Source organism: Lactobacillus kullabergensis (assembly GCF_003151025.1).
GTDB classification, from domain to species: Bacteria; Bacillota; Bacilli; order Lactobacillales; family Lactobacillaceae; genus Lactobacillus; species Lactobacillus kullabergensis.
Genome location: NZ_CP029477.1, coordinates 1,536,019 through 1,651,361, shown reverse-complemented (window position 1 = coordinate 1,651,361; position 115,343 = coordinate 1,536,019). Strand labels below are relative to the sequence as shown.

Sequence of the window (115,343 nt, the reverse complement as noted above, 5' to 3'; positions counted from 1 at the left end):
TTTTTAGCACTAAAGCTTACCCAAGATTTAGAAGCTTAACCAGTTCTATACGAAAATTTTAACTTTTTTCATTGTTGTATACAAAACATTATGAATAAAGCTTAGTTTCGTTTTCATGAAAAAATAGAAATGCTATCAGATCAACACTTTATCTTGTAGTGATTTTTTGACAATGGTACCAGATGTGGTATGTTAATTAATGTAAAAAATAGGAGGTCAGAAGATGAAGTCAAAATTTAGAAAATTCTTTTCCATTAGTGCGGTGGCAGTCGCTGCAGGATTAGCGCTTACAGCATGCTCAGGTAAAAAGCAGGGAGGTAGTAGTAATTCGAGCAGCAGTGCCAAGCACTCCATTGCGCTAATTACTGATACTGCTGGGGTCAATGATAATTCTTTCAATCAGTCTGCATGGCAAGGATTTAAAGAATACGGCAAAGATCACAGTCTTAGTCGTGGACGTAATGGCTACCAGTATTTTCAATCTGGCAGTGCTGCAGATTTTGAACCCAATTTTGATCAAGCAAGCAAAGCTGGCTATCAGACAATTTTTGGTATTGGCTATAGCTTAAAAGACGCTGTCAAAGCAGCTGCTAAAAAGAATCCTAAAAAGAACTACGTTATTGTTGACGAAGTAATTAAGGGGCGGAAGAATGTGGCCTCCGCCAATTTTAAGAGTGAGCAAGCTTCTTACTTAGCGGGTGTTGTAGCAGCAACTGAAACAAAGACCAACGTCATTGGTTTCATTGGTGGTGCTCATGGCAATATTATTGACTTGTTTGATGCTGGTTTTACTAAAGGTGTTAATGATCAAGCCAAAAAGCTGCATAAAAAAATTACACTGCTAAATCAGTATGTGGGTGATTTTAAGAGTGCAGACAAAGAAAAAGCCATTGCTCAGTCAATGTACGCTAAAAAAGCTGATATTATCTTTCATGCTTCTGGTTTAGCAGGCAATGGTCTGTTCCAAGAAGCTAAATCTATTAATCAAACTAGAACAGGTGCTAAAAAAGTCTGGGCTATTGGTGTTGACTCTGATCAATCACATTTAGGCAACTATAAAACTAAAGATGGTAAAAAAGATAACTTCGTTTTGACTTCTGTGATTACTGGTGTCAATGTTGCTACCCGAGATATTTCTAACCGTGCTTATGAAGGTAAATTCCCAGGTGGCCAGCAATTGGTTTATGGCCTAAAAACCAATGGTGTCTCAATCAAACGCGGACAAATAAGTGCTAAAGCTTGGCAATATTCACGTCAGGCACGTAATGAAATAATTAAGGGCAATATTAAAGTGCCAATTCACCCAAGTAAATAGTTCGTTGATAATCCGATTTCTTTATCTAAATCTTACCAAAAAAATAATTATCTTGAATTAATACGTATTTTATTATAATATTAGTTATGAAAAGTTCGTATTTTGTGGAGGGTAATATAAATGGGTAAGAAATTTACGAAATTTTTGTCATTAGGAATCTTAATGGCTTCATTTACTTTGTTTTTGAATGCTTGCTCGGGAAAAAAGCAGGGAACAAGCAGTCAAAACAAGAAGGACAGTATTGCGTTAATTACGGATAGCAACGGTATTAACGATCAGTCCTTCAATCAGGCTGCTTGGGCCGGTTTTAAAGATTATGGTAAAGAACATAACTTTAAACAAGGCAAAGGCTACCAGTATTTTCAATCTAGCAGTGCTACTGACTATACGCCTAATTTTAATCAGGCTGCCAAGTCTGGCTACCAAACAATATTCGGTATTGGTTATATGCTAAAAGATTCAGTTAAGGCTGCTGCCAAGAAGAATCCTAAGAAAAATTTTGTAATTGTTGACGATGTGATAACTGGTCAGAAAAATGTAGCTTCTGTTACTTTTAAGAGTAACGAATCATCATATTTGGGTGGTGTAGCTGCAGCTTATTCAACTAAAACTAATAAAGTTGGTTTTATCGGCGGAGCAAAATCTGCAATCATTGATACTTTTGAAGCAGGTTTCAAACAGGGTGTAAAAGACGCTGCCAAAGCTCAACATAAAAAGATCAGTGTCAGCACGCAATATATCGGAAACTTTACTTCAAATGATAAAGCTAAGTCAATTGCACAATCTATGTACGCTGACAACTGTGATGTAGTCTTCCAAGCTGCCGGTTCTGCCGGTAGTGGAGTTTTCCAAGAAGCTAAAGCACTTAATCAAACTAAGCCGGAAAATAAAAAGGTTTGGGTAATTGGTGTTGATGTTGATCAGGAAAACCTGGGAAACTACAAAACAAAGGATGGTAAAAAGGCTAACTTTACTTTAACTTCTGTATTGAAGGGACTAAATGTTGCAACCAAATCTTTAGCTGATGATGCAGCCAAAGGTAAGTTCCCTGGAGGAAAGCACCTGGTTTATTCATTAAAAGGCAATGGTGTTTCAATTACTAAAGGCAATCTGGCACCAAAGGCATGGATTGCAGTACAAAAGGCTAAGCAGCAAGTAGTTTCCGGAAAAATAACAGTAGCGCAGAATTAAAGTAAATTAACGTTTAAAACTCTTTGTGTAAATTTATGCAAAGAGTTTTTTTAGAAAAAGGAAATTTACATAAAATGAAAGATATGACGAACGTAATAGAGATGCGCCATATTGTGAAGGATTTTAACGGTTTTAAAGCCAATAATGATATTAATTTGACTTTAAGGAAAGGTGAAATTTTAGCTCTTTTGGGAGAAAATGGTGCAGGTAAATCAACTTTGATGAGTATTTTATCTGGCTTGATTACCCCTACCGCAGGTTCAATTTTGGTTCGGGGGAAAAAGGTTAATATTAAAAATCCAACTGTCGCAAAAGATTTGGGTATAGGCATGGTACACCAGCATTTTATGTTGATGGATTCCTTTACTGTTTTAGAAAATATCATTTTGGGTCATGAAACTACCAAGGGTCCTAAACTGGATTTTAAAAAAGCGGAAAAGCAAATAATGGCCTTGTCTGAGCGTTATAACTTAAATGTTGACCCACTGAAAAAGGTCAGTGAGATTACGGTTGCTCAACAGCAAAGAGTGGAAATTTTGAAAGTTCTTTACCGTGGAGCAGACATTATGATTTTTGATGAGCCCACTGCTGTTTTGACCCCCCAGGAGATTACAGAATTTATTCAAATACTGCATGAACTGGCAAAAGAGGGCAAATCAATCATTTTAATTACACATAAACTGGAAGAAATCGAACGAGCAGCTGATCGTGTAACTGTGATTCGTGCTGGTAAAAGCGTAGGAACTTTTGATGTTGCTAACGTCGATAATAATCGTTTGGCAGAATTAATGGTGGGACGTCACGTTAACATGCAGGTTAATAAGCCCACAGAAAAAGGTGGACGCACAATGTTGCAAGTTGAAGACTTACATGTTAAAAACAAACAAAATGTTGCGGTAATTAAAGGTTTGTCTTTTGAATTGCATGCTGGAGAAATCTTGGGAGTCTCTGGTATTGATGGCAACGGTCAGGATGAACTTGTCAGAGCCTTAACCGGTTTGCAACATATTGATTCTGGCAAAATTTTGATTGACGGTGAAAATATGACTAATTGTAAGGTACGGCAAATAACCGAAAAAGGCGTGTCATATATCCCTGCTGACCGACAAAAATATGGTTTGATCCTGCCTTTTTCGATTTCTGATAATTTGGCTTTACAAACTTATTATAAGGAACCATTTTCTCGCCATAACGTGATGCATTATGATGTAATTCATGAACATGCCAATAAATTAATTAAACAATTTGATATCAGAACTACAAGTGAAAGAATGCCTGTAAGTGATTTATCTGGAGGTAACCAGCAAAAAGTCATTATTGCCCGTGAATTAAGTCGCGACAGTAATTTAATTATTGCTTTTCAGCCGACTCGTGGCCTTGACGTTGGTGCCATTGAATATATTCATAATCAGCTTTTAAATGAGAGAGCTCAGGACAAAGCAATTTTGTTAATATCATATGAGCTTGATGAAATTATGCAATTGTCAGACAGAATTATTGTGCTTCACGATGGTAGAATTTCAGGTGAAGTCAAGCCAGAAAATACTAGTGATGAAGAATTAGGTTTGTTAATGACCGGCGTTAAGAAAGAAGGTAATGCACTTGCTTAAAGTTACACTAAAAACCAAGAAAATCTTAGTGCCAATCATTTCTATTTTGGCAGGCTTTTTAGTAGGGGCAATCATCATGCTGGTTTGGAGTTACAATCCGTTTCAAGCATATACTTCAATGTTTTCCAGTGCGTTAGGAAACATGAACGGTATAGGTGAAACGATCCGTGAAGCTACCCCGCTGATTTTTACCGCTATTGGTTTTGCTATAGCTTCTACTGCCGGCTTTTTCAATATTGGTTTGCCTGGTCAGGCTCAAGCTGGCTGGTTATCTTCTATTTGGGTGGTTTTGGCTAATCCTAATATGCCTAAGGCAATTTTGCTACCTTTGGCAGTAATAACAGGCATTCTGGCTGGCGCACTTGTTGCTGGTATTGCTGGTTGGCTCCGTGCACAATTTGGGACTAATGAAGTCATAACAACCATTATGATTAACTATATTGTGCTTTATTCGTGTCAATATTTAATGCAACAGGTTATGTCATCTAAATTGCGTATTGATACTGATACTACTAAAACAATTGCTGATAATGGTAGCTTGAAAATTGGATGGCTTAGCACAATGTTTGGTGATTCACGCATTAATGCAGGTATTTTTATTGCTTTGGTTGCAGTTTTTTTATATTGGTATTTAATGAGAAAAACTACTACAGGTTTTGAAATTCGTTCAGTTGGTACCAATGCTGCGGCGAGTCGTTATGCAGGAATGTCAGCCAAAAAGAATATCATGCTTTCTATGTTATTATCTGGTGGATTTGCTGGCTTAGGCGGTGTTGTTCAAGGTCTTGGCACATATCAAAACTATTTCACCCAAACGACCAGCTTAGATATCGGCTGGGATGGTCTGTCCGTTGCTCTTCTTGGTGGTGGAACAGCCGTTGGCATTTTACTGGCTTCACTATTATTTTCAATTTTAAAAATTGGCGGTTTAGGGATGCAAACCATTGCCGGTATACCTTATGAAATTGTTTCAATAGTAATTGCTGCTATCATTTTCTTTGTTGCTATTCAATATGTAATTGGATTATTGTTTAAAACTAAAAGGGCTAAAGAAATCCAAAAAGATACAGCGACTGAAGAAACTGAAGCAAATAATGTTACAGTGAGTTCTACAAAGACCCAGGGAGGACAAAATTCATGAATTTAGTTACAATTTTAGCGTTAATTGTGTCATCGACTTTTGTCTATTCAGCACCATTAATTTTTACCGCTTTAGGCGGTGTTTATAGTGAAAATTCAGGTATTACCAACATTGGCCTTGAAGGAATAATGACAATGGGCGCTTTTTCTGCCATTGTGTTTAACCTGACTTTTGCTTCTGCTCTTGGTAAAGCAACTCCTTGGATTGGTCTTCTTGTTGGGGGAGTTGTAGGTTTGCTATTTTCGCTGCTTCATGCTGTAGCGACCATTAATTTTCACGCTGATCACATCATCAGTGGGACTGTCCTCAATCTTATGGCGCCACCATTAGGAGTGTTTTTAGTCAAAGCTATATATGATAAAGGTCAAACTGAAAACATTACTCAGAGTTTCGGCTACTTTAGTTTTCCTGGATTAGCAAATATTCCTGTCATTGGACCAATTTTCTTTCAAAATACTTCTGCACCTGCCTGGCTGGCAATAATTGTGTCAATCGCACTATGGTGGATTTTGTATAAAACTCGCTTTGGCTTGCGTCTGCGTTCCTGTGGTGAAAATCCCCAAGCAGCTGATACTTTAGGGATCAATGTTTATGGTATGCGCTACGCTGGCGTGCTAATATCCGGCTTTTTAGGCGGAATTGGCGGAGCAGTTTTTGCGGAAGCAATTTCAGGCAACTTTTCAGTTTCTACTATCGTGGGGCAAGGTTTTATGGCGTTAGCAGCCATGATTTTTGGTAAGTGGAATCCATTAGGTGCAATGCTAGCTTCGCTTTTCTTTGGTTTTGCTCAAAGTATCAGTATTATCGGCAACCAATTACCGTTCTTTAGTCACATTCCTGCTGTTTACATGCAGATTGCTCCTTATGTAATTACCATTTTAGTTTTAGTTTTGTTCTTTGGAAAATCCGTTGCTCCAGCAGCAGATGGCCAGAACTATATTAAGTCAAAATAGGGAAGAATAATGAAAAAAATTTATTTTAATCATGACGGTAATATTGATGATTTAGTATCATATTTGTTACTCTTGCAAGCACCGGATATTAAATTGCTAGGTGTTAGTGCAATTGATGCTGATGGTTACGTTGACCCGGCTGTTGAGGTGTGTCGAAAGATGACAGACCGGTTTAACTTAAGAGGCGATCAATTAGAAATTGCCAAATCAGATTCAAGAGCTGTCAATCAGTTTCCGGAAGCCTGGCGTAAAGCAGCATATTCATTTAATTACCTGCCGTTATTAAACGAATCTGGGAAAGTGATTACTAAAATTGCAGTAAAACCGGCTCATTTAGACATGGTTGAAAAAATTTTGGCAGCAAAGCAGCCTGTCACGTTAGTTATGACGGGACCTTTAACCGACTTGGCTCGTGCGCTGGATACTAATCCCAAAATTGCGGATAAAATTGAGCAGCTATACTGGATGGGCGGCTCTCTTGATGGTCATGGTAATGTTGTTCAGGTTAATGTTGATGGTACGCAAGAATGGAATGCCTTTTGGGATCCGTTTGCTGTTAAGAAGGTTCTGCAATCAAATATTCCTATGCAGATTATTGGCCTTGAAAGTAGTGAAGAATTGCCATTAACTGATAAATTAAGAATGCATTGGGCCAGTTTGCGTGAACATCCAGCTGTAGACTTGGTTGCGCAAGGTTATTGTCTGCTGGTTAATCCTCCAATTCCAAGCTCGCAGCTTTATTTTTGGGATGTATTAACGACAATTAGTGCTCTTTACCCCGAAGTCGTTTTGGCCACTGAAAAGCACAGGGTAAAGGTGGTTACACAGGGATTGGCTGCTGGACGCATGGAAAACGACCCGAATGGACGGGAAATTACTTTAGTAACTAAAGCTAATAAAAATCTGTTCTTTAAGAGATTTGACGAGCTATTATTACGTGGCAAGTAAATAATTATTTGTAATATAAAAAAGACGAAATTCGTTTTTGAATTTCGTCTTTTTATTAGTTATAAATTCGCTTAAGCTAGTGAATCCCAAGCTGGTAAGTCTGTAATTGGACCTTCAGCAATAGCTACTTGTTCTGGTGTCAAGTACTTTTTGTGGACAACAACTTCATAAACATAGTCATTGAACCAATCATTGTTCATAACAAAGAAACCCTTGTCACCGTTCTTTTCACCCCAGGAATTTTCAACTTTCCATTGACGCACATGGCCACCATCTTCATCAACACCAACAAAAGCCATTGCGTGAGTTGAAGCGCCAGCACCGGTACGCAAGCGGTCAGCTTTGGACATCTTGAGGTCAACGCCAAAAAGATCACTTAGTTTATATAAGTCGCTGTCAAGATATCCTTTTTTACGATCGCTTTGTTCACCAACATCATTACCAAACCAAACAGCTTCACCATCTTTTAATTGGTTAACAGCTGCAGTTTCCAAGTATTCCATTGGGACATTCAAGAATTTGATGCGGTATGACCCTTCAACGTTATCTTCAAATGGCAACCCATATAATTTATCATATTCATGATCTGGTGCATTAGACAATACAACGTAATCATTAAAGTCAACATCGCCCATGTATTTATGCAAAAATTCTAGTGGAGTTAAATCTTTGTCCAAGTGATATTTCTTGTCATCATCACGGTATTCCAAGTCAAATTTCTTAGGTGGTTCTCCAACTGCAATTGCTGTTATTTGGTAAATTTCACTTAAGAACTTCTTACGGGCTTTTTCTATTTCATCATCTTTACCGTCTTGCTTTAACTTGCGTAAAACCAGAGCGTCTTTTTTCAGTTTATCGCCCAAAGCTTTACCTAAACCGGCAGTGTTATTGGTATTAAAACTTTCAGGCATTGCATAAGAAGGCACAACACCGTATTTTTCGATTAAAGCTGCACCCATGTGGAATTGACCACCATCTCCACCAGCGCCGTTTAAATAAGCTTTTACGGTACGGGAATCAAGCGGTTCATCAGCAGTAGCTAAAATATTGTCATAAAAAATATTTGCTCGCTCTATTTTATCCCAGAAAAAGTTGTAACTTTGCGAGAAAGTAAAATTCTTGCAGTGATATTTTTTGCCAAAATAATGCCGTAAAATATTTAAGGTGGCAAATTCCCAGCAACGACCTGACTGGCGCTGGTTAGTAACATTTTCAGTATCCAGCTCTGTTGAAAATACACGGGTCAATTCGCCTTGAACACGTTCATTGTAAGATGCTGCAAAAACACCACTTTTTTGAGCAGCTCGTGCCACAACTTGATTTTGCGGTTTTTCATTAAAGTTTTTCGCAAACTCTTCTAGTTCTTGAACAGTTAGTTTGTGAGCCATAATATATATTCTCCTTTTTTAATCTATTTTTAAATTACCTTATATTTTAATCTAAAAGAAAAACGAGTTCAATAGCTGACCATGCTTTGGTTTTATAATCCTAAAACTTGTTTCTTCTTAGCCGAAAATTCTTCTTCAGTCAATATTCCCTCATCAACTAACTCTTTTAATTGCTTTAATTCTGCAATCATATCTTGAGTATTATCTGTTGTATTTTGTACTGGAACATTTTGAATACTTTGTTGGTAATTCTGTGACATGCTTTTAATAGTATCTGCTAAAATTGGTGCAGCAGTTTTATCTAAATCGTTAAGAAAAATATTTGTTGCTCCATTAGTTATTTGAATGTCAGATAAGAAAAGTCGCGTTTTTATTGATACACCATTAATCATATTAAGTGGTATATCTGTAAAATCTCCCCCAATAAACATGTTCTTATTAATTATCATTACACGCATGTTTGTACAAATTATCAGTGCAGTATGATTATCGTATTTGCCACTAGCTGCATACTGGATACTCTCACCGCCTGCAATATCAATATTATCTGACAGGGCTCTTAATTCTTTATTGTTAAACCAAAAATCAAAAACTTTCTTATCAATTAATTGTTTTTTAATTTCATCTGGTATGTTCAATTTATTTATTTTTTTAGCAGCACTCGAAGCTCGATTTTCTATGTATATGTCATTATTTTTGCTCAATTTATACTCCTCCTAAGGAAAACTTGCCCTAGGTTTAACGTCACTGGCTGTGGTGGACTGGGCAGCTATTATTTGAGGTTAATAACTAATAATCTTGAAATTGGGAAAAGAAGAGAAGAAAGAGTTAAGCCTAAACTTTAGCAGTCCTAGTATTAACAATGACAAAGGTGCAAAATTTTAAATATTAAATTTTACTAATATTATTAGATTAAAACTATTGCTAATAGATATCAATTGTCTTTGCGAATTTTAAATACTACATAAAAGAATCTATAGAAGGAAGTACGTGCAAAAATAATATTTAAAATAACAGGTTCTGTTAATAATCCTGGAATTTTAAATGAAACATAGTCTCAAAACTTTACTACTAAATCTGCTGCTAAAGAAAAATCTAAAAAGTAGCTAGAAACAAAATAAGCCATCCCGACTTTGATCAGGATGGCTTATTTTGGTGCTTCTGATATGTTTTATTTTAAAAACAGTTCAGACAAATTTAAATAGACTTTCTGCTATTTCAGTGAGTTAATATACTTTGATAATTTGAAGACAATTAGTCAATTTGGATTGAGTTATCGCTTGCGCCAGCTTGTTGCTTTGGCAGGGTAATTGTCAATACACCGTTATCGTATTTGGCATGAATATCACTTGCAACTACGTTTGGTAATCTGAAGCTGCGTGAAATGTGACCTTCACTTCTTTCACGGTGAATAATGCTGTTATCCTTGGACATATCTTTAAATGACTTTCTTGAACCTGATACACTTAAAATACCATTATTGTAATTTAGGTGAATTTTATCCTTGTCCATTCCAGGCATGTCAACTTTGATTACGTATTCTTTGTCGTTTTCAACAACATCTGATTGCATTAATTTTGCTACTTCGTTATCATCGAAAAATTTTCTTGGAAGATCAAACCAATCGTTCATCGCATCGAATAAATCATTGTGCCGATTCATCATATCATTTGCCATAGTAAAAAACTTCCTTTCAAAATTTATATATTTGTAACAGAAGACTTTCATTTCTTCCTTACAATTATTATTATAGTATGCAGATTCATAAAAAGGAAATAATTAGCACTATTATTTTTAGAGTGCTAATTTATAAGAAAGAAAACCTCCATAGCGGAATTTATAGCTTGTGGATAATATTGAAATTAAAAAATTGGAGAAAAATATTTTGGTTTATTATCAAAAAATGACGCCGCAGGGCTATCAAAAAATTAAAGATGAAATTGCTGATTTGAAAAAGGACCGACCTCGAAGAATTAAAATTTTGCAGGAAGCGCGCTCATTAGGCGACTTATCGGAAAATACTGAATATACGGAAGCAAAACGCGATTTAGGCCACCTTCAAAGCCGTTTGCGTTATCTGGAGAAGCAATTGAAATATGCCGAAATCATTGAGAAAAAGGCTGATGGCAAAGTAGATTTAGGTAAGACGGTCACACTAAAATTTGCTGATGATCCAGAAACTGAAACATACCAGGTTGTCGGTCGTATGGAAGCTGATATTGGAGCTGGTAAAATTGCTTTCGACTCACCTTTAGGTCAGGCAATCATGAAAAAAGAAGTTGGAAAAACCGTCAATGTTGCTGCTCCGGCAGGAGAATATCGGGTAACGATTGAAGCAATTGAATAATTTTTCACTTGATTATTCGAACTGGTGTTTGTATAATTTATTTTAGCGAACATGAGTTTGCATTAGGAAGTGAAAGCAATGTATGATTATCGTTATGAGCCCCATCGTTTAATTTTTATGATTGATAACAAATCATTTTTTGCCAGTTGTGAGGCACTTCAATTAGGTCTAAACCCAATGAAAGCTGTGTTAGCAGTTGTTTCGCATCAGCCACATACAAATTACGGCTCGGGGCTAATTATGGCAGCCTCACCTTTAGCAAAGAAAAAATATGGGTTAACTAATGTTATGCGGGTACGTGATTTACCTACGAAAAAAGAAGCGCCAGACCTTATTTTGGCAGACCCACATATGAATTTGTATATTAAACGTAGCATGCAGGTATTGAAAATTTTTCAGAAATATGCATCAGATGAAGATATCCATGTTTACTCAATTGATGAAAGTATGATTGATATGACCAAGTCTTGGCGTTTGTTTGGGGATGATCCTTATCTGGTTGCTCGCAAAATTCAGGTAGAAATAAAAAATAAGATTGGTCTTTATACTACTTGCGGAATAGGAGAGAATCCACTGCTAGCTAAACTAGCTATGGACATTTCTGCTAAACATCGGTGTTCGATGATTGATTATTGGCATTATATTGATGTACCCGATACAATTTGGCAAATTAAAGATATGGAAGAAGTTTGGGGGATTGGCAAAAGAATAGCTGCACGTTTGCGCCGCCTGCATATTAACAATATGTATGAATTGGCTCATACTGATCCAGCAATTTTAAAAAATGAGTTTGGCGTGATTGGCGAACAGCTATTTGCGATTAGCTGGGGAGTTGATCGTAGCATTATTAGTGAAAAATATTTTCCCATAATGAAAAATTACGGCAATTCACAGATTTTAAACCGTGATTATACGAATCAGCGAGAAATAGAAATAGTTTTACGTGAAATAGGCGAGCAGGTGGGTGCCAGAATAAGGGCACACCGTTTACAAGCAGGCTGTATCAGCTTGTTTGTTGGCTTTTCTAAGTACGAACAAGATGGCAGTCGTAAGGGCTTTAATGTGCAGCAAAAAATTTGCCCTACTAATGATAATGATTTATTAGTTGAAGAAATACTGGCTCTTTTCCGTAAAAACTGGCATGGAGAAACGGTCCGAGCCTTAGGAGTCAATTGTAGTCGCTTAGAACCTGATAATTGCCAGCAATTAACTTTTTTTGTTTCGGCCACTGAACAGATAAAAAAACGTACTATAAATATAACTGTTGACAAAATTAGAAAAAAATATGGTTTTACCAGTTTAGTCAAAGCCTCAAGTTTGTCTAAGGGCGCTACGGCAATAAGGCGCAGCAGTTTAGTTGGTGGACATAATGGTGGAAATGCATATGAATGATTTTGATAAAGTAGTTCAAGACTTTTTTAAGAATTACCAAGATCGCAAAATGAAAAAGTGGCAGGGTTTCTTTTTGAGCGATCATACTATGGCAATTAATAAAGATAAGCAAAAGCGCAGCGTGAAGCATCCCGTTAAAGATACTATGAGTATAGAAGAAATAAGCTTGCAGCTGCTCAAAGCATATGGCAATCACCGCATGGTACATCTGCAGGTTAAAGTTATGAACAGCGATAATCAATTACCAGCTGATATTTGCGGCTTTGTCAATGGTTATAGTGAAGACGGCATTATTGTTGACGGACAAAAAATTGCTTTAGAAGATATAAATAATATCAGTGTAGATTAAGAAAAATTACCTTGATATTTTATATAGATATCTTTTTTTGCTATAATATGGAACTTGTAAGGTACATAATAGTATAGAGGTAATTTTTGTGAATACACCAGCATCAAGGCAGGGCAACATAATACGCTATCTTATTTATTTTATTAGCTATTTGATGGTTGCCGGGGTGATTAAGTTAGTTACTGCTAATTCACCAATTCATATTTGGGATCTAATTTTATTTGCAACTATCTCATTAATGGTTTCACTGTTTTTTATTTATCGCTTTAATAGGGAACAACGCTTTTTTGACCGTAGTTTCGCGGGATCTTGGCTTAGCAATTTTGGCTTGATCGTTGGTTTGACTGCTGTGGTAACAGCATTGCGTATCAGTGTTTCCTGGTTGCAATCCTATGGCAGACTTAAATTATATAATTTTCAAATTGCATATTTGCATCATGAAACAACAATAACTTACTGGTTTTTAGTAGTTGCAATTGGTATCGTTTTACCAATACTACAAGAATTTTTAATTACCGGCTTTTTATTCAATTATGCTTTTAGGAGCAATACTGTTTTAACTGCAATTCTAGGAATATTGACTTCGGGAATTCTGTTTAGTTTACTTAATTGGCAAAGCTCACTGCCACTATTACTAATTAATATAATTTTTGGAGCACTTTTTGCTTGGTCGTACCTTTATACGCAAACCTTATGGATGCCGATCTATTTAGCAATTTTAAATGGGGTTCTCCTAATGATTATGACTTAAAGTAATAAAATAAGAGTCAGAAAAAATTGCCTGACTCTTATTTTTTTACTTGTAATATTTATTAAAAGTTACTCTTTTTGACGTATTGGTTTTTCCCTACGATATAATATAACTTCCGGTGTATCTTAACGGCTGCGCCATAAGTTCTAACTTTTTGCCCCTTCTTTAGGGCTTTTAGCTGCAGCTTTTTAGACGCTTTACTGTAAACGTAGCTGTTGCGCCTGAGCTTGCGCTTAACACCTGAGACGTTAGTAGCCTTAATATAGTTATTTTGACCTAATTCGTAATACTTCTTGCTCTGAATAACTTTAGCGCCATAGGTCCAAATGGTCTTGCCCATAAAGTATTCGCCAGTTTTACGACTGCCATTTTGGTCGTACAGATAGGAATTATGAAGAACTGTTCTCCTCACTGCAGTCCAGTTTGTGACGTTTTTCGAGTAAATATAGGTGACACTTTGTGGTCTATCAGTATAGAAACCAGTGGCATTATTTGGTCTTTGGGTCAAATTATAGCCAGTCAATTTTACTTCTTGCGTAAGATAACCATCTCCGACATTACCGTTTAGAACCTGATCAGGAGCAAGTTGCTGGCCGGTTTCATCTTGATAGTGAACTGTAACGATTCCTTCTCCAATATAGTGGGAGCCAGTTTGTCTCGGTTTCTTAGCATAAACATAAGTAACCTCTTGGATTTGGTCAGAAAAAGTTCCTTTGGTGTTTGTCGGACTAGTTTTTAAAATATAGCCATTAATGTCTTTGGAATTACTGGAATATTGTTCACCACTGTTTCCAGTTAAAGCATTATCTGAAGCTATGCTTTTTCCTGATTCATCCAGAAAATGCTCTATGACTGCAGAATTTGTTCTAACATAAGTATCATGATCTTGTTCACCTGTATATTTGGACATTAATTCTTTGGATGTCCAATGTTTGCTGCCTTCGGGATGTTCCATAGTGCCGCTGCCAATATTTAGCCAAAAACCAGGTCTATCTAGTGCAGTATTTTTAAGAGAACAATTTGGTCCTAAAATTAAAGTATTCAAATTAGACGCTTCGGCTAGCATGTAACTTTTCTTTGCAGAAAGCGTATTGAAATTGCTGATATCCAATGTTTTCAAGTTAATACAATTGCTAAACATGGCTGACATTTCAAGCACTTTAGCAGTATCAAAATTCTTAAGATCTAGGCTGGAAAGACTAGTACAATAGCCAAACATGCTAAACATCCTCTTGACTTGAGAAGTATTAAAGCTGCTAAGATCTAAACTGGATAGGTTGGTGCAATTATTAAACATGTTAGTCATTTCATTAACTTTGGCCGTATCAAAGTTTTTAAGGGATAAGCTGGTAAGACATTTACAATTTTGAAACATTGCGTACATATTGGTAACTTTTCTGGTGTCGAAACTGCTTAAATCAAGTTGTTTTAACTTCTCACATCCACTAAACATTTGACTCATACTGGTAACTTGAGATGTATCAATATTTTCTAAACCTTCAATTTTAGTCGTGTAAGCAAGGCCAGAAAATATCCCGTTTGCTTTACCAATAATTTTCAAAGGACCATCAAACTTTAATGTTTCAGCGAGTCCGTATGTATTGGGAATATAGGGAATAAGTTGATCAGGATCAGTAATTGTACCACTTGAAATTGTGCATATACGTGTATCAGTATCAAGCGTTACTTTTAATCCGTCCCATTCACCAGTCATTACTGATTCAGGATCCTCTTCCTTCAATAACATTGTTCCTGCTGAGGATTTTTGCGCATCTTTTATGTTTTGGATATTTGATGGCTGAAGTTGTTCTGCAGTACTAAGAGTAGGATTAGAATTTGTGTTAGTGGTAACAACTCTTTTTAATGGACTAACGTCTGTATTATTAGAAACAAAATTATTAGTATTATCGCATGTATCCTTGACTTTTAAACTGTTATTATTTTGATAAAATATTTTCCGCTTGCTTTTATGCTTATTAATTGCTTCTCTTTTTGTAGTCAAGGGTTTAGCTACTGTAGTGTCAGCTTTAATGACAGCAGGATTCATAGCAATTAAACCTAGAGTTGCTGTAACGACACTGATTAATATTAATTTTTCTCTGCCGTGTAAATTAAATTTTGAATTCATTATTATACCTTTTGACCTTTCAAAATTAAAACTAGAACAAAACTGACATTAATTTTAAAAATAATAACTAAATTTATATTAACACTAAATTAATTATAAATATATAAAATTAAATTAAAATATATTTATAGTATATTTAAACATTATATGAACAAAACAGATATAATAGCCTTAAATTAATAATTTGATAAACAAAAAAAGCAACAGCTATTAAAGCTATTGCTTTTTATTTAAGCGGATAGCGTGAATCGAACCCGCATCTTCAGCTTGGGAAGCTAACATTTTACCATTAAACTATACCCGCATTACTCAAACAGTTTACCATGTTTCGTTTTCGAAACCAAGTTTTGTTTTTTAAAATTTTACAAGTAAGCTGTTAGGAGAAGGGAAAATTTCCTAAAGTAATATCATTTTTTAATAGTTCCAGTCTAACTTTGCGTAATAATAAATAGGAGTGAAAAGCTATTTGCATTAATTTGGAGATATTGTTACTTTTTAGGTGGCAACTTAACAGAATCAAGACTTAACTGGCTACGGTCAACTAAGGATGAAAAATTCTGAAATAGCCATTGGCGCAGTTCAGCAGCCTCGAGAACTAAAGGCATCCGGTTATGAACTTCAGCGTAAGTCCTATTTGGCTGAGTAGTAACCATTGAAAAATGATCCTTTTGGTAAATCCCGGCAATTAGTGTCAGAGCAGCATTTGCATTCTTGAAACTGAAGCGTTCATGGTAAGTATGACCATTTTCAGCGGAATAAGTATTATGTCCTGATTCAAAAAATTGGCTGGCAACAATAATACAGCGAGACTTGGCAAAAGAAGAGTCCCACATTGACCTTTTTTCTTCAAAAAAGCGTTCAATTCGCGCATTAAATATGACTTTGTTTGGATCATACGGACTAGGATAACCCCAAGATTTAGGCAGCAATTGTAATTGATTATTTACGTAGACTAGTACCGGAGCAATTCCCTTAGGAAAAATATTTTGATTTTGGGGCAAATTACTTGCCGGTTCTACTAGAGGTAAATTTAAGTCGTTTGCTAAGTATTTTTTAATTTCTGCCAGACTTGGCAGCTGAAATTGATTGCACATTTTTTCCTCCATGTTTAATCATTGTATGATTTTTGGTAGAATTATTATAAATTATTATATTAAAAAGATTTTAATTATTTAAGGAAGGCAGATTATAATGAAAAAGAAAGTTATCCTTACAGGTGACCGCCCAACAGGAAAATTGCATGTGGGACATTATATTGGCTCGTTAAAAAACAGGGTCAAATTACAAAATTCCGGTGAATATCATCCTTATATTATGATTGCTGATACGCAAGCACTGACTGACAATGCCCGTAATCCTGAAAAAATTCAAAAAAGTTTAATTCAGGTAGCGCTGGACTATTTAGCAGTTGGCATTGATCCTGAAATTTCTACAGTTTTTATCCAATCACAAATACCAGCTTTGTTTGAATTGACAGCCTATTATATGGATTTAGTTACAGTTAGCCGCTTGGAGCGTAATCCAACTGTTAAAGCCGAGATCAAACAAAAGGGATTTAACGATTCCATTCCCGTGGGCTTCTTAAATTATCCAGTATCACAGGCAGCTGACATCACAGCTTTCAAAGCGACTTTGGTGCCGGTTGGTGATGACCAAGAGCCAATGCTAGAACAAGCACGTGAAATTGTGCGGACCTTTAACCGTGTTTATAACTGCAATGTATTAGTAGAACCTAAAGGTTACTTCCCGGAAAAAGGCGAAGGACGCTTACCCGGCTTAGATGGCAATGCCAAAATGTCCAAATCCTTAAATAATGCTATTTATCTTTCTGACGATGCCAAGACCGTTGAACAAAAAGTAATGTCAATGTATACTGATCCCCAGCACATTCATGTTGAAGATCCAGGCAAAGTAGAGGGCAATACTGTCTTTACCTACCTTGATATTTTTGATCCTGACAAGAATAAGGTAGCGCAATTGAAGGAAGATTACCAAAAAGGCGGCTTGGGTGATGTCAAAATTAAGCGTTATTTAAATACAGTCTTGGAAAAAGAATTGGCTCCAATACGCGAGCGACGCTCTAAATATGAACAGGATACATCTGCTGTCTATGATATGTTAATTGAGGGCTCTAAGAAAGCAAACGAGGTAGCTAACCAGACCTTACAAGAGGTAAGGGATGCAATCGGTTTGAATTATTTTAAGAGGTAAAAAAATGCGTAAGCGAATTCCTTGGAAGCAGTACTTTATGATGCAGGCCTTAGTAATTGCTCAGCGCTCAACATGTGATCGGGCATTAGTAGGCAGTGTTTTGGTAAAAAAGAATCGGATCATTGGCACCGGTTATAACGGTTCTGTTACGGGACAACCTCATTGCGATGATGTTGGACACCAACTGGTTGATGGGCACTGCGTGCGCACCATTCATTCTGAAATGAATTCACTGATTCAATGTGCGCGTAACGGCGTTTCAACCGATGACACAGAAATTTATGTCACACACTTTCCCTGTTATAATTGTGCTAAAGCATTAGTGCAGGCTGGAGTGAAAAAAATCAATTATTACTTTGATTACAATGACAGCCCACTTGCGATTAAACTTTTTAAAGACTGCGGGGTTCCTTATGAACAAATTAAGATCGATCGGCAATATGTGGAGCAACTGGCCCATAAACTGGAAGACGCTGAAAACTAAACTAGTATTATTTACTGCTTTAATTGGTATTTTTCTAACAATGACCGGTTTTTCAAGTCCTAATATTAAAGATAACAGCAATCTGCTTGAGCGTGAAACCAGCAAATTAATTTTAGCGAAAAATGATCGTTATTTTCAAACTAGTGAGCAGCCACAAATTATTGTAAAAACGGTGAATCGCACTGATCACTTGACACCAGCAAAGTTAAATAAGTATAAGCGGACGGTTTTTATTGTTGTTGGTACTAAAAATAAAAAGCGCAACGTGCAAATTTATTCCAGTAAAGACTTGCACAGCGCATTTTCGGCCGATGTGCGAGGCAATATCATTCGATCGCAATCAGATAAATTGCGTAGCACTAATAAAAAGAAATTTAATGAAGGCTTGCGTTTCGTATTTAGAGCATGTGCCACTACTATTGATCAACGTTACCAATATTCACTGGATAAGTATGATTTGACCAGTGATGAGCGAGCACAGCTTTCTCACCCTCATAGGTTGGCCTTGCCTATAGCCTTGGCGCTTGCTTTATTAATTGGCGGTTTGATTTATTTCTTCAAAAATAATTTGAACCTAAAAAAAGAAAAATAAAAAAAGATAAAAATATTGACTTTATCATGTGTTATGTATTACACTCACAATGCAAATTAAATAAACAACAAATAAACTGTTAGGTGAGACTCCTACGTGAACAAATGCTATCGCCCGGAAACATCCAGAGATGCCAACGGGTCAAATAGTTTTCGTCGATATAAGGCGAAAACCAGATAGCTAGCTGTAAGACTTACGTCACGTAGTGTTAAAACTGAACGATGAGTATAATAATACCTATTGAAAAGGGACGCCAAGCGGTTAGCATGGGCGGCTCTTTTTTAGTTTGTTTGGATTAATTATGTGATGAGGAGTGGGGATAATGCTGAAAAAACCAAATGGCACAACTAGCAACAAAGATTTGGCACTGGTCAAGGCAATTGCCAAGGAAAGCAGATCAGAAACTTTGGCGAGGCTACATGCGAGCAGTAACGGACTAACCAGCAAGCAGGCTGAAGAAAATAGGGAGGAATACGGTTCTAATACTATTGCTTCAAATAAACATAATTCTAAGTTGCGTTTTTTAGCTGAAGCTTTTATTACTCCTTTTACATTAGTATTGCTAGTTCTAGCAACTTTGTCTTTGTTTACTGATTATATCTTTGTGCCAGCAGGTGAAAAAGATCTGACAACCGTTGCCATTATGCTAACGATGGTCTTAATTTCTGGTATTACCAGTTTTGTACAAAACGTTAGGTCCTCAAATGCGGTAGATTCACTATTAAAAATGGTTTCTGTCACAACAGATATTATTCGTGATGGCAAAGACCAGGAAATTGATACCAGTGAAGTAGTGGTAGGTGATGTAATTCGCCTGGCTGCTGGAGATATGGTACCAGCCGATATGCGCCTTTTGACTAGTAAGGACCTCTTTTGTTCATCTAGTTCTTTAAATGGTGAATCAAATCCAGTAGAAAAGATTGCTACAGAAAAACCTAAACTTGGTGCTGATCGCGACTATCTTGATTACCCCAACATTCTCTACGAGGGTACGACAATCGTATCCGGCTCAGGTTTGGGCATTGTATTTGCTACTGGTGAGAGAACTATATTCGGCAAACTGGCTCATGATATTTCACATAATGATGTTAAGAATACTACCTTTGACATTGGTATCAAAAATGTTTCTAAATTATTGATTATCATGACTGCGATCATTGCACCTTTGGTCCTTATCATTAATGGCATTACCAAAGGTGACTGGGTCAATGCTTTAATTTTCTCAATTGCTACAGCTGTTGGCTTAACCCCTGAGATGCTGCCTGTAATTGTGACCACCAATCTAGTCAAGGGGTCAATTGAGATGTCCAAAAAAGGCACAATTGTTAAAAAGATGAATTCAATTCAAAACTTTGGCTCTGCTGATATCTTGTGTACGGATAAAACGGGAACATTAACGCAGGATAAAGTAGTTTTGGAACGTCATTATGATCTCAACTTAAGAGAAAATCCGCGTATTTTGGAATTAGGTTATCTTAATTCTAATTATCAAACGGGAATGAAAAATCTGATTGATAAAGCAATTATTGAAGCTGCTGGCGATGAACTAGACATCAGTGAAATTCAGCGTGATTACAATAAAATTGATGAAATTCCCTTTGATTTTTCCAGAAGACGCATGAGCGTAGTGGTGGAAAACTCTGATGAGCAACATGGTGAGCACCTGTTAGTAACTAAGGGTGCTTCAGAAGAAATGATGGCTGTGGCCACTAAACTTGAAGTTGACGGGCAAATTTTACCTTTAACTCCTGAACGAAAACAAAAAGTAATGGCCAAAGTGAACGATATGAATGATGATGGTTTGCGCGTTATCATGCTGGGCTATAAGCGTAATCCTGCTCCTGTTGGCGAATTTTCGGTTAAAGATGAGAATGACCTTATTTTATGTGGTTATCTGGCCTTTCTTGATCCTCCTAAAGAGAGCGCTAAAGATGCATTAGCTCGTCTAAAATATGACGGCATTAACGTTAAAATTTTAACAGGTGACAATGAAGCTGTTACCAGAACTGTAGGTCTGCAAGTGGGTTTGAATGTTGACACAGTTTATTCAGGTGCAGATTTAGAGGGTAAGAAACCAGAAGAATTAGCTAAAATGGTGGAAGAGTGCAACATTTTTGTCAAATTATCACCAGAAGATAAAACTAAAATCATTAACCTGCTAAAGAAAAATGGTCATACTGTTGGTTATATGGGCGATGGCATCAATGACGCGCCAGCAATGAAAGCAGCTGATGTCTCAATTTCTGTTGATACTGCTGTGGATATTGCCAAGGAATCAGCTGATATTATTCTGCTGCATAAAGATTTGAATGTACTAGAAGAAGGCGTGAGAATCGGGCGCAAAGTATTTGGCAACACTATGAAATATATCAAGATCACGCTTTCTTCCAATTTTGGTAATATCCTGTCAATTATGGTAGCTTCTTCTTTCCTGCCGTTCCTGCCAATGCTGCCATTGCAGCTGTTAGTTCTTGACCTGCTCTATGGAACTAGTTGTCTGTCACTGCCATTTGATGATATGTCTGATAAGTTTTTAAAAGAGCCACGTACCTGGTCAACCAAAAAGCTGCCTAAATTCATGTTTTATTTCGGCCCAACTTCATCTGTTTTTGATATTTTGACATTTGCCTTATTATTCTTTGTGATTTGTCCCCAATTAACAGGTGGAAATTACAGCGCACTGGGAGCAACACAAAAAGTGGCATTTGTGGCACTTTTCCATACTGGTTGGTTTATTGAATCACTTTGGACTCAGGAAATGGTGATTCATGCTTTGCGTGATCCACGTTTGCCGTTTATTAAACAGCATGCTGCACCTGGAGTAACTTTAGCTACATTTGGAGCTGGAGTAATTGGAACATTGATCCCATTTTCATTTTTGGCAACAAAACTGGGTTTTGGCAAGATGCCAATTGAATTCATGTGGGTAGTATTTGGTATACTTGTTCTATATATTTTACTGACTACAGTTATCAAGCATTTCTATTTAAAGAGTGAAAAATTTTTAATCTAAAAATAAGCCTAAAATGCTAAATATCTACTAAAAAAGAGGACTCCGTAAGGAATTCGCTTTTTTATTGGTGTAGTATAATATAATATAATTAAACAAAAATTAAGGAGAAAATGAATATGGCTGATAAAAAAACTTTTTATATTACAACACCAATTTACTATCCATCTGGCCGATTGACTATCGGTAATGCGTATACTACTATCGCTGCAGATGTAATGGCGCGCTACAAGCGTAGTCAAGGATACGACACCTTCTTTTTAACCGGTACTGATGAGCATGGGTTAAAAATTGAGCAGAAAGCTGAGAAGCAGGGAGTTAAACCGCAAGAATTTGTAGATAAAATGGTAGTTATTTATAAAAAGTTGTGGAAAAGCCTTGATATTTCTTATGATAAATTTATTCGTACTACTGACAAAGAGCATGTAAAAGGCGTCCAAAAAATATTTGAACAGTTGCTAAAACAGGGGGATATCTACCTTGGTGAGTATACTGGCTGGTATTCCGTAGAAGACGAAGAGTACTTTACAGAATCGCAATTGGCTGAAGTTTATAAAGACGATGATGGCAATGTGATTGGTGGTAAGGCTCCATCAGGTCATGAAGTGCAGCTTGTTAAAGAGCCTTCATACTTTTTTAAGATGAGTAAATATGCTGATAGACTTTATCAATATTATCAAGATCATCCTGATTTTATTCTTCCTCACACTCGTGAAAAGGAAATGGTCAACAACTTCTTAAAGCCAGGTCTTGAAGACCTTTCAGTTACTAGAACTACTGTTTCCTGGGGTATCCCTGTACCAAGTGATCCTAAGCACGTTGTTTATGTTTGGATTGATGCCTTATCTAACTATATTACAGCTCTGGGATATGGTTCGGATGATGATTCTCTATTTAAGAAATACTGGCCTGCAGATGTTCATCTGGTAGGTAAAGAAATTGTGCGCTTCCACACTATTTACTGGCCAATTATGCTGATGGCCTTGGGATTACCATTACCTAAGCATGTTATTGGTCACGGCTGGGTTTTAATGAAAGACGGCAAGATGTCCAAATCAAAGGGCAACGCTGTTTATCCTGAATCTATTATTAACCGTTATGGCGTGGACGCACTTCGTTACTACTTGATGCGGGCCTTGCCGTTTGGTTCTGATGGTGTCTTTACTCCAGAGGACTTTGTTGAACGGGTTAACTATGACTTGGCCAATGATTTAGGCAACTTGCTTAACAGAACTGTTTCAATGATCAATCAGTATCAAAATGGAAAAGTTGAACCCGTTGCGCAAGAGCAGGATGACTTGGGTAAGGATTTAGCCCAAACTGCAGCAGACGTCATTGCCAGCTACAAAAAAGAAATGGATACTCTGCACTTTACTCAGGCAATCGAGGATATTTGGAAGTTTATTAATCGTGCTAATAAGTATATTGATGAAACTATGCCTTGGAATTTGAATAAGGAAGGCAAAACAGCTGACTTAACTCGTGTAATGTCAAACTTAGCAGAAAGTTTGAGAATTATTGCTTTGTTGATTGCTCCAATTATGACCAGAACTCCAGTTGAAATGTTCAGACAATTAGGTCTTGACTGGAAGAACGATGAAGAAAAGAAATTTGAATTTGGTGCATGTGCTTGGAGTATTAATGTTATTTCTGATCCAAAACCGATTTTCCCAAGAGTTGAGCCTAAAGAAGAAATTAAATACATTCAAGATGAGATGGCTAAAGCTAAGCCAAAGAAAGAAAGCCGCAATGAACAAGGTAAAGATAAGGAAATTTCAATTGACGCTTTCGATAAGGTAAAAATTCAAGTTGGCAAAATTTTATCTGTTGAGCCTGTTCAAGGGTCTAAGAAACTGTTGCAATTCCAAATGGACTTTGGCAATGGTGATGAAAGACAGATTTTAAGTGGTATCCGGCAATATTATCCTAATGCCAGTGAATTATTGGGTAGAAAAGTTTTGGCTGTAACTAATCTTAAGCCGCGCAAGATGCTGGGTCATTTGAGTCAGGGTATGCTCTTGTCCAGTGAGAAAAATGGCAAAGTAAAATTAGCTTTAGTTGGTGACGAGCATGAAGTCGGGGCACAACTAAGTTAATGGAGTTAATTGATAACCATACTCATTTACAGGATGAGCCGTTTCGCGGTAAAGAAGAATTTTATCTTGAACGTGCGCAAAAACTGGGTGTGACTAAAATAATTTGTGCAGGGCAGGATCCTGATTTTAACAAGCGTGCCATTGATTTAAGTCAACGTTTTACGCAAGTCTATGCGATGGTGGGCTATTGTCCTGATGTTGCCAAAGATTATGACCAAAAAGCAGAAGATTTACTGATCGAGCAAGTGCAGCTTCCCGGGGTTGTGGCCGTAGGTGAAGTAGGACTTGACTATTATTGGGATGAATCTCCGCGTGACAAACAAAGAGAAGTTTTTGCCAGGCAGGTTGAACTGGCCTATGAATTAAAAAAGCCAGTTGATATCCACACTAGAGATGCGTTTGGGGATTGTTACGAAATACTAAAAAACAGCAATTTGGAATATGGTGCAATTTTGCATAGCTTTAACGGTGACATTTCATGGCTGACCAAATTCTTAGATTTGAATGTATATTTTTCTTATTCTGGGGTTGTTTCCTTTACTAAAGCGGTGGAGGTACATGAAGCAGCTCAAAAAACTCCTTTAGAACGGTTATTGGTTGAAACTGATGCACCTTATCTCACTCCTAAACCATACCGCGGCAGGCAAAATGAACCGGGTAATGTTTATTATGTGGCACGTGCAATTGCTGAATTAAAAGGTCTTCCGCTAGATGAGGTTGCTCAGGCAACATATGCAAATACAATGAGGGTCTATGGACTTAACTAAAAAACATTTTGATGCCGTCGTAGTCGTTGAGGGAAAAGACGATACAATTCGGCTTAAGCAATTTTTCCCAGGTATTGAAACAATTGAAACCAATGGTTCAGATGTTCCTGAAACTGTACTTGCGGAACTGCAGGAATTGGCATGCAAAAGAGAAATTATTGTTTTGACTGATCCTGATTTAAATGGTGAGCGAATAAGGCGTCTGGTGACTCAGGCGGTACCAACAGCTAAACAGGCTTTTATTACTCGTAAAGAGGCAGAGCCTCATAAAAAAGGTTCCCTTGGCGTTGAACATGCATCAAAAGAGGCTTTAAAAAAAGCTCTGAGTGATTTACATGAAAAAAAGGTGCCAAATACTGATTTAACAAGAGAAAAGTATCAAAAATTGGGTTTAGCAAGTGGCCCTAATTCACGCAAAATACGTGAAAAAGTTGGCAATAAACTGCGCATTGGTTATGGAAATGGTAAGCAGTTTTATCACCGTTTACAAACTTTTGGTATTTCACTTTCTGAACTTAAAGAAGCAGTTGAGGAGGTACAAGATGAGCAGTGAGATTCCCATTGGTTCCCCTGTTAGAACTCAGGCAATTATTAATCGCTATTTTATGAAAGCTAAAAAGAGCCTGGGTCAGAATTTTTTAGTAGACCTGGACGCTCTTCATGGTATTGTCAAAGCGGCAGCAATTAAACCCGATGACCAGGTAATCGAAATTGGCCCTGGGATTGGCTCCTTAACTGAGCAATTACTGGATGCCGGCGCAAAGGTTTTTGCTTATGAAGTTGATGAAAATCTTTTAAAAGTATTACAAAATGAATTACCGAAAAAAATAAACGGTTATCCTTTGGATCAACGTTTTAAATTAAAGATAGAGGACATACTGAAGGCTGATTTTAAGCAAGATTTGAAAGATTTTTTTGATTTAAGCAAACCGGTCAAAGTTGTAGCGAATTTGCCTTATTACATCACAACGCCAATTATTTTCTTCCTTAATAATTCTGAATTAGAATTTGCTAGTTTAACGCTGATGATGCAAAAAGAAGTGGCAGATCGTTTAAGTGCTCATTCAGGAACAAAAGAATATGGGCCTTTAACAATCGCCGTTCAAACAGAAATGGCCGTTAAGTCATTTATGACTGTAACAAGTTCTTCCTTTATTCCCAGACCAAAGGTTGACTCTAGTGTCGTGGTTTTAACACCTTTGCCCGCAGAAAGTAAAATCGATATAGCTGATTCTAAGCACTTTAATTGGGTAGTTAAGATGTGCTTTGCACAAAGGCGGAAAACATTAAATAACAACTTGAAAGCACTCATACCGAACAATGAAGATCGAACACATTTAATTAAGTCGTTAGGCGTCGATTCCCGAGTTCGTCCTGAACAGCTGACTCTTAAGCAATTTGTCCAAATTGCTGCAAGTGTCCCAGTTAAAAATTGACGAAAATATTCTGTGGTTGTTTTTAAAAAGAATTGAAAAAATAATAATAAAGTGGTATAATTCACTCCAAAGGAGTTGTTTTCATTGCCAACATCTATTATGACCATTAAGAGTAAGCTGGATTCACATTTGGGTGATTCGTTGACTGTAGTTGCAAGAGCCGGACGTAAGAAAGTTACAAAAAGACGTGGAATTTTAAAGAATACTTTTCCCGCAGTTTTTGTAGTTGATTTAGACCAAGATTCAAACAATTTTGAACATGTTTCTTATAGTTATACGGATTTGTTAACCAAAAACATTACATTAAAATTTGATAACGCTGTGCAGTAAAACTAAAGCGATATCTAAATAATACTTTTTGGCATTAACATTTGGTAAAATGTTAGTGCTTTTTTTTATGGTTGAGTGTATAGTAGTAACTGGCAAAAGACAAACAATAGGAGGGTAATTCTATGAAACGTTCAGAGAGATTAGTTGATATGACTAAATATTTGATGGAACGACCACATGACTTAATTCCGCTGCCATTTTTTGCAAAAAGATATGGTGCGGCAAAGTCTTCGATCTCGGAAGACCTTGCCATTTTGAAACACACCTTAGCAAATAATCAAGATGGTATTTTAGAAACTGTAGCAGGTGCGGCTGGTGGTGTGCGCTATATTCCTTTTTGGGGTAAAAAGCATGCTCAGAAGTATTTAAATGAACTGGCTAGTCGTATTGAAGATCCTGACCGTATTTTAGCGGGAGGTTTTGTTTACCTGTCCGATATCATTGGTAATCCGCAAGACTTAGACAAGATAGGCAAATTAATTGCCACCAGGTATGCATATTCTGACATTAATGTTGTAATGACTATTGAAACTAAGGGTATTGCTTTAGCACAGGCAGTTGCACGCTATTTAAATGTGCCATTTATCATTGCACGTAAACGTTCAAAAGTAACAGAAGGTGCGACGGTTTCAGTAAACTATATTTCTTCTTCACTTGATCGTGTTTCTAAAATGGAATTGCCAACTAGAGTGTTAAAAGAAAATTCTAATGTTTTGCTTATAGATGACTATATGATGGCGGGTGGTACTTTAACAGGAATGCAGCAATTAGTTAGAGAATTTAATGGTAATATTGCTGGTGTTTGCGTTTTATGTGAAGCAGATTTTGATGATGTTAAATTAATTGAGGGCCATCTTTCTTTAGTAAAAATTAAAAGAATTGACGACAAAAAGAAAGTCATTGTGGCAGAGCCAGGTTCGTTAATTGCGCACACCGATTTTGACCGCTTTTAGTTTATAAGATGATATACTAAAATATAATAATAATCTAGGAAAATAAAAGAGGCTAAAATTAATGAAAAAGTTTGTAATTGTTCTGGCAGCGGGCAAAGGAACCCGCATGAAATCAAAGTTGTACAAGGTCTTACACCAAGTATGCGGCAAGTCAATGGTCGAATATGTTGTTGAAGCAGCGCAAGCAATAAAACCAGATAAAATAGTTACAATTGTGGGTAATGGTGCAGAAGAAGTTAAAAAAGTGCTTGCCGCTAAGTCTGAATTTGTTTTACAAAAAAAGCAACTTGGTACGGGCGATGCAGTTTTAACTGCTGCAGATGAGTTAGCAGCAGAAAAAGGTGCTACTTTGGTAATTACAGGTGATACGCCATTATTTACAAGCCAAACTTTTCAAAAATTATTTAATTACCATCAAAGCAAAGGCAATGCGGCTACCGTTTTGACCGCTCAAGCTCCTAATCCTTATGGCTACGGTCGCATTATTCGAGACGATCAAGATAATGTTTTAAGGATTGTTGAACAAAAAGACGCCACAGCAGATGAATTAAAAATCAACGAAATTAATACCGGTGTTTTTTGCTTTGACAATCAATTGTTATTTAGTGCCTTAAAAAAGGTCGATAATCATAATGCTCAAGGAGAATATTATTTAACTGACGTGCTGGAAATTCTGCGTAACGAAGGGCAAAGAATTGGTGCATATAAAATGCCAGATTTCAGCGAAAGCTTAGGGGTTAACGATCGTTATGCTTTAGCTCAGGCCACCAAAATTATGCAAAAAAGAATTAATAAAAAGCATATGGCAAATGGCGTAACTTTCATTGATCCTGATACGGCTTATATTGATGCGGACGTTAAAATTGGCTGTGATACGCTGATTGAAGGCAATGTCGTAATTAAAGGCAATACTGAAATTGGGAGCGACTGTTTAATAACTTCTGGCTCCAGGATTATTGATTCCAAAGTTGGTAACAATGTTACTGTAACTTCTTCAACAGTTGAACAAGCTGAGATGGATGAATTTTCAGATGTTGGCCCTAATTCCCATTTGCGCCCTAAAGCAATCATAAGAAAGGGTGTCCATATCGGAAACTTTGTAGAAATTAAAAATGCTGAAATTGGTGAAAATTCTAAAGTAGGTCATTTGACTTATATCGGGGATGCTACTTTGGGTAAAGATGTTAATGTCGGCTGTGGCACTATTTTCGCTAATTATGACGGCGTGAAAAAAGATCATACTAATGTGGGTGATCGTGCGTTCATTGGCTCAGGTGCTACTTTAGTTGCACCAGTTAATATTGCTGACCATGCCTTTGTGGCAGCAGACTCAACAATTACCAAAGATGTGGCCAAATATGATATGGCGATTGCACGCGGTCGTCAGGTAAATAAACCTGATTACTGGCATAAATTGCCTTTGTCTGATGATCCGAATTGGAAATAAGATTAAAAATGAGCTGGAAGATTTTTCCAGCTCATTTTATTTACAGTATAACTAAAAAAATAGCTCCAAAGTTTTAAACTTCTGGAGCTATTGATGTAAAATTAATTATTTAAAATTAGCTTTTTTAACAAACTTATTTTTAGCAATAATATAGTATTTCTTGTTGTTTATTTTGACAGGATCGCCATAGGTTTTAACTGCTTTACCTTTCTTCAAACCTTTTTTACTAATTCGATTGCCATGTTGACTATAAATATAAGCGTTATGCTTTAATTTGATCTTTTTGGAATCGATATTAGCAGCAGAAATGAATAGACCATCTTCCAGTTCATAGAATGACCTGCCATTAATCAATTGCTTGTTAGCGGTATTTACACTTGAACCAACAAGAATTACTAACTTATTGGCACGTTTTCCTTGCTTATCATACAAATATGAATTGTGCATAATTTCTCTTTCGACTACTGGTTGTGGTTTTTCGGTAATCGGAGCTGTGGTAACAGTAGCAACAGATGCTTTTTGGACTGCAATATTTGCGGCTTTAACAAAACGGTTTTGAGCAATAATAAAGTACTTCTTGCCTCGAATGGTTACTGCACTGCCATACGTATTAATATTATTGCCTTTTCTTAACACACCAGCTTTCTTAATCCGTTTGCCATGTTTATTGTAAACATAAGCATTATGTTTTAATTTTCGGCTTGTTGAAACTACGTTGCTAGTAGCAACATAGTAGACTTGGTTCTTATTGCCCCTATCAACCAGAATGTAATAGTGTTTCCCATTAATTACTTTTGTACCGTACGAAGTAATGACTGAGCCGGCACCAAGGACAACCTTATATACACGCTTGCCATTTTCATCATATAGGTATGCATTATGCATTAGAGCTAATTCTTCGCTGTGACTTAAATCAAGTTTTGACTCCTCTTTTTCTTCTTTGTCGACAGTATTAACCGGGTTAGGGTTGAATGGAGCAGGGGCAGAGCTGCTACTAGTATTAATGTTATTGCTATGGTTATCATCATTTTCTTGACTGTTGTCGTTACTATCAAGAATATGGTCAATTGTATCAGAATCTGTACTATCGAGATAAAGTTGATTAATTGCATCATCACAGAGTTTAGTAATGGTCTGACTATCATTAACTTCAGGCTGATTAATAGCATCTTTAGCAGTATTCATATCAGTATCAATTTGGTTAATAATAGCTTTCTTTTTCTGCTCAGTGTAATTGCTAGAGGACTGAATTTCACTTATAGCTGCTTTTTGTGCCTCCGCTAGAGCCCCAGCAGCGATTGCCTTTTCACCAGCTAATTCTGTTGCAGCAAGATTATCCGCGTTGGCAGGATCATTGAGCGCATCTTTAGCATTTTCGTATGCTTGATCAACGCTAGTAGTGTTTGCTTTATCCTTAAACCTGTCTGTAAGAGCTTTAACTGCAGAATCATAGGCAGCTTTCAGTCTTTCTCCTTGTACTTCGCTATTGTTGTTTAAAACATCATCAAGTTCTTTACTATCGCTTACAATAATACTGCTTATTCTGTCAACTGCATCCTTTCTGGTAGTTTCTATTTCGGTTGAATCTTGAACTTGACTAATAGTGCCCGTTTGCTCCGAGTTGGCTTTAGCTGCTTCTTGGTCAATGCGGTCTTTTACTGCCTGTTTTTCAGTATTAGTATAATCGGTACCATCCTGATGCTTTAATTTATCAACTTGGTTTTTAGCGTTAGTAGCGGTGTCAGTGACCGAACCTTTAGCTATTTCTTTTTCAGCTGCAATCTTATCAGCTGCAATATCTGTAGGTGAATCACCATTGACACGTGAATGTTCTTTGTAGGCTTGATCAACGCTGCTGGTATCGGCATTTTCACCAAATTTTTCTTTTAGTTCAGCGACTGCTTTTTGGTGTTTATCAGCCAAATCGTTATTAGCCTCTGCTTTAAGTAAACTAATGGATTCATTTTTGGCAGCATTACCAGCGCTGTCAATATCTGCTTTGACGGTTTCTGTGATTTTATCAATCTGGTTCTTTTTGTCAGTTGTATCGCCTTTAGGAGCATTAACTGCATCAATTTTATCCTTAGCCTTTTGGCTATCATCTTTAATTTGCTCTTTCAGCCGGTCTTTTAATTCAGTAGATAATTTATTATTACCGTCAATTTCCTTAGCAACTTTATCAGCTTTTTCGTCAATGTCAGCTTTAGCATTTTCCTTATTGATAATAGTCATAACCTCATCATAAGCGGCACTGGCAGTCTGGATGTTTTGAGCTTCATCAATAGCTTTTATTTGTTCATCAATGTGATCTTGCACTTCTTGAGCCAGTTTATCTTTTAATCTGTCTTTTAATGTCTTGTAGGCGTTTTTGATACCAGTCACGCCATCAGCACCTGCAAAAGCATTTTTTTGCTCATCATTAAACCATTCTGGTTCAGTGCCGGTTTCAGGTTTAGTTAACAGACGATCAATGTTTTGACCAATGGTTGCTTCATCTGGGATGTCGCTAATTGCTGTAGTCTTTTCTATATCCTGGAAACTCTGTTGATAAGCATCATCAATTGCAGCTTTAGCTGCCTTCTTCTGCGCGGCAGTTAACTGAGACTGATCAATTATATTATGGGCCTTAGTTTGTTTATCCTTTAGAATACCTTCAGCTTTTGTCTTTTGACCAGCTAGGGCAGCTTGATCTTTAATAACACTAAACTTGTCAACTGCTTGATCTCGTTTGCCATTTATTTGGTCTTTAGCCTCTGTTTCAGATTGTTGAACAGAATTAATGTCAGTTTTTGCTTGTTCAACAATAGTTTTAATTTGGTCTTTCTGCTTTTGTTGCTCCTCTGGTGACAAACCTGATTTTTCTATTGCGTCATTTGCTTCTTTTTGAGCTTGTTCGACTTGAGAGATTGCCTCTTGTTTAGCTTTGACTATTTCGGCTTTTTCTTGCGCAACTTGGAAAATACGGTCGATTTCTTTTTTACCGAAATTAGGAATTTCATCCTGTTGAGCTTTACCTTGTTGGGCATTTTGAGCTTGTGCTAGTGCATTTTCGTAAGTATTATCAAGTTTAACACCCGCAATCTTATCTATAGTTCTATTGACGGCTTCATCAAGTTGCTTTTGCAGTCCTTCAATTTGGTCTTGCTCTAGGTTAGTTGCCACACTGGCAATTTCACCTTTATTTTTAAGGTATTCCTTAAACTTGTTAATCAGATTGTTTTTTTCCGCAGTAAGTTGACTAGGCAACTTGGCCTGATCAATATTTGTTTTGGCATCTTGTTCTAACTGCGACAGCTTATCTCTTGTACCGGCATAAATTAAACTAATAAAGTTATTTAAAACTCGTTCAATATCTTTATATCCGCTAGCGACATCATTACCGGCTAAGTCTAAACCATCAATATCAGTTTTGGCACTTGCAGCATATTCCTTCAGACCCTTAACTATTTGATTTTTATTATCAAAGTCATCACCTAATTTGCTAATTGTGGCAATGCCCTCACTTGCCGCTGTTTGAATTTGCGTAATAGTGTTTTGTTTATTATTTCTAGCGGCAATAATATTAGCAGCAGCTTTCTTTTGTTCTTGGTCTATTTGGGCTTTCATTTTGTCAGCGACAGCGCTGTCTTCAGTTTTATCAGCTTTAGCCTTAGCGCTAATGGCAGCAGTTTGTAGATCGTTTAGGGCTTTAGTTAAGGCTTCTTCTTTATCAATATCACTGCCAATGTTGTTAAGAGCAGTCTCACTTTTACTTCTGGCATCATTGATTTTATCCAGATGAGTGGCGGCAGAAATTTCGGCTTTAGCTGCACTTAAAGCGTCACTAATAGCCTTACTTAAGTCATCATATTGATTTTGATCAATTTTGTTATGCAAACGGTCATCGTTTAAGCGCTGGCTCAGCTTTTTAGCCTGCTCAACCAGTGAGTTGTAAGCGGCATTTTGTTCCTGCAGTAAAGCTGCGTTTTCTTTAGCATTTTGTACAATGCCAGTAATGGCATTTTCAGCGCCTTGTTTGACTTTTTCTACCTCGTCTGGACTTTGCGCCTTGTTAATATTTTGGATAGCTGTCTCTTTATTTGAATTGATTAAGTCAATTTGCTGGGCTTTCTCAGTATCACTTAGAGCTGACTGTTCGATCTTCTGGATATCAGTTGCAGCTGTTTTGGCAATATTTTCTAAATATTTATTAGCATTATTCTTAGCAGCTTGTAATTGAGCAGCGCTTAAAGCTTTGTCAATGTTGATAATACCAGTAGTCTTAGCGGATGCAATGTCGTCTGTTGTTTGCTGACCGTTAACCTGACTGACGGCTTTATTTTTGGCAGCAGTTGCCTGACTCGTATACTGAGCTTTTTCTTCAGCACTTAAGCCTGTAATTTGATCAATTTGAGCTAAAATTCCCGGAGCACCAGGATTATTAGTTTGACCGTTTAGTTCCGCTGTCAATGCTTTAATTGCTTCGTCTTTAGCATTTTTTATTTTGGCAGCATCATTAGAATCTGCTGTAGTCTTAATTCCTTTGATGTGATTAATGGCAGAATCTCTAATGTTCAAAACAGTGCTACTATCCTCAGCAGCAGTAATGGCTGAAGCGGCATTCTCTAGAATAGAATCAACACTGTCTTGATCCTTTTTATCTTTTAAGTTGTTTTTGATTTCGTCTGCGACATCTTTAATAGCTTTTCTGGCCTGTGCTTTGGTGATTGCTAAGTTACCACTTGCTTCCGCTTTATTGATTGCATTAATGGTATCAGTAGTGATTTTATTAATACCATCTTTTGTCTTGCCATTTTGTAATTTACTCTTGGCATCCGCAACAGCCTGATTAATATCAGAGATTGCCTGATTATATTGGGAACTAGCTTCTTCTTTTTCTTCAGCGCTTAGAGTGTCATATGAAGATTTTAATCTGCTAATTGCTTCTTGAGCAGCTTGGTTAATAGCCTCTTCGCTGTGATGTTTAGCATTCTCCAAATCAGCTGTCATAGCTGTGGCTGCAACCTGACCAATAGCATCTTTACCATCATTTTTGGCTTTATCTACGGCATCATTATTTTTTTGCAATTCAATATTTTGCTTAGCTTTAGTTCTTTCATCGTTGATTTTTGCAATGGTTTGAGTTTTATCCGCGTCAGACATCGCAGATTGATTAATGGTAGAAATTGCTTGATTAGCCTGCTTGTCGACTTCTTGCTTAGCATGATCAATATTGGTATCAAGGCTTTGCGCATCCCTAACAACTGTGTTCATATTATCAATGCCTTGCTGTTTTTCAGAATCGACTTGAGCAGCAGGAACATTCTTTACTTTAGCAACTGCATCATTATAGTAATCAGTTAACTGTTTAATTAATCCGTCTTTAGTAGTGCTGTTAACATTTTGTAAGTTGGCAATTTGATTAGAAACATCGGTGCAGGTGTTCAACAATTCTTTAAGGGCAGCGCTTCTACTTGATTGCAATACAACGTTAGCAAGAATTTTATTTAAAGCCTCCCGACCGGCGTTTGTTGCAGTAGCAATTTCATCTTGAGAATGAGCATTTTGAATATCAGTTTTGGCTGAAGTTAAAGCAGAATTAATTTCGTCATAGTAATCACCTTTTTCTTTGCCGGAAAGGTTAGGATCTTTTTCGATACTTGTCCGAATTTTCTCTGCTAGAGCATTTAAGCCAGTGTCTTTATTGGTTAAAGCATCATCTTTTTGTTGCTCTAAGTATTTTGCTTCTTCACTGGCAATACTGCTAGCAACGCTGGCCATAGCAGCAATGCCGTTATCCCTATCTTTAGCCACTTGTTCAGCAGTCAAGTCGTTGTATACTTTGCTGGTTGCCGTTTCATAGAAGCCATTAATTTTGTCTGTTAGTGCGTCTTTTTGCTCGCTATTAATTTTATTATCGGTAAAAGCCTGATTAATAGTATCTAAGTCTTTTTTCTTCTCATCTTGCAACGCTATATTTGCCTGAGATTTTGCGACTATTAATTGACTAGCCGCCAAATCCTCATTGATACTGGTTTTACCAGCTTGTCTAGCGGAATTAACACCATCATTGTCTTTAGCTGCATTAATTGCTGCTTTGGCGTTAGCTAAGTCTTTATTAATAGTTTCTTGAGAATGTTGTTTATCTTCTGGACTTAAAACAGTATCGTCAAAGTCGTCAATTGTACTTAAAGCGTTATTAGCTGCTTCTTCAACTTCCTTGATTGCATCTTGACGCTGCTTATTTAAATTATTAGAGCCGGTATTAGCAGCATTTTCTTGATAACCAGTAATATTTTTAATAGCATTGTCTCGATCTGTTTCAATTGCATTTTCATCTTCATCTTGAGTGATTTTAGCAACACTTGCAGCAGTTGCAGTATTAATTAGTTCTTGATATTTGGTTTTTTCCTCGTCACTCAGATTTTTATTATTTGTAATCGTAGCAATGGCTTTGTCTTTTGCATCCTGAATTGCTGCAATAGCTTGATTACGTCGACCACTTAAGTTTTGCTCATCAAGTAAATTGTTTAATGCGGCAGTGCCTTCTTTAGTAGCTGTATTAATATCAGCTATAGTTTCGGCATTATCAATGCGGCTATTATAGCCTTGACTTCCGGTAAGCAATTCACTGGCTTTATTGGCAGCATCGTCTTTATTCTTGGCCGTTAAATTAGGATTATTCTGAATTTTGTTAAAAATGTCTTGTTTAACTGTTTCCAGTTGCTTTTTAGCAGCAGCCTTATAAGCACTCAAAACGTTCTGCTTACCGTCAATAATATCCTGGTTAATAGCGGTAAGTGAGTCATGGCTAGCAATCGTGTTGGTAGCATTAGTGACCGCGTTATCAATATTAGACTCTTGCTCAACTCCTAAATTGTTTTTAGCTTCAGTTGCATCTTGCTCAATTTGCTTTTTAGCAGCAGCCTTATAGGCATTTAAAACGTTCTTTTTACCATCAATAATATCTTGGTTAATAGCGGTAAGTGAGTCATGACTATCAATCGTGTTGGCAGCATTAGTGACCGCGTTATCAATATTAGTTTCTTGGTCAACCCCTAAATTACTTTTTGCTTCATCTGCGTCTTGTTTAACTTGCGCTTTAGCAGCCGTCTTATAAGCGTCTAAAACATTCTTTTTACCATCAATGATGTCTTGTTTAATATCGATAAGTGAGTCATGGCTAGCAATCATGTTAGTAGCATTAGTGACCGCGTTATCAATATTAGCTTCTTGGTCAACCCCTAAATTGTTTTTAGCTTCAGTTGCATCTTGTTCAATTTGCTTTTTAGCAGCAGCCTTATAGGAATTTAAAACATTCTTTTTACCATCAATAATGTCCTGTTTAATATCAGTAGCAGAATTGTGACTGTCAATCGTGTTACCGGCATTGGTGACTGCATCATCAATATTAGTTTCTTTAGTTACTCCTAAATTGGTCTTAGCAATATCTGCATCTTGTTTAACTTGTGCTTTAGCATTTTCTTTAAATGCGTTTAAGATATTTTCTTTAGCTGTTTTTTCTGCTTGGACAATATTTTGACTACTTGCAGCATTATCTTCAATTTTATCAATTGCCGCTAAGGCATCTGTCATGGCGGTTTCGGCTTGGCCAACTTGACCAAGGACATTCTCGTAACCCTTAGTATAGTTGGCAATTTCAGCTTTAGCAGCAGCTTTATTGATTAAACTTTCAGCAGCAGCTTTTCTCTTATTGATAATTTCGTCATCATCAGTGCTGTAAATAGATTTACTGGTATCACCAGTTGTAGTTGTCGTATCAGCAACCACTTGCTCTATTTCATCAAGATATTGTTTTTGTTCATCCGCTGTTAAATCAGAATTTTGAATCCGTTCTTTAGCCTGAGCAGCTGTCTCCTTAATATCTTTTGCTGCTTGGTCTTTTACTTTATCCGTATGTGTGCCATTAATCTTATCAATACCATTGTTAAGATCATCTTTAGGATTATTGCTGTTAATAATATCTTTGATAGCTTGATTTAAAGCATCTTGAATTTCAGGTCGATCATCACCATACTGTGCTATTTGCTTTTTAGCAGCAGCTTCTAATGCTGCAATTGCATCAATAGTATCTTGCACACTTGGGAGTAGAGCTTTGGCTTCTTTTTGATGGTTATCAATAGCTTTTTCATTATCGTCTTGATCAAGATCACCGTCAGGAGCAACAATTTCTTTTGGCCGCTTGAGCTTGTCTTTTATACCGTTAATTAACTCGTCTACCGGTGATTTAACATTCTCATCCTTTGAGACTGCGTCAATAGCATTTTCGACTTTTGTAATTGACTGGTTAATATCAGTTTTTACATTATCTCGGTAATCTTTTCCTGCTTGATTAATGGCATTAATACCGTCATTAACAACCTGATCGATGTTGGTAGCGTTTGTTTCCGGAGCATCAACAGTGCTTATTGCCTTATCTTTTGCTGCATTTATTTTTTCTGTCTGTGAAGGAAACTTAGAAATTTGCTCATTAGCCTGGCTAGCTAACTTATCTTTTGCATCCTTTTTGGCATTTTCATATTCTGCTTGACTTTGGGCTGTTTGTACAGCCTTTTCTACCAAGTCTAAAACGGTCATTTTTCTATTATTTACTTCGCTAATTGCAGTCTTGGAAGGTTGCACCCCGTAAACTGATTTGCCGGAATCATAATTGCTGTCCCTACTATTTGCAGCATACTTAGCGGCTTCATTCAGTGCGTCAGTGAATGCTTTTTCCTGATCTGCAGTCAAACTACTTGGCTTATTGGTTTTAGCAGCATTAATAGCAGCTATAATTGCCTGAGCGGCTTCTTGTTGTATTGCACTAAATGGTTTAATTCCCAGACTAACTATAGTAGGTCGGTCGCCACTGGCAATGTCTAACGGACTATATTCAATGAAGTTTGCATGTGGAGTTAGTTGAATTGTGGCGTCTTTAGCCATCCTGGTAGTAATTTCGGCAGGAATGGTAATGGTGAAGGTGCCATCAGGAGCAACTTTAGCGGCAAACTTGGTAGGTAATGCTGCCAAGTCATTTCCTTCACCGCGATAAGTATCAACTGTTTCAGCGTAGGGATTAGCGATTGTTGAATCAATAACAGCTTGACCATTTCTGTATACACCACTATCTTTAAACCTGGCTAAAATATAGGCTTCAGTGCCACCGGGTAAGATATTTTTAAAAAAGCTGTCACTATCTGGGCCGTCTTTTGCAGGATCATAGTATAATACATGGCCTTTGACCAGCTTGGAACCATCGTCTTGATTAGTTACCGTCACATCTTCTGGGTCAATGTCTAAGAAGCCACTTTGATTGGCTGGCGTAAATCTGATGTTATTGTAGCCTGGGTTGCTTTTACTGGAAAAAGCTGCTTCCACGATAGCCTGAAAAAGTTGGTCATAGCTTTGATGATTGTAAGCTTGCAACAATTCCTGGAAGTTTTTAGGTGCTTTACTAAGAATAGCGCTAAGCTGGGGGCTATCTTTTTTGACTTTTTCTAAGTCGAAGATCCTTTGACCGTTTAATACTTCCAGTTTGTTAACTGCGACAGTTTTAGCAGTTTTTTCGACTTGTAAAACATGAAAAGGCGGCAAGACTAAGTTGCTGCCAAGAGCGGATCCATTTAACAGTTCACCAAGGTTTAAGTACTGGCGAACATTTGTGACCGTGATTTTATTATCGCCGATAATGCTGGTGCGGTCATTGTTATTCAGATGGGCGTCCAACACAAGAGAAGTAGGGTTATTAACAATCAGTTGCCCGGTATTGGCCACATCAACCAATTTTATTGCACCAGTACCGGCATCACCTACTAATTGAATTTCAAAGCCGCCGTTTTGCACGTTAGCTTTACCGTCAATTTGCACTAGCGAACCAGTATAATTACCCATGTTCTGTCCAGTAATCTTAAGAGCACCGCCAGAGTTAATAGCAAAATCGCCCCCAATATAAATCAGGTTTTGCTTATTTTTAGTTGAAATATTACCATTCGTGTTAACGGTAATTGCACCATTTTTGCTAATATTTACCTTTGAATTGGCGTTGTTTAAATAAATGGCTCTGGCCTGGCCATTATTTTGCTTGCCCGCATACTTAATTCCTTCACTTTGTCCGATGTTAATGTTCACCTGACCGTGAACAGTTACTTGCGCATCGTCACTAATGAAAATGGCACTGACTGGATTGCCGTGTTCACTGTTATTAGCACCATTTGAGCCATCGTACGTCTTAAGTGGGGTCAGGTTAACAACTGCTCCTTGTTCAACATTTAAAGAGTTGCCTTCTCCTCTCATTTCAATCAAAGTTCCGCCAAATGTTGAACCGTCAAAGTGGCAACCTGCTTTAAAAGTAATGCTGTTATTGCTACTGGTAAATTCTAAAAGTTGCTGATTATTACCGTCAAACCAACCGCCAATATTGCTTGGAATTTTGACAGTTTCCGCGTGAATTTGACCTTCAAAAATAATGTCAGTATTATTTTTGGTATATGTTAATTGTGAACCATAAAAATCAATATTTCTAAAAGTGATTTTAGCTGTTTGTCCTCTAGTCATATTATAGGTATCCGCGACACCATAGTAGTCGGTACTTTTAAGTATTAAGTTTTCATAAGTAATATCTAAAGAAGAATTACCGGTAAGAGTAGGGTGGTTACTCTTGAAATCAAGAGTATATTTCGCATTACCTGCAGACTTAATTAATAATTTTCTACCTTGAAAAGCCTGGCGATTATGACCTGTCTCTTTGTCAGCACTAATATTATTGGTGATATCAATCTCGCTTACATTACTATCTGCTAGAGCGTTAATAAAGTCCTTCCAGTTACCCACGCTTCTTCTTTTTTCGCCAACATCTCTTAAATCTCTATTGGTGATTTTAGCAGTTAAACTGTCTTGCTTTTGCTCAGGTTGAACACTATCCGAAATATTAACTACGGTAGAATCAACCATTTCATCTTGGCTTTTTTGCGCATTATCGTTTTGCATATTGCCAGTGACAGAATTCTGTTTGTCATCTTTAACCGCGTTGGTGTCTTCGCCGTCCGTTTTGACCTCTGCATTACTTTGCTCATTGTTGCTGCTATTTTCCCTTAAAAAAGAACTTAAGCCAGAAAACGTTCCTAAATTGGGTTCGCTTTCTGGCTTAGTGGTTTTGGTTATATTATTAGTAGCAGTAGTTGAATTTTGAGCAGCATCATCCCTAGGGGTGGGAGTGGGAGTTGCCTGAGCGTCAATTTTTGCTGTTACTTTTGACTTTTTGCTTATTTGTTGGGGTGGAATAACAGTATCAGCACTAACTGTTTTACTGCTAAGTCCTAGGTAAGTAAAGCCAAGCAATACTGAGGCAGCGCCAATACTCAATTTACGAATTGAGAAATGGTCTTGCTTAGCTTGCATTGCCATTTTTTTCACCCGTTCATTGTTATTATTCTTTCCTAACATAACAAATGTCCTTTCTTATTTTCAACTACTATACAATTATCAATTTAATAGATGCTTATATAAATGTCAATTATTGCGATTATAATATCATTAGTTTATAAATTAAAAACTTAAGGAAGTTTAACTGAGTAAAAATTGCTATATAGTGTAAAAATAAGCGCAAACAAGGTGATGAATTTATGCTAGCAGAGAAGTTAATGATGAAATTGATATCATAAAATAAATTTGATATAAAATATATTTATATAGTATTTTAAGTATATTGCATTTTTTAAGCTCAAATCTATTAAAAAACAGAAGCAAAATATAAAAGTTAATTGAATGAAAAAATTTATAGTTTAGTTTTAAAAAAATTTGCAGTTTTTTTACATTTATGCAAGAGTATTAAGAAAAGGTTAGCAATGCTTTACTTTATTTGTATCAGCCATTTTTTAGTATACAATATTATGTATTGATAGAATTTTTATAAATAACGAGGTAGAGAAGCAAAATGAAATTTAGTCATAAATTTATGATGGTATCGGCTGCTGCGTTAATTGGTGTCAGCCCTGTAATAGGAGCAGGTCAATTTACTGTTGTGCAAGCGGCTGACAAGGTTGCAACTAAGAAAAACAACAATTCAAAGCAAAATACGATTAAGTTGAGTCATAATGCTTATGTTTATGACAAAAATGGCAAGAGACTGAAGACCTATATGGGTAGTGCTAAGAATACTAAAATTGGTAAAGGCATCACCTTAACATTTAATGGCAAAGTTACAATCAAAAATAAGGAATATTATAATTTGGGTGGCAATGCCTACGTTAAGGCAGCTAATGTTGGCTATGTCAATGGCAAGAAGGTTGTAAAACCTGTAGCCACAGCGAAAGCCAAGATAAAGCATAATGCCTACATTTATGATGCAAAAGGTAAAACTGAGAAACAGAAAATAAAAAAGGGCCAAACAGTTACAGTTGACCAACTTATTTATATCGGCAAAAAGTTGTTTTACAGAATCGGTGGTCAAAGCAACCAGTTTATTAAGGCAGCTAATGTTGGAAAAACGACAGGTGCTAAGTTAAAGCCAGTTAATAAAAAGCCAAGTAAAGATGATAATTCACCAAGTGACAACCAGAACGATCCTACTGTGATCACATTAAGTCATAATGCCTATATTTATGATGGCAATGGTCATTCGACTAAAACTTTGATTAGAAAAGACGAAAAGATTACAGTTGATCAACTTAAATATATCGGCAAAAAGCTGTTTTATCGGATTAAAGACGATAACTTCCCTGGTGAAGACCAATGGGTTAAGAAGAATAACGTTGGTATAGTTTCTGGTAAGCAATTGCAGCCAACAAATTCTAAGCCAGAAGATGATAAAGATGTCACAACAATTACTTTAGCCCGTACTACTAATGTTTATAACAGCAAAGGTGTGGCTCAACCAACCAAAACTTTTGCTAAAGGTCACAGAGCACGAGTTACCGAATTAAGGTACATTTGGGTAAAGGATGATAATAAGGCTGAATTGTTCTACAAATTACAAAGTGACAAGAACGGTTATATTAAGCAAGACGATATTAGTAAAGTTAGTGGTGTTAAACTAACTCCAGTCAATACTCCTGATACAGCTAAAGATGAGACGGTTACTGCTACTTCAACTGATAAAAAGAGCTTACAAGACTTGTTAGCTCAAGATGCGGCAGTTAAAGCAAGTGATTCCTATAAACTTTCTGCTAAAGCTTTGCGTAGTGCTTATGATTCGGCCATTTCAACTGGTAGTCAAGTTAATACAGCTATTGCGACTGTAGCGCAAGTTAGTGATACAGTAAATCAAATAAATAATGCGAAGGCTGCTCTAAATGGCAAAAAGGTTGTCGTTAGTGATTTGAAAAATTTGACTATCAATGAATCTAATGAAATAGTTGATTTGGTTGCCAGTGTAAACGGCGTTGATAAAAGTGCAGTTCAGTTTAGCAACAATAATACAGTTTTGACTGTTACAAGTGCTAATGGTTTCCAGCAAACTTTAAATATTTCAGACTATGCTACAACAAATAAGTAGTTATAACATATTAAAACAAGACGACATCCTTTGAGGTGTCGTTTTTAATTTTTATGTAATTTTGCAGTGAATTAGCTATGTACTTTACTTAATAAAGTCATTTTTATATAATATTATTGAAACGTTTCAAAGAAATGAAATGAGGTTAGGAAATGGTAAAAAAGGTTTTCCCGAAAAACTTTCTGTGGGGCAACTCCACATCTAGTATGCAAACTGAAGGAGCTGTCAAAGAAGGAGGCAAGGGCAAGTCAGTTTATGATACTTATAGAGCAAAAGATGGCACTTCAATTTGGGATACAGCAATCGATGAATATCACCGCTATCCAGAAGATCTGGATTTATATGCTAATCTAGGGATCAACTGCTATCGTTTCCAAATCTCTTGGAGTAGGGTTAATCCTTTAGGTGATGGTGATTTTAATCCTGAAGGAATTAAATTTTATTCAGACTTAATTGACAACTTACTTGCAAGAAATATCGAACCAATGATTTGTCTTTACCACTTTGATATGCCATTGAATTTAGCCCAAAAGTATAATGGTTTTAGCAGCCGCTATGTAGTTGATGCTTTTGTTCGTTATGGCAAAAAAATGATTGATATTTTTGGCAAAAGGGTAAAATACTGGATAACATTTAATGAACAAAATCTTTATTTTATGCCTGGAGCAACAAAAATTGCCGGCAAAATAAAAGGTGAGGAAACAATCGCTGATTTGTATATTATTAGTCACCATTTGATGCTGGCTCATGCGCAAATTGCTAATTACTTACATAAAAAAACAAGTGCTAAAATAGGTGGTATGTTGGCGTATAGTGAAGTTTATCCAGCTTCATCAATGCCTAAAGATATTTTATATGCTCGTCAAATTGACGAATTTCTTAATAAAAACCTGCTCGATGCCTTTGTTTTAGGACATTATTCAAATGAAGTAGTTAATTTTGTCCAAAAAAATAATATTCAAACTGGTGTCCTACCTAGTGATCTTGCAGAAATCAGTAAAATGAAAAGTGATTTTATCGCATTCAGTTATTATCAAAGTTCGACAATTAGCAGCACTCTTGTACCCGAAAAAACTGCTCCTAATTATTACTTTAAATTTGGTGGAAAAGAAAATCCATTTTTACCAGTAAATGAGTGGGGTTGGTCGATTGATCCTGACGGCTTTAGGGATGTTTTGACTAAAACTTATAATCAGTATCATGTACCTATGTTTCCGATCGAAAACGGTATTGGATTGCGGGAGACATATTACGGTAAAGAAATTCAGGATAATCAGAGAATTGAATACCATAAAGAACATTTACGTGCTTTAGAAAAAGCAATAAATAATGATGGTGTTAAGGTTCTAGGCTATTTAGTCTGGGGGTTAATTGATATACCCAGCTCTGGCGGAGATATGACTAAACGTTATGGCATGGTTTATGTTAATCGCACTAATACCGACTTATTGGATCTTAAACGCATTCCTAAGAAGAGTTATTGGTGGTTTAAAAAGGTAATATCAAGTAATGGCGCAAGCCTGAATTAAAAAGAAGGCACAAATATGAAATTAGCAGTTTTTGATATTGGTGGAACTAATATCAAGTGTGGTAGTTTTCAGGACAATAAGATAGCTTGCATAGAAAAATTTGCGACACCCAAGACTTTTGCAGGTTTGAAATTGCAAATGCACCGCTTCATTGATCAGCATAATTTTGACGGCATAGCTATTAGCGCACCTGGTGCTGTTGATAAGTCAAGTGGCACAATTAAAGGCATCAGTGCAGTTCCCTATATTCATGACAGACCAATATTTAAAGAATTACAAGAGGAATTTTCTTTACCTGTCGCAATTGAAAATGATGCTAATTGTGCTGGTATTTGTGAGGTCAATATCGGTGCCGGTAAAAAATTTACCAATGTAGCTTTCATTATAATTGGCACAGGTATCGGTGGTGCAATTTTTATTAATAAAAAATTATATAAAGGCAACCATTTATTTGGAGGAGAATTTGGCCTTATGCAAACCAGTGATGGAGGAACTCTCAGCACACGGGCAACAATTGTTAAAGCTGCATCTGCATATGAAAGACAAACTGGTATTGATAACATAGATGGTGAAAAACTATTTCTATTAGCAGACCAAGGAGATAAACTAGCGCAAGACCTGATTGATAAAGTGTACAATTATTTAGCTGTTGGTTTGTACAATATTGAAGTCTCTTTTGATTTTGATGCTTTAATAATTGGTGGTGGTATTTCAGCCCATAAAGGTTTTAGTGCCGAAATATCTAAACGTTTGTATGCAGAATTGGTAAAAAATAAAGTATGCGAAATAATGCCTGAAGTCAAAGAGTGTCAGTATCATAATAATGCGAATTTATATGGTGCTGCATATAACTTTATTTCGGATTATGCTATAGAGGTGGGAAATGGCAACAATTAAAGATATTGCTAATAGGTCAGGTGTGTCAGTAGGATCTATCTCTCGTTATTTAAATGGTATTCATTTAAAAAAAGAAAATGAAGAGAAGATCAAGCAGGCTATAAAGGAATTACACTATATACCAAATCAAACCGCTAAATCTCTTAAGATGAATAAGTCCTTTTCAATTGGAATATTGGTAGATAACATGGATAACTTCTACAGCTCTCAATTAATAGCAGCTTTAGAGCAATTGTTCGATCATGCCGGGTATTTTTTACTTTTAACCAGTCATCGTAATAATGAAAAAACTTTTGAATTTAAACTAGCAAAACTAATTGAACGGTCTGTTGATGCTTTAATCGTTTTGAAAGCAGAAAGTAAATGGCAATCTTTTCAAAAAGTGGGACAATTGCCATTACCCGTTGTTTCAGTTGAAGCTTCATTGCTAGATAAAAGAGTGCCGGAAATCATGAGTGCAGATATGATGGCTTCGCAAAAGGTTGTCACTAAAATACTGCAAAAAAGAAATAAACCTGCATTTTTGATTCCCACCGAAAGTGACTATGTGCTGCAACAACGGCTTGCGGGTATTAATGCTGCTTGCAAATCAATGGGGGTAACACTTACTCCTAGTCAAGTAATTTATGTTAATTATGGTACAACAGAAGCTTATGAAGCAGTTGCAGGTTTGAATGAAAAAGGTTTTGACTCAATTTTTGTCACTAATTATACTAACGCTATTCAAGTCGTTCAAGGAGTTCGTGACTGTGATAAAAAGGTAGGAACTGATATAGCTGTAGCTGGATTTGGCTATTCCCATTTATTACAAAATATGAAATTACCGGTTACTTTAATAAAACAACCAGTTGAGAAAGTAGCAGAGAAAGTGGCAGAAACAGTATTAAAGCTGCTTGCTCATCAAAAAGTGGAAAAGCAGGTTTTTATTCAAGACAAGATATTTTGGCAAAAGGAGTTGCAAGATGAATGAGAAGAATAAGAAGAGACAGGATATAGTTGAAAATAAGGGAACCCAACAGGAAAGTTATCAAGACCTACCACAAGTAATTCAAGATAAATTAGAATGGTTTCAAAATCAAAAATTGGGTATTATTTTTCATTGGGGTTTATACGCGCAAGCAGGTGTTGTTGAATCATGGCAATTATCAAAAGAAGATGATTGGGCTCGTAAACACGGTGCCTTTCGCAAAGATCTAAAAGAATTAAGACATGATTATTGGGCATTAAATCATGAATTTAATCCAGTGAATTTTGATCCGGAAAGTTGGGCTAAAGCAGCAAAATATGCTGGCTTTAGGTATATGATCTTTACCACAAAGCACCATGATGGTTTCAACATGTACGATACCAAATATAGTGACTATAAGATTACCAGTAAAGATTCTGCTTTTCATAATAATCCATTGGCTGATATCTTAAAATATGTTAACGAGGCTTTTCGCAAGGAAGGAATTGCTACCGGTGCTTATTATTCAAAGGCTGACTGGCACTGTCCTTTTTATTGGGAACCTGGCTCTGATCCCCGAGGAAGATATGCAAGCTATGATCCAGCACAAAAGCCTGAGTTATGGCAAAAATTTCAAAAGTTTGTTGAAAATCAGTTAGTTGAAATTTGCCAAAATTATGGACCAATTGACATATTATGGCTTGATGCTGGCTGGGTTAATGGCGGTCACCATGAATTCCTGCCTATGGAGCAAATTGCCAAAAAGATCTGGCAAATTAAAGCTGATACCCTGATTGTTGACCGTACAATTGGTGGAAAATACGAAAATTATGTTACGCCAGAGCAGCAAATACCCGCTGTCCCACCTCAAAAGGTTTGGGAGTCTAACCTAACTTTGGCTAAAAATTGGGGATATGTACCTAATGATCAGTATAAAAGTTTTAGAGAAATACTAGATAATATTATCAAAATTATCTCACTGGGCGGCAACGTCATTTTAGGAATTGGTCCTAAACCAGACGGTACTTTGCCACAGCCTGCCTTAGAATTAATGAAAAAACTAGGGGATTGGCTAAAAGTTTTTGGTGAAGCCGTCTATGATACACGTGGCTGTCCAGAATATGTCAATAAGAACATTTTTATGACAAAGAAAAACGCAGACTACTATTTATTTTATAACAGTGAAGAAGTTAATCACAAAATTTCAATCAATGATTTGCCAGCAAAAGCGAATACGTTTTTAAGCTTAGAATCGGGGAAGCCTCTTTCTGTTTACGATAATATTATTAACTTGCCGAAAACTGCTTTTCCTTATGGTGTAATAAAAATTAAAAAGTGATAAAAAGCCTCTCAAAATATTCAATTTTTTGTGAAATCACTTACATTTTTTGTTGAAACGTTTCCAATTTAGAGTTATAATATTGTTGTTGAAACGTTTCAAAAGTTAATATTTTAAGGTAAAAAGTTGAAGGGGAGAAAATGAGTATTTCTGACAAAATTAGCAAAATGATTTTACCGCTAGCTACCAAGATTGGTAATCAACGGCATTTGGTAGCTATACGTGATGCCTTTGTCGACATTACACCTATTATAATGGTAAACTCATTGTTTATATTATTAAATTCCCTGGTTTTAAATCAGCCTGCTGTTTTAAAAGTGTTTCCGTATGCTGCAAATTTGACCCAAATGGGAACTATGGTAAATAACGGTACCATGGGTTTTATGACCATTTTTGTAACTTTTATTATAGGTTATAGGTTACTAAATTCTTATATTGCAGACGGTAGGATCAGTAATAATGACATTAGTCCTATTCATGCTGGAATATTGAGTGTAGCTACAGCTCTGATAATGTTTCCTTTAAATAATCAAGCTGTTGTTTCTGGTTCAATGAAAAATGTGACGGTAACTGGTGTCTACACCCAAGCGTTAACTTCTTCTGGGGGTATGTTTGTTGGCTTGATTGCTGCAATTTTGAGTACCGAATTATTACTATTCTTTTATAAATCTAAGAAATTAAGAATAAAAATGCCAGATGGAGTACCACCAGCAGTGGCTCAATCATTTAATTCTTTGATTCCTGAATCTCTTGTAGTAATTGTTTTTGCTGTTTTTAGTTTTGCCTATGTTCAAATATTTCATCAAGGAGTTACTGACTTGGTTCAAACAATTATTTCTAAGCCTCTGCAAGCTGCTATGGAATCTTGGATTGGCTGCTTTGTCATTCAGTTTGTTACTCAATTCTTATGGTTCTTTGGTTTACACGGACAAAATATTGTAGCTTCAGTTACCTCTCCTCCTATGTTAGCTGCAATCCAACAAAATATGGCTGCATTCGCGGCTCATAAAGCAGTGCCTAATATTGTTACTAATCCTTGGCTCGGGATGTATACTTTGTTCGGTGGTACTGGAGCAATATTGCCGTTCTTAATAGCAATTTTTATTGTTTCTAAGCGAAAAGATTACCGGGATGTTGCTAAATTAGGTTTGTTGCCAAGCTTCTTTAATGTTTCAGAACCAATCATGTTTGGTCTTCCAGTTGTTATGAATCCGTATTTTGTAATTCCATTCATTTTTGTGCCATTAATTAATTTGGCAATAGCTTATCCTTTGACTATGATGGGCTTAGTTGCCAAAAGTGTTGTAATACCAGCTTGGACAATCCCGCCTGTTTTAACTACCTGGGTTACTACTGCTGGAGATATTCCTGCAACAATTTTGTCTTTACTGCTTTTCATCTTAGATATCTTCCTTTACATGCCATTTGTTATTGCAAGTAATAAAGGAATTAAAGTAAAGCCCGAGAAGTAAAACCTTATTATAGTAAAACTCAATTTAGTCTAAAATAACTAGCTTATTTGTTAAGTTAGTTATTTTTTATTGCTTTGATATGTATATTAATTGATAATAAATTATAAAAAGTGGTCATTTTAGACTTAATATTAGGATCTTTTGCTTATAAATTAGGAGATAAGTATTATGTTATCAAATTCCAGTCAAACTATAGAAAACGAACGAACTATCAGATATTACTTTAACTCTTGGCTTAAAAAAGATTTTTCTGCTCTTGATAGCTGGTTTAGCCAAGATGTCTATTACCGTGAATGCTATGGCGCTACTTATGAAGGGTTAGATGAGTTAAAAGCCTATATTAATTCGAAGTCTAAAGAGCAGACAGTTTTAAAATGGGATATTTTTAAAATTGAACAAACTGATACTGGTAAATTTGTTGTTACTTGGTATTTTGATGCTGTAGAAAAAGAAGAATATTGCTTCGATGGGGTGTCACTAATGGAGTTTACTGGGAATAAGATAAAGAAGGTTGTGGAATATTCAACTAAACATGAAACCTTTCGTCCATTTAAAGAAAAAATCTAAATCAAAGACTTTCTCATTGAGGGTGACAAACAATAGATGCATCTTTTTATTAAATAATAATTAAAAAGATGCATTTTATTAGTAAAAAAATATGGTATATACCATTTTGATCACCTGACTAATATCGATTAGAGAATACTGAACTATATTGGTGTAGACCAAAGCCATAAAACATACAGCCACAACAATTTACGCTTTTAAAATGGTAAACGTTTCCATTTGCTATGGTATAATGCAAGTGTAGTGAAATATTAGTAGGAGGAATTATTATGAATGCTATAATTAACTGGCTAAACAAGCATCTCGTTCCTGTTGCGGCTAAGATCGGCTCTCTTCGCTGGCTTGTTGCACTGCGTGATGCCTTTATCTCCATTATGCCTATTATGCTGGCTGGTTCAGTAGCTAGTGTATTAAATGCCATCTTTAGGGATGTTCCCACTAACCTAGGATGGATGGGCGTTGTTAACTCAATGCAATGGCTCATTAGTATTAATGGCCTGGTTTGGACAGGTTCAACAGCGATTCTGGGATTGCTGTTTGCCTTCACATTTGGCTATCAAATGTGTATCCAATATAAAGTTGAACCAATCGCAGGTGGCCTGCTTACATTAGGTACCTTTATCATGAGCTTGCCTCAGAGCTTTTCAGCTGACTTAAAAAATGTTCTTACTAAGGGAGACATAAAAACATTAACTGATGCTCAAATGGCTGTTAATGGCAAGAATATTAGTGCTTGGGGATGGTTTAATTTTAGCAAGTACTTTGGTGCTTACGGCTTCTTTACCATTATGATTATGGGTGCCATTTCTGTTGCAATATATATTGCTTTAGTAAAGAAACATATTACTATTAAAATGCCTGACAGTGTTCCGCCAGCTGTTTCTAATGCCTTTACAGGTATTATTCCTGCGACTGCAGGCTTGTTCGTTGTTGGTATTATTGACTATCTATTCACTCTTAAAAACACAACAGTGATTGACTTAATTGCCAAAACAATTCAAGAGCCTCTAATGAAGATGGGTCAAGGATATGGCTCGTTGTTGCTGATTGTATTCTTAGTCCAACTGTTTTGGTTCTTTGGTATCCATGGTACCAATGTATTGGCACCAGTTACAGAAAGTATTTGGACTACTGCACTGATTGCCAATACTAATGCACATAAAGTGCAAAAAGCGTTACCGTATATGTGGACTAGAAGTGACTTTGACCTTTATGTTTGGATCGGTGGTGCAGGTTCAACTCTGTTACTCATTTTAGCTGTTCTTGCTTTTTCAAAGCGTGAAGATGAACGTGCTGTTGCTAAGATTTCTCTCGTACCTGGAATCTTCAACATTAATGAACCTATGATGTTTGGTATGCCGATTGTTTTAAACCCAATTTACATTATTCCATTTATTCTTGCTCCATTAGTTATGGTATCAATTGCATATGGTGCTCTAAGTCTTGGCTTGGTAAACCGAGTTGCCGTACAGACAACTTGGGCAATGCCACCTTTCCTTAATTCAATAATGGCAACGATTGATTGGCGTCCAGTTATTTTACAAATTGTTAATATGGTCGTAGGTTTCTTGATTTATGTACCATTTGTTATTGCTTCTAATAACATGGATCCTCAAAAAGTTAATAAAGTTTAAGGAGCAATAGTTTATGAAGCAATTAGGTATTTCACTTTATCCCGAGCAAAGTACATTTGAACAGGATAAAAAATATATGGATTTAGCCCATCATTATGGCTATAGCAGAATATTTACATCACTTTTGCAATTAAAAAGTGCAAGTGGAGAAGATATACTTGCAAAGTTAAAGAAAGATGTAGCTTATGCCAATGAACTAGGCTTTAAAACAGTAGTAGATATTAACCCTGTTTTATTTAAAGAACTAAAAATTGATTACAATGACCTTGTTTTTTTCCATAACTTAGGTGTCTGGGGCTTGCGTCTAGATGAAGGTTTCAGTGGCATGGAAGAGGCTTCAATGACTCATAATCGATATGGATTAAAAATTGAACTTAATATGAGCAGGGGAACCAACTATCTAGATAGTATCATGGCTTATAATCCGGAGAATGATAATCTAATTGGTTGTCATAACTTTTATCCACAAGAATATACGGGATTAAGTGAAAAAATTTTTAATGAATATTCACAAAAGTATCGTCATTATGGATTGCATACAGCTGCGTTTATTTCATCTAAAAATGCTAAATTTGGTCCGTGGCCTGTTCATGAAGGGTTACCTACACTTGAAAGTGATCGTAAACGGAGCATTTTTAGTCAGGTTACTCACTTACGTTTGAGTAAAATGATTGATGATATTATTATTGGCAACGCTTTTGCCAGTGAAGATGAGTTAGCTGCTGCAGCAAATGCTTTTAACAGTTCATTTCCTACTTTAGGAATCGATTTTGAAGATGATATTTTACCAATTGAGCAAACGATTTGCTTAAAAGAGCCTCATTTGTATCGCGGTGATGCTTCTGCATTTCTGTTACGCGACACGCAGCCTCGAGTTGTTTATGCTAAGGAAGATATTCCAGCTCATAATAATGACAAAGCTTCTTTTGCAAGAGGAGATATAGTTGTTGTTAATGATAAATACCCGAGGTATAAAGGAGAGCTTCAAATTGTTTTAACACCGTTTGTTAATGATGGCAGACGTAATCTTGTAGGACACTTACATCCCGATGATTTAGACTTGTTAAAATTTATTGAACCTTGGAGTACGTTTATATTACAAAAAAGTTAATTACATTGACTTGATTATTAAAAATCGTGGACACAGTTCACGATTTTTTTAGTTACTCATAATCTCCGTATATATAATATAATAATGTCTGTAAGTGATTTCACATGTAAAGGGGAGAAAAATTTATGTTAGGTTTTTCAATTTATCTCAACCGTGATTTAACGGCTGATGATTATAATTATTTACTTGCAATGCGGAATGCGGGATTAACAACTATTTTTACTTCACTGCATATTCCTGAAGATGATCCTAAAATTGTAGTGAGAAGATTAACAGAATTGACTAAATGGTGTAAAAATTTAGAAACTGCTGTCATTGCTGATGTTTCTGAGAGTGGTATGGCAAGGCTGGGGCTTTCACTAGAAAATGAAGAACAGCTTGAAAGCTTAGGCTTGACTGGCCTTAGAATAGACGATGGCGTATCCCCAGCTACTATTTCCAAACTTTCGCAGAAAATGCCAATTGCTCTAAACGCAAGTACTGTAAATGAGGATGACCTCACAGCTTTACGTGAACACGGCGCTAACTTCGAAAATTTGCAGGCTTGGCATAATTTTTATCCTCGTCCAGAAACCGGTCTGGATTCGAATTGGTTAAAAGAGAAAAATGATTGGTTACATCACATGAATCTGGAAACGATGGCATTTGTCGCTGGTGATGCTGTTTTACGTGGTCCAATTCATGCTGGATTACCTACTTTGGAAAAGCAAAGAGGAGAGAATCCTTTAGCAGCAATGCTGGAATTAAAACACATGGGTTGTGATCATATTTTTATCGGTGATGCTTCTTTATCACCGCAAATGATTGATAGTTTCAAAAATTATACTAAAAAGAAGATTATAACCCTTCATGTCAAGGAAAAATTACCACAGTTGTTTCAATATGAATGGCATAATAGACCAGACGTAGCGCGTGATGTTGTTAGGCTTAATGAAGGACGCAGCCGGCAGCTTTTTGATGTCACACCTCAGGAAAGTTCTAGATCTCGGACTAAAGGAACAATTACCTGTGACAATACGAAATATTTACGTTATCAGGGTGAATTACAAATAACTAAGCGTGATTTACCAGCAGATAAGAAAGTTAATGTTTTGGGACACGTGACAGCGTTTGATTTACCCCTTTTGGATCAAATAGGATCGGGACAAAAAATTATTTTTAAACCTGTCACGAATAAATTGGGATAACTTTTTATATTATATAAAATAGAAATAATGACAAATTTATAATTGCTTATTTTGAGAATGGTATAATCCAATGAACTATATATTTTAGCAAAATTACATCATAGATTGCAAATTGGTCTAATAAATAATATACTTATTTTGTCTTTAAAAAAGGAGGAAAAAATGAGTACAGATAAATATTCCGAAATAGGCCAAGAAATCTATGATCATATTGGTGGTATTGCAAACGTTAAATCTTTATACCATTGTATGACCAGAGTGAGAATTACGGTCAGGGATAAATCTAAAGTGGATTTAGCTGGTTTAAAACAAGTTAAAGACATTTTGGGAGTAGTTGATGGTGAAACACTGGAAGTAGTTTTAGGTCCTGGTGTAAATGCTAAAGTTGCTCAAAGCATGGTTAATGCAGCTGGAGTAAATGAAAATGATCCTTTTCCAGATGTAACAGCTGAGGAAAGCTCTTATCAAAAAGACAAGAGCGAAGTTATGGAGAAAGCTGAAGAAGTTCACGCAGCCCATAAAGCCAGCTTAAAGAAAACTTGGTGGCGTGCAGTCTTACAACATATTTCGGCTATCTTCATACCTTTAATTCCAGCATTTGTTGGTGCCGGTTTAATTTCTGGTGTATCAGGTATTTTAAGAAATATGTTGACAGCCAAAATGCTGCCGGCAAGCTGGAACCTGGGCATCACCGTTTTAGGTGTGATTGCCAATGGACTATTTTTCTACTTAAATATTTATGTTGGTATTAATGCTGCTAAGGAATTTAATGCCACACCTGGACTTGGTGGTATCATCGGTGGTGTGGTAATGCTACCCGGTGTAGTAGCTCCTATGGTAATACCAAATATTTTTAATGGTCAGCCGTTAGCTTCTGGACAGGGTGGTATTATTGGAGTTTTACTTGCAGTATGGCTTCTGTCATATGTTGAAAAATTCTTCCACAAATACATGGCTGATTCGGTTGATATTATTTTCACACCATTTTTAACTTTATTAATAATGGGATTAATTACTATTTTTATCATTATGCCTTTTGCTGGTTGGGTTTCAAACTCACTCGTTGGCGGAATTAACTGGGTCTTAAAGGTTGGTGGACCTGTTGCCGGCTTTATTTTAGGTGCAGTGTTCCTACCAATGGTTATGTTTGGCCTGCATCAAATTTTAACGCCGATTCATGTGCAAATGATTCAAAAGATGGGTTATACCCCGCTTTTGCCTATTTTAGCAATGGCGGGTGCCGGACAAGTAGGTACTGCAATTGCTTTATGGGTTAAATGTCGTAAGAACAAAGAATTAACTAAACTAATTAAGGGGGCTTTGCCCGTCGGAATTTTAGGAGTGGGCGAACCACTAATTTACGGTGTTTCTCTTCCTTTAGGTCGTCCCTTCATTACTGCATGTTTAGGTGGTGGTATTGGTGGTGCCGTTTTAGGAGCCTTCGGCAATGTTGGCTCAATCGCTATTGGTACATCTGGTATTGCCTTAATTCCGTTAATTGCCCACAATAAAGCATTAAATTATTGTATTGGTTTATTAGCGGCTTATATTGGCGGTTTTATTCTAACTTATTTCTTTGGTGTACCTAAGAGCGCTGTAGTTGCTAAAAATGAGGATGGCTCTTTTGTTAACCCCGAGAATAATGAAACAAGTCACGAAAGTGTAGCAGTTGATTTAGCCAGCCCTGTGAATGGTGAATTGGAAGAATTATCTGCTGTAAAAGATGATGTTTTTGCTCAAAAAATGCTGGGGGACGGCTTTGCTGTAATACCTGATAATGATGGTAAAATTGTTGCTCCAGTTGATGGACGTATTTTAACAATTATGGATACGAAACATGCAATTACAATGGAATCGGATCAAGGTCCATTAGAATTAGTCTTGCATTTTGGAATTGACACTGTTGAATTAAAGGGTGCCCCATTTGAGATAAATGTGCAAAGCGGTCAATATGTTAAACGCGGTGACATCGTTGCTCATATGGATGTTCCAGCTGTCAAAGCTGCGGGCAAGCCAACAGACGTGATGGTAATGATTAACAATATGGAAGATGTCACAAGTATTTCTCCAATTTCTGCAGGCAAGGTTACTGCCAATCAGATTGTTGCAACTGTGAAAACAAATTAATTTACGGATAAAATATGGAAATTAAAAACTTAGAAACCGAAGCGCGAAATCCAGCAACAACGCACATTGATACGATGTCTACATCGGATATGGTCAAAACAATCAATGCTGAAGATCAAAAAGTAGCTCTTGCTGTAGCAGGAGAGAGCGATCAAATTGCTAAAGCAATTGATCAGGCTTCCACAAGATACTCTGCTGGAGGACGCTTAATCTATATTGGTGCTGGAACTAGTGGACGATTAGGTGTGCTTGATGCAGCTGAACTAGTTCCGACTTACGGTATTAAGCCAGAAAGAGCAATTGGCTTGATTGCAGGTGGCAAAAAAGCTATGTTTGCTGCTGTAGAGGGTGCAGAAGATTCCATCACAATGGGAGAAACCGACCTGAAAAATCTTAAATTAACGGCAAATGACATTGTTATTGGTTTAGCTGCCAGTGGCCGAACTCCTTATGTTATTGGTGGGTTAAAATATGCCGCTAAAGTTCAAGCTCTAACTATAGCCGTAGCTTGTGTGCCAAATTCAGTGATAGGTCAAATCGCTGAAATTGCAATTAATGCTGTGGTTGGTCCTGAAGTGATAACCGGCTCAACCCGTATGAAAGCCGGTACTGCTCAAAAAATGATTTTAAATATGATCTCAACCGGTGTAATGATCAGACAAGGCAAAGTTTATCAAAATGTGATGGTTGATGTGCAACCAACCAATGATAAGCTAGTTGATCGTGCTTGCCGTATTATTAGTGAAACGGCAGAAATTCCGACTGCTAAAGCTCTAAGCTTTTTAAAAAAAGCAGACAATGATGTTGCTCTTGCAATAGTGATGGCTAAAACGGGTAAAAGTAAAATAGTAGCCAAACAATTGTTAGCTAAATATCATGGCATTGTAAGTGACGTTTTAAATAGTTTGAATTAAAAATTTTAGTTAAGTGTTCCTTAATAGCTAAAGCTATAATTATAAGGAACACTTTTTTAATTCCAGATAATATAGAAAATAAAATTTCTATTATTAACTATAAGGAGAGAAAAGTTTCAAATAAAAAGAACTAATTTCGCTTGGATATTGGAAATTAGTTCTCAATAGAATTTAGTTTTTTAATTGAATAAGAAATTTAATTAAAGCTCTGTTGCTAACTGTTTTCTTCTTTTAATAAGCTTCTTTCGTAAATCTTCATGAATGGGTAATACATTAAACCATCAATTACAATCAATAATATTACTAATATCGGAGCCCGCCAATCCATAGTTGATAAAAATGCTCCAATTGGCGCCGGCATTTGCCATGAAAATAGTGCAAATGTCTTTTTCACAAGTCCAAATGACATTGAAAGGTAACTGAGGATAGCGTTAACCGTGGAAGTAAAAATAAAGGGAATGAAAAAGATTGGGTTTAGCATCAACGGGGTACCAAATATCATAGGCTCAGAAATTCCAAATAGTGCTGGAATTAACCCCACTCTACCTACTGTTTTTAGTTGTTTGGATTTCGAAAATGACATTATAATCGCTAAAGCTAAGACAGAACCGCAGCCACCGATAATAACAAAGTAAACCCAAAAAGGAGTAGTGAAAATTCTTGGCAGTGCTTTACCTGCTAACTTAGCACTAGCATTGATAGAGAGATTACCATCACGAATTGGTCCCAGAATACCAGCGAGAGCAGCATCGTGAATACCAAAGAACCAAAAGAGCTGTACTAAAATAGTTAAAAAGATTGTTGCTGGCAAGCTGTCTGCAACCTTAAAACTTGGTGACAAGAAGCTGTAAATGGCTTTAACTGCTGTAGTATGGTTTGCTTGACAAATTATAAAAATAATTGCGTCTACTGCTAAAATTACTAGTGCTGGAACAAATGAAGCAAAACTTTCTGATAAAGCTGATGGCACTCCTTTAGGCATCTTAATACGACCAAAGTCGTGCTTACGCATTGCGTGGTATGCTTCCGTTGTTAGAATAGCAATCAAAATGGCAATGATAATTCCACGGCCATCCCAATAGCTAATGTCTGCAAAGTTCCCAGTAAAGCCGAGTTTTTTAGGATCAAAAACTAACATAAAAAATCCGGCTAAAGAAAACATGATAGGTGATAAAGGATTTTCTTTGTAATGCTGGCATAAAAAGTAGGTAATACCAACGCAAATAAAAACTGACATTGCGCTCATCGAAACGGAACTTAGCCAAGTAAGTATTAAAGCATTCTTTTGGGCAAAGTGAGCCCAAGCTATTAATAAGCCATTACTATGTTTGGTAACAGGTGGCGCAGCACCAATTATGACAAAAATTGAACCAAACAATGTGATTGGTAGAAGTGTCATAAAAGTATCTCTAATAGCTGCAAGATGACGTTGATTGGCCATTTTATTAGCAAATGGTGTAATGTGTTTATCCATCCAAGAAGTAATTTTTGTAGTTTCCATGTTCAATCTCCTACTTTAGTATTCCCTACGTTCAACCAATTTACCATTTGAATTAATAATTTTTTTGTACCAAAAGTAGGAAGCTTTTGGCTTACGCTTTAATGTTGAAAAATCAACGGCCACTAAGCCATAACGTTTTTCGACACCGTTCATCCATGAATACAGATCAAATGGGGACCAAGTAAAGTAACCTCTGACATCGGCTCCTTTGTCTTGTGCATTCATCAAAGCATTTATATGATCATTCATAAAGGAAATGCGGTAGTCATCCTTGACTTCACTTACATTAATATTTTCATGAAAGCCAACACCATTTTCTGTCACAAAGATAGGTAAATGATATTTTTGGTATGCACGAATCAAGCCATCCTCTAACCCTTTCGGATATATTTCAGTGTCCCATTCAGTGTATTCACTATTTGGATCCATTACCTGTTCAAACCAATTTTTGATTCTCATTTGGGTCGAGCCTTTTTTACCGGAATTATTAAATACCATTTTCGTTTCGCCGGTCGTATATGGTTTTACTAATGTACGGGCGTAATAATTTAAACCTAAAAAATCAACTGTATTTTCCGCTATTGTTTTTAGAAGGTCAGACTTCATGAAAGAAATATCATTAGTCTCACTAAGTTTAGCTAGCAAATCAATGGGGAAACTACCTAGTGCAGCGGTATCTAAAACCCAGTTGTTAGCATAATTATCAGCATTCCGCATAGCGATTTTAGTTTCAATCGTATCATCTATGCCATCAATTGGTGAATAACTATGAACAATACCTATTTGTCCCTGAAATTTTCCCTGACGAAATTTTTGAATAGCTAATGCACTGGCATACATCACGTTAAAGCCACAAGTGATCGTGTGTTGCAAATCATGTTCAGCCGGCGGATAGTTGCCAATCAAATAGCCATTGACAGTAAACCATTTGGGTTCGTTAAAAGTTGTCCAGAGTTTAACTTTATCGCCAAAAGCTTTAAAACAAACTTCAGCGTAGTGGGCAAAAGCACAGCTGGTATCAAGATTGAGCCAGCCACCAACCTCTTGCCAGTACTGTGGCAGATCCCAGTGATAAAGTGTCACAAAAGGCGTTATGCCATTTTTAAGGCAACAATTAATTAGTTTATTGTAAAACTCAATTCCTTTCGGATTAATGTCACCAGCACGATTTTTGATAATGCGCGGCCAAGACAAAGAAAAACGGTATGCATTTTGACCACCATCCTTCATCATTTTGATATCTTCTTCAAAATGATGATAATGATCGCTAGCTACATCGCCGTTTTCTAAATCATTTTCATGTAAATAATGGTCCCACATGGATTCAGCCTTATCGTCTACATTCCAGGCACCCTCACACTGATAGGATGCTGTAGCGCCGCCCCAAAGGAAATTACTATTCATATTTGCCTCCCTTTCATAAGTAAAATACAAAAAAGTCTTTTTCTAGTGCATAGAAAAAGACGAAAGAACGTAAAAGTTCTCTTTACCTTTATCTATAGTACGTAATTTACGGTTCACGTGTAGAAACTGCCGACCCTATCTCGACACTATATAGATATTTGTTTATGTTTTGAATTTTAGCAAAGTAAAAGTATTTCTTCAATGACTTTTTGATCAAGCGAAAGTATCCAAAAATGGCTAAATGTGCAATAAAACAATATTCATATAGCTAAAATAACTGATGAAAATATTTTTTATTTGCAAGAGTAAAAACTGAATACGTGAAGTACTTAAATTTGACAGTCATTTTTTCAAACAGTATCAACTGTTATTTTGGTATTAACTGGAGTTTACTTTAAGACTTCAGTAATTTACTACATAAACTAAGATTCAGGGCTTGAATGTCGTTCGTTAAAGTTGAATAATAATATAGGAAGTAACTTTTTCAGACAACTTTTGGTAAAATAATAAGTTGTTAACAATTTTAATACGGAGGAAATTATGTCTTATAAAGACAATATGATGTTGTTTGCCCTCAATTCCAATGTTCCGCTGGCGGAAAAAATTGCACAGCGGGTGGGGGTACCCCTGAGTAAGTCCAGTGTTCAACGCTTTAGCGATGGTGAAATTCAAATTAACATTGACGAATCTGTTCGGGGTAAAGATGTCTATTTGATTCAGTCAACCAGTGTACCGGTTAATGATAACCTAATGGAATTATTAATCATGATTGATGCTGTGCGTCGGGCAAGTGCACAAACAATTAATATCGTGATTCCTTATTATGGTTATGCTCGCCAAGATCGTAAGACTAGACCACGTGAACCAATCACTGCTAAGTTAGTTGCTGACATGTTGCAAGAAGCTGGAGCTACCAGGGTCTTGTCACTTGATTTACATGCACCACAAATTCAAGGATTCTTTGATATCCCTGTTGACAACTTAATGGGTGCACCACTACTTGCTGATTACTTTTTGAGAAACAATTTGCAAAAAGATGCTGTTGTTGTTTCACCTGATCATGGTGGCGTAACGCGTGCCCGCAAGTTAGCAGAGTTTTTAAAGACACCAATTGCAATTGTCGATAAACGCCGTCCACGAGCCAATGTTTCAGAAGTAATGAATATTATTGGCAACGTTAAAGGTAAACGCGCTATCATTATTGATGATATGATTGATACTGCGGGTACGATTACTCTAGCTGCCCAAGCTTTAATAGATGCTGGGGCAACTGAAGTTTATGCCAGTGCTACGCACGCAGTTTTATCAGGACCTGCTATTCAAAGATTGAATGATTCTCCGATTAAAAATCTGGTTCTAACTGATTCTATTAATCAACCAGTAGAAAAGAAATTGGAAAAAACTCTTCTGGTATCTGTTGGTCCGCTTATTGGGGATGCAATTAAATGCATTCAGAAGCATGAACCACTTAGTCCATTGTTTAACACCAGATATGAAAAAGATAAACATTAATAAATTATAAAATTTACCAAGATCTGCTTAACTTAAGCAGATCTTTTAGTTTGGCAGAATTACCACTTAGTCAGCTTTATTGACCCCTTAGTGAAATTCTATTGCATTTAAAATAAAATTAAAGTTTAATAAAAACATACCAAAGATGAAAGGATAAAAGAGCAATGTCACTTAAAGATCTTTTTAAAACCAATATTTTTCGAGGAATTTTTATTCTAATTATTTTCTTATGTTATGCCATTTGTGGAACGTTGGCAACATACCTTTTTAAATATGCAATCAATGATTTAACAAGAGGCAACTGGGACAGATTTGTATTTTGGTTAGTCATTGATTTTATTGTCTCAATCTTTACTGTTTTGTCCTTACCATTGGGAACATTTTTGTTTAATAAGCAAGTTCAAGAATGCTTACATAATATTCGTTCCCAAATAATGCGGCGGTATTACAATTCTGGCGGTTATAAGGTATCAGAAATACAAAATGAGCTAGGTAATAATCTCAAGATTTTAACAGACGATTATGCTACGCCTTGGATTCAAATTTGGACCAACTTGTTAAGTCTTATCTTCGCAATTGGTACATTAATAACTCTTCACTGGTCATTAATTTTATTTGTTGCTGTAGCGGCAATTATTGTGTTGACTCTACCTAAAATTATGACAAAAAAGTTATCTAATTCTACAGCCGCAGCTGCCAAGAAAAACGCACAGCTTTTAAATACAATTGAAAATTGGTTTTCTGGTTTAAGTGAATTGCGCAGATACAGTGCAAGTGGCCGACTAGATAGAGCGCTTGGTCAAGATAGTCGGAAACTGGCAGAAGCCAATGTTTATAGAAAAAAAGTACAAGGGATCTCGATTAGTATTAACGGCTTAGGTAATGCTATTGGTCAAATTGGGTCAAGTTTATTTAGTGGACTACTATTTTTTAAGCATATAATCACTTTGGGTGATTGGTTTATAGCAGGTAGCTTTGCTTCGACCATTTTTAATGGTCTCTGGGAAGTTATCAACGCAATGACGCAAATGAGATCAACCAAAAAGTTACGTCAGGAAATTACTGATTTAACAAAACCAATACCTGAAAAAAAGCCTGGAACGGTTGTTTATGGTGTTGAATGTCACAATTTGAAAGTGCAATATCAAAATGGAGAAAGTATATCTTATCCTGATTTTACTATTAATAAAGGCGATAAGGTCTTACTTTCAGGAGATTCAGGCACAGGTAAGTCAACTCTATTCAAAGTCCTGCTGGGACAACTTAAGCCCAAAACTGGTGAGGTCTTCTTTACTGCTCAAGACGGGACTAAAATTCCGCCTCAGCAAGCTCGACTAGGTTACATAGCACAAGATGCAACGCTCTTTCCTGATACTATTGCAAATAATATTACGATGTTTAACAGCAAACTGGTTAGCAAACTAAAAGAAGCTGTCAAAAAAGTTCAACTGGTGCCAGATTTAGCCAAGTTTCCAAATCAAATTAATACAACGGTCGATTTAGATCAAGGCAATTTATCAGGTGGACAAAGACAAAAAGTAGTTTTGGCCAGGGCCGAAATTCATGATGAACCATTTTTATTACTTGATGAAGCAACTAGTGCAGTTGATAGTAAATCTACCAGTGAAATAATTGACAATTTGCTCGATACCGATAAAACACTTTTAATGATTGCACATAACTTCAGTCCGGAACTAAAAGACAAGTTTGATTATCAAATCAATTTAAAATCAAATAAAAAATCAGGTAATCAAAATGACAATTAAAGAATTTTATAAGATAAATCCTTTACGCTTTATTGTTTTACTTTTAATCAATATTGGTTTATATGCACTGCCAATTCTTGGCACTGCATTCAGTATTATAGAAACTACGGCAATTCAACAAGGCAATTTTAAAATATTTTTAATTGTTAATGTATGTGCTTTTGTATGTTTAATGGCAGATTATCTACTGCAAGGGCTGTCACAATATATTTTGTCTCAGCAGGAAGAGCAATATAATGTTGCAATCAGGGATAAAACCACTAAACATTTTTATGCAGATCAAAAAGACCATGCAGTAGCACAAATTCAAAACCGGTTAACGAATGATATAGTTCAAAGTCAGCAAAATTATATTACTCCTTTTTTTAGCTTAATTGGGGGAGTAGTCATTATAGTTTCTACCATTATATTATTGGTTTCATTACATTGGAGTTTGCTTGTTACCATATCAATAATGGTACTAATCTCCTTAATTTTGCCAAAGCTGTTGGAGAAGCCCTTGCAAAATTCAATGATTCAAGTTTCTAAGACCAACCAAAAATATCTAGATTGCCTGGAGAAATGGCTTAATGGACTTGCAGAAATACAACGCTATTTTAGTGGTGCAAAATTATTTAAGGTAACGAGTAAAGCTGCTAAAAATTTAGAAGATGCTAATGTTAAACAGAATGGTGCTATGCAGCTACTAACCGTAATCAATGGCCTAGTATCGGCTATTTTCTCTTTGATTTTATTTTCATTAGTTGGTTATTTGTTTCAACAAAAACTAGTTGTGTTTGGTGCCATTACCGGAGTGGGCAACTGCCAATCATATTTGAGACAGGGAATTCAGATTATAGTAACCTCTTATGGGAAAATGAAGGGGTCCGAAACTCTAAATAAAGAAATTGCTAAAACAGCGACACCAGTAAAAAAGGTGCAAACTGCAAAAAAGGTAAGACCAGTCGCTATTAGCACTCACAATCTTAATTTAAAATTTCCCAATGGTGAAAGGTTACAGTTTCCTGATATTAATATTGAACAAGGTGAAAAAATACTGTTGACTGGAGATTCAGGAGCTGGCAAATCAACATTGTTTAAACTTATTTTAGGACAAATCAAGCCAAGTTCTGGACAAATCATATTTAAAGATAAAGATGGTTCAAGGATTAATCCAGATATGAGTAAAATTGGCTATATTCCGCAAGACCCTGTGCTTTTTCCGGTAACTATTGCTGATAACATGACTATGTTTTCCGATAAATTAAAAAGTGCACTGCCACAATTAGTTGAAAAAGTTCAACTTGCTGGCGATATTGCCAAGTTTGATGATGGTTTAGAACAAAAAATCGATTTAAACAAATTGAATATTTCTGGTGGTCAAAGACAAAAGATTGTTCTAGTACGAGCTTTAGTCCATCAAAGTGAAATTTTTTTGATTGATGAAGGAACCAGTGCTATTGACCAGCAAGCGACAATGCAAATTTTGCAGGAAATCACATCGAGTTCTGCTACAGTAATCTTTATTGCACACAGCTTTAATGATCAAATGAAAGAAATGTTTGACAGAGAAATTCACTTAAGGAAAACATAAAGCAATAAAAAGGAGGTAAGATATTATGACAATTAAGGACTTTTATAAGCAAAACCCTTTACGCTTCATGATACTAATTTTGATTACCGTTTTAGAGTGGACTTTACCAATTGTAACTACACAATTAATTATGCTTGAAACCACAGCAATTCAGCAACAGAAATTCCAACAGTTTTTAATTATAAATGTCATTTCATTTATGCCTTTCCTATTTCAATATTTAATACAAGGACTGCATGCGTTCTTTCTATCAAAACAACAAGAGGAATTTAATTTTAATATCAGAAAAAGATCTGTATCTCACTTTTATGCGGATCAAAAAGAGCATTCTGTTGCCCAGATTCAAAATCGATTAACAAATGACCTGAATCAGAGCCAAGAAAATTATTTTGCACCATTTTTTGGTCTAATTGGTGGTGTTATTAATTTAGTATCTGTAGTTGTTCTGCTTATTTCATTACACTGGAGTTTACTTCTCACAATTATTTTGATGGTGGCTATTTCATTAGTGTTACCAAAATTATTAGAAAAGCCACTACAAAATTCAATGACCAAGATATCAAAGAGTAATAATCAATATCTCGATTGCTTAGAAAAGTGGCTTAATGGCCTTGAAGAACTACAACGTTATTTTGCCGGAGGAAAACTATTTAAAGTAACTAATGATGCAGCTAAAGAGCTAGAAGATGCTTATGTCAAGCAAAATGGGGTTACACAATTACTAAGTATAATTAATGGATTGGTATCAGTTTCTTTTTCATTAATTTTATTCTTACTAGCGGGTTATTTGTTCCAAGCTAAAATAGTAGCATTTGGTGCAATCACTGGAGTAGGCAATTGTAATTTCTACTTAAGGCAAAGTATTCAAATCATAGTTAGTCGCTATGGACAAATAAAGGGCTCCAAAACTTTAAATCAGGAGATTGCCAAAACGGCTGCGCCAGTTAAAAAAGAGCAAACTGAAGAAGTAGCAACTCCAGCATCACTTAGTACGCATGATCTTAGTTTGCAATTTCCTAATGGAGAAAGTCTAATTTTTCCAGACATTAATATTAAGTCAGGTGAAAAAGTGCTTCTGACTGGTGATTCTGGAGCTGGGAAATCAACCTTGTTTAAACTCATTCTAGGACAAATCAAACCAACTTCAGGGCAAATTATTTTTAAAGACAAAGATGGTGCTGTGGTTAACCCAGATATGAGTAAAATTGGCTATATTCCCCAAGATCCTGTACTTTTTCCGGTAAGTATTGCTGACAACATGACTATGTTTGTAGACAAATTAAAGAGCGCTTTACCGTCACTGGTTGAAAAAGTACAATTAGCAGGTGATATTGCCAAATTTGATGAAGGATTAAATCAAAAAATCGATTTGAACAAGTTAAATATCTCGGGAGGACAAAGACAAAAAATTGTTCTGGTGCGGGCTTTAGTTCATCAAAGTGAAATAATTTTGATTGATGAAGGAACTAGTGCAATCGATCAGCAAGCTACTATGCAAATCTTGCATGAAGTGAAGTCTACTCCTGCTACTGTTATTTTTATCGCTCACAGTTTTAATGAACAAATGAAACAGCTATTCGACAGAGAAATTCATTTGGTCAAAAAAGTTAAAGATTGAAAAGAATTATACTTTTAACTTAAATCATAACAAAAGTAGTAAAAGCAGCTGAATCAGCGATTCAGCTGCTTATTTATTTTTTGGTTTTCTCAAGTATCGCAAAGTGCCATTTTTAATGTAACGCTGAAATTTTTGATATAACGGATCAAAAATTTGGGGTTCATCGCTATTTGACATCATGATTTTAGGAAAGAAGAAGCGTTCATCACCTTGCAATGTACCATTCAATGAACGTACAAGAGGACTCAAATGTGATAATTCGATTAATTGCCCATCGTCTTGCATAATTTCAATTTGACTGTTAGCATTTTTACCAGTCGGTTTATAAGCATCATAAGGTTCATCAAAAGCTGAATTGGTATCGGTGTAATAATTTGGATCAAAACCAGCCTGTTTGATTAAATCTTTTAATTTTGGCAGCAGACTTTTGGTTTCTGGATTGATACATACACTGGCTAAAGGTTTTCTGAAGAGATAGCGCCTAGTTAAATCAGATAGAATTGGATCGCTGGCTTTTGTCCACATTGAAAAATTAGTTTCCATTACACCATCATCTAGCTCCAGGTAATCATCAAGCGTCCAGTCATTAGCCAGAAATTTTGCTAAACTAGGAGTAACTGGCAAATTCCCTTGTTTATAAATGATTTTGGCTCTTTCAAGCAAATGCTGTAAAATAACTTCCATCGAACGACCAACTCTGTGGAAATAAACCTGTTGATACATTTGATAACGAGAAACAATATAATCTTCAACAGCATGCATTCCCGCCATTGTAAAGCAAATTCCCTCACTATATGGGCGAATTTCTTGCAAAATTCTAGATAAATCGAACTTTCCATAAGTAACTCCAGTGAAGTAAGCATCGCGTTGCAAGTAGTCCATTCTGTCAGCATCTGCTTGACTAGAAATCATTTTGACTACTTGTGGGTTGGGATAAGTTTTAGCAATAACGCTGGCTACAAGACCTGGAAAATTTGGTGAAACTGTCCGCAGGACTTGATTAATTTCTGTATTTGAGTCAGTGATAATCTTTTGACCAATTTTTTCGTGGTTTGTATCAAAAAGATGTTCGAAAGTATGTGAATACGGGCCGTGTCCAATATCATGGAGAAGTGCAGCACATTCGACTAATAATCTGTTATTATCGTCCCATAGACCATCACCAGGCCTCTGTGATGGATATTTTTTTGCAAAAATATTGCAAATTCTGCGAGTTAATTCATAAACGCCCAGATTATGTTCAAAACGTGTGTGTGTTGCACCAGGGAAAACATATGCAATGGGACCAAGTTGCTTAATTCTGCGCATTCTTTGAAATTCCTGGGTTTTCAGGATATCAAGTATAACCTTGTCTTCAATGTGGATGTACTCGTGAACTGGATCTCTTAAAACTACTTCTTTTTTAAGTTTAATGTTATGAAAATTTGGCATGTCGAATCCTCTAAAGCTGTTATATTAAACTGTTATTAATAACTTAAATTATAACAAACTTGGACTCTTTTGATTAATATCATTGTTCTTTTGGCTTATTTTATTAAAATTAAATAATAAGTTGTGCCAGCTTAACAAATTTACCCATATTTTATAGTTATATATAGTATAAAAAGATAGGTGATTGAATGAACTATATAGGTAATAAATTAAAAAGTTTACGTCAAGAATTAGGATTAACTCAAACAGAAATGGCAGCTGGAGTTATTTCTGTTTCATTTTACTCGAAAGTAGAAAGAGGACTAAATGATATTGGAGTAAATGACTTTTTAGATATTTTGCAAAAGCATGATATCAGTCCACAAAAATTTTTTGAAGATTTTAAAACTAATAAAGATAATAGAAAACAGGTTTTAGTCTTAATGAATAAGTTTATTAAAGCAGCGTATGGTGATAACGATCTAGAATTAAAAAAAATAATAAAAGCATTAGAGTTGATTAAACCAAAGACAGCTTTTATAAAATTCTCTCTTTTACAAGCGAATTTAATAGAAAAAACTCATAATACTAATGCAATTAATCATTTAGACAAAGTTCAAAAAAATAAAATTAAGAAAGTTATTTTTCAAAAAGATACAGATGAAAATGAGTATCACCGCATTATTCTATTGGCAAATATAATTCAAATATATAGTTTTGATGAAGCTTCTTTTTTAATTAATAATATTATCAATCGTTACCAAAAGGTTGATAAATTAGATAAAAATATTATGGTCGCATTAAGTGTATTAATGATAAATTATACAGACCTATGCTATAAGGAAAAAAAGTATAATCTTTGCTCTTTGCCTCTTCAATATGTAGAAAAATTACCAAATGATATTGAATTAGCTTTTACTAAAATTCTTGGTAAGTATTATTATTATTTGATAAATGATAATAAAATTGAAACCAAAAATATAAGAGAAGTTCTTATTCAAGCTGGGTATAACGCTAATGTCAAAAAAATGGTTAGATAAAATTTTCAAATAGGAAAAAAGGATTACAAAAGCAAATAATAGAGTTATCATTTATTTAAAAGTTATATAAGGAGGAATATATTATGGATCTTTTAAGAAATGTTATTATTATTATTGCTGATATGTAAATTGAAGCTTAAATATTATAATAGTAATAGTTATATTAAATCGTATGTTTATAAAAGTTTTAGAAGATTAGATTAATTTTCTAAACATGCTAATACAAAAGATCAATTAGTTTTACTATGGTTGGCTACCAGTCAACTTTGTAATTCAAAGTTGATCTTTTTATTTTATTATTTAGTTACCTTACTCACAATATCTAAATTTATAATAAAGCTATCGATATCAGAGATTTTATGTGAATACTTAATAATGAACATAATTTTTAATGTGGATGTTATTTATGATCTTATTGTTTTAGAGTTTTATAGTGTAATTTTACACAAACTTGTGGCAGGTGGTTCCTAACTATATATAATTAGGAAACCAAGTACTTCCAAAGATAATTAAGCATTTTAGCCTTAAAAATTTTTTACAAAAATAAGTCAATATTAAATTTTAATGGTAAAATTTTACCCAAGTAGTTTTAACGGTCAAATTTATTTTGAATCTGAACATAAAAGGTTGAGTTTGAGGTCAAGTTTTATGAAAAGTTTGTTCAAATATGTTAAACAAGAACCGACTAAAGTTACTTTGGTGGTAATCCTCCAATTAATTTGTTCAGCTTTTAGGGTTCTTAATTCACTAATTAATGTTTTTATTTTAAATAGTTTAATTAAACTTGATTTTCAGGCTTTTTTTAAATACATTTTATTAAATTTCTTATTATTCTTGGTGATGACTGTATTTTTAATTAGTGAACAAGTATTGAGCGTTAAAACAGTACAGTTTCTTAGCTTAAGATTACGTCAGGATATTATTGAACACATAGAAAATTACTCTGTTTCACGGTTTGAAAAGAATGATACTGGAGTTTATACATCATGGCTAACGAATGATATGAATTTAGTTGAAGAAAATGGGTTTAACAATTTATTTTCAATGGTACAAATTTTTGGTGATTCTGTTTTTTCTCTAATTGCATTGATAAAATTAAACTGGTCTTTTCTGCCTCTGGTAGCAATTTTGACTCTTTTTACTTTGGATTACCTCAGCTTGTACGAAAGAAAGTGGCCAGCAGCAACTTCACTACCAGTAAGGAAAATGAAAAGGTGGTTAATGTAATTAATGACTGTCTGCAAGGCTTTGCCACTTATAATATTTTTACTGCAGAACAGCAAATAGAAAAGCGGATTACTATTGCCGTTAATAAATTAATTGGGGCAAAAGTTCGACAATCAAAATATAGGTCTTTTAATGGCAGTATAGGTGGCGCCAGTAATGTTATCAGTCAAGTAATTATTCAAGCTTGGACAGGTTTATTAATTTTAGAAAAACAAGTAACTATTGGGGTAATTAATTCGTCCACTTCACTTGCTTTTAATGTTTTTAATTCACTTGCTGTTATTGCACCAATTTTGACTGAGTTGCAAGCGCTCAACCCGATTTTTAGCAAATACCAATTAGATGAACCAGTTAAAGCTCATGCTCAAGCTGGCAGTAAAATTGCTGACATCAATATTACAGCTAAAAATTTACAAATTGCATATCTTCCAGATAAACCAGTATTTAAAAAGCCACTCAATTTTACTATTCTTGATGGTCAAAAAGTTGCGGTTGAGGGTGAATCAGGTAGTGGTAAGAGTACGTTGTTAAAAATTTTAGCCGGTAGGTTGACAGATTACACAGGTGATCTCCAATTAGACAAAACTGAAATTAAAAAACTTGATAATAATACGTTACGGTCTAATGTTGTGTACATTGATCAAACTGCATATCTTTTTAATGATACAGTGCGCTATAATCTGGAACTTGACCAGCATTTTACTGACGAAGAAATAAAATCTGCATTGGAAAAGGCTGATTTATGGAATTTTGTAAATAATTTGCCACGGAAATTAGATACAAAAGTTGGCGAGGGAGGCGCTAGTTTATCTGGCGGACAAAAGCAGCGTTTGGCTTTAGCTCGTGGATTACTTAGAAAGCGCAAGTTATTTTTGCTTGATGAATCTACAAGCAGCTTGGACAAAGCAGGAGCTATCAAAGTTGAAAATGACTTTTTAAATCAGCCCAAAATTACTGTTGTGTTTGTCAGTCACCAGTTACATGAAGAAAATAAAGATAAATTTGACCAAATCATAACAGTCTAATATTTTAAATAGTCGTCTTTATAATTAGATGGCCAGCTTTAAAACGACTCAGCACCATTCAAAGAATAAAAGAAGCTTTCAAAGATTCTTTAAATAAGGCAGAGAGAAAGTAATAGATTTTCAAACGCACCTGTAAAAAGCATTATTTGCAGGTGTGTTTGTTATATTAAAAGCTATAACTGTTTAAGACAATATACATTTTTAAAAGACGAAGAGGTTTCGTCTTTTTTGTTTGCTAAAAATTTCTTACTTTCGTGACCTCGCCAGCATTAAAACTTTTTAAACCTGTTTCAGTTTCTAAAACTAAATTTGCCTGTTGCGTTAAGTCTGTCACCTTTCCTTGTATTATTTGTTTGCCCACTCGCAATACTACCTCATGATTCATTAGTGCCAGCTTCTTTTTGTATTTAGGCAAAAAATTGCTTTGATCAAAATGAGGAATAAATTCAAATAAATTTTCTGTAATTTGTGCGATAAATTGACAAATTTGCTTTTCACTAGGGATTTTTGTTAGTAAGTTGCCAGCTGTTTTTAATTCATTATGCAAATGATCCTGGTAAAGATTGCAGCCAATCCCAATAATGGCAACTTGGGGCTGTGGTACTTCAACCAAAATACCAGCTATTTTTTTACCTTTAAAAAGCAGATCATTCACCCATTTGAATTGAGTATCTAGATGAAATACCTCTTTAATAGCCAAATACAGTTGCCATGCAATACCTGTAGTTAATAAACCTTGATTCTGCCAGTTCAATTGCGGCACTTTGATAACAAGTGATAAATAAATGCCACCTTTTTGTGAAATAAAGTGGCGACTTTGTTTACCGTAGCCAGAGCTTTGTTCATCACTTCCGTATAGCACTGGACCTAAATATCCCTTAGAAGCTAGTTTTTGTTTTGCATACAAATTTGTGGAATTAATACTTCTCCACCAATTAATTTCTAGTTGAAATTTGTTTAACAATATTTTGAGGTATTTTTCTCTTTTTAAACTATTCATTAATAATCTATCCTTATACCTAATTAAATTTGCAAAAATACTTTGATATTCAAACTATTTATTTTTAGAGTTTTTAAAAAATACTTGCCTTGATAACGCAAATAAACTAATATTGCAAAAAGGAGTTTGACATTTAGTAAATAATACCATATCATACTCTAATAATTTATTTTGAACATAAAAGTATTTAAAGGAGATGCTCATTGTTGGCATAAAGCGAAATTATTTGAAATAAAAATTTAAATTATAGCTTTATATATATTTATAAAAAAGTATCAAGATTTTATTGGTACAGATTATATAGTTGAGTAAGAGGTGGTGCTATTGGAGACAAGCTTAAAACGCATCAATAATCTTTTGTCTACGGTTTATTCAGATATCATGAAAGTCGAAGAACGCGAATTACGTAAAAGTGAATTTAAAGACATTTCATTAAGAGAATTACATGCGATCGACGCAATTACCATGTATGAACATAAGACTAGTTCACAAGTCGCAAGGGAGTTGATGGTGACGGCAGGTTCGCTGTCAACAATGGTCAATAACTTGGTTCGAAAGGGCTATGTCATGCGAATAAACGGTGAAGATGACAGGAGGATAATCCGACTGGGCTTAACTAGTCGGGGACGCTTAATTTATCGGGCGCACGATTCATTTCACCGCCATATGGTAAAACAATTTATTGCAGGCTTTGATAATGAACAGGTGGCAATTATTGAACGTGCTTTGTTGAACCTGCGTGCTTTTCTTGAATTTCCGGCCCGAATTGATAATAAAAGGAGCGATAACTGATGAGCTTAAGAATTAGTCAAACTGCTCATTATGTTCCCTCTAAGGTAATTACCAATGATGACTTAGCGCAGATAATGACTACGTCAGATGAATGGATCTCTTCAAGAACTGGTATCAAACAAAGGCATGTAGTTCAAAATGAACAAACTTCTGATTTGGCTTTAGCAGTAGCTCAACTGCTGTTACAAAAAGCTAATCTCAAGCCAGAGCAATTAGATTTTATTATCATTGCTACTATGTCGCCTGATTATCTGACACCTTCAACAGCAGCAATTGTGCAGGGGAAACTGCACGCTGGCAAAGCATTGGCATTTGATATTAATGCAGCTTGTTCTGGTTTTATTTATGCTTTGGCAATTGCAGATAAATTGCTAGCTGGATCCTATCAACGAGGATTAGTTATCGGAGCAGAAGTTTTGTCAAAGTTGATAGATTGGCAAGAGCGTTCAACTGCTGTTCTCTTTGGGGATGGCAGTGGTGGCGTGTTAGTTGAAAAAAGTTCTCAAGCAGAAGGAATAGTTGCTGAAGATTTGGCAGCTTTTGGAGAATTGGGAGCAAAATTAACCGCAGGGTACCAACCTTTATGTTCACCGTATAGTTCGGATAAGATTGCAAAACACAAGAAATACTTTGAGATGGATGGTAGAGCTGTTTATGACTTTGCTACTCATGAAGTACCTAATTCCATTAGGCGAGTTTTAACAAAAGCAAACTGGAAAAAGGATGATGTGCAGTGGTTTTTGCTCCATCAGGCAAATGGACGCATTATATCTGCGATAGCAAAGCATCTAAATATTGCTGAAGAAAAATTTTTGGAAAATATTGCCAAATATGGCAATACTTCTGCTGCCAGTGTGCCAATACTATTGGATGAAGCAGTTAATTCTGGCATCATTAAACGCAATCAAAAACTAATATTAAGTGGCTTTGGTGGTGGTCTGACGGCTGCCAGCATTGCTTTAAGCTTTTAAAGATAATTTATTAAGAAAGAGAAATCAAATGACTGAAGAAGAAATTTTTAACAAAGTAAAAGAAATTATTGTTGCACAAACCGGAGAAGACGAAAGTGCTGTCACAGCTCAATCCAATATAAAAGACGATTTAAATGCTGACAGTCTGGATGTATTTGAAGTGATTAATGAATTAGAAGATGAATTTGACATTAAAATTGAAAGTGAAGAGGGCATTGAAACAGTTCAGGATTTAGTCGATTTTGTTAAAAAACAACTGGCAGCGAAAGAAGGTTAACAAATGGAATTAAGTCCATTTATGAAAGAACTGGGTCTTAAATACCCAATTTTTCAAGGAGGCATGGCCTGGGTTGCGGATGGCAAACTGGCAGCTGCTGTTTCAAATGCTGGTGGCTTAGGAATTATTGGTTCGGGCAATGCACCTGGCAGTGTTGTGGCTGATGAGATTGAATCAGCTAAATCACTGACAAAAAAGCCTTTTGGTGTAAATGTGATGTTGCTTTCACCTTATGCTGATGAAGTTGTCAAGGTTATTTTGGCAAATAAAGACAGTGTTGCAGTTGTGACTACTGGAGCGGGTAATCCGGCAAAATACATAGAAAAGTTAAAAGATGCTGGTATTAAAGTAATCCCAGTTGTTGGTTCCGTTGCCTTGGCCAGAATGATGGAACGTGTAGGTGTTGACGCTGTTGTGGCCGAAGGGATGGAATCAGGTGGTCATATCGGAAAATTAACGACAATGGCTCTGGTACCACAGGTTGTAGATGCAGTTAAAATTCCCGTAATTGCAGCTGGAGGAATAGGCGACGGTCGCGGTATGGCTGCTGCATTCATGTTGGGTGCTGAGGGCGTGCAAATGGGCACTCGCTTTTTAGTAGCAACTGAATCAAAGATACATCCTAATTATAAAAAAGCTGTTTTACGTGCCAAAGATGCCAGTACCCTAGTTACTGGTGAATATGCAGGCCATCCTTCACGGGTTTTAAAAAATAAGATGGCTAAAACGTATATTGGAATTGAAAAGGAAGAGGCGTTAAAGCCGCATCCTGATTATGACAAGTTAGAGGAACTGGGAACCGGTAGTTTGCGAAGGGCGGTAATTGAAGGCGATTCTGAAACAGGATCTTTCATGGCAGGTGAAATCGCCGGCATGGTAAAAAAAGAACAACCTGCTGCAGAAATTCTAGCTGAAGTTTATAGTCAAGCAGACAAATTGCTAAATGGGGAAAGATAAGCAAATGATCTGTTTACTATTTAGTGGTCAGGGGGCTCAAAAAACCGGTCTGACTTATGATTTATACCAAACTGAACCGCACTACCGGAAAATCATTGCTAAAGCAAGTGATATATTGCAGTTAGATCTCGCGGAATTATTATTTGACCCAGATAAAGCAAATAAACTAGCGCAAACCCGTTATTCTCAACCCGCTATTTTGACAATGAGTTACGGCTTGTACCAAATTCTTAGCGAAAATGCTGATTTTAAAAAATTAGGTATCGGACTTAGCCTGGGGGAATATAGCGGTCTTGCTTGTGCCAATTACTTGGAATTCAATTCAGCACTTCGCTTAATAAAAAAGCGCGGTGAACTTATGCAACAAGCAAGCAGTCAAAATCCCGGAGTTATGGTAGCAGTCATGAAGAGTTCTATAGCAAGCGTTGAATTAGCCATAAAGGATGCCCAAAAAAAAGGTCTGATTGGGATAGCAAATGTTAATACTCCTAATCAAATTGTTGTTGGTGGTGAAAAAGATGCAGTTCAAAATTTGCGTGAACAACTTGAAAAAGATGGTGCGCGTGTAGTTCCACTAAAAGTAAGCGGTGCTTTTCACACACCATTAATGAAATCAATTCAAGGAGCTTTGAAAACTGAATTGCAAAAAGTTGATTGGCATAATGGTACTTTCCCAATTTATAGCACTACGACCCAAAAAGAGTTTGCACCTGACAACCTTGTTTCGACTTTGACGGAGCAGCTAGTTTCGACTACCTATTTTGCAAAAACTTTGGCTCAGCATAGTCAAGATATAACTGCGGTTGTTGAATTAGGACCAGGTAAAACTTTACTTTCTTTTGCACGAAAGATTCTTAAAGGAGTTCCAACCTATCAAACAGATAGCGTGGTCAATATGCAAGAAACGATTTCTGCTTTAAAGGAGTTTAATTCATGAAGTTAAAAGATAGTGTGGTCTTGGTCACTGGTAGTTCACGCGGTATTGGCCTGGCAATTGCTCAAGCTTTTGCCAAACAGGGAACAAAAATAGTTTTAAATGCCCGCAAACCAATTAGTTCTGAAGTCATCGACCAGTTTGAAAAAGATCATGTTGAAGTAATGGATATTAGCGCAGATGTTACTAAAGAAGAAGATGTGAAAGAAATGATTGCCAAAATTATCAATCATTTTGAACATCTAGATGTTGTGGTCAATAATGCCGGTATTGTCAAAGACGGACTGCTCAATCGCATGTCTAAAGCAGACTTTCTAAGTGTAGTTAACACCAATTTGATTGGCACCTTTAATGTCATTAAACAGTCACTGAGACCGATGTATAAGCAAAGAAAAGGCTGTTTTATTAACTTATCGAGTGTAGTTGGTTTAACAGGTAACATTGGTCAGGCTAATTATGCCGCTAGTAAAGCAGGAATTATTGGTTTAACTAAATCTGTTGCTAAAGAAGCAGCATTACGCAATTTGCGCTGTAACGCCATTGCTCCAGGAATGATCGACACACAAATGACTAGAAATCTTAGTGAAAAAATTCAGCAGCAATTACTTAAGGAAATTCCGCTGAAACGTTTGGGACAAATTGAAGAAATAGCACAAACCGCAGTTTTTTTAGCTCAAAATGACTATATTACTGGTCAGACAATAACGGTAGATGGCGGATTGACAATGCAGTAAGGAGTAAGTAATGACAAGAGTAGTAGTTACAGGTTTGGGTGCCTTAACACCTATTGGTAATGACGTTGCCAGTTTTGAAGCTGGACTCAATAGTCAAAAAATTGGTTTTGAGCCAATTACTTATTTTGATGCTGATTCAAGTGGGGTCACTCTGGCTGGGCAACTGGACAATTTTGACCCATTGCTTTTTTTAACTAAAAAAGATACTAAACGCATGGATGCATTCACACTCTACGCGATGTATGCAACTGCACAAGCCATGGAACAAGCAGGAATTGATGATAAAAATACCAATAATGATCGTTTTGGCGTAATCTGGGGCACAGGAATTGGCGGACTAACTACCATCCAGGAACAAGTTATTAAATGGCACGAAAAAGGTCTGGATCGAGTATCGCCAATGTTTATTCCTACTTCAATTGCTAACATGGCAGCAGGCAATATTTCTATTCGCTATCATGCTCAAGGAATCAGTACTACAATTGTGACTGCCTGTGCTTCGAGTACAAATGCAATTGGTGAAGCTTTTAGACAGATAAAAGATGGCTATGCCGATGTCATGATTGCTGGTGGCTCAGAGGCCGCAATCAATGAAAGTGGAATAGCTGGTTTTGCTGCAATTTCAACATTGTCCACGACAACGGCTCCTGAAAAAGCAAGTATTCCCTTTGATCAAAATCGTAACGGTTTTGTGATGGGAGAAGGTTCAGGTTCTCTTGTTTTAGAATCGCTAGAACATGCTCAAAGTCGTGGCGCACATATTTTAGGTGAAATTGTCGGTTATGGGACTAGTTCGGATGCATACCATATTACATCTCCTGATCCAAGTGGCGACCAGGCTGCAAGAGCAATGGAACTGGCTCTTAGTGAAGCTGAAATTAGTCCTGAGCAAGTGGGTTATATCAATGCCCATGGTACAAGTACCAAAGCAAATGATTTGGCTGAGTCTAAAGCAATTAATCAGGTTTTTGGTCAAAATAGTAATGTGCTAGTTTCAAGTACTAAAAGCATGACGGGTCATTTACTAGGAGCAGCCGGAGCTGTTGAAGCTATTGCCACAATTTTGGCGCTTAATTCAGAATTATTGCCGATTAATGTAGGAGTAACCCAGCAAGATCCTGACTGTAAAGTTAATTTGGTCAATAAACAAAATTGTCAACAAAAAATAGATTATGCCATCAGCAATTCATTTGGTTTTGGTGGACATAATGCGGTGATTGCATTAAAAAGGTGGGATGATTAAATGACTTTTGAAGAAATTGAAAAATTGATCGCAGAAATTAATCAAAGTGATATCACCAAACTGGATTTAGATTTTAAGGGTGGTCATATTAAGATTGACAAAAGTCAAGTTGCTGCACCAGTAGAATTAGGAGAAGAAAGTCCTGTAGGCCAATCGTCTGCTAAAACACTGCAGGAAACTAATCATCAAGAACTTAGCAATTTAGATACACCTAAGCAGAAAACTTTAAAAATTAAGGCACCACTTGTTGGCATAGTTTATTTACAAGCAAGTCCAGAAAAACCTCAATATAAAAAGCCGGGTGATCATGTCAATAAAGGTGATGTGGTTTGCGTTATTGAAGCAATGAAAATGATGACTGAAATTAAAAGCGATTTTACAGGGACTATTGATAAAATTTTAGTTACAAATGAACAAGTAGTTGAATATGATCAACCACTGATAACGGTTATTCCAGAATGAAGGAAGCAAATATGAGTAAACCAAAAAAGTTACATACTTTAGATAGTGTGCAGATTCAGGCTATTTTGCCTCACCGCTTCCCAATGCTGTTAATTGATCAGGTCTTAGATTATGAGCCCGGTAAATATGCTGTTGCTCAAAAAAATACCACAATTAATGAAAGCTATTTTCAGGGACATTTTCCGGGTAATCCAGTAATGCCGGGTGTTTTGATAACTGAGGCTTTGGCGCAAACTGGTGCAGTTGCATTGTTGACGATGCCGGAATTTAAAGGAAAAACTGTCTATTTTGGAGGTATCAAGAATGCTCGCTTTAGAACAATGGTTAAGCCAGGAGATACTCTGAATTTAGAAGTTAAGCTGGATAAGCTGCGTGGAAATGCCGGGATTGGTGAGGCAAAAGCAACTGTTAAAGATAAAGTTGCCTGTACTGCCCAGTTAATATTTGCAATTCAGTAAAGTGTGACATTATGTTTAAAAAAATTTTGATAGCGAATCGTGGAGAAATTGCTATAAGGATAATTCGAGCTTTACGCGAAATGGGAATTAAGTCAGTTGCTGTTTATTCAACGGCTGATAAACATGCCCAACATGTGAAAGAAGCTGATGAGGCAATATGTATTGGTTCTCCCCAACCAGCCGATTCGTATTTAAATATGCAAAATATTATCAGTGCCGCTGTACTAACAGAAGCAGATGCAATTCATCCAGGATACGGTTTTTTATCTGAAAGTCCTGAATTTGCTCAAATGTGTGAAGAATGCCACCTGGTTTTTATTGGTCCCAAGTCAAAAACCATTTCTTTAATGGGAAATAAGGCTAACGCTCGGGAAATGATGCGCAAGAATAATATACCTGTTATTCCTGGAAGTGATGGGATTGTTAAAAATGCTGCGGCTGCAATAAAAATTGCCAATAAAGTGGGTTACCCCGTAATGCTCAAAGCCGTTGCCGGTGGTGGCGGAAAAGGAATAAGACGTGTGACTCAAGCTGCTGACTTAACAGAAGCATTCAACCAGGCACAAGAAGAAGCCAGAATTTCTTTTGGAGACGACAGAATGTATCTGGAAAAAATTATTTCCCCAGCCAAACACGTCGAAGTACAGATCATGGCAGATAAAACAGGACATGTGGTGGCACTTCCCGAAAGAGACTGCTCAATGCAACGTCACCAGCAAAAAGTAATTGAAGAAACGCCTTGTTCACAAATCAGTGCAAAAGAAAGAGACTATTTGCAACAGATAACTGTTAAAGCAATAAAGGCAATAAATTATGAAAATGTCGGTACTATCGAATTTTTAATGGATCCTGCTCATCATTTCTATTTTATGGAGATGAATACCAGGATTCAGGTTGAACATTCAATTACTGAAGAAGTTGCTCAGATTGATCTCGTTAAAGAACAGGTTAATATTGCTGCAGGCAAAGATTTGAGCATATCTCAAGAAGATGTGCATGTCCATGGTGCTGCAATTGAAGCCCGCATTAATGCAGAGGATCCTAGTAAAAATTTTTGTCCCCAAGCTGGTAAGATCGTAAAAATGGTATTGCCTAGTGGTCTGGGTATTAGGATTGAAAGTGGGGTTAACAGTGGAGATACCGTTTCACCATTTTACGATTCGATGATTGTTAAAATTATTGCACATGCAACTAATAGGCAAATGGCAATTAAGCGTTTGCTTGATGCTCTTAAAGAGTTTGAAATTAAAGGATTAGTTACTAACCGCGATTTTTTGATCGCTTTGCTTAACGATGATAAATTTCAGACCGGTACATATTTAACAACGTATATAGATCAAGAATTTTTACCCAATTATCTTAAGCGACTAGGACATAATGAAAAGGAAGCGCAGGTTAATGGCAATTAGATTTGCAAGTCATCCCCACAGTGCATTAAAAAAGTATCAGGAAAATGTTCCTAAAGGCATTTTTAGGATTTGCCCTAAATGTGGCAATAAATTTTATTTTCATCGTGCTGGTAAATATCAGCTGTGCCCTAATTGTGGCTACGGTTTTCGAGTGACTGCCAGAGCACGCTTAAAGATGCTGACAAAAGACTTTACGGAATGGGATGCAGATTTAGCGACTACTGATCCCCTTGATTTTCCAGATTATCAGGCTACAATTAAAAAAATGCAGTCCAAAACTAAACTTAAAGATGCAGTTTTAACCGGTAAAGCCAATATTGCTGGTTACGAAACTGCTTTGGGTATTATGGATCCGGTGTTTATAATGGGCAGTCTAGGAACAGCCACTGGTGAGCGAATAACTCGCTTGTTTGAAAAAGCAACCACCAAGAAATTACCTGTTGTTTTGTTCACTGCCTCAGGTGGTGCCAGAATGCAAGAGGGAATTCATTCATTAATGCAAATGGCTAAAATCTCACAGGCAGTTAATGACCATCGCGCAGCACATTTACTTTATGTCAGCGTAATTATGGATCCAACAACTGGTGGTGTCACTGCCAGTTTTGCTTCGCAGGCAGACATTATTTTAGCTGAACCTAAAGCTTTATTAGGTTTTGCCGGACGCAGAGTAATTGAACAGACTATTAATAAGAAACTGCCACCAGATTTTCAGACAGTTGAGCATGCCTACCAAAACGGCTTTATTGATAGTATTGTTCCTCGTGATGAACAGGTAGCCAAACTTGGTCAGATACTTAAAATTTTTGCTGAAGAAAAATGGGAGGCTCAAGTTCATGGCGAGTGATAAAATTTTAGCCATTATGGATGGGGCAAGAAGTGACCATAAAAGTAACATGCATCGTCTGGTAATTCAACTGTTTCCAGATTTTTTTGAAATGCACGGAGACCGTACAAGTAGTGACGATGCCGCCATTAGCGCGGGTTTTGCAACCATAAAAGATATGAGTGTCTGCGTCATTGCAACTAATAAGGGACAAGAATTAAAAGAGCGCATGGCAACTAATTTTGGCAGCCCCTTACCCCAAGGTTATCGTAAAGCACTGCGGGTAATGAAAACGGCTGCTAAAATGAGTGTTCCTATTGTCACTCTTATTAATACTCCTGGTGCATATCCAGGAGCAGAGGCAGAGAAAAACGGCCAGGGGCAGATTATTGCTGCTAATATTAGTGAAATGCTGCAGTTAAGGGTACCAATTCTAACTATTATTATTGGTGAGGCCGGCTCAGGTGGAGCGTTGGCCTTGGCCTGCAGTGATGAAGTCTGGATGCTGGAACACAGTATGTATACAGTTTTGTCACCTGAAGGATTTGCCTCAATTATGTGGAAGGACGCCAAACTGGCTACAAAAGCTGCGGAAATAATGCACATTGAACCGGAATGGTTAAAGAAACAGGGCATAGTAGAACGGGTTTTGCCTGAACAAGTTCTGGAAAATCAAGCTCAAGGATTAAAAGAAATAATTGAGCAAAGGCTAAAAAAATTTCAAACTGAAAATTTGGTAGATTTATTAGATAAAAGACATGCCAGATACCGAAAGTTCTAAAAGAATTTAACCTAATCAATAAAAAATATATTGCTTTAAATATTTAATTAGTTTTTAATTAAAATAGAATTTTAACAGAACTAGCGCGAAACGAGAAAAATTATGTTAGAGAAAAAACCATACTTATTGTCACGCTTAGTTAGTGGCTTGGGCAACTCGCTTTATGGCATGGTTTTTATTTGGTGGATCCAAATTCAAACCAAAAGTTCAACTATGGTTGGCATTACTAATGCTATTTTCACAGTAACTGCTGCTCTTTCTATTTTTTACGGTCCTTTTATTGACAGTCACTCTTTTAAGAAAACCAGCATCTATTCTATGGTGATACAGGTAGTCTTATTGTTTGTGCTTACAGCTGTGATTATTTATTTTAGCCAAAGTTATATTTTAGCTATTATTATTGCTGGATTACTATCAATTTGTGATGAATTTTTTAACCCTGCTGATCGCGCTATTTTAAAAGAATCTCTTCTGGATGAAACAGAAATGACCAGTATTATTTCCAAGATTAATATCGTGGATCAACTGGTAAATGTTGGTGGCATTGCACTTTCTGGTTCATTACTGGCTTTTATGGCAAGCGGAGACATTATTTTAGCTTGTGCCTGCTTGAGTTTACTGGGGCTGTTATTGTTAATTGCAGCTCTGAGAAAAATACCTGTTCATAATGCATTTAAAGAAAAAGAAAGCCAGGCAGAAGGCCTAACTAAATATTGGCAAAAGATTTTCAGTGGCTACAGTTACATTAAGGAAAATGTCTTTTTATTGCACTATCTTTGGTCTGGCTTGCTTTATTCGTTTGCACAACCTGCAATGATTTTAATTTTACCTCGTATAGCCGCAAAAGCGGGACAGCCGGAACTTTATAGCACTTTCTACATATGCATACTGGCGGGAATAATACTGGGAGCCTTAATAGCCGGCAAAATGAAAGCAAAAATTATAACAGTTGGCTGGGCTTGGACTATTAGCGCCATACCGCTTATTTTGATGTTGTTTTCTTTAAAAAACATGGTACTTCTTTGCACATTGCTTTTTCTTTTTGGTCCTGTTACCAGTATTCATAACGTTCTTGCAGAATCTGTCATTCAGACTTCCACAGCAGACAATTATTTGGGGCGAGTTTTAACAACAATCAGAACTTTTGCCAATATTGGTGGACCCGTTTCGTCAGTTGTTTCTGGCATAATTCTTGATCATTTTGGTGAAAAATTTATTGTTATTGTTTGTACAAGCCTAATCATAATTGGTGGTATAAATATTTTGCTGATAGTACCCAAAAAAACTATTTAAAGTAATTATTGGCGTTAAAAAATAATTTGTTTTATAATATTTTCTGCTAAAATTAAGAAGGACATTACGACATATTTGCTAATCTGGAAGGTTGGCTTTTTTATTTCAAAGAATCAGATAGATGACTAAAGTAAAAATTGATTTTACTAGCAAAATAATCCAAGGCAAAGATAGTGAAACTTTCAAGAAAAAAGCTGATGGCGAATTAATTGAATCTGCTGGCAATACTAGAGTTTCATATTTGGAAGATGGCAAAATTCCCGTTAAAATATTAATTAAAGAAGATAATGTGATTATTAGGCGGGGAACTGACAGAAATAACTACTCACAACTCCATTTTGTCGTTGGTGAGCGCAAAGACTGTCGCTATGTTGCTCAAGGCTATCAAATGGATCTCCAAAGTACGACTGAATTTATTAAATTTTTCCCTAAAAGTGATGGTTCAAGCGAACTTAAGATTGAATATAACCTTTATAGTGGTCTATACTTAGTAGGTAATTATGCCGTCACATTGATTTTTACTTGAACGCCTAGTAAAATAAGAAAGACTGTTTAAGAGAGAGGAATACATTGTGGGATTAAACGACTTTAAAAATAAAAATCGCAATGAATTATCAATGATTGAAGTTGCTCGCGCAATTTTAGAAGATAACAATAAGAGAATGGCTTTTGCAGATATTGTTAATGCAGTGCAAAAGTACTTAGGCGTCAGCGATGAAGAAATAAGGGAACGTTTGCCCCAATTCTACACTGACATGAATACCGATGGTGAATTCATTTCTATGGGTGAAAATGTGTGGGCTCTTCGTTCATGGTTTCCTTATGAATCTGTAGATGAAGAGGTTAATCACCCTGAAGACGAGGATGAAGAAGATACTCGGACTCACCATAAGAAAGTTAATGCCTTTTTAGCAAGTGCTACAGGTAGCGATGATATCATTGACTATGATAATGATGATCCGGAAGACGAGGACTTGGATGCCACTGCTGATGACGAGCCGGATGATTTTGATGATGACGATGAATATGTCAATACCGATGATGACGATGATGAAGACTTGCCAGATGGCATTGAAGGTCAGCTATCTGAATTAAATGATGATGAAGACGAAGATGACGATGAATAATTTTCTTGACTTTGTCTCCCAAAATAGATAGTATTTTATTTGGGCACGTTATGTGCGTTTAAGCTCCCGTATGGGAGCTTTTTTATTTTTGATTATTCTTATTTTTTGCAAAGGAGTTTGAGCTAATGACAAAATATATCTTCGTTACTGGCGGTGTTGTTTCTTCACTTGGTAAAGGAATTACTGCCTCTAGCTTAGGTCGATTACTAAAAAACCGCGGTTTAAAGGTGACAATGCAAAAATTTGATCCATACATTAACATCGACCCCGGAACAATGAATCCTTATCAACATGGTGAAGTATTTGTTACTGACGATGGTACTGAAGCAGACCTTGACTTGGGTCACTACGAGAGAATTGTAGACGTACGTACAAGCAAATATTCGAATGTCACTACCGGTAAAATTTACAAAGAAGTGCTTGAAAAAGAACGGCGCGGGGACTATCATGGTGCAACTGTGCAAGTCATTCCCCATATTACAGATATGATTAAGCAAAAAATTATGCGTGCGGGTCTGACCACTGATTCAGACGTTGTTATTTCAGAAATTGGTGGTACTGTTGGTGATATCGAATCAACTCCTTTTATGGAAGCTATCAGACAGATGCGACGTGAAGTTGGTGAAGAAAATGTCATGTACATTCACTGTACTTTAGTACCTTACCTGCATGCAGCCCAAGAAATGAAAACAAAGCCGACACAACATTCAGTCGCTGAACTGCGTAGTATTGGAATTCAACCTAATATGTTGGTGTTACGGGCGGAAATGCCAATTGATCAGGAGCATAAGGATAAAATTTCCAATTTCACTGATGTGCCAGTTGATCGTATTATTGAATCAATTAATGCACCATCACTTTTTGACTTGCCGTTAGCTTTCCAAAAACAAGGGATGGATCAAAAAGTGTGTGACTTCCTACATCTCAAGAGCCCTAAGGATGAAGCTGATATGGCTGAATGGCAAAGGCTTGATGAAAGAGTTAAAAACTTGCAGCACACTACCACGATTACTCTTGTTGGCAAGTATGTTGAACTTGAGGATGCCTATATTTCCGTTACAGACGCCTTGAAGCATGCTGGTTACGCCTACAATACTGATGTCAAAATTAATAAGGTGCAGGCAGAAGACGTGACTGAAGATAATATTGCCGATTTTATGAAAGATTCTGATGGTTTAATCGTTCCCGGTGGCTTTGGCTCCCGCGGCTTTGAAGGAATGATTACCGCAATTAAATATGCCCGTGAAAACGACATTCCGTTTTTAGGCGTTTGTTTAGGGATGCAAATGGCAACAGTCGAGTTTGCCCGTGATGTTTTGGGATATAAGGACGCTAATACCACCGAAGCAGATCCTAAGACTAAGCATAATGTAATTGACATTATGGCTGACAAACGTGATGAAGAAAATATTGGCGGAACCTTGCGTTTAGGTCTTTATCCAGCAACCTTGAAGAAGGGGACAAAGACTGCTGCAGCTTATGATAATCAAGATGTCATTCAGGAGCGTCACCGTCACCGTTACGAGTTTAATAATGAATATCGTGAAGCATTTGAAAAAGCAGGAATGACTTTTGCCGGAGTTTCACCAGATAATCATTTAGTTGAAATTATTGAATTGACTAAAAATAAATTCTTTATTGCTGCTCAATATCATCCCGAATTTTTGAGCAGGCCACAAAGACCTGAGGGACTTTACAAAGCATTTATTGGTGCTGCAAGTGGTCTTCCTGAAGAAAAGCTTTAATTGGCATATTTAGATAATACAAAAACTAGTTTTTTGGGCTGGGGAAGGCGAAGGTCTTCTCTTGTTTTTTCTGTTAAATTCCTATAACATTATTATGACTAAACGAAATAGAAAAGGATTTTTTCGCCAATGAAGCAAATGATAATTCATGGTGGAAAGCCCCTGCAGGGTGATGTCTGGATTGGTGGTGCCAAAAACTCGACTGTTGCATTGATTCCAGCATCAATTTTGTCGCGTACACCTGTAACTTTGGAAGGCGTTCCCAGGATTGCAGATGTTGACAACTTAATGGATCTGCTAAGTGAAATGAGTGTCGCAAGTGATTTTCAAAATACGACATTGCGTATCAATCCAGAGCACATTAAGATGAGCCCATTGCCAAGTGGTAAAATCAAGAGTTTGCGCGCATCTTATTATTTTATGGGTGCTCTTCTTGGTCGTTTTGGTAAGGCTGTTGTGGGCTTCCCTGGTGGAGATGATATTGGTCCCCGCCCCATTGATCAGCATATTAAAGGATTTGAAGCCCTAGGTGCATGTGTAAAAAATGAGAATGATCAAATAAAAATTACTTCACCTGCAGATGGTCTGCATGGTGCTAAAATTCATTTGGCAATGCCTTCAGTAGGTGCCACAATGAATATAATTATGGCATCTGTAACTGCCAAAGGACAAACTATTATTGATAATGCTGCTAAAGAACCTGAAATAATTGATTTAGCTACATTTTTAAATAATATGGGTGCAGTTATCAGAGGTGCCGGAACTGATTCTATTAGGATTGAGGGTGTTGAGCGTCTTGAAGCTAAGACTCCCCATACTATTATTCCTGATCGAATCGAAGCAGGCACTTATATTTCTCTTGCTGGTTGTATTGGCAACGGTATCTGCATTCATAATATTATTGAAGAGCATCTTGATTCTTACTTAGCTAAAGTAGAAGAAATGGGTGTAGTCATTGACGCCACAGAGGATTCGCTTTATGTTTATCCTGCTGGTGATTTAAAAATGACTCAGATTCGCACCTCTTCTTATCCTGGATTTGCGACAGATTTGCAGCAGCCGGTAACGCCGCTTTTGCTTTCTGCTAAGTCTGGTGAAGGTGTCATCATTGACCAAATTTACCCCAAAAGAATTGGACACATTGAGCAATTACGCAAAATGGGTGCAGATATTAAGGTTGAAGACAATATTATTTTGGTTCATCCTACTGCTAAACTTCATGGTACTACGGTTTCTGCTGGCGAAATTCGTGCAGGAGCCTGTTTAATGATAGCGGGTTTGATGGCGGATGGAAAAACCGTTATCAACAATGCTGGCAATATTTTACGAGGCTATGATCGCGTTCAAGAAAAACTACGTTTGCTAGGGGCAAATGTAAAAATTCAGGATGTGCCTGAAAAGTAAAATTTTAATAAATCAATTAAAATAAAAGACTTGGAGTTTGACTGCTCAAAGTCTTTTTTGTGTTCTCACACTAGTTCAAGTTTCTTCACACTAAAAATTTCAAAAAAATTATTTTTTAGCCTTTGATCATTCAAAATCAGTTAAAGCAAACAAAAGATTTCGTATTAGCGACAATTCACAGTTTTCTGAGGTAAAAAAGCTCTGAATAGTTGAAAAATATAGTTTACAATGACGTTTGAAGGTGTTTGCGGTTTAACAAATTGTTTAAATATAGAGGTCAACATGCTAAAAGATGAAATTTTACGTTATTTGGATGCTAAAACCAAAACAATAGATTTGAAAGAATTAAATGCAGATTTAACAGCTGGTGGTGTTGCCAAGGCTTTGAATGCAAAGCGTAATACGGTTAGTTTGTACTTAAATCAACTAACAAAAGAACATAAATTGGTAAAAATTGAAACTCGACCTGTGCATTTTATTCATAAGGCAGAATTTGAAAGGAATAATTTTCGTCTCAAAAACAATATTTATCAATCCGTAGCAAAAATAGAGCAAGAAAATAATAATAAAGATGTTTTAAAAAGACTAACACAAATAAATCCCAGTCTGAAAGAAAGTGTTGAAAGAGTGCGAGCAGCTGTTTTATATCCAAATGGCGGGTTGCCTTTGCTTATAACTGGGGAAAGTGGAACAGGCAAAAGTTATTTAGTTAGTTTAATCAATCAATTTTGTCGTACACAAAAGCTCATTAAGCCAAATGCCCCGTTTATTACTGTTAATTGCGCTCAGTATGCAGATAATCCAGAATTATTAACCAGTAATTTATTTGGTTATAAAAAAGGGGCTTTTACCGGTGCTGATTTTGATCATGATGGAGCTTTTGTAGAAGCTGATGGTGGAGTTTTGTTTTTAGATGAGGTTCATAGGCTGGGTTCAAAGGGACAAGAAAAGCTATTTACGTATCTTGACCAGGGAATTGTATATCCGGTTGGTGAAACGCAAAAAGGCAAAAAAGTGGATGTCAGATTATGCTTTGCTACCACGGCAGACCTGGATACTAATTTTTTGACTACTTTTATGCGCCGAATTCCAGTCAAAATTACTTTGCCACCTCTAAGGCAAAGAAGCAGGGAGGAACGACAAAATCTAGTTTTTACTTTATTTAAAAATGAACAGAAAAAAATTGGTAAAACGCTAAATGTAAGTAGTCAGGTTTTGAAAATGCTTGCTAATTATGAACCCACTGGAAATATTGGTGATTTAAAGAATGCAATTAAGCTGACGATTGCAAGAGCCAATGCAGAAAATAAAAATGAAAAAGAAATATCAATTACCGCTTCATTTTTACCTGATGAGGTTTTGAGTAACAGTAAAATTGATACCTATCATTCACAAAGCAATTCAATTGTTATTAATGATGACACTGAATTGGAAGATCTAATAGCACGTAATACACCTGAAAAACAAGTTTTTCTAAAAAGTTTAAAAAGAATATTATCGACTTATGTGCAAAGTAATCATGATTTACATCAATGTGAATCAAAACTGAAACAGGTTGTTTATCAGCTATTCGATACATTGCTTTTTGAAAAAGATAATAGTAAACAAATACCTTTTTTATCTTATGTAATTGAAAGTGTTAAAAGACTTTTTGATCAGTTAAAAAATGCATATCAATTGAAAATTAGTGGCAATGCCATTTATGCGGTTAGCTATTATCTATTTGAAAGACAAAAAATTCGCTTAGATAATACAGAATTGAAGGATATGCAGGATTTGAGTGATCTTAATAAGGATGTGCAACAGAGATATTCTGACGTTTATCAATATGTTAATCGCTTGATAACTCTGATTAAGGATAATCTTGACATTGACCTAAACGAAATTGACTACGTTTTACTAACTATCTATTTGAACAAATTAGAAATAATTACTAAAACAGGTTTAATTAAAGCAATTGTCATTGCACACGGTTATGCTACAGCGGGAAGCATTGTGAATGTTGTTAACAGATTACTTAATACACACACTCTAGATGCATTTGATATGCCAATTAACGTTAGCACGCAACAAATAGCTAACCAAATAATTGACTACAGTGAGAACAATGACATTTCCCATGGATTAATTATTTTAGTAGATATGGGATCCTTAAAAGAAATAGAAAAACTCTTTCCCCGTCAAATAAACGCTCCAATTTTACTTATGAACAATGTTTCTACTCCACTGGCATTGGAAGTAGGAGAGAGTGTTTTAAAAAAGCGCAGTTTTAGAGAAATAAGTGAAAATGCCAGAAAAATAAGTCACCTGGATATTAAATTAACCTACCCAGAAAGAAATAAAGTTAAGGCCATTTTAACAACTTGTTATTCAGGAATAGGAACTGCAACTCACGTAGCTCGATTGCTAGAACGATGCTTGCCACCGACTAAGAAAATCAAAATTATTCCTTATGATTTTCAAGCTTTGCAAGACACTCATAAAGTTCAGGTAATTAAAAGAATGTATGACGTTGTGGGAATTATAGGCACTGAAGATCCCCAAATTGAAGGAATTGATTTCATTCTCTTGGAAAAAATACTATCTGATAAGGGAACTGAAAAATTTAAGGAATGGCTTGCGGGTTCATTTTCAAATGATGAAATTAGCGGTATTTCAAATAATTTAGTCAAAAACTTTTCCTTAGAACAAACAATCAACATGGTTACTATCTTGGATCCATCAAAGGTAATAGAAAATATTACTATTTTTATTCAAGAACTGGAAAGGAAATTTTCCTTTTCACTATCAAACCAAAAGAAGTTTACTTTATATGTTCATGTTAGCTATTTGATTGAACGCTTAATCAGAAAGGAAGAAAATAATTTAAATCCGGAGTTTGAAGAACAATTTGCAAAGGAGCATGGTCAGGAACTTGAAAAAATAAATTCCGCATTCGGTGTGATAAAGGACAATTATAGTGTGAAAATTCCACGGTCAGAGTTAATTTATGTTGATCAAATAATTTTTAACAGACAATAAAATCTGGCTACAACTGCATTATTAAGTAAAACTCTTTTTCTCTTTAAATTTTGGCACAGTTATTGCTAAGTAACTTTTGAAGTGAAGTAAGTTTAATTGTTTACTATTTTTCAAGAAGGAGAGAAAAATGCTATTACGTAATATTTTAATCGTAATATACGGTTTTATAATTAACTTTGATAAGGAGGGGCCTAAGCTTGGAATTTCTCAACCAGTTGTTGCTGGTTTAATTGCAGGTTTGATTATGGGTAATGTAGAAACAGGACTCTATATCGGTGGTACCCTACAGTTAATGACACTTGGAATTACAAGTTTCGGTGGCGCCTCTGTCCCTGACTATCAGACGGCAGCCTTAATTGGTACTTACCTGGCGATTGCCACAAAGCAGTCTGCTGCGATTGGTATCACACTTGCGATTCCAATTGCTTTGCTGATTGTCCAGGTTGATGTTTTAAAATGGTCAGCAAATATTTTCTGTCAACAGAAGGCTGAAAAGTATGCCGATCAGGGAAATTACCACATGATTAACTGGATGCAGTATCTTGCTACATTGTTTACCAGTTTTGTTTCCGGTATACCAGTTCTTTTAACAGTAATTTTAGGGCCTAAGATTGTTGGTAGCTTCATTAACTATATTCCTGCTTGGCTTTCAGGTGGTCTTAAGACCGCTGCGGGAATACTGCCAGCAGTTGGTATTGGAATGCTATTGCAATATTTACCAACTAGAGATTATTTCTCATATTTAATTATTGGCTTTGTTTTAGCAATTTATTTAAAGATGCCGATTATCGGTATTTCCTTAATTGGTTTTGCTATCGCGTTAATCCTATATAAAAATCAATCAAAAAAGCAAAATACAACTGAGGAAACTGTAAATGGGGGAGCTAACGAAGATGAGTAAAATGAAAAATATTTATAGAAAAGTAATGAATCGTTGGATTATATTTGGCGCAACTTCATTAAACTATGAAAAATATGAAGGTTTAGGGTACACATATGCTATGTTGCCTTTCATTGAAGAAAATTATCAAGATGATCCAGAGGGTAAGAAGACTGCTATTAAAACCCAGCTGCAATTCTTTAATACTACTCCATATACAGCACCATTTATTATGGGTGTTGACGTAGGTATGGAAGAAAAAGGTAAAACTGAATCTCTTGAAGCAGTTAGTGCTTTAAAGACTGGATTAATGGGACCTTTAGCTGGTATAGGAGACAGTTTGTTTGTCACTATTCCTTGGACTATTTTTGGCGCAATTGCTGCTAATATGGCGTTACATGGAAATGCTTTTGGCTGTATTATGTGGGTTGTTGCTTCAATTCTTTTACGACTAACAGCTTATCCACTATTTAACGTAGGGTATAGATCCGGAACCAAAATGCTTTCCTCATTAAATACCACTTTAAAGTCTCTGACAAACGCAGCGTCGGTGTTGGGACTGATGGTTGTTGGTGCCCTGGCAGCAACTATGGTTAAGGTTAATTTGGCATTTACTTTTAAACAGGGGAAGCTGACAATGACTGGAAACAGCATATTAGATCAAATTATGCCAGGATTGTTACCTGCAGCTGTTGTTGCTCTGATATATTACCTGCTTGGTAAAAAGGTAAAACCTCTTTACGTAATTCTAATTGTATTGGTTGTTTCTGTAGCGTTGAATGCTATGCATGTTTTAGCTTAGAGGTAAGCAAGATGACAGAAAGCATGGAAGGAATTATTCACGTAAGAATTGATGATCGCATGATTCATGGGCAAGTGGCTACTCAGTGGAGTGGTCGCTTGAACGCCACAAGAATCATGGTTATTAACGACAGTATTGTAAATGATGATATGCGAAAAACGGTTGTGAGACTCGCTGCACCAGCTAATGTTAGTACATCAATTTTAAGCAGACAGAAAGCTTTAACTAATATCAAAAATGGGAAATATAAGGGACAACGTGTTTTACTAATTTGTGTGTCTCCAGTGGACGTTAATTACTTGATTGATAATGGATTACCAATTAAGTCAGTAAACGTTGGTAATCTGGCACAGAGAGATGGAACAGAACGTATACGTCCTTCGGTTAATGTAACTCCAGAAGAAAAAGAGGCATTTAAAAAGTTAATAGGCCGCGGAGTTGAAGTCACTGTAATACCTACACCGCAGAGTCCTACCGTTTATTTAAAAGATTATATTTAAAAAGGATTTGAATTTAATGTTTAACGTTATCATTGCTACACATGGTAATCTTGCTACCGAGTTTGAAAAAGTATTAAAATCCTTTTTTGGCAAAATAGATCATTTAAAAGCCATCAATCTAGGTGATCAGGGGATAAACGCTTTTTCCCAAAAAATAGACCAAGTTATTGCACCCTGCTTAAATGAGCCAACAATCATATTTTGTGATATTGCAGGGGGAACCCCTTTTAATGAATTAGCCAAAAGAAGTATAAATTGGCACAAACAAGTTGCATTATTTGGTGGGGTAAACTTGCCAGTACTTGTGGAAACATTAAATATGCGGATGCAGGGAAAAAACATATACGAAGTTATTGGAAAAATTACTGCTATGTCTGCTTTAATCAGGTTTAATATGAAAAATGCTAAAAAGGCTGAAGACGAATAGAGGAAAATTATTAGATATGCAAAAAATATTTTATAAACCAGAAGATCGTTGGTTTGGCGACTGTATGCCATTCTTTAATGAAGAAGATCAAACTTTTTACTTGTTCCACCAAAGAGACACGCGCAGACCTGAACCTTTAACTGATCCATTTGGCTGGTCGCTCGTAACTACTAAAGATTTTGTAAATTTTAAGGATTATGGCGAGGTTTTACCTAAAGGTCCTCATGATTCTGCAGATCAATTTATATATGCTGGTAGTGTCACACAAGGAAAAGATGACAAAGTAGCTTTTTATACAGGGCATAACCGTCAGGCAAAGTTAGCTAAAAAAACTTCAGAAATTTTAATGTCTGCTAACAGTAAAGATTTAATTCACTGGAATAAAATGGGTAAAGCCAGCAGTTTAATACCACAACCTGGGTATGACCATAATGACTGGCGTGACCCAATCGTTGTTTATTCTGCAGAGCACAAGTCCTATATTTTGGTTTTGGGCGCAAGACTTCCGAGTGATAAAAAGAAGCCAACGGGAAGATTAGTATATTTTGAATCTCCAGATATGAAAAACTGGGCGTTTAAAGGAGACTTTTGGACGCCTAATGAATTCAACATGATTGAAATGCCGGATTTATTTGAAATAGAAGGTAATTGGTACCTTTTATTTTCAGAATATTCAGAAGACAAGCGGACGAAATATAGAATCAGTAATGATTTATTTGGCAACTGGCATTCATTAAAAGATGAGTTCTTTGATGGTAAAGCCTATTATGCTGCCAGATCAGTTGGCAATGAAAAAGCAGGTCGATATTTGAGTGGCTGGGTAGCAACAAAAGAGAACAATGATGATCTCGGTAATTGGGATTGGGGTGGCGCTTTTGTTCCTCATCAGATTGTTCAAAGAAAAGATAAGACACTGGGTGTAACCTTGCCGCAAACAATAATTGACAATTTTGCAAAAGTTGAAACAATTCCATCTTTTGAAATTGGAGAAGCCAACGGTAAAAAAGAGCATACTGTAATTAATGAAGTTCCGGAACAATTCTTAGTTGAAGCACAGCTCGAAGTAACAGATGATACTAAAGAATTTGGCATAAAGGCTTTTGTTAACGATGAAACCAGAGAGGGCTATCAGTATAAAGTTTCTAAACCTGAACATGCACTTAAATTTTCCAGAACTCCTAATTATCCGTGGCCACAATATTTTGATGCTGGTTTAGAGCGACCACTCTCACTTGAAAAAGGTAAAAGATATGATATTAAGTTGATTGTTGATGCTAGTATTATCATAATCTATATTAACAATATTGCTTTAAGTGCTAGAATGTATCATAAAACAGGAAGAGAATTCAGCTTTTTTGTAAATGAAGGCAAAATTGCTGTTTCTAATGTTAAGTATTACACTGAATGGCAAGATACTGTTAGATAAGTTTGAGGTAACAAAATGATTTTTAATGGCTTGCAACATGTAGGCATTCCGACAAAAAAATTTGATGAAAGTGGAGATTTTTATCAAAGCTTAGGCTTTAAGTTGGTGAATACTGAAGATAATCAAGGTAGCCGAGTGGCATTTTATCAGTTAGGAACATTAATGCTTGAGAGTTGGGAATCCCCTCAAGAAGCTCCAGGAAAAGTAGGGTCAATTAATCATATTGCGCTTGATACCAACAATATAAATCGTGCATTTGCCGAAGTTCAAAAATTAAATGTACAGTTTGTTGAAAATGGAATTCAAAGTTTGCCTTATTGGGAAAATGGTATTAAGTATTTTAACTTCTACGGACCGAATAAAGAAATATTTGAAGTCTGCCAGAAGCTGTAATAATATTCGGGTTTCGCCTGCTAAATAGTTAAAATATTATTTGGCAGGCTTTTATTTAAGAAAATTTTTTCGGATCTAGATTGAGGGTTATAATAAATAATATCTAAATAAAATAATTAAGGAGATATAAATGTTACTAGGATCAATTGAGGCCGGTGGTACAAAATTTGTATGTGCGGTCGGCAATGAGAATTATCAAATTAAGGATCAAACAACTTTTCCCACTACGGCACCAGAGGAAACCTTACAAAAAACGGTAGATTATTTTAAGCAGTTTGAAGTTGATGCAATTGGAATTGCGTCTTTTGGACCAATTGAGGTGCGGAAAACGGCACCTAATTATGGCTTTATAACTGATACACCCAAAGAAGTCTGGAGCAATACTGACTTTGTCGGATTTTTGACTAAAACAATTAAGGTTCCAGTTTTCTTTACCACTGACGTTAATGGTTCTGCTTTTGGTGAATATGTAATGTCGCAGCTATCTAATGAAGATGTTGATTCACTCGTTTACTACACGATTGGCACTGGTGTCGGTGGCGGAGCTATTATTAACGGCAAGTTGGTAGGCTCTTTAGGTCATCCCGAAATGGGACACGTTAAAGTTAAGCGCCATCCAGATGACTTGGATTTTGCTGGTGTTTGTCCTTTTCATAAAGATTGCTTGGAAGGTTTGGTTTCAGGTCCTACATTTGAAGCACGTCTTAATAAATCTGGAAAAGATGTGCCGCTTACCGATCCTGTGTGGGATATTATGAGCTACTATGTAGCACAGGCTGTCTTGCAAGTCACTTTAATTTTACGCCCGGACAAAATTGTCTTTGGCGGCGGCGTTACCAGTGAAAAGTTTCTAGAAAAAGTACGACGTGATTTTGCGACATTACTGAACGGTTATGTGCATGTTCCACCACTTGAGGAATATATAACAATGCCGGAAATCAGTAATAATGGTTCTGCGACTGTTGGTGATTTTGCTTTGGCAAAAAGATTATTACGAGAATAACTCTAAAAAATAAAAAGTGCTCTTAAGCGAGATATGTTTAGGAGCACTTTTTAAATGTTTTTAATTTAAATAGATTAAATTTCTTTAATAAAGAAAGAATACTTTTGAGCCGCACTTTGCCATGAATTGCTGTCATTTATTTTATCAGTAATTATTCCGTCAATTTCTGTTAACGGACTTACAGAAAATGCTGAAACAGAATCAAGTTTTGAATGATCAGCAACGATTAAAGTATGCTTGGCTCTTTTAATAAATGAACTAAGCATTTTTGAAGAAGAAGCACTTTTATCTGTTATTCCGCACTTTACATCAATACCAGATGGACTTAAAACAGCATAATCGGCGTTGAATGAATTATATAATTCTGGACTTTGTGTTTTGAAACTCATGTTTTTCTTATTTAAGGAACCACCAATCATGTAAATATCGATATTATCATTCTTTAAAGCTATATTTGCGCAAGTAAGAGAATTGGTGATTACTTTTAATTTTTTACCGTCACTCAATAATTTTTTCAAAACTTGAATAGATGTAGTAGAAGAATCAATAAATAATGTATTACCATCATCTATTAAATCTGCTGCTATACTTGCAATTTCTTTCTTTTCATTTACTAGCATTTTGTCCCGAGCACTATAGGGTACACTTTTATTATATTCAAACGAATAGGCTCCGCCATGCACTCTACCTATTTTCTTTTTGGAAGATAGGTAATCTAAATCTTTTCTTATGGTTTCTTTTGACACTTTGAACCTCTTAGAAAGATCGTTAACCGATACACTACCATTAATCTTTAAAATATTTTCTATTTCATTTAATCTTTCAAATTTCATATTTTTATTTTTCCCCCCTTGATAATTGTATCTAAAAACCCTTATTATGCCTACTTTTTAAACGATCATGAATTGCTGGAATTAGTATTATCAATGAAATCGCTACAGCAATTATATTTGGTAGAAATTTAATCATCATATTAATTAATAAAAGAATATAAACGATAAGGATAAATAGATTATATATCTTCTTCATACAAGTTTCTCCAAAAAAATAAAAAGTAAATATAAAATTATTTGTATCTTTTTAAAATAAAAAGTTTTCATTCAATGTTGTTACTTATAGAAAAAATTTATCTTTTCCGTTTTATGATGTTTAAATATTAAAAAACAAGTCCTTTATTGTCTTGAGTACCAAATTGAAATTATAGGGGGGAAAATAATACTCATTAATTGGACTTGCTTTCTAAGTTTTATCTAAAAGTAAGGAAGGATATATAACGGAAAAATAATTAGTTTTCTTTTTTATAAAGCATATTTATAAATCTGTACAATGTCATCTGAAGTTAATTTCTTATAATGTCCTATAGGATTACTGTCATTTTGTGTCGCGTTAAGTGCCATCTTTTTGAAATTACTGTCATCTTTTATTCCCACTTCACGCAAATTCTTATGCATACCAACATTTGAAAAATATTCTTTGAATTTCATAATAACAATATCGATAATTTCTTGATTGCTGTATTCGAAACTGTCAAGATTGAACAGTCTCTCACCGAGTTGAATAAATTTTTGAGGTAAGAATTGACTGGTATATTTCATCCATGCTGGAAATACAATTGCCATACCCTCACCATGGGTAATGCCGTATTCAGCACTTAGCTCGTTTTCGATTCTATGAGATGCCCAGTCTGGCTCACGCCCACATTCTAAAAAACTGTTATGAGCAACAATTGAAGACCACATGATTTCAGCACGCACTTGGTAGTCTTCTGGGTTCTGTTTAAGTTTTGTAGCAGTAACCATCAAAGCCTTAATTGCTCCTTCAAGAAGTCTGTCAGTCAAATTTACATCTTTTACAGTAGTAAAATAACGCTCAAGCATATGGGTCATCATGTCAGAGAGCCCAGCTCCAGTTTGATATAAAGGAAATTTTAAAGTATATGCTGGATTCATAATTGCAAACTTGGGCAGAATAATATTGTTTTCTAAAGTAAGTTTATGGTCTTTATTGTTAACAATACTGTCATTTGACATTTCTGATCCTGAAGAAGCAGCAGTTGAAATAATCCCAACAGGTAATGCAGCTTGAGGTTCAGCTTTGCCTGTATAAAAATCCCAAGTTTCACCATCATAAAGAGCTCCTGCCGATACAGCTTTGGCAGTATCAATAACAGAACCTCCACCCACTGCGAGAATAAAATCGATGTTTTCCTTTTTGACAGTATCAACCAGCTTGTCAATTAACTCTATTCTAGGATTAGGTACTATTTCGCCGTTCTCCTGGTATGTAATTCCATATTCGTTAAAACTAGTTTTTATTACTTTTGAAATTCCTAATGTTTCATAGTAGTCACCACTATAAAGCACTAGGGCTTTTTTGGTTTTACTGTATTTATTGGCTAGTTTGCCGATAAGTTTTTCTTTTCCTTCGCCAAAATAAATTGCGACAGGATTATGATAATTAAAATTTTGCATATTTACCTCCAAATAAATAATTTTTTAACTAACAACTTGTTCACATGAACTACTAAAAGTATTTCACAATATGAAATCGATTTCAATAGTTTTGACAACAAAAAGTTATTTTTCAAAGATAATCGATAAAATAAAATTTCTTTTTTATCTTTTTTGTTTGTTTTGTATTGATTTGCAAATTATAGCTGTTATAATTATTTACTGTAAGCGCTTGCTAAAAAAGAGTAGTTAAGTTAAGAGGTTAATTATGGATGAACAAAAAGTAAAAGGGTCATTTACTGGTCTTATGCCACTTATTGGATTTTTGATTTTATATGTTTTATCAGGATTAATTAGTGGCAAATTTGATAGTATGCCTTTGTTGGTGGGAATGATCATAGCTGCGATTATTTCCTTTGCTATACCACCGCAAAATGGACAAAAAAATATGAAATTATCTGAGAAAGTAAAACTTTTTTGTCAAGGTGGAGGAGAAACAAATTTAATGACAATGGTCGTTATATTCATTTTAGCAGGCGCTTTTCAGGGTGTTGCTACTAAAATGCATGCAGTTTCTTCGGTTACCAACTTAGGATTGAGTATATTACCGCAAAATTTAATTCTACCTGGAGTATTTCTCATTGGTATGATTTTAAGTTTTGCAATGGGAACATCAATGGGTACGATTGCTGCATTGATGCCAGTTGCTATAGATGTTGCTAATAAAACAGGTGTGAATCCTGCATTAATGGCTGGTATTGTAGTTGGAGGGGCAATGTTTGGTGACAATAATTCATTTATCTCCGCTTCAGCAATAGCCGCAGTTCAAAGTCAAAAAGTTTTGATGCGTGATAAGTTCAAATTAAATTTTCTTGCTTATATACCGGCTATAATTATTAACTGTATTGCTCTGGCATTTGTGCCAATCAAGAGTGTTTCTTTAACTAGTGGTTATCAGTTTAGTTTCGTCGATATTATTCCTTATGCTTTGGTTATAATATTGTCTTTAATTGGTATGAATGTAATGTCCGTACTAACATTAGGTATAGTTTCTGGTATATTCATTGGAGTGTTACATGGTGATTTTGGTTGGATAAGCTCAATGGCATACATTCAAAAAGGCATGGCCGGCATGGAAGATATGGCTATTATTGCCGTATTTGTTGGTGGCGTAGTCGAAATGATGAAGTATCTTGGCGGAATTCAATGGCTAATTGATAAGCTCGGACAATATACTAAAACAAAACATGGAGCTGAACTTTCAATTGGAATGCTAATTATTTTACTTTGCATTGCTACAACTAATAATACAATTGCAATCGTTGCTGTTGGTCCGATGGCAGTTACCATTGGTAAAAAATTTAATTTATCGAGAAAACGCGTGGCAGCAATACTTTCTATGTTTGCTACAAACGTTCAGGGACTAATTCCATATGCAGGTCAGCTGCTAGTTTCAGGTGGTATGGCAAAAGTTTCTCCTGTTTCTGTGATGCCTTTTGTTTGGTATTGCTATTTAACTTTAATTTCAGCAGTGGTTTTTGCATTCATTAGTTTTCCTAAGAGCAAAAAAGAAGATACTTATAATAATTTTGAGGCTTTGGATGACGAAGGGCATTTGTCAAAAGATTTTTCCAATCAATCTGTAACTGCTTAAAAATCAGATAATGTTAGTTTTTAGGAGGAAATATGGACTATAAAAGATATTTTAATCTAAACGAAGAAAATGCTAAGCAATATGTAATCGATCATACCAATTTTTTTGAACATGAAAATGCTCAAAAATTGAAAGTAAAAGAAGTAAGTGATGGCAATATTAACCATGTTTACAAAGTAAGTGATGGTAAAAAATCATTAATTTTAAAGCAAACGGGAGAAACCATTAGAACTTCTGGTAATCCTCTTGATCAGTATAGGGGTCATATTGAAGAAAGATGTTTAGAGATTCAGCGTAAATTAAGTGGCGGACAGGTTCCCGAAGTTTATGATTACAATGAGACCATGCATGTAATATTGATGGAGGATGTTTCCAATTTTAAAAATTTGCGCTATGAGTTACAAAAAAAGCATATTTATCCTAAATTTGACGAACAAATAAGTAATTTTATGGTTAATGTTTTACTTCCCACAACTGACTTAGTGTTAGAAAGTACAACCAAAAAAAACTTGGTAAAAGAATTTGTTAATCCTGGAACTTGTCAAATTAGTGAAGATCTTGTTTTAACAGAACCTTATTATGATTATAATAATAGGAATACTTTTGATAAACGGCTAACTGATTTTGTGACAATTAATTTATACAATAATGATGTGCTGAAAGCCAACATTGGTCAATTGCGCAATAATTTCATGAATAATGCTCAAGCTTTAATTCATGGCGACTTACATAGCGGATCAATTTTTATCAACACTGACGATATTCGTGTCTTCGATAGTGAATTTGCTTTTTACGGTCCCATTGGTTATGACATTGGGAATGTGATTGGTAATTTGATATTCCCTTATGTAGTACAGAAAACTTTTCAAGCTAAATTTAAAGAAGATAATACCGAAATTATTAGTTGGCTTCACGACGCTATTAAGAATGTTTTTGACAAAACTTTTACCAAATTGGCCAATAAATATGATCAAATTGTTGAATTCCCATTTTACCGTGAGCGTGAATTTAAAAATCAGTATTTGCGTTCTATCAAAAATGATACTTTAGGTTATGCGGGTACCGAAATAATTCGCAGAACAGTTGGAGATTCTAAAGTAATTGAAATTACGTCAATTGAGAATCAAGAAATAAAAAATTTAGTAATGAAAATACTAATAAAGATCGGAATTGATTTGATCCTAAATCGCAAAGAATATAACAATGGCACTGAGATTATTTTAGATATAGATGTGATTATCGCACAAATAATTAAGCAGGAGGGATAAATTATGCAAAGACAAGATAGCGGTATGCCATTTCTTTTACAATACGAAAATGTCGCTTGGTATGAGGATGGACAAGTAAGAATATTAGACCGTAGAGTATTTCCAGGTCAAAAAAAGTTTGTTTATTGTAAAACTTATCAAGAAGTTATTAAGGCAATTCAAGATATGGTTACTCAAAGTGCCGGTCCATATACTGCCGTGGGCATGGGAATGGCTCTTGCTGCTTATCAATGCAAGGATAGGTCAGAAGACGAACAGATTTCCTTCCTAACTAAAGCAGCTTGTGAATTAGGTAATGCAAGACCTACCACAGCAAATAGATATTCAGCAATAACCAATAGAGCATTGAAACAACAAAAGGAAGCTATCAAAAATGGTAAGTCAGCTATTGAAGCAGCCTTTAATGACACAATAGATTCTTTAAACCGCCGCTATATGACTATGCAAAAAGTTGGCAATTATTTAGTTGATATTATGCCAAATAATTCAAGTTTTTTGACTCAATGTTATGGCGAAACCATTATTGGAGCCATAATTAGAAGAGCAAAAGAGACGAATAAAACTTTAAAAGCCTATGATGCCGTTACTGAACCCTTTTTACAAGGTAGCAGACTAACTGCCAGCTGTTTTCAAGAAGCTGGTTTTGACACTACAGTAATTGACGATAATATGGTTAATTTTGTTCTTGAAAGAGGAGACATTGACTTCTATACATCGGCTGCTGATACGATTGCTATGGATGGTCATATAGCTAATAAAATTGGTACAAAGCAAATAGCTATCTTGGCTAAAAGAATTGGGATACCGTATTTTGTTACTGGTATTCCTGATCAAGACAAATTAACTGGTGAAACAATAAAAATAGAATACCGTGACTCAAAACAGGCTTTACAATTTGGAAGTCAAAAGATTGCAGTTGATGGTGTTAATTCCATTTACCCCGCTTTTGATATAACCCCACCATATTTAATTGACGGTATTGTAACAGATAAAGGTATATTTTCACCCTATAATCTAAGTGCTTACTCAAATTTTGGTAAAGAGAACTTTTATTAAATACTTCAATATTAAGAAATGTTTTTAAAAGTCAAGCACTACTCAATTAAGGCATTCTTCTAATAGAGGTGATTAGATGAAATTCAATAAAAACTTGCTTTTAGACAATCTTGAGGTAGAACAAGAAGAATTATTTAAATTGGCGGCGGATAAGCTGTTCCAAGAAGGTTACACAAGGAAAAGTTATTTAAAAGCTTTAGTTAAAAGAGAATCAGTTTTTCCAACAGGATTAAGAACAAAATCAGTCGGAGTAGCAATACCCCACTGTGATCCTGTCAATATTAAAAAAGACGGCATATTGGTTGCTCGGCTAAATAAACCAGTATTGTTTCGACAAATGGGTGACTTTGAGACTAAAGTTGAGGTCTATTTGGTTTTCTTTATTTGTTCAACTGGAGGCCAGGAACAACTTAAAGATTTGCGTGAACTTATGGCTTTATTTCAAGACAAAAACTATTTAGATAAGGTTTATCATTCAAAAAATATTTATAACACACTCATATCATGGAAGGAATAGATAATTATGGCAAAAGTAATAAATCTTTTAGCAGTTTGTGGTTCAGGAACAGTCAGTTCGACAATGGTGGCTGAAAAAGCGTCTGCTTATATTGAGTCATTAGGTTATACGGTTAATTCACAAGAGTTAAACCCACAACAGGCTTCGGAAAGAATTCCAGAAGGTCAATTCGATATTGTTGTCTATACTTCTCCAATACCGGGAAATTTTGATGTACCAATCATAAATGGTACAGGACTGTTAACAGGAATTGGCGAAGAAGAAGTATATTCTCAAATCAAAAAAGCCTTAAAAATTGAATAACCTAATTATTTATAAAAGAAAGGTGGGAAGAAAATATGCAAACTTTTAAAACAATTATGGATACCTTTGGTCCAAATATTTTTGTCCCGGTTGTTATCTTTATTATTTGCTTATTTATGAGGATTAATGTAAAAAAGGCATTTAATTCAGCAATTTTAGCCGCAGTTGGATTAGTTGGTTTTAGTATGATAACTGACTACTTTACTCCAGTAATTTCTCCGGTGGTAGATAAAATGTTAAAAATTGCTCATCTCAATCTACCAGTTTTGGATATTGGATGGCAGGCAACAGCCGTAATAGCATACTCAACCCGTATTGGCATGATTTTCATCGGTATCTTACTAGTTTTCCAAATATTTTTATTTGCGGTAAAATGGACAAATGTTTTTATGCCAAGTGATTTGTGGAATAATTACTCATTGATACTTTGGGGGTCAGAATTATACTTAATGACTAAAAATGTCTGGCTGGCCAGTTTCTTAATGCTTTTCGGCAACTTAGTTTGTTTATTGTATTCAGAAATGATTGCTACCAGGTGGTCTACTTATTACGGCTATCCTCAATGTACGCTGACTGCGCCACACCAAGTATGTAATGTACCAATTGCATTAATTTTAAATTATGTTTTATCTAAACTAGGAGCCGACAAAATACAACTTAATCCTAAAAAAATTCAAGAAAAGTTAGGCTTTTTGGGTGATCCAATGATTATTGGATTCATTGTCGGAATGCTATTAGGCTTGATAGGAAACTTTACTATGCTGACCTCAATTAAATCTTGGGGGCAAATTTTAACTACTGCTGTTACTACAGCTGCTGTTATGACTATCTTTCCAAAAGTGGGTAGCATTTTTGCAGCTTCATTTTCGAGTATCACTTCTGCTTCACAAAAATCAATGAAGAAAGGTGGTCGTGAATGGTATGTTGCTGTCAATGATGCACTAGGTTACGGTGAAACTGCTACTTTGACTACTGGAATTTTGATGATTCCATTTGCTCTTATTCTCGCTTTTGTTCTACCTGGTAATTTAGTTGTGCCAGTAATGTGCCTTACAGGCTTTGCTTATGACTCTGAAATTAATGTAGCCTTATCAAACGGAAACATTTTTAAAGCTTTGATTATGGATATAATAATATTCACAGGTCAGCTCTATATCGGTTCTTATTTTGCACCAATGTTTACTAAGATTGCTAGAGAAACAGGAGTAACTATGCCAAAGGGGAGTCTTATGGTAATAGGTTTTGTTGCTGCTAACATTCTGATGGGGCTAATCACGATCGGATTTTTAACGAAAAATCCTCTTATAATTGGAATAATAGTATTGCTGTATGTCGTTCAATTCATATACTACAAGAAGAATAAACAGAAGGTGACTGATATTATAGAGAAACATTCGGATTACTCGGATAGCCTAAATAAAAATTTAAAAGTGTCATAATTTATTAAAAATAGCCAAATGATGAATTACTGTTTGTCCAAACAGCTATTCATCATTTTTTATGCTTTAAAACGGTAAAAAAGACAATAAAAGTAATAAAAAAGTTGCTTTTTTTACTGTTTTTTATTGTATTTAGAGTTTGCGATGCTATAATGAAACTGTAAGCGCTTATAAAAACTTGTAAGGTTGAATATTAGGAAAGTAAATTTCTTTTCTGAGCCTTACATGCTTAATAAACAAATTATTCCTGGAATTCAAAGTTTTAAAATGTTTGAGGAGTTTTATATGAAAATTTATATCAGAGCTGAGATAACTGAAAAATATCGAGAACAATTAAAGCAGTATTTTAGTGAAATTGTCTATGATCCATGGACAAAGAATGGTGAGCGCTTTTATCCAGATGAAATGGCTAAAAAGATGTCAGAGATTAATCCAGATGTGCTCATTACTGAATTAGATCAAATCAATGACAAGGTTTTAGCCAAATCATCAAATTTGAAGGCTATTGTAGATTGCAGATCTACACCAGAAAATATTGATGTAGATGCGGTTAATAAATACAAAATACCCTTAATACATACCCCAGCAAGAAATGCTGAAGCTGTTGCTGAAATGTTGGTCGGTCTGATAATTACCAAGCAAAGACAGATTATTCAAGCAAACAAATGGGTGCTGAATGGAAATTGGAAGCCGGGCACAACTCCTTATTATATTTGGAAAGGTCACGAATTATATTCGCAAACAATAGGCTTTGTAGGTTTTGGAGCTGTTGCTAAAACGGCAGCAAAGTTGCTTGAAAATTTTGGCTGTAAAATGCTATTTTATGATCCTTATGTTGAATCAACGAATACTAGCGCAAAAAAGACAGATTTAGAAACTTTGTTTACAAATTCTGATATTGTTTCTCTTCATCTACCAGTAACTTCAGAAACTAAAGGTATGATTAATCGCAAATACCTTAGTTTAATGAAAAAGAGTTCCTTATTTGTAAATACATCTAGATCAGCGGTGGTAAATACTGAAGACTTATATGACTGTTTAGCCAAAAAGCAGATTAGTGGAGGCATTATAGATGTTTTAGATGTTGAACCACCTGAAAATAAAGATGATCTAAAATTAGCTTTATTAGATAATGTAATTTCAACACCACATATTTGTGGCTCAACATATGAAGTGGTTTTACATCAATCTGAAATTGCAGTAAATTCACTGATAAATTATCTTAAGAAAAATTATCAAAAAGCCAATATTATTAATAGTAATGTTTTAGATGGTTAATATAATGAATAATAAAGACTTTTATTTATTAATTGATGTTGGTACAGGTAGCAGCAGAGTAGCTCTTGTTGATGAAGATAGAAGAATTTATGATATTCAGCATGTTAAAAATGTTTATCAGAAAGATAATTTTGGAGGCATGTTTATAGATTTTAAATTATTTTTGAATAATTTAGAAATCGTGACAAAGAGAGTACTGGAAACTTTTGATATAAATATCTCTGCTATAACAGTTTCAGGAGCAAGGCAAACTTTTTTCTGCCTAAATAAAAACAAAAAAGTTATCTTTGGTATTCCAAATATAGATGACAGAGGGAATCGTTTTGTTAGCAAATATTCAAAGTTTCAACAGTTAGTTTTTGATAAAACTGCTAGAAATATTTCAGGTGATTTTCTTGCTATGAAATTAGCTGGGCTAAGAGAAGAACGACCAGAACTTTTTCATAAAGTTTATTCATTTACCAGTTTAAGTGAATTGTTTGCTTTGTTATTCTGTGATAAATGTATTATTGAACCTTCTCAAGCAGCTGAAACCCAAATATTTAATCTGTTTGAAAAATGTTGGGATCCAGAATTAATTAGTATTTTTCAGTTAGATTCAATTTCCTTACCTGAACTTGTGGTTTCTCAAACTATATATCAAATTACGAATAAAGATTTATTAAGAAAATTTGGTATTAGAAATGATGACTGCAAGTTTATAGTTGGTGGTGCAGATACCCAGTTGGCTATGAAAGCCGTACTACCAGATAATGAAAAAAACACTTTATGTTTAGTTTCAGGTACAACCAGTCCGATCAATTTAAGAACAAAGACTCCTGATATAAATAAAGATCATTGGTTAGATTTGGACTTAAAAGGAAATAATTATGTCTTAGAGTATAATCCGGGAGTAACCGGACTTAACTATGAGAAAGCCAAGAAATTCTTTCTTCCAAATAGTTCTTATCAAAGTATTGAAGAAACGGTAGATTTGAATAATATTCAAAATATATTTGCCAGCTTTACCACTCAAAGTTTTTTAAAAAAGAATAATGCTCGCAAATATGGGGGATTTTTCATTTCGCCTCCTTTTCCAGATTCGATAACTAAGGAGCAATTAATTGGGGCTATAGCATTAGACATTGGATTTTCAATCGCACGTAAAGTTAAACAATTAAAAAGGGATCAGAATTTTAACTATAAATCAATTGTCGCTTGCGGTGGAGGATTAAATTCTAGAATAATACCACAAGTTGTCGCAAATATAACTGATTTGCCGGTAAAGGTTTATGAAAACTTCCAGGAACCATCAATTATGGGATGCTTTGAAGTGATTAATTCTGCTTTAAATAAGAATAATCAAAGCAGTATTTCAAAAGTTAGATTTGAATATTATCCCCAAGAAAGCAAAGCTTTGCAGGATAGTTTTGAAGTATGGGAAAATTTGAATTTAAGCATAATACAAAATAAGGAGTAGCATTTATGGATTATTTGAATGAACGCAAAAAAATTGTTGAATATGGTAAAAAATTAGTTGACGAGGGTCTGACTACTGGCACAGGCGGGAACCTTAGCATATATGTTCCTGAAGATCAGGTTATGTTAATCAGTCCTTCAGGTATTAACTATTATGATACAAAGCTTGAAGATGTAGTGGTTATGGATCTAGACGGCAATATTAAGGAAGGAAATCGCAAACCTTCCAGTGAATTTGCAATGCATTCAATTTTTTATAAAAATAAACCGGGTGTGTTGTCAGTTATTCATGCTCACGCAGATTTTGCCACAGCTATGTCTTGTTTAAGAAAGAATGTTCCGCCAATTCACTATGTAATTGCTGATATGTGCAAAGAACTTAAATGTACAGATTACAAGATTTACGGCTCACCTGAAATTGCTGAGGAAGCATATAGAGTAATGGGAGATGATCATGGTATTTTATTAGCCAACCATGGGCTTTTAGCCACTGGAAATTCGATTGAATCTGCTTTAGGTAATGCTGTTAATATAGAATTTTTATGTAAGCTATATATTTACGCTAAGTCTGTGGGTGAACCAGTTGCACTGACAGATAAAGAAATGGATGCAGTTGCTAAAAAATTTACTAATTATGGTCAACCGAAATCCAAAAAATAGTATTGCAGCTACTAAAGCTCAATTAGACTAATAACAACCACCAAACTAAATAAGTACCAAAACTTATAGTCACTTTCAGGTAATTTTTCCACCAAAACTTAGGAATTAAAAATTATTTTCAAAATATAAAAGAGGATAGCTCACTTAATTTAGGAATTATCCTCTTTTCGTTTAATCTAATTATAAAATCATATACCCTTGAATATATAACTAATAAGCAGTCAGCTATACTGAAAAAAATTGTTAGATCTAATATTAAATTACACTCTATTTAAGAAAAGTAAAAACGGCAGAGCTTATACTCTACCGCTTTTTTGTATTTCAGTGTTCTAATCTAACAAGTCAAACTTAAGCGTTGCCAGGTTATGGCCTTCAGTGACCATGTTACCCAGCAGTTCAATGGTATTGCTATATACTTGGTCAGCCATCTTTTGGTTTGCTGCAGTTAATAAATCTTCAGCTTCTTTGCCTGACAGGCCTGCAATTTTTTTATCAGTTTCATGTTGAATGAAGTGACATTGTGCTAATGATTTTTGTTCAAAGTCATTTTCAAGTTCACCGTAGACTTTAAAATTAGTATCACCCAGTTGTGCTGTTAATTTGTTTAACCAGAAAATCTTGTTCAAATCAAATTTAGGACCAGTTTGGAAGCTGGCTGGCGTGTCGTTGACATTCGTGTAGAATGGGACGAAGCTGTTAAAGGTATTTGGACCAAAGCAAAGCCATTGCACACCTGCAATCTCTTCTGGAACATCATTTCTAACTTGCAAAATATGGGTTTCGAAGTTGCGGTTTAGTGCAATTGGACGGTAGGTTTTCTTTTGCTCAGGGGTACCCTGATCACCGTATGGATCAAATGGGGTATCTTGATAGTGTGAACTTTCAACAAAACAAATATCCTCAATACTAATCTTGCGGTTTGCGTGGCAAATAAAAGGTTGATCCTGATCAGTTGGCTTACCACCGAATTCTGGATCAAAGTAATTGTGAACAAACCAGGCACGTGGATTGTTGTAGTGGGCGTCTTTTATGGTTGAGCTACCAAAGATGTGTCGCATGTTGTATCCTTCACGGTCAGGATTTAAGTGGAATTCCTTGATCAAATCTTCTAAGGCATCGTCTGCCAAGAAACCATCTTTACCAAAATGGAATTCATCAATGTTTAAACGGTTAGGAGCAACAACGTAGGCGTCATCAGGAATACGGCGTGCAATCCAGTGGTGACCACCAATAGTTTCCAGGTACCAAACTTCATCGTGGTCGGCAAAAGCCATACCGTTCATTTCATAAGTGCCATATTTTTCCAGCAAATAACCGATGCGCTTAACGCCATCAAGGGCGCTGTGAATATAAGGCAATGTCAAAGTAACAAAGTCTTCTTCACCAAGACCGCCTTTTGCAAGAAGAGGATCAATCCCTTGTATACGTGCATTTGTGGTAATAGTTTCAGTAGCAGTCATTGCTACGTTTTCTGAGTTAATTCCGGCCGCGCCCCAGATGCCGCTTTCGCCAGAAACATCAGGTGCACTGGTATAACGCAAAGGCTTTTCTGCTAAGTCCTCATCATCAATCTTTTGGTGACTAATGACACTTTCATAGTGCTTAGGTTGCTTTTCAGGTGTAATAAGTTCAAACCCTTCAGGAATTATTTCACGGCCACCGTCTTCACTTCTGGCAATCATAGCTGAGCCGTCAATGGTGGCATTTTTACCGACAAGAATAGTCGTACATTCTGCTTTTTTCATCTTATCTGTCCTTTCAAAATTACTTAATCTATATTGTATTAAAAAAGGCGGGCTGTTTGCAAAAAAATAAGTAAACTTAAACCTAAATTATTATTACTTTTTCGATTTAAAGATTTTAACTAAAATATAATTTTGGAGTTTACGCAAAATGTAAAAGATGCTTTACTATAAATGTCCAATATGTTTGACAGGAGAGTGAACTAGTGAAAAATAGAATTGCTCAATTGCGTAAAAAGCAGAGGTACTCACAAGCTCAACTAGCTGAAGCTGCTCATGTTACTCGGCAAACGATCAACGCTATTGAAAATGGTAAGTATGACCCATCTTTAGGACTCTCTTTTCGCTTGGCTCAAATATTAGGGGTAACGGTTGACGAATTGTTCTTATATGAAGGCGAAAAAAATGATTAATACAAAGAAGAATATTATTTATGGTGCGTTTTCGTACTGCTACCTCTATTGGCAAGAAAACCGGTAAACTACTTTTGTGCTAAGTTGCTTGGGCATTGCCCGCATTGGTGAAATGAGAGAACTAGGCTAATGACTATAGAAAAAATTGTACAAGAAAAACTGCAAGCTGACTTAACAAAGATCACGCACGAGTCACAAAACAGCACTTTTGTTGGTGATAGTGCAAAGTTTAAGCAAAAAATATTTGTTAAAGTCTTTGCACAAGCAGGGAAATTTTTAACTGAAAAAGCTGTTAACCAGCAAATAAATACTCGGGTATTAGACTCTTTTGTTGTCAAACAAACGCAACAATTTGTTTTGGTCATGAAAGATTTGGCGCCAACTGATGTTAAAGGACAAATTACCCCTGATTTAGCATTTAAGATGGGAACACAGTTAGCTCGTTTTCACCGAAACGTAAAACCTTTTTCTGGCATATATCTTAATAATCAATTGTTTGAGAAAGCAAAGTCGGATAGCAATAGCTTGCAGAATGAAGAAATTAAAAGCAGATTGCTGCAAGTGTTAGCTTTATTTACAGCGCAAAAAGCGGATATTGAAAAAGACTTGATAGCACATGCAACTACAGTTTTACATGGGGATGTAGGTTTACGTAATTATAAAATTGTTGCTGGGCATCTTCGTTTAATTGATTTTGAGCGAGCTCGTATGGGGGTCAATTATCAGGACTTCATTAAACTTTTTTACCAAGATTTTAGATTAAATCAAAAACTAATTGCTTCCTTTATAAATGGGTATAGAAAATGTGGTGAAGAAGTAGCAGTTACTCCTTTGACGCAGTCCTTTCTAATTTTTATAACTGCGATTGGAATTATGAAATATACTGAAAAAATTGCTGACAAGCCATTTAAGCAAATTGGTGAAAAAATGCTGGCAACTTGTTTTTCATTTTTAGGCATCAGAAAGAAAAATAGCGACAAGGCAAACATGAGTGCTTTGATATTTACAAATTAAAAAAGTATCTTCTTAACAGAGAAGATACTTTTTTGGTGCAAACAAAATTGTTTCAAGGGTAAAAACAATTTTATTTACATGATATTTGCAGTTTGAGTTTTTGGTTTTGCCTTCCTATCACCTCCTTTAAGTAGGAAATTCAGGATAGTAGCTGACAAGCTGGTAATTACGATCCCATTACTTAGAAATAATTGGACAGTAGCCGGCAGGTTTTTGAAAAATTGAGGATAAATAGTAACACCAAGTCCAAGTCCAATTGAGATGGCAATAATTAATACATTATTGTTATCACTGAGATCAACTTTAGCTAAAGTCTTAATGCCCTGAACAGCAATCATGGTAAACATGACCAGCATGGCACCACCTAAAACTGGGGTAGGAATGATTGTTACCATGGCACCAATTTTAGGTAATAAGCCCATAGCCATGAGTAAGCCGCCTGCCCAATAAATTGGACGCTTGGTTTTTATACCAGATAATTGCAGAAGACCAACATTTTGAGAGAAAGTAGTGTAAGGAAATGCATTAAATAAACCGCCAAAAATTTGGGCGATGCCTTCAGCACGATAGCCTTTTTTCAAGTCTTCTTCGGTAACATCATGGTGCAAAAGATCACCAATTGCAAAGAATACTCCAGTAGACTCAACCATTGATACTAAAGCAATAATGATCATTGTCAGGCTGGAAGACCATTCAAATTTCGGTACTCCAAAATAGAACAGTTGAGGTAAGTGAAACCAGGATGCTTCCACTACAGGAGTGAATGAGACTAGTCCCATACAGGCTGCAATTACTGTTCCAGCAACTAAGCCGATTAAAACTGAGATTGACCTGATGAATCCTTTAGTCCAAATTTCCAGTGCCAAGATAATGAACATGGTGCAAAAAGCCAGAAGGAGATTTTGACCACTGCCAAAACTTTTAGCAGCAGAATTGCCACCACCCATATTTTGAATTGCGACCGGAACAAGTGTTAAACCGATAGTGGTGATTAAAGTCCCTGTTACGACGGGAGGAAAGAATTTTTTAATTTTAGCAAAAACGCCTGAGATTAAAACTACAAAAATGCCGGCAACAATGATGGCACCATACATGTCGTTAATTGAGAATTTTTGACCAATCATTTGCAAGGGGGCAACTGCTTGAATGGCGCAGCCCAAAATGACTGGGAAGCCAATGCCGAAGTACTTGTTGCGCATTAATTGCAAAAGTGTCGCAAGGCCGCACATAAAAATGTCAATTGAAACAAGATAGGTCATTTGTGCAGGAGAAAATTTTAGTGCATTACCAATTAGAAGGGGTACAGCGACAGCTCCGGAATACATCGCTAATAAGTGCTGTAAACCTAAAACCGCTGCTTTTTGCTGACTAACTTCTTTTTCTGCCATTATTTTTCCCCCACAAAACGTACTTGATTATTGGCCAAACTAGCGATTTCTGCCAATGCTTCAAGGTGATACCCGTGTTCTTTAAGCCAGTCGCTACCGCCTTGGAAAGTTTTTGCGACTACGATACCGACGCCAGCTACTTCAGCACCAGCTTGGTTAGCAATATTAATCATGCCTTTAACAGCTTCGCCATTTGCCAGAAAGTCATCAATAATTAGCAGGCGATCATCTTGGTCAAAAAATTTTTGTTCAACACAAATTTGGTTAGTGACTTTTTTAGTGTAAGAATAAACATCGGCCCAATAGACAGCATCATTAAGTGTTGCAGGTTTTTTCTTGCGGGCAAAGACCAGAGGCACGTGTAATTCGTAGGCTGTCATTACTCCCGGTGCAATTCCAGAAGCTTCGCAAGTCAAAACTTTTGTGATGCCACTGTCCTTAAATAGTTGACTAAATTCTTCTCCGACTTTCTTCATTAGTTCGGGATCTACCTGATGATTTAAAAACGAGTTGATTTTTAAAACGTTACCGGGTAAAACTTCTCCGTCACTACGAATCCGGTCTTCTAATAATTTCACTTTTTCCTCCTTCATCACAAAAAGGGCTTTTTCTACCAAAACTATGGTAAAAAAAGCCCTTTAAAGCAGCAAATAGCCGCGCAAAATGCTATATTATCCATAGTTCAGAATTTACGGTTCTGAGTAGAAACTGCCGACCTTATTACGGCAATATATAGATATTTATTTTCCTGTTGCAAGCATTGTAACAGAGTCGCATAATATGTGCAAGACCAATTTTAAAATGAAATTGCGAATTATTTAGATGATTATTTTTAAAAATATTCGTGAATTATTAGTGTGACGCTAAAAAATTGTTGACCACTGAACTATTTCTTAGTAAAGTTGATATGGTATTGAAGATAGTTAGTAAAGGAGCTTGGATGTCGGTGAAAAAGAATATTAGTGATTTTGATGAAATTATTGTGCTTGATTTTGGTAGTCAATATAATCAACTGATCACACGCAGGCTGCGGGACTTTGGTATTTATTCTGAACTTTTGCCCCATGATATTAGTATGGACCAAATAAGGCAGATTAACCCCAAGGGAATTATTTTTTCCGGGGGTCCTAACAGTATTTATGACCAAAATGCCTTGAAAGTTGACCCTGAAATTTTTAAATTGGGCATTCCTATCTTAGGCATTTGTTACGGGATGCAACTAATGGCTTCTTATTTAAACGGCAAGGTCGAAAAAGCTGCTAATTCTGAATATGGTCGTGCCGACATCGAAGTTGAAGATACTAACTCCGTTTTATTTGCCGGATTGCCCAAAGATGAATACGTCTGGATGAGTCACGGTGATTTGGTCACAGGGGCTCCTGCTGGCTTTGAAACGGTCGCTTCAAGTAAGAATTGCCCGATTGCCGCTATTGCTAATGATCAAGCCAAAATGTATGGTATTCAGTTCCATGCGGAAGTACGCAATACGCAATATGGCCTTGATATCCTGCGTAATTTTGCCTTTAAAGTCTGCGGCGCTAAAGCTGACTGGTCAATGTCCGATTTTATTGACCTGCAAATTGCTGAAATTAGGAAAACTGTGGGGGATAAGAAAGTAATTCTGGGACTATCTGGCGGGGTAGACTCCAGTGTCACCGCTACCCTTTTACACAAAGCAATTGGCAACCAGCTGACAGCTATTTTTGTGGATCACGGTATGTTGCGCAAAAATGAAGGCGATGAAGTAATGGCTGCCTTGAACCGTGATTTAGGCGTTAACATTATTCGGGTAAATGCCCAAGAGCGCTTTTTAAATAAACTGAAGGGTGTCACCGATCCAGAGCAAAAGCGTAAAATCATTGGCAAAGAGTTTATTGAGGTGTTTGCGGACGAGGCAAAGAAAATTAAGGATGTGGACTTTTTAGCTCAAGGCACCCTGTACACTGATGTGATTGAGAGCGGCACGAATACTGCCCAGACAATTAAGTCGCACCATAACGTTGGTGGGTTACCTAAGGATTTACACTTTAAGTTAATTGAACCATTGCGCAAGTTATTTAAGGATGAAGTGCGTGAACTGGGTGAAAAATTAGGCATTCCGCACGATTTAGTTTGGCGTCAGCCATTCCCAGGACCAGGTCTTGGCATTCGCGTTATTGGCGAAGTAACTGAGGATAAACTCAAACTGGTGCGTGACAGTGATGCAATTTTGAGGGATGAAATTAAAAAGGCCGGTTTACAAGAAAAAGTTTGGCAATACTTCACCGTTTTACCTGGTATCAAATCCGTGGGCGTGATGGGTGACGGTCGCACTTACGACTATACCATTGGTATTCGCGCCGTTACTTCAATTGATGGAATGACCGCTGACTTTGCTCGCTTACCTTGGGATGTTTTGCAAAAAATTTCAACGCGTATTGTTGATGAAGTGCCAAACATTAACCGTGTAGTCTATGATGTCACCAGTAAGCCACCGTCAACGATTGAGTGGGAATAACAAAAAAGCAATCTCAACTTATTAGATTACAGCTCATTAGTATTAAGATAAGCTATGAGTATACTATTAAGTTAAGATTGTATTTTATTATAAGTGTATGAATTAATGGAGCAGAAAATATGACGAAAAATACATTATTTCAACATGGCACTATGCAAATGCTGGTTGAAGGCTTATTGGAAGGCACTTTACCGCTATCAGAATTGCTAAAACACGGCAATATTGGCATTGGAACGGGTGACGGCGTTGATGGTGAATTAGTAATATTGGACGGTGTTGGTTACAAAATAGATGTTAGTGGTCCGGCTGTGAAACTGCCAGATGACTTTAAAGTGACTTATGCTGACGTTAGTTTTGCGGATTATCACAAATTCAAAAGCTATCAAAATGTCGAATTAACAGAAATGCTAAAAGATGTTTTGACCAAAAATAACGCCTGAAATCAATTTTTCGCAATATTGACTAAAGGCGTTTTCCAAAAAATTCGTACAAGGTCTTCTAAAAAATCGCATAAGCCATATCCGTCTCTGGGAAAAATTGCTGAAAATCAGGTTGAATTCGAGACTGAAAATATCACTGGAACAATGATTACTTATTACACACCTCCTGTTTTTCAAGGTGTTGGAGTTTCAGGATTTCACAATCATTTTTTGGCCGACGATTTAAGCTTTGGCGGTCATGTTTTATTAGCTACAATGAAAGATGTAACAGTCAGCGTTCAGCCAATAGAAAACTTTGAATTGCATTTACCGATAGATAATCAAGAATTTTTAAATGCCAATTTAAGTGACACCAGCAAGTTGGATAAAGTTATTTCGAAATCGGAATAGAGTATACAATTATTTAGCCTAGGCTTTTAATATACTTTCCGAATGGGTTCAGATTTTTGTCTAAAACACATATTTGTGTTTTACATATACTACCTAAATCTGACTTATTAATGAATTGTGAGTTTAAGGGTATACCAAAATCATGGTAATGTTCCTCAAAATAACTAAAATCCATTAATGTCAGTACTCCTGTATCCTTAATTACTGGAAGGGCTTTTTTAGTTAAAGTGAAAGAACGTATTTCATATAGAATTGACTTTGAAATAGTACAGTTCACAATGGTATCTTCTCTAATTAAATTAAGTTTTTTTCCTATAATTTCATTATAGAGCGTTTTGTAAAATATGTTTAACGATTGTTTTACACTATATAAAATAAGAAAAAATTTATTGATATTATCTTTTG

93 protein-coding genes, 1 tRNA gene, 1 pseudogene and 3 riboswitches (1 of these 98 running past the window's edge) are annotated in these 115,343 nt (G+C 35.8%); of the genes and pseudogenes, 78 read left to right on the top strand and 17 right to left on the bottom strand.

Annotation, left to right across the window (positions count from 1 at the left end):
• Positions 1-223: 223 nt before the first annotated feature.
• The 6 genes from DKL58_RS07865 to DKL58_RS07840 all read left to right on the top strand — a co-directional run bounded on the left by DKL58_RS07865 (position 224) and on the right by DKL58_RS07840 (position 7,158).
• Positions 224-1,315: a BMP family lipoprotein gene (locus DKL58_RS07865; protein WP_109586716.1), complete on the top strand. Its 1,092-nt coding sequence runs from the start codon at positions 224-226 to the stop codon at positions 1,313-1,315.
• Between the two features lie 120 nt (positions 1,316-1,435).
• Complete coding sequence (locus tag DKL58_RS07860) at positions 1,436-2,506, top strand: BMP family lipoprotein (RefSeq protein ID WP_045928587.1); 1,071 nt, start codon at positions 1,436-1,438, stop codon at positions 2,504-2,506.
• Between the two features lie 74 nt (positions 2,507-2,580).
• On the top strand, positions 2,581-4,116 hold the full coding sequence (locus DKL58_RS07855) for an ABC transporter ATP-binding protein (protein ID WP_109586715.1): 1,536 nt from the start codon (positions 2,581-2,583) through the stop codon (positions 4,114-4,116).
• Positions 4,109-5,257, top strand: a complete 1,149-nt coding sequence (locus DKL58_RS07850) for an ABC transporter permease (RefSeq protein WP_109586714.1) — start codon at positions 4,109-4,111, stop codon at positions 5,255-5,257. The genes DKL58_RS07855 and DKL58_RS07850 overlap by 8 nt, the downstream gene beginning before the upstream one ends.
• Complete coding sequence (locus DKL58_RS07845) at positions 5,254-6,210, top strand: ABC transporter permease (RefSeq protein WP_109586713.1); 957 nt, start codon at positions 5,254-5,256, stop codon at positions 6,208-6,210. Before DKL58_RS07850 ends, DKL58_RS07845 begins: the two co-directional genes overlap by 4 nt.
• A gap of 9 nt (positions 6,211-6,219) precedes the next feature.
• Positions 6,220-7,158 carry a nucleoside hydrolase gene (locus tag DKL58_RS07840; protein ID WP_109586712.1) on the top strand — a complete coding sequence of 313 codons (939 nt, stop codon included), beginning with the start codon at positions 6,220-6,222 and terminating at the stop codon, positions 7,156-7,158.
• A gap of 71 nt (positions 7,159-7,229) precedes the next feature.
• Here DKL58_RS07840 and DKL58_RS07835 read toward each other — a convergent pair whose 3' ends face one another.
• The 3 genes from DKL58_RS07835 to DKL58_RS07825 form a co-directional block, all read right to left on the bottom strand.
• Positions 7,230-8,546 carry a C1 family peptidase gene (locus tag DKL58_RS07835; RefSeq protein ID WP_109586711.1) on the bottom strand — a complete coding sequence of 439 codons (1,317 nt, stop codon included), beginning with the start codon at positions 8,544-8,546 and terminating at the stop codon, positions 7,230-7,232.
• Between the two features lie 92 nt (positions 8,547-8,638).
• On the bottom strand, positions 8,639-9,250 hold the full coding sequence (locus DKL58_RS07830; protein WP_045928581.1) for a PH domain-containing protein: 612 nt from the start codon (positions 9,248-9,250) through the stop codon (positions 8,639-8,641).
• Between the two features lie 550 nt (positions 9,251-9,800).
• Complete coding sequence (locus DKL58_RS07825; protein ID WP_034978036.1) at positions 9,801-10,223, bottom strand: Hsp20/alpha crystallin family protein; 423 nt, start codon at positions 10,221-10,223, stop codon at positions 9,801-9,803.
• 208 nt (positions 10,224-10,431) lie between these two features.
• On the opposite strand from DKL58_RS07825, the gene greA reads away from it, so the two are divergent.
• The 4 genes from greA (at position 10,432) to DKL58_RS07805 (ending at position 13,385) form a co-directional block, all read left to right on the top strand.
• Complete coding sequence (gene greA / locus DKL58_RS07820) at positions 10,432-10,893, top strand: transcription elongation factor GreA (protein ID WP_109587025.1); 462 nt, start codon at positions 10,432-10,434, stop codon at positions 10,891-10,893.
• A 78-nt stretch (positions 10,894-10,971) separates the two neighbouring features.
• Positions 10,972-12,285: a Y-family DNA polymerase gene (locus DKL58_RS07815; RefSeq protein WP_109586710.1), complete on the top strand. Its 1,314-nt coding sequence runs from the start codon at positions 10,972-10,974 to the stop codon at positions 12,283-12,285.
• Positions 12,278-12,634 carry a hypothetical protein gene (locus tag DKL58_RS07810; protein ID WP_081945320.1) on the top strand — a complete coding sequence of 119 codons (357 nt, stop codon included), beginning with the start codon at positions 12,278-12,280 and terminating at the stop codon, positions 12,632-12,634. Before DKL58_RS07815 ends, DKL58_RS07810 begins: the two co-directional genes overlap by 8 nt.
• Before the next feature lie 88 nt (positions 12,635-12,722).
• Complete coding sequence (locus DKL58_RS07805; protein ID WP_109586709.1) at positions 12,723-13,385, top strand: CPBP family intramembrane glutamic endopeptidase; 663 nt, start codon at positions 12,723-12,725, stop codon at positions 13,383-13,385.
• Positions 13,386-13,446: 61 nt separating this feature from the next.
• Here DKL58_RS07805 and DKL58_RS07800 read toward each other — a convergent pair whose 3' ends face one another.
• The 3 genes from DKL58_RS07800 to DKL58_RS07790 form a co-directional block, all read right to left on the bottom strand.
• Positions 13,447-15,513 (bottom strand): BspA family leucine-rich repeat surface protein, encoded by a 2,067-nt coding sequence (locus tag DKL58_RS07800; RefSeq protein WP_109586708.1) that lies wholly within the window; start codon positions 15,511-15,513, stop codon positions 13,447-13,449.
• Between the two features lie 233 nt (positions 15,514-15,746).
• A tRNA-Gly gene (locus DKL58_RS07795) sits at positions 15,747-15,817 on the bottom strand.
• 184 nt (positions 15,818-16,001) lie between these two features.
• Positions 16,002-16,607 (bottom strand): SOS response-associated peptidase family protein, encoded by a 606-nt coding sequence (locus DKL58_RS07790; RefSeq protein WP_109586707.1) that lies wholly within the window; start codon positions 16,605-16,607, stop codon positions 16,002-16,004.
• Positions 16,608-16,704: 97 nt separating this feature from the next.
• Between DKL58_RS07790 and trpS the strand changes: the two genes are divergently transcribed.
• The 11 genes from trpS (at position 16,705) to glmU (ending at position 28,839) form a co-directional block, all read left to right on the top strand.
• Positions 16,705-17,724: a tryptophan--tRNA ligase gene (gene trpS, locus DKL58_RS07785; protein WP_045928989.1), complete on the top strand. Its 1,020-nt coding sequence runs from the start codon at positions 16,705-16,707 to the stop codon at positions 17,722-17,724.
• Positions 17,725-17,728: 4 nt separating this feature from the next.
• Positions 17,729-18,208, top strand: a complete 480-nt coding sequence (locus DKL58_RS07780) for a deoxycytidylate deaminase (RefSeq protein ID WP_045928576.1) — start codon at positions 17,729-17,731, stop codon at positions 18,206-18,208.
• Positions 18,138-18,800: a TPM domain-containing protein gene (locus tag DKL58_RS07775; protein WP_370448920.1), complete on the top strand. Its 663-nt coding sequence runs from the start codon at positions 18,138-18,140 to the stop codon at positions 18,798-18,800. Before DKL58_RS07780 ends, DKL58_RS07775 begins: the two co-directional genes overlap by 71 nt.
• A gap of 68 nt (positions 18,801-18,868) precedes the next feature.
• Positions 18,869-19,034: riboswitch (M-box (ykoK) riboswitch) on the top strand.
• An 88-nt stretch (positions 19,035-19,122) separates the two neighbouring features.
• Positions 19,123-21,813 (top strand): magnesium-translocating P-type ATPase, encoded by a 2,691-nt coding sequence (gene mgtA / locus DKL58_RS07770; protein ID WP_109586706.1) that lies wholly within the window; start codon positions 19,123-19,125, stop codon positions 21,811-21,813.
• Between the two features lie 116 nt (positions 21,814-21,929).
• The gene (metG, locus tag DKL58_RS07765; RefSeq protein ID WP_109586705.1) at positions 21,930-23,906 is read left to right on the top strand and encodes a methionine--tRNA ligase; all 1,977 of its coding nucleotides are present in this window, start codon (positions 21,930-21,932) and stop codon (positions 23,904-23,906) included.
• Positions 23,906-24,673 (top strand): TatD family hydrolase, encoded by a 768-nt coding sequence (locus tag DKL58_RS07760; protein WP_045928572.1) that lies wholly within the window; start codon positions 23,906-23,908, stop codon positions 24,671-24,673. The genes metG and DKL58_RS07760 overlap by 1 nt, the downstream gene beginning before the upstream one ends.
• Entirely contained in the window at positions 24,660-25,226 is a 567-nt protein-coding gene (gene rnmV, locus DKL58_RS07755; RefSeq protein WP_109586704.1) for a ribonuclease M5, read from the top strand. Before DKL58_RS07760 ends, rnmV begins: the two co-directional genes overlap by 14 nt.
• Positions 25,216-26,109 (top strand): 16S rRNA (adenine(1518)-N(6)/adenine(1519)-N(6))-dimethyltransferase RsmA, encoded by an 894-nt coding sequence (gene rsmA / locus DKL58_RS07750; RefSeq protein ID WP_109586703.1) that lies wholly within the window; start codon positions 25,216-25,218, stop codon positions 26,107-26,109. The genes rnmV and rsmA overlap by 11 nt, the downstream gene beginning before the upstream one ends.
• A gap of 84 nt (positions 26,110-26,193) precedes the next feature.
• Complete coding sequence (locus tag DKL58_RS07745; protein WP_034978009.1) at positions 26,194-26,439, top strand: Veg family protein; 246 nt, start codon at positions 26,194-26,196, stop codon at positions 26,437-26,439.
• Positions 26,440-26,561: 122 nt separating this feature from the next.
• Positions 26,562-27,392, top strand: coding sequence for a pur operon repressor (gene purR, locus DKL58_RS07740; protein ID WP_045928569.1), 831 nt, complete (start codon positions 26,562-26,564; stop codon positions 27,390-27,392).
• A gap of 61 nt (positions 27,393-27,453) precedes the next feature.
• Complete coding sequence (gene glmU, locus DKL58_RS07735; protein ID WP_109586702.1) at positions 27,454-28,839, top strand: bifunctional UDP-N-acetylglucosamine diphosphorylase/glucosamine-1-phosphate N-acetyltransferase GlmU; 1,386 nt, start codon at positions 27,454-27,456, stop codon at positions 28,837-28,839.
• Positions 28,840-28,944: 105 nt separating this feature from the next.
• Here glmU and DKL58_RS07730 read toward each other — a convergent pair whose 3' ends face one another.
• On the bottom strand, positions 28,945-40,221 hold the full coding sequence (locus DKL58_RS07730; protein WP_162542348.1) for an SLAP domain-containing protein: 11,277 nt from the start codon (positions 40,219-40,221) through the stop codon (positions 28,945-28,947).
• Positions 40,222-40,750: 529 nt separating this feature from the next.
• Between DKL58_RS07730 and DKL58_RS07725 the strand changes: the two genes are divergently transcribed.
• The 12 genes from DKL58_RS07725 (at position 40,751) to murQ (ending at position 56,033) form a co-directional block, all read left to right on the top strand.
• Entirely contained in the window at positions 40,751-42,310 is a 1,560-nt protein-coding gene (locus DKL58_RS07725; protein ID WP_109586700.1) for an SLAP domain-containing protein, read from the top strand.
• A gap of 152 nt (positions 42,311-42,462) precedes the next feature.
• Positions 42,463-43,839, top strand: a complete 1,377-nt coding sequence (locus DKL58_RS07720) for a glycoside hydrolase family 1 protein (protein ID WP_109586699.1) — start codon at positions 42,463-42,465, stop codon at positions 43,837-43,839.
• Between the two features lie 15 nt (positions 43,840-43,854).
• Positions 43,855-44,736 carry an ROK family protein gene (locus DKL58_RS07715; RefSeq protein ID WP_109586698.1) on the top strand — a complete coding sequence of 294 codons (882 nt, stop codon included), beginning with the start codon at positions 43,855-43,857 and terminating at the stop codon, positions 44,734-44,736.
• Positions 44,723-45,706, top strand: a complete 984-nt coding sequence (locus DKL58_RS07710) for a LacI family DNA-binding transcriptional regulator (RefSeq protein ID WP_109586697.1) — start codon at positions 44,723-44,725, stop codon at positions 45,704-45,706. The genes DKL58_RS07715 and DKL58_RS07710 overlap by 14 nt, the downstream gene beginning before the upstream one ends.
• Positions 45,699-47,021 carry an alpha-L-fucosidase gene (locus tag DKL58_RS07705; protein WP_109586696.1) on the top strand — a complete coding sequence of 441 codons (1,323 nt, stop codon included), beginning with the start codon at positions 45,699-45,701 and terminating at the stop codon, positions 47,019-47,021. Before DKL58_RS07710 ends, DKL58_RS07705 begins: the two co-directional genes overlap by 8 nt.
• 140 nt (positions 47,022-47,161) lie before the next feature.
• Positions 47,162-48,493 carry a PTS sugar transporter subunit IIC gene (locus DKL58_RS07700; protein WP_109586695.1) on the top strand — a complete coding sequence of 444 codons (1,332 nt, stop codon included), beginning with the start codon at positions 47,162-47,164 and terminating at the stop codon, positions 48,491-48,493.
• Between the two features lie 168 nt (positions 48,494-48,661).
• Positions 48,662-49,060 (top strand): nuclear transport factor 2 family protein, encoded by a 399-nt coding sequence (locus DKL58_RS07695; RefSeq protein WP_109586694.1) that lies wholly within the window; start codon positions 48,662-48,664, stop codon positions 49,058-49,060.
• Positions 49,061-49,329: 269 nt separating this feature from the next.
• Positions 49,330-50,694 carry a PTS sugar transporter subunit IIC gene (locus DKL58_RS07690; protein WP_109586693.1) on the top strand — a complete coding sequence of 455 codons (1,365 nt, stop codon included), beginning with the start codon at positions 49,330-49,332 and terminating at the stop codon, positions 50,692-50,694.
• Positions 50,695-50,707: 13 nt separating this feature from the next.
• Entirely contained in the window at positions 50,708-51,805 is a 1,098-nt protein-coding gene (locus DKL58_RS07685; protein ID WP_109586692.1) for a DUF871 domain-containing protein, read from the top strand.
• A gap of 125 nt (positions 51,806-51,930) precedes the next feature.
• Positions 51,931-52,992, top strand: coding sequence for a DUF871 domain-containing protein (locus DKL58_RS07680; protein ID WP_109586691.1), 1,062 nt, complete (start codon positions 51,931-51,933; stop codon positions 52,990-52,992).
• Positions 52,993-53,154: 162 nt separating this feature from the next.
• Complete coding sequence (locus tag DKL58_RS07675; RefSeq protein ID WP_109586690.1) at positions 53,155-55,119, top strand: glucose PTS transporter subunit IIA; 1,965 nt, start codon at positions 53,155-53,157, stop codon at positions 55,117-55,119.
• 14 nt (positions 55,120-55,133) lie between these two features.
• Complete coding sequence (murQ, locus tag DKL58_RS07670) at positions 55,134-56,033, top strand: N-acetylmuramic acid 6-phosphate etherase (protein WP_109586689.1); 900 nt, start codon at positions 55,134-55,136, stop codon at positions 56,031-56,033.
• 214 nt (positions 56,034-56,247) lie between these two features.
• Here murQ and DKL58_RS07665 read toward each other — a convergent pair whose 3' ends face one another.
• A complete protein-coding gene (locus DKL58_RS07665; RefSeq protein ID WP_046332549.1) occupies positions 56,248-57,534 on the bottom strand; it encodes a PTS sugar transporter subunit IIC in 1,287 nt (428 codons plus the stop codon).
• 15 nt (positions 57,535-57,549) lie between these two features.
• Positions 57,550-58,938, bottom strand: a complete 1,389-nt coding sequence (locus DKL58_RS07660) for a glycoside hydrolase family 1 protein (protein WP_109586688.1) — start codon at positions 58,936-58,938, stop codon at positions 57,550-57,552.
• Positions 58,939-59,013: 75 nt separating this feature from the next.
• A riboswitch (purine riboswitch) is annotated at positions 59,014-59,112 on the bottom strand.
• 366 nt (positions 59,113-59,478) lie between these two features.
• Between DKL58_RS07660 and DKL58_RS07655 the strand changes: the two genes are divergently transcribed.
• From DKL58_RS07655 to DKL58_RS07640, 4 genes are all read left to right on the top strand, one after another.
• Positions 59,479-60,450: a ribose-phosphate diphosphokinase gene (locus DKL58_RS07655; protein WP_046332547.1), complete on the top strand. Its 972-nt coding sequence runs from the start codon at positions 59,479-59,481 to the stop codon at positions 60,448-60,450.
• A 164-nt stretch (positions 60,451-60,614) separates the two neighbouring features.
• Positions 60,615-62,216, top strand: a complete 1,602-nt coding sequence (locus DKL58_RS07650; protein WP_109586687.1) for an ATP-binding cassette domain-containing protein — start codon at positions 60,615-60,617, stop codon at positions 62,214-62,216.
• Positions 62,206-63,789, top strand: coding sequence for an ATP-binding cassette domain-containing protein (locus tag DKL58_RS07645; RefSeq protein WP_109586686.1), 1,584 nt, complete (start codon positions 62,206-62,208; stop codon positions 63,787-63,789). The genes DKL58_RS07650 and DKL58_RS07645 overlap by 11 nt, the downstream gene beginning before the upstream one ends.
• Before the next feature lie 25 nt (positions 63,790-63,814).
• Positions 63,815-65,407, top strand: a complete 1,593-nt coding sequence (locus DKL58_RS07640) for an ATP-binding cassette domain-containing protein (RefSeq protein ID WP_109586685.1) — start codon at positions 63,815-63,817, stop codon at positions 65,405-65,407.
• A 69-nt stretch (positions 65,408-65,476) separates the two neighbouring features.
• On the opposite strand, the gene DKL58_RS07635 is transcribed toward DKL58_RS07640, so the two are convergent.
• Entirely contained in the window at positions 65,477-66,838 is a 1,362-nt protein-coding gene (locus DKL58_RS07635) for an HD domain-containing protein (protein ID WP_109586684.1), read from the bottom strand.
• A 188-nt stretch (positions 66,839-67,026) separates the two neighbouring features.
• On the opposite strand from DKL58_RS07635, the gene DKL58_RS07630 reads away from it, so the two are divergent.
• The 3 genes from DKL58_RS07630 to DKL58_RS09640 all read left to right on the top strand — a co-directional run bounded on the left by DKL58_RS07630 (position 67,027) and on the right by DKL58_RS09640 (position 70,109).
• A complete protein-coding gene (locus DKL58_RS07630; protein ID WP_109586683.1) occupies positions 67,027-67,857 on the top strand; it encodes a helix-turn-helix domain-containing protein in 831 nt (276 codons plus the stop codon).
• Between the two features lie 648 nt (positions 67,858-68,505).
• Complete coding sequence (locus tag DKL58_RS09645; RefSeq protein ID WP_275425094.1) at positions 68,506-69,084, top strand: ABC transporter transmembrane domain-containing protein; 579 nt, start codon at positions 68,506-68,508, stop codon at positions 69,082-69,084.
• Entirely contained in the window at positions 69,030-70,109 is a 1,080-nt protein-coding gene (locus DKL58_RS09640) for an ATP-binding cassette domain-containing protein (protein WP_275425093.1), read from the top strand. Before DKL58_RS09645 ends, DKL58_RS09640 begins: the two co-directional genes overlap by 55 nt.
• 235 nt (positions 70,110-70,344) lie before the next feature.
• Here the strand turns inward: DKL58_RS09640 and DKL58_RS07620 are convergent, their stop codons facing one another.
• Complete coding sequence (locus tag DKL58_RS07620; RefSeq protein WP_109586682.1) at positions 70,345-71,109, bottom strand: biotin--[acetyl-CoA-carboxylase] ligase; 765 nt, start codon at positions 71,107-71,109, stop codon at positions 70,345-70,347.
• 381 nt (positions 71,110-71,490) lie between these two features.
• Here DKL58_RS07620 and DKL58_RS07615 point away from each other — a divergent pair, with 381 nt between their 5' ends.
• The 25 genes from DKL58_RS07615 to scrK all read left to right on the top strand — a co-directional run bounded on the left by DKL58_RS07615 (position 71,491) and on the right by scrK (position 94,971).
• A complete protein-coding gene (locus tag DKL58_RS07615) occupies positions 71,491-71,901 on the top strand; it encodes a MarR family winged helix-turn-helix transcriptional regulator (RefSeq protein WP_109587024.1) in 411 nt (136 codons plus the stop codon).
• Positions 71,898-72,872: a beta-ketoacyl-ACP synthase III gene (locus DKL58_RS07610; protein WP_109586681.1), complete on the top strand. Its 975-nt coding sequence runs from the start codon at positions 71,898-71,900 to the stop codon at positions 72,870-72,872. Before DKL58_RS07615 ends, DKL58_RS07610 begins: the two co-directional genes overlap by 4 nt.
• 28 nt (positions 72,873-72,900) lie before the next feature.
• Positions 72,901-73,149: an acyl carrier protein gene (locus DKL58_RS07605; protein WP_038523954.1), complete on the top strand. Its 249-nt coding sequence runs from the start codon at positions 72,901-72,903 to the stop codon at positions 73,147-73,149.
• 3 nt (positions 73,150-73,152) lie between these two features.
• Entirely contained in the window at positions 73,153-74,106 is a 954-nt protein-coding gene (gene fabK / locus DKL58_RS07600) for an enoyl-[acyl-carrier-protein] reductase FabK (protein WP_109586680.1), read from the top strand.
• Complete coding sequence (locus DKL58_RS07595) at positions 74,093-75,043, top strand: ACP S-malonyltransferase (protein WP_109586679.1); 951 nt, start codon at positions 74,093-74,095, stop codon at positions 75,041-75,043. Before fabK ends, DKL58_RS07595 begins: the two co-directional genes overlap by 14 nt.
• Positions 75,040-75,774, top strand: a complete 735-nt coding sequence (fabG, locus tag DKL58_RS07590) for a 3-oxoacyl-[acyl-carrier-protein] reductase (protein WP_109586678.1) — start codon at positions 75,040-75,042, stop codon at positions 75,772-75,774. Before DKL58_RS07595 ends, fabG begins: the two co-directional genes overlap by 4 nt.
• 10 nt (positions 75,775-75,784) lie before the next feature.
• On the top strand, positions 75,785-77,017 hold the full coding sequence (gene fabF / locus DKL58_RS07585) for a beta-ketoacyl-ACP synthase II (RefSeq protein WP_109586677.1): 1,233 nt from the start codon (positions 75,785-75,787) through the stop codon (positions 77,015-77,017).
• Positions 77,018-77,479 (top strand): acetyl-CoA carboxylase biotin carboxyl carrier protein, encoded by a 462-nt coding sequence (accB, locus tag DKL58_RS07580; protein WP_109586676.1) that lies wholly within the window; start codon positions 77,018-77,020, stop codon positions 77,477-77,479.
• An 11-nt stretch (positions 77,480-77,490) separates the two neighbouring features.
• Entirely contained in the window at positions 77,491-77,937 is a 447-nt protein-coding gene (gene fabZ, locus DKL58_RS07575; protein ID WP_109586675.1) for a 3-hydroxyacyl-ACP dehydratase FabZ, read from the top strand.
• A gap of 11 nt (positions 77,938-77,948) precedes the next feature.
• Positions 77,949-79,346: an acetyl-CoA carboxylase biotin carboxylase subunit gene (locus DKL58_RS07570; RefSeq protein WP_109586674.1), complete on the top strand. Its 1,398-nt coding sequence runs from the start codon at positions 77,949-77,951 to the stop codon at positions 79,344-79,346.
• A complete protein-coding gene (locus tag DKL58_RS07565) occupies positions 79,336-80,190 on the top strand; it encodes an acetyl-CoA carboxylase carboxyltransferase subunit beta (protein WP_109586673.1) in 855 nt (284 codons plus the stop codon). The genes DKL58_RS07570 and DKL58_RS07565 overlap by 11 nt, the downstream gene beginning before the upstream one ends.
• A complete protein-coding gene (gene accA, locus DKL58_RS07560; protein WP_109586672.1) occupies positions 80,180-80,950 on the top strand; it encodes an acetyl-CoA carboxylase carboxyltransferase subunit alpha in 771 nt (256 codons plus the stop codon). Before DKL58_RS07565 ends, accA begins: the two co-directional genes overlap by 11 nt.
• Before the next feature lie 102 nt (positions 80,951-81,052).
• A complete protein-coding gene (locus tag DKL58_RS07555) occupies positions 81,053-82,243 on the top strand; it encodes an MFS transporter (RefSeq protein ID WP_109586671.1) in 1,191 nt (396 codons plus the stop codon).
• A 121-nt stretch (positions 82,244-82,364) separates the two neighbouring features.
• Positions 82,365-82,769 carry a YwiB family protein gene (locus DKL58_RS07550; RefSeq protein WP_109586670.1) on the top strand — a complete coding sequence of 135 codons (405 nt, stop codon included), beginning with the start codon at positions 82,365-82,367 and terminating at the stop codon, positions 82,767-82,769.
• Between the two features lie 46 nt (positions 82,770-82,815).
• The gene (rpoE, locus tag DKL58_RS07545; RefSeq protein ID WP_109586669.1) at positions 82,816-83,370 is read left to right on the top strand and encodes a DNA-directed RNA polymerase subunit delta; all 555 of its coding nucleotides are present in this window, start codon (positions 82,816-82,818) and stop codon (positions 83,368-83,370) included.
• Between the two features lie 125 nt (positions 83,371-83,495).
• A complete protein-coding gene (locus tag DKL58_RS07540; RefSeq protein WP_109586668.1) occupies positions 83,496-85,115 on the top strand; it encodes a CTP synthase in 1,620 nt (539 codons plus the stop codon).
• Between the two features lie 129 nt (positions 85,116-85,244).
• Positions 85,245-86,519 (top strand): UDP-N-acetylglucosamine 1-carboxyvinyltransferase, encoded by a 1,275-nt coding sequence (locus DKL58_RS07535; protein ID WP_109586667.1) that lies wholly within the window; start codon positions 85,245-85,247, stop codon positions 86,517-86,519.
• Positions 86,520-86,801: 282 nt separating this feature from the next.
• Positions 86,802-89,540 carry a sigma 54-interacting transcriptional regulator gene (locus tag DKL58_RS07530; RefSeq protein ID WP_162542347.1) on the top strand — a complete coding sequence of 913 codons (2,739 nt, stop codon included), beginning with the start codon at positions 86,802-86,804 and terminating at the stop codon, positions 89,538-89,540.
• Positions 89,541-89,667: 127 nt separating this feature from the next.
• The gene (locus DKL58_RS07525; RefSeq protein ID WP_109586665.1) at positions 89,668-90,441 is read left to right on the top strand and encodes a PTS mannose/fructose/sorbose/N-acetylgalactosamine transporter subunit IIC; all 774 of its coding nucleotides are present in this window, start codon (positions 89,668-89,670) and stop codon (positions 90,439-90,441) included.
• Positions 90,434-91,222 (top strand): PTS system mannose/fructose/sorbose family transporter subunit IID, encoded by a 789-nt coding sequence (locus DKL58_RS07520; RefSeq protein ID WP_239386371.1) that lies wholly within the window; start codon positions 90,434-90,436, stop codon positions 91,220-91,222. The genes DKL58_RS07525 and DKL58_RS07520 overlap by 8 nt, the downstream gene beginning before the upstream one ends.
• 11 nt (positions 91,223-91,233) lie before the next feature.
• The gene (locus tag DKL58_RS07515) at positions 91,234-91,722 is read left to right on the top strand and encodes a PTS sugar transporter subunit IIB (RefSeq protein ID WP_109586663.1); all 489 of its coding nucleotides are present in this window, start codon (positions 91,234-91,236) and stop codon (positions 91,720-91,722) included.
• Between the two features lie 16 nt (positions 91,723-91,738).
• On the top strand, positions 91,739-92,149 hold the full coding sequence (locus DKL58_RS07510) for a PTS sugar transporter subunit IIA (RefSeq protein ID WP_109586662.1): 411 nt from the start codon (positions 91,739-91,741) through the stop codon (positions 92,147-92,149).
• Positions 92,150-92,165: 16 nt separating this feature from the next.
• Positions 92,166-93,575, top strand: coding sequence for a GH32 C-terminal domain-containing protein (locus tag DKL58_RS07505; protein ID WP_109586661.1), 1,410 nt, complete (start codon positions 92,166-92,168; stop codon positions 93,573-93,575).
• Between the two features lie 15 nt (positions 93,576-93,590).
• Complete coding sequence (locus tag DKL58_RS07500; RefSeq protein ID WP_109586660.1) at positions 93,591-93,968, top strand: VOC family protein; 378 nt, start codon at positions 93,591-93,593, stop codon at positions 93,966-93,968.
• A gap of 130 nt (positions 93,969-94,098) precedes the next feature.
• Entirely contained in the window at positions 94,099-94,971 is an 873-nt protein-coding gene (gene scrK / locus DKL58_RS07495; RefSeq protein ID WP_109586659.1) for a fructokinase ScrK, read from the top strand.
• Between the two features lie 74 nt (positions 94,972-95,045).
• Here scrK and DKL58_RS07490 read toward each other — a convergent pair whose 3' ends face one another.
• Positions 95,046-95,804, bottom strand: a complete 759-nt coding sequence (locus tag DKL58_RS07490) for a DeoR/GlpR family DNA-binding transcription regulator (protein WP_109586658.1) — start codon at positions 95,802-95,804, stop codon at positions 95,046-95,048.
• Between the two features lie 465 nt (positions 95,805-96,269).
• Entirely contained in the window at positions 96,270-97,442 is a 1,173-nt protein-coding gene (locus DKL58_RS07485; protein ID WP_109586657.1) for an iron-containing alcohol dehydrogenase, read from the bottom strand.
• A gap of 247 nt (positions 97,443-97,689) precedes the next feature.
• Between DKL58_RS07485 and DKL58_RS07480 the strand changes: the two genes are divergently transcribed.
• The 9 genes from DKL58_RS07480 to DKL58_RS07440 all read left to right on the top strand — a co-directional run bounded on the left by DKL58_RS07480 (position 97,690) and on the right by DKL58_RS07440 (position 107,054).
• Complete coding sequence (locus tag DKL58_RS07480) at positions 97,690-99,075, top strand: Na+/H+ antiporter NhaC family protein (RefSeq protein ID WP_109586656.1); 1,386 nt, start codon at positions 97,690-97,692, stop codon at positions 99,073-99,075.
• Positions 99,076-99,107: 32 nt separating this feature from the next.
• Positions 99,108-100,343, top strand: a complete 1,236-nt coding sequence (mtnK, locus tag DKL58_RS07475; protein ID WP_109586655.1) for an S-methyl-5-thioribose kinase — start codon at positions 99,108-99,110, stop codon at positions 100,341-100,343.
• Positions 100,344-100,346: 3 nt separating this feature from the next.
• The gene (locus tag DKL58_RS07470) at positions 100,347-101,399 is read left to right on the top strand and encodes a s-methyl-5-thioribose-1-phosphate isomerase (protein WP_109586654.1); all 1,053 of its coding nucleotides are present in this window, start codon (positions 100,347-100,349) and stop codon (positions 101,397-101,399) included.
• Positions 101,400-101,475: 76 nt separating this feature from the next.
• The gene (locus tag DKL58_RS07465; protein WP_109586653.1) at positions 101,476-101,916 is read left to right on the top strand and encodes a PTS sugar transporter subunit IIA; all 441 of its coding nucleotides are present in this window, start codon (positions 101,476-101,478) and stop codon (positions 101,914-101,916) included.
• A 6-nt stretch (positions 101,917-101,922) separates the two neighbouring features.
• Entirely contained in the window at positions 101,923-102,219 is a 297-nt protein-coding gene (locus tag DKL58_RS07460; protein WP_109586652.1) for a PTS sugar transporter subunit IIB, read from the top strand.
• Positions 102,220-102,254: 35 nt separating this feature from the next.
• Complete coding sequence (locus tag DKL58_RS07455) at positions 102,255-103,658, top strand: PTS galactitol transporter subunit IIC (protein WP_109586651.1); 1,404 nt, start codon at positions 102,255-102,257, stop codon at positions 103,656-103,658.
• Between the two features lie 285 nt (positions 103,659-103,943).
• Positions 103,944-104,936 (top strand): 2-hydroxyacid dehydrogenase, encoded by a 993-nt coding sequence (locus DKL58_RS07450; RefSeq protein ID WP_109586650.1) that lies wholly within the window; start codon positions 103,944-103,946, stop codon positions 104,934-104,936.
• A 4-nt stretch (positions 104,937-104,940) separates the two neighbouring features.
• Positions 104,941-106,395: an FGGY family carbohydrate kinase gene (locus tag DKL58_RS07445; RefSeq protein WP_162542346.1), complete on the top strand. Its 1,455-nt coding sequence runs from the start codon at positions 104,941-104,943 to the stop codon at positions 106,393-106,395.
• A gap of 5 nt (positions 106,396-106,400) precedes the next feature.
• Entirely contained in the window at positions 106,401-107,054 is a 654-nt protein-coding gene (locus DKL58_RS07440; protein WP_109586648.1) for an L-fuculose-phosphate aldolase, read from the top strand.
• Between the two features lie 329 nt (positions 107,055-107,383).
• On the opposite strand, the gene DKL58_RS07435 is transcribed toward DKL58_RS07440, so the two are convergent.
• A complete protein-coding gene (locus DKL58_RS07435) occupies positions 107,384-108,799 on the bottom strand; it encodes a C69 family dipeptidase (protein ID WP_109586647.1) in 1,416 nt (471 codons plus the stop codon).
• 203 nt (positions 108,800-109,002) lie between these two features.
• On the opposite strand from DKL58_RS07435, the gene DKL58_RS07430 reads away from it, so the two are divergent.
• Complete coding sequence (locus DKL58_RS07430; protein WP_109586646.1) at positions 109,003-109,209, top strand: helix-turn-helix transcriptional regulator; 207 nt, start codon at positions 109,003-109,005, stop codon at positions 109,207-109,209.
• A gap of 129 nt (positions 109,210-109,338) precedes the next feature.
• A complete protein-coding gene (locus DKL58_RS07425; protein WP_109586645.1) occupies positions 109,339-110,223 on the top strand; it encodes a phosphotransferase in 885 nt (294 codons plus the stop codon).
• Between the two features lie 74 nt (positions 110,224-110,297).
• Here the strand turns inward: DKL58_RS07425 and DKL58_RS07420 are convergent, their stop codons facing one another.
• Together DKL58_RS07420 and DKL58_RS07415 are read right to left on the bottom strand one after the other, a co-directional pair.
• Positions 110,298-111,611, bottom strand: coding sequence for a nucleobase:cation symporter-2 family protein (locus DKL58_RS07420; RefSeq protein ID WP_109586644.1), 1,314 nt, complete (start codon positions 111,609-111,611; stop codon positions 110,298-110,300).
• On the bottom strand, positions 111,611-112,189 hold the full coding sequence (locus tag DKL58_RS07415; protein WP_109586643.1) for a xanthine phosphoribosyltransferase: 579 nt from the start codon (positions 112,187-112,189) through the stop codon (positions 111,611-111,613). The genes DKL58_RS07420 and DKL58_RS07415 overlap by 1 nt, the downstream gene beginning before the upstream one ends.
• Before the next feature lie 80 nt (positions 112,190-112,269).
• A riboswitch (purine riboswitch) is annotated at positions 112,270-112,367 on the bottom strand.
• 184 nt (positions 112,368-112,551) lie between these two features.
• Between DKL58_RS07415 and guaA the strand changes: the two genes are divergently transcribed.
• Positions 112,552-114,108, top strand: a complete 1,557-nt coding sequence (guaA, locus tag DKL58_RS07410) for a glutamine-hydrolyzing GMP synthase (protein ID WP_204116349.1) — start codon at positions 112,552-112,554, stop codon at positions 114,106-114,108.
• A 119-nt stretch (positions 114,109-114,227) separates the two neighbouring features.
• Positions 114,228-114,938, top strand: a pseudogene (gene budA, locus DKL58_RS09635) (acetolactate decarboxylase).
• A gap of 13 nt (positions 114,939-114,951) precedes the next feature.
• On the opposite strand, the gene DKL58_RS07395 reads toward budA, so the two are convergent.
• Positions 114,952-115,343, bottom strand: partial view of a hypothetical protein gene (locus DKL58_RS07395; RefSeq protein ID WP_109586640.1) — the 3' end only. It continues 634 nt past the right edge of the window; 392 of the gene's 1,026 nt are visible here — the last part of the coding sequence; the start codon falls outside the window, past its right edge; its stop codon occupies positions 114,952-114,954.

Bases quoted from the DNA above. Each gene is read 5' to 3' on its own strand.
- DKL58_RS07835 (WP_109586711.1), bottom strand. From the start codon at position 8,546: ATGGCTCACAAACTAACTGTTCAAGAACTAGAAGAGTTTGCGAAAAAC.
- fabF (WP_109586677.1), top strand. From the start codon at position 75,785: ATGACAAGAGTAGTAGTTACAGGTTTGGGTGCCTTAACACCTATTGGT.
- DKL58_RS07720 (WP_109586699.1), top strand. From the start codon at position 42,463: ATGGTAAAAAAGGTTTTCCCGAAAAACTTTCTGTGGGGCAACTCCACA.
- DKL58_RS07630 (WP_109586683.1), top strand. From the start codon at position 67,027: ATGAACTATATAGGTAATAAATTAAAAAGTTTACGTCAAGAATTAGGA.
- DKL58_RS07660 (WP_109586688.1), bottom strand. From the start codon at position 58,938: ATGAATAGTAATTTCCTTTGGGGCGGCGCTACAGCATCCTATCAGTGT.
- DKL58_RS07455 (WP_109586651.1), top strand. From the start codon at position 102,255: ATGCAAACTTTTAAAACAATTATGGATACCTTTGGTCCAAATATTTTT.
- DKL58_RS07435 (WP_109586647.1), bottom strand. From the start codon at position 108,799: ATGAAAAAAGCAGAATGTACGACTATTCTTGTCGGTAAAAATGCCACC.
- DKL58_RS07695 (WP_109586694.1), top strand. From the start codon at position 48,662: ATGTTATCAAATTCCAGTCAAACTATAGAAAACGAACGAACTATCAGA.
- DKL58_RS07425 (WP_109586645.1), top strand. From the start codon at position 109,339: ATGACTATAGAAAAAATTGTACAAGAAAAACTGCAAGCTGACTTAACA.
- DKL58_RS07565 (WP_109586673.1), top strand. From the start codon at position 79,336: ATGGCAATTAGATTTGCAAGTCATCCCCACAGTGCATTAAAAAAGTAT.
- metG (WP_109586705.1), top strand. From the start codon at position 21,930: ATGGCTGATAAAAAAACTTTTTATATTACAACACCAATTTACTATCCA.
- DKL58_RS07450 (WP_109586650.1), top strand. From the start codon at position 103,944: ATGAAAATTTATATCAGAGCTGAGATAACTGAAAAATATCGAGAACAA.
- DKL58_RS07635 (WP_109586684.1), bottom strand. From the start codon at position 66,838: ATGCCAAATTTTCATAACATTAAACTTAAAAAAGAAGTAGTTTTAAGA.
- DKL58_RS07530 (WP_162542347.1), top strand. From the start codon at position 86,802: ATGCTAAAAGATGAAATTTTACGTTATTTGGATGCTAAAACCAAAACA.
- rsmA (WP_109586703.1), top strand. From the start codon at position 25,216: ATGAGCAGTGAGATTCCCATTGGTTCCCCTGTTAGAACTCAGGCAATT.
- purR (WP_045928569.1), top strand. From the start codon at position 26,562: ATGAAACGTTCAGAGAGATTAGTTGATATGACTAAATATTTGATGGAA.
- fabZ (WP_109586675.1), top strand. From the start codon at position 77,491: ATGAGTAAACCAAAAAAGTTACATACTTTAGATAGTGTGCAGATTCAG.
- DKL58_RS07855 (WP_109586715.1), top strand. From the start codon at position 2,581: ATGAAAGATATGACGAACGTAATAGAGATGCGCCATATTGTGAAGGAT.
- DKL58_RS07865 (WP_109586716.1), top strand. From the start codon at position 224: ATGAAGTCAAAATTTAGAAAATTCTTTTCCATTAGTGCGGTGGCAGTC.
- DKL58_RS07540 (WP_109586668.1), top strand. From the start codon at position 83,496: ATGACAAAATATATCTTCGTTACTGGCGGTGTTGTTTCTTCACTTGGT.
- DKL58_RS07500 (WP_109586660.1), top strand. From the start codon at position 93,591: ATGATTTTTAATGGCTTGCAACATGTAGGCATTCCGACAAAAAAATTT.
- DKL58_RS07710 (WP_109586697.1), top strand. From the start codon at position 44,723: ATGGCAACAATTAAAGATATTGCTAATAGGTCAGGTGTGTCAGTAGGA.
- DKL58_RS07490 (WP_109586658.1), bottom strand. From the start codon at position 95,804: ATGAAATTTGAAAGATTAAATGAAATAGAAAATATTTTAAAGATTAAT.
- DKL58_RS07595 (WP_109586679.1), top strand. From the start codon at position 74,093: ATGGGGAAAGATAAGCAAATGATCTGTTTACTATTTAGTGGTCAGGGG.
- DKL58_RS07825 (WP_034978036.1), bottom strand. From the start codon at position 10,223: ATGGCAAATGATATGATGAATCGGCACAATGATTTATTCGATGCGATG.
- DKL58_RS07700 (WP_109586695.1), top strand. From the start codon at position 47,162: ATGAGTATTTCTGACAAAATTAGCAAAATGATTTTACCGCTAGCTACC.
- DKL58_RS07480 (WP_109586656.1), top strand. From the start codon at position 97,690: ATGGATGAACAAAAAGTAAAAGGGTCATTTACTGGTCTTATGCCACTT.
- glmU (WP_109586702.1), top strand. From the start codon at position 27,454: ATGAAAAAGTTTGTAATTGTTCTGGCAGCGGGCAAAGGAACCCGCATG.
- fabK (WP_109586680.1), top strand. From the start codon at position 73,153: ATGGAATTAAGTCCATTTATGAAAGAACTGGGTCTTAAATACCCAATT.
- mtnK (WP_109586655.1), top strand. From the start codon at position 99,108: ATGGACTATAAAAGATATTTTAATCTAAACGAAGAAAATGCTAAGCAA.
- scrK (WP_109586659.1), top strand. From the start codon at position 94,099: ATGTTACTAGGATCAATTGAGGCCGGTGGTACAAAATTTGTATGTGCG.
- rnmV (WP_109586704.1), top strand. From the start codon at position 24,660: ATGGACTTAACTAAAAAACATTTTGATGCCGTCGTAGTCGTTGAGGGA.
- DKL58_RS09645 (WP_275425094.1), top strand. From the start codon at position 68,506: ATGAAAAGTTTGTTCAAATATGTTAAACAAGAACCGACTAAAGTTACT.
- DKL58_RS07815 (WP_109586710.1), top strand. From the start codon at position 10,972: ATGTATGATTATCGTTATGAGCCCCATCGTTTAATTTTTATGATTGAT.
- DKL58_RS07465 (WP_109586653.1), top strand. From the start codon at position 101,476: ATGAAATTCAATAAAAACTTGCTTTTAGACAATCTTGAGGTAGAACAA.
- DKL58_RS07780 (WP_045928576.1), top strand. From the start codon at position 17,729: ATGCGTAAGCGAATTCCTTGGAAGCAGTACTTTATGATGCAGGCCTTA.
- DKL58_RS07460 (WP_109586652.1), top strand. From the start codon at position 101,923: ATGGCAAAAGTAATAAATCTTTTAGCAGTTTGTGGTTCAGGAACAGTC.
- accB (WP_109586676.1), top strand. From the start codon at position 77,018: ATGACTTTTGAAGAAATTGAAAAATTGATCGCAGAAATTAATCAAAGT.
- trpS (WP_045928989.1), top strand. From the start codon at position 16,705: ATGAAAAAGAAAGTTATCCTTACAGGTGACCGCCCAACAGGAAAATTG.
- DKL58_RS07525 (WP_109586665.1), top strand. From the start codon at position 89,668: ATGCTATTACGTAATATTTTAATCGTAATATACGGTTTTATAATTAAC.
- DKL58_RS07690 (WP_109586693.1), top strand. From the start codon at position 49,330: ATGAATGCTATAATTAACTGGCTAAACAAGCATCTCGTTCCTGTTGCG.
- DKL58_RS07620 (WP_109586682.1), bottom strand. From the start codon at position 71,109: ATGAATAGTTTAAAAAGAGAAAAATACCTCAAAATATTGTTAAACAAA.
- DKL58_RS07845 (WP_109586713.1), top strand. From the start codon at position 5,254: ATGAATTTAGTTACAATTTTAGCGTTAATTGTGTCATCGACTTTTGTC.
- DKL58_RS07570 (WP_109586674.1), top strand. From the start codon at position 77,949: ATGTTTAAAAAAATTTTGATAGCGAATCGTGGAGAAATTGCTATAAGG.
- DKL58_RS07420 (WP_109586644.1), bottom strand. From the start codon at position 111,611: ATGGCAGAAAAAGAAGTTAGTCAGCAAAAAGCAGCGGTTTTAGGTTTA.
- DKL58_RS07715 (WP_109586698.1), top strand. From the start codon at position 43,855: ATGAAATTAGCAGTTTTTGATATTGGTGGAACTAATATCAAGTGTGGT.
- DKL58_RS07730 (WP_162542348.1), bottom strand. From the start codon at position 40,221: ATGGCAATGCAAGCTAAGCAAGACCATTTCTCAATTCGTAAATTGAGT.
- murQ (WP_109586689.1), top strand. From the start codon at position 55,134: ATGGAAATTAAAAACTTAGAAACCGAAGCGCGAAATCCAGCAACAACG.
- DKL58_RS07485 (WP_109586657.1), bottom strand. From the start codon at position 97,442: ATGCAAAATTTTAATTATCATAATCCTGTCGCAATTTATTTTGGCGAA.
- DKL58_RS07685 (WP_109586692.1), top strand. From the start codon at position 50,708: ATGAAGCAATTAGGTATTTCACTTTATCCCGAGCAAAGTACATTTGAA.
- DKL58_RS07640 (WP_109586685.1), top strand. From the start codon at position 63,815: ATGACAATTAAGGACTTTTATAAGCAAAACCCTTTACGCTTCATGATA.
- mgtA (WP_109586706.1), top strand. From the start codon at position 19,123: ATGCTGAAAAAACCAAATGGCACAACTAGCAACAAAGATTTGGCACTG.
- DKL58_RS07860 (WP_045928587.1), top strand. From the start codon at position 1,436: ATGGGTAAGAAATTTACGAAATTTTTGTCATTAGGAATCTTAATGGCT.
- DKL58_RS07510 (WP_109586662.1), top strand. From the start codon at position 91,739: ATGTTTAACGTTATCATTGCTACACATGGTAATCTTGCTACCGAGTTT.
- DKL58_RS07840 (WP_109586712.1), top strand. From the start codon at position 6,220: ATGAAAAAAATTTATTTTAATCATGACGGTAATATTGATGATTTAGTA.
- DKL58_RS07605 (WP_038523954.1), top strand. From the start codon at position 72,901: ATGACTGAAGAAGAAATTTTTAACAAAGTAAAAGAAATTATTGTTGCA.
- DKL58_RS07470 (WP_109586654.1), top strand. From the start codon at position 100,347: ATGCAAAGACAAGATAGCGGTATGCCATTTCTTTTACAATACGAAAAT.
- DKL58_RS07650 (WP_109586687.1), top strand. From the start codon at position 60,615: ATGTCACTTAAAGATCTTTTTAAAACCAATATTTTTCGAGGAATTTTT.
- DKL58_RS07705 (WP_109586696.1), top strand. From the start codon at position 45,699: ATGAATGAGAAGAATAAGAAGAGACAGGATATAGTTGAAAATAAGGGA.
- DKL58_RS07775 (WP_370448920.1), top strand. From the start codon at position 18,138: ATGAACAAATTAAGATCGATCGGCAATATGTGGAGCAACTGGCCCATA.
- accA (WP_109586672.1), top strand. From the start codon at position 80,180: ATGGCGAGTGATAAAATTTTAGCCATTATGGATGGGGCAAGAAGTGAC.
- DKL58_RS07655 (WP_046332547.1), top strand. From the start codon at position 59,479: ATGTCTTATAAAGACAATATGATGTTGTTTGCCCTCAATTCCAATGTT.
- DKL58_RS07800 (WP_109586708.1), bottom strand. From the start codon at position 15,513: ATGAATTCAAAATTTAATTTACACGGCAGAGAAAAATTAATATTAATC.
- DKL58_RS07535 (WP_109586667.1), top strand. From the start codon at position 85,245: ATGAAGCAAATGATAATTCATGGTGGAAAGCCCCTGCAGGGTGATGTC.
- DKL58_RS07760 (WP_045928572.1), top strand. From the start codon at position 23,906: ATGGAGTTAATTGATAACCATACTCATTTACAGGATGAGCCGTTTCGC.
- DKL58_RS07505 (WP_109586661.1), top strand. From the start codon at position 92,166: ATGCAAAAAATATTTTATAAACCAGAAGATCGTTGGTTTGGCGACTGT.
- DKL58_RS07550 (WP_109586670.1), top strand. From the start codon at position 82,365: ATGACTAAAGTAAAAATTGATTTTACTAGCAAAATAATCCAAGGCAAA.
- fabG (WP_109586678.1), top strand. From the start codon at position 75,040: ATGAAGTTAAAAGATAGTGTGGTCTTGGTCACTGGTAGTTCACGCGGT.
- DKL58_RS07615 (WP_109587024.1), top strand. From the start codon at position 71,491: ATGAAAGTCGAAGAACGCGAATTACGTAAAAGTGAATTTAAAGACATT.
- DKL58_RS07675 (WP_109586690.1), top strand. From the start codon at position 53,155: ATGAGTACAGATAAATATTCCGAAATAGGCCAAGAAATCTATGATCAT.
- guaA (WP_204116349.1), top strand. From the start codon at position 112,552: ATGTCGGTGAAAAAGAATATTAGTGATTTTGATGAAATTATTGTGCTT.
- DKL58_RS07810 (WP_081945320.1), top strand. From the start codon at position 12,278: ATGAATGATTTTGATAAAGTAGTTCAAGACTTTTTTAAGAATTACCAA.
- DKL58_RS07445 (WP_162542346.1), top strand. From the start codon at position 104,941: ATGAATAATAAAGACTTTTATTTATTAATTGATGTTGGTACAGGTAGC.
- DKL58_RS07790 (WP_109586707.1), bottom strand. From the start codon at position 16,607: ATGTGCAATCAATTTCAGCTGCCAAGTCTGGCAGAAATTAAAAAATAC.
- DKL58_RS07680 (WP_109586691.1), top strand. From the start codon at position 51,931: ATGTTAGGTTTTTCAATTTATCTCAACCGTGATTTAACGGCTGATGAT.
- DKL58_RS07520 (WP_239386371.1), top strand. From the start codon at position 90,434: ATGAGTAAAATGAAAAATATTTATAGAAAAGTAATGAATCGTTGGATT.
- DKL58_RS07645 (WP_109586686.1), top strand. From the start codon at position 62,206: ATGACAATTAAAGAATTTTATAAGATAAATCCTTTACGCTTTATTGTT.
- DKL58_RS07725 (WP_109586700.1), top strand. From the start codon at position 40,751: ATGAAATTTAGTCATAAATTTATGATGGTATCGGCTGCTGCGTTAATT.
- DKL58_RS07665 (WP_046332549.1), bottom strand. From the start codon at position 57,534: ATGGAAACTACAAAAATTACTTCTTGGATGGATAAACACATTACACCA.
- DKL58_RS07515 (WP_109586663.1), top strand. From the start codon at position 91,234: ATGACAGAAAGCATGGAAGGAATTATTCACGTAAGAATTGATGATCGC.
- DKL58_RS07440 (WP_109586648.1), top strand. From the start codon at position 106,401: ATGGATTATTTGAATGAACGCAAAAAAATTGTTGAATATGGTAAAAAA.
- DKL58_RS07555 (WP_109586671.1), top strand. From the start codon at position 81,053: ATGTTAGAGAAAAAACCATACTTATTGTCACGCTTAGTTAGTGGCTTG.